This is a genomic window from Rufibacter sp. JT3400010 (assembly GCF_054956755.1).
On sequence record NZ_JBUDXA010000019.1, the window covers coordinates 1 to 115,343 of the forward strand.

The 115,343-nt window shown below is 50.6% G+C and carries 80 protein-coding genes; 42 read left to right on the top strand and 38 right to left on the bottom strand.

The genetic code is table 11. The features are described from left to right. Positions 1-449 precede the first annotated feature (449 nt). Positions 450-1,385, bottom strand: a complete 936-nt coding sequence (locus ACY0JR_RS15775; RefSeq protein WP_462635082.1) for an isoaspartyl peptidase/L-asparaginase family protein — start codon at positions 1,383-1,385, stop codon at positions 450-452. Between the two features lie 420 nt (positions 1,386-1,805). Between ACY0JR_RS15775 and ACY0JR_RS15780 the strand changes: the two genes are divergently transcribed. After that, entirely contained in the window at positions 1,806-2,150 is a 345-nt protein-coding gene (locus ACY0JR_RS15780; RefSeq protein ID WP_462635083.1) for a hypothetical protein, read from the top strand. A 122-nt stretch (positions 2,151-2,272) separates the two neighbouring features. After that, the gene (locus ACY0JR_RS15785) at positions 2,273-2,611 is read left to right on the top strand and encodes a hypothetical protein (RefSeq protein WP_462635084.1); all 339 of its coding nucleotides are present in this window, start codon (positions 2,273-2,275) and stop codon (positions 2,609-2,611) included. A gap of 7 nt (positions 2,612-2,618) precedes the next feature. Here the strand turns inward: ACY0JR_RS15785 and ACY0JR_RS15790 are convergent, their stop codons facing one another. Continuing rightward, positions 2,619-3,110, bottom strand: a complete 492-nt coding sequence (locus ACY0JR_RS15790; RefSeq protein ID WP_462635085.1) for a phospholipase D-like domain-containing protein — start codon at positions 3,108-3,110, stop codon at positions 2,619-2,621. A 270-nt stretch (positions 3,111-3,380) separates the two neighbouring features. On the opposite strand from ACY0JR_RS15790, the gene ACY0JR_RS15795 reads away from it, so the two are divergent. Next, a complete protein-coding gene (locus ACY0JR_RS15795; protein ID WP_462635086.1) occupies positions 3,381-5,213 on the top strand; it encodes an AMP-dependent synthetase/ligase in 1,833 nt (610 codons plus the stop codon). 485 nt (positions 5,214-5,698) lie between these two features. Here ACY0JR_RS15795 and ACY0JR_RS15800 read toward each other — a convergent pair whose 3' ends face one another. Further along, the gene (locus ACY0JR_RS15800) at positions 5,699-6,475 is read right to left on the bottom strand and encodes an XRE family transcriptional regulator (protein ID WP_462635087.1); all 777 of its coding nucleotides are present in this window, start codon (positions 6,473-6,475) and stop codon (positions 5,699-5,701) included. A 268-nt stretch (positions 6,476-6,743) separates the two neighbouring features. Here ACY0JR_RS15800 and ACY0JR_RS15805 point away from each other — a divergent pair, with 268 nt between their 5' ends. The 11 genes from ACY0JR_RS15805 to ACY0JR_RS15855 all read left to right on the top strand — a co-directional run bounded on the left by ACY0JR_RS15805 (position 6,744) and on the right by ACY0JR_RS15855 (position 19,545). Then, positions 6,744-6,962, top strand: a complete 219-nt coding sequence (locus tag ACY0JR_RS15805) for a hypothetical protein (RefSeq protein WP_462635088.1) — start codon at positions 6,744-6,746, stop codon at positions 6,960-6,962. 44 nt (positions 6,963-7,006) lie between these two features. Further along, positions 7,007-7,405, top strand: coding sequence for a YbjN domain-containing protein (locus ACY0JR_RS15810; protein WP_462635089.1), 399 nt, complete (start codon positions 7,007-7,009; stop codon positions 7,403-7,405). A gap of 12 nt (positions 7,406-7,417) precedes the next feature. Further along, entirely contained in the window at positions 7,418-7,852 is a 435-nt protein-coding gene (locus ACY0JR_RS15815) for a hypothetical protein (RefSeq protein ID WP_462635090.1), read from the top strand. Between the two features lie 177 nt (positions 7,853-8,029). Further along, positions 8,030-8,221: a hypothetical protein gene (locus tag ACY0JR_RS15820; protein WP_462635091.1), complete on the top strand. Its 192-nt coding sequence runs from the start codon at positions 8,030-8,032 to the stop codon at positions 8,219-8,221. Positions 8,222-8,322: 101 nt separating this feature from the next. Beyond that, on the top strand, positions 8,323-8,955 hold the full coding sequence (locus tag ACY0JR_RS15825) for a hypothetical protein (RefSeq protein WP_462635092.1): 633 nt from the start codon (positions 8,323-8,325) through the stop codon (positions 8,953-8,955). 17 nt (positions 8,956-8,972) lie between these two features. Next, positions 8,973-11,144 carry a flotillin family protein gene (locus tag ACY0JR_RS15830; RefSeq protein WP_462635093.1) on the top strand — a complete coding sequence of 724 codons (2,172 nt, stop codon included), beginning with the start codon at positions 8,973-8,975 and terminating at the stop codon, positions 11,142-11,144. Between the two features lie 568 nt (positions 11,145-11,712). Further along, entirely contained in the window at positions 11,713-12,381 is a 669-nt protein-coding gene (locus tag ACY0JR_RS15835; protein WP_462635094.1) for a hypothetical protein, read from the top strand. 117 nt (positions 12,382-12,498) lie between these two features. Beyond that, positions 12,499-12,876, top strand: a complete 378-nt coding sequence (locus ACY0JR_RS15840) for a hypothetical protein (protein ID WP_462635095.1) — start codon at positions 12,499-12,501, stop codon at positions 12,874-12,876. 256 nt (positions 12,877-13,132) lie between these two features. Further along, a complete protein-coding gene (locus ACY0JR_RS15845; RefSeq protein WP_462635096.1) occupies positions 13,133-18,115 on the top strand; it encodes a DNA repair ATPase in 4,983 nt (1,660 codons plus the stop codon). Positions 18,116-18,131: 16 nt separating this feature from the next. Beyond that, positions 18,132-18,686 carry a hypothetical protein gene (locus tag ACY0JR_RS15850; protein ID WP_462635097.1) on the top strand — a complete coding sequence of 185 codons (555 nt, stop codon included), beginning with the start codon at positions 18,132-18,134 and terminating at the stop codon, positions 18,684-18,686. Positions 18,687-18,795: 109 nt separating this feature from the next. Next, positions 18,796-19,545 (top strand): hypothetical protein, encoded by a 750-nt coding sequence (locus tag ACY0JR_RS15855; protein ID WP_462635098.1) that lies wholly within the window; start codon positions 18,796-18,798, stop codon positions 19,543-19,545. A gap of 304 nt (positions 19,546-19,849) precedes the next feature. Here ACY0JR_RS15855 and ACY0JR_RS15860 read toward each other — a convergent pair whose 3' ends face one another. After that, positions 19,850-20,278 carry a transposase gene (locus ACY0JR_RS15860; protein WP_462635099.1) on the bottom strand — a complete coding sequence of 143 codons (429 nt, stop codon included), beginning with the start codon at positions 20,276-20,278 and terminating at the stop codon, positions 19,850-19,852. Between the two features lie 355 nt (positions 20,279-20,633). On the opposite strand from ACY0JR_RS15860, the gene ACY0JR_RS15865 reads away from it, so the two are divergent. The 8 genes from ACY0JR_RS15865 (at position 20,634) to ACY0JR_RS15900 (ending at position 32,968) form a co-directional block, all read left to right on the top strand. After that, positions 20,634-22,127 (top strand): peptide MFS transporter, encoded by a 1,494-nt coding sequence (locus ACY0JR_RS15865; protein WP_462635100.1) that lies wholly within the window; start codon positions 20,634-20,636, stop codon positions 22,125-22,127. Positions 22,128-22,227: 100 nt separating this feature from the next. Continuing rightward, a complete protein-coding gene (locus ACY0JR_RS15870) occupies positions 22,228-22,734 on the top strand; it encodes a DinB family protein (protein WP_462635101.1) in 507 nt (168 codons plus the stop codon). Positions 22,735-22,840: 106 nt separating this feature from the next. After that, complete coding sequence (locus ACY0JR_RS15875; protein ID WP_462635102.1) at positions 22,841-23,779, top strand: alpha/beta hydrolase; 939 nt, start codon at positions 22,841-22,843, stop codon at positions 23,777-23,779. A gap of 218 nt (positions 23,780-23,997) precedes the next feature. Next, positions 23,998-25,083 carry a fatty acid desaturase family protein gene (locus ACY0JR_RS15880; RefSeq protein ID WP_462635103.1) on the top strand — a complete coding sequence of 362 codons (1,086 nt, stop codon included), beginning with the start codon at positions 23,998-24,000 and terminating at the stop codon, positions 25,081-25,083. 375 nt (positions 25,084-25,458) lie between these two features. Further along, positions 25,459-26,655, top strand: coding sequence for an anhydro-N-acetylmuramic acid kinase (locus ACY0JR_RS15885; protein WP_462635104.1), 1,197 nt, complete (start codon positions 25,459-25,461; stop codon positions 26,653-26,655). Positions 26,656-26,888: 233 nt separating this feature from the next. Then, the gene (locus tag ACY0JR_RS15890; RefSeq protein ID WP_462635105.1) at positions 26,889-29,903 is read left to right on the top strand and encodes a SusC/RagA family TonB-linked outer membrane protein; all 3,015 of its coding nucleotides are present in this window, start codon (positions 26,889-26,891) and stop codon (positions 29,901-29,903) included. A 27-nt stretch (positions 29,904-29,930) separates the two neighbouring features. Then, entirely contained in the window at positions 29,931-31,247 is a 1,317-nt protein-coding gene (locus tag ACY0JR_RS15895) for a RagB/SusD family nutrient uptake outer membrane protein (RefSeq protein ID WP_462635106.1), read from the top strand. Between the two features lie 728 nt (positions 31,248-31,975). Further along, entirely contained in the window at positions 31,976-32,968 is a 993-nt protein-coding gene (locus ACY0JR_RS15900) for a peptidoglycan-binding domain-containing protein (RefSeq protein WP_462635107.1), read from the top strand. A gap of 390 nt (positions 32,969-33,358) precedes the next feature. On the opposite strand, the gene ACY0JR_RS15905 is transcribed toward ACY0JR_RS15900, so the two are convergent. Next, positions 33,359-35,533, bottom strand: a complete 2,175-nt coding sequence (locus tag ACY0JR_RS15905) for a S9 family peptidase (RefSeq protein ID WP_462635108.1) — start codon at positions 35,531-35,533, stop codon at positions 33,359-33,361. A 410-nt stretch (positions 35,534-35,943) separates the two neighbouring features. Between ACY0JR_RS15905 and ACY0JR_RS15910 the strand changes: the two genes are divergently transcribed. Then, entirely contained in the window at positions 35,944-37,392 is a 1,449-nt protein-coding gene (locus tag ACY0JR_RS15910) for a DUF4153 domain-containing protein (RefSeq protein WP_462635110.1), read from the top strand. 109 nt (positions 37,393-37,501) lie between these two features. Here the strand turns inward: ACY0JR_RS15910 and ACY0JR_RS15915 are convergent, their stop codons facing one another. Together ACY0JR_RS15915 and ACY0JR_RS15920 are read right to left on the bottom strand one after the other, a co-directional pair. Beyond that, a complete protein-coding gene (locus tag ACY0JR_RS15915; protein WP_462635111.1) occupies positions 37,502-37,744 on the bottom strand; it encodes a hypothetical protein in 243 nt (80 codons plus the stop codon). 162 nt (positions 37,745-37,906) lie between these two features. Continuing rightward, positions 37,907-39,124 (bottom strand): PQQ-dependent sugar dehydrogenase, encoded by a 1,218-nt coding sequence (locus tag ACY0JR_RS15920; RefSeq protein WP_462635112.1) that lies wholly within the window; start codon positions 39,122-39,124, stop codon positions 37,907-37,909. An 805-nt stretch (positions 39,125-39,929) separates the two neighbouring features. On the opposite strand from ACY0JR_RS15920, the gene ACY0JR_RS15925 reads away from it, so the two are divergent. Beyond that, positions 39,930-43,844, top strand: a complete 3,915-nt coding sequence (locus ACY0JR_RS15925) for a type IIG restriction enzyme/methyltransferase (protein ID WP_462635113.1) — start codon at positions 39,930-39,932, stop codon at positions 43,842-43,844. Between the two features lie 85 nt (positions 43,845-43,929). On the opposite strand, the gene ACY0JR_RS15930 is transcribed toward ACY0JR_RS15925, so the two are convergent. The 4 genes from ACY0JR_RS15930 to ACY0JR_RS15945 form a co-directional block, all read right to left on the bottom strand. Continuing rightward, positions 43,930-44,706 (bottom strand): hypothetical protein, encoded by a 777-nt coding sequence (locus ACY0JR_RS15930; RefSeq protein WP_462635114.1) that lies wholly within the window; start codon positions 44,704-44,706, stop codon positions 43,930-43,932. Between the two features lie 567 nt (positions 44,707-45,273). Then, positions 45,274-46,314 carry a threonine aldolase family protein gene (locus tag ACY0JR_RS15935; RefSeq protein WP_462635115.1) on the bottom strand — a complete coding sequence of 347 codons (1,041 nt, stop codon included), beginning with the start codon at positions 46,312-46,314 and terminating at the stop codon, positions 45,274-45,276. 206 nt (positions 46,315-46,520) lie between these two features. Then, on the bottom strand, positions 46,521-47,051 hold the full coding sequence (locus ACY0JR_RS15940) for an REP-associated tyrosine transposase (protein ID WP_462635116.1): 531 nt from the start codon (positions 47,049-47,051) through the stop codon (positions 46,521-46,523). Positions 47,052-47,332: 281 nt separating this feature from the next. After that, complete coding sequence (locus ACY0JR_RS15945; RefSeq protein WP_462635117.1) at positions 47,333-47,767, bottom strand: hypothetical protein; 435 nt, start codon at positions 47,765-47,767, stop codon at positions 47,333-47,335. Between the two features lie 457 nt (positions 47,768-48,224). On the opposite strand from ACY0JR_RS15945, the gene arsC reads away from it, so the two are divergent. Next, the gene (arsC, locus tag ACY0JR_RS15950) at positions 48,225-48,566 is read left to right on the top strand and encodes an arsenate reductase (glutaredoxin) (protein ID WP_462635168.1); all 342 of its coding nucleotides are present in this window, start codon (positions 48,225-48,227) and stop codon (positions 48,564-48,566) included. On the opposite strand, the gene ACY0JR_RS15955 is transcribed toward arsC, so the two are convergent. Then, the gene (locus ACY0JR_RS15955) at positions 48,552-49,838 is read right to left on the bottom strand and encodes a TCR/Tet family MFS transporter (protein WP_462635118.1); all 1,287 of its coding nucleotides are present in this window, start codon (positions 49,836-49,838) and stop codon (positions 48,552-48,554) included. The genes arsC and ACY0JR_RS15955 overlap by 15 nt on opposite strands. Before the next feature lie 238 nt (positions 49,839-50,076). Between ACY0JR_RS15955 and ACY0JR_RS15960 the strand changes: the two genes are divergently transcribed. Beyond that, complete coding sequence (locus ACY0JR_RS15960) at positions 50,077-50,391, top strand: hypothetical protein (protein ID WP_462635119.1); 315 nt, start codon at positions 50,077-50,079, stop codon at positions 50,389-50,391. A 563-nt stretch (positions 50,392-50,954) separates the two neighbouring features. On the opposite strand, the gene ACY0JR_RS15965 is transcribed toward ACY0JR_RS15960, so the two are convergent. The 3 genes from ACY0JR_RS15965 to ACY0JR_RS15975 form a co-directional block, all read right to left on the bottom strand. Continuing rightward, positions 50,955-51,155, bottom strand: a complete 201-nt coding sequence (locus ACY0JR_RS15965) for a CsbD family protein (protein ID WP_462635120.1) — start codon at positions 51,153-51,155, stop codon at positions 50,955-50,957. A gap of 166 nt (positions 51,156-51,321) precedes the next feature. After that, positions 51,322-52,392, bottom strand: coding sequence for a J domain-containing protein (locus ACY0JR_RS15970; protein WP_462635121.1), 1,071 nt, complete (start codon positions 52,390-52,392; stop codon positions 51,322-51,324). A gap of 312 nt (positions 52,393-52,704) precedes the next feature. Further along, positions 52,705-54,168: an aminoacyl-histidine dipeptidase gene (locus tag ACY0JR_RS15975; RefSeq protein WP_462635122.1), complete on the bottom strand. Its 1,464-nt coding sequence runs from the start codon at positions 54,166-54,168 to the stop codon at positions 52,705-52,707. A 319-nt stretch (positions 54,169-54,487) separates the two neighbouring features. On the opposite strand from ACY0JR_RS15975, the gene ACY0JR_RS15980 reads away from it, so the two are divergent. Beyond that, a complete protein-coding gene (locus ACY0JR_RS15980; RefSeq protein WP_462635123.1) occupies positions 54,488-55,438 on the top strand; it encodes an NADP-dependent oxidoreductase in 951 nt (316 codons plus the stop codon). 80 nt (positions 55,439-55,518) lie between these two features. Here the strand turns inward: ACY0JR_RS15980 and ACY0JR_RS15985 are convergent, their stop codons facing one another. After that, positions 55,519-56,502, bottom strand: coding sequence for an aldo/keto reductase (locus ACY0JR_RS15985; RefSeq protein WP_462635124.1), 984 nt, complete (start codon positions 56,500-56,502; stop codon positions 55,519-55,521). A 226-nt stretch (positions 56,503-56,728) separates the two neighbouring features. Continuing rightward, positions 56,729-58,099, bottom strand: coding sequence for an APC family permease (locus ACY0JR_RS15990; RefSeq protein ID WP_462635125.1), 1,371 nt, complete (start codon positions 58,097-58,099; stop codon positions 56,729-56,731). Positions 58,100-58,598: 499 nt separating this feature from the next. Between ACY0JR_RS15990 and ACY0JR_RS15995 the strand changes: the two genes are divergently transcribed. The 3 genes from ACY0JR_RS15995 to ACY0JR_RS16005 all read left to right on the top strand — a co-directional run bounded on the left by ACY0JR_RS15995 (position 58,599) and on the right by ACY0JR_RS16005 (position 62,408). After that, positions 58,599-60,893 (top strand): GH92 family glycosyl hydrolase, encoded by a 2,295-nt coding sequence (locus ACY0JR_RS15995; RefSeq protein WP_462635126.1) that lies wholly within the window; start codon positions 58,599-58,601, stop codon positions 60,891-60,893. 245 nt (positions 60,894-61,138) lie between these two features. Next, positions 61,139-61,993, top strand: coding sequence for a dienelactone hydrolase family protein (locus ACY0JR_RS16000; RefSeq protein ID WP_462635128.1), 855 nt, complete (start codon positions 61,139-61,141; stop codon positions 61,991-61,993). A 103-nt stretch (positions 61,994-62,096) separates the two neighbouring features. Then, positions 62,097-62,408 (top strand): antibiotic biosynthesis monooxygenase family protein, encoded by a 312-nt coding sequence (locus tag ACY0JR_RS16005; protein WP_462635129.1) that lies wholly within the window; start codon positions 62,097-62,099, stop codon positions 62,406-62,408. A gap of 202 nt (positions 62,409-62,610) precedes the next feature. Here the strand turns inward: ACY0JR_RS16005 and ACY0JR_RS16010 are convergent, their stop codons facing one another. Next, the gene (locus tag ACY0JR_RS16010; protein ID WP_462635130.1) at positions 62,611-64,545 is read right to left on the bottom strand and encodes a PAS domain-containing sensor histidine kinase; all 1,935 of its coding nucleotides are present in this window, start codon (positions 64,543-64,545) and stop codon (positions 62,611-62,613) included. Between the two features lie 245 nt (positions 64,546-64,790). Here ACY0JR_RS16010 and mgrA point away from each other — a divergent pair, with 245 nt between their 5' ends. Both mgrA and ACY0JR_RS16020 read left to right on the top strand, forming a co-directional pair. Then, on the top strand, positions 64,791-65,780 hold the full coding sequence (mgrA, locus tag ACY0JR_RS16015) for an L-glyceraldehyde 3-phosphate reductase (RefSeq protein ID WP_462635131.1): 990 nt from the start codon (positions 64,791-64,793) through the stop codon (positions 65,778-65,780). 166 nt (positions 65,781-65,946) lie between these two features. Then, positions 65,947-66,741, top strand: a complete 795-nt coding sequence (locus tag ACY0JR_RS16020; protein WP_462635132.1) for an NIPSNAP family protein — start codon at positions 65,947-65,949, stop codon at positions 66,739-66,741. Positions 66,742-67,114: 373 nt separating this feature from the next. Here the strand turns inward: ACY0JR_RS16020 and ACY0JR_RS16025 are convergent, their stop codons facing one another. The 9 genes from ACY0JR_RS16025 to ACY0JR_RS16065 all read right to left on the bottom strand — a co-directional run bounded on the left by ACY0JR_RS16025 (position 67,115) and on the right by ACY0JR_RS16065 (position 80,386). Further along, entirely contained in the window at positions 67,115-69,742 is a 2,628-nt protein-coding gene (locus ACY0JR_RS16025) for a DUF5686 and carboxypeptidase-like regulatory domain-containing protein (protein WP_462635133.1), read from the bottom strand. 164 nt (positions 69,743-69,906) lie between these two features. Further along, the gene (locus ACY0JR_RS16030; RefSeq protein WP_462635134.1) at positions 69,907-70,329 is read right to left on the bottom strand and encodes a MarR family winged helix-turn-helix transcriptional regulator; all 423 of its coding nucleotides are present in this window, start codon (positions 70,327-70,329) and stop codon (positions 69,907-69,909) included. A 297-nt stretch (positions 70,330-70,626) separates the two neighbouring features. Further along, the gene (locus tag ACY0JR_RS16035; protein WP_462635135.1) at positions 70,627-70,881 is read right to left on the bottom strand and encodes an acyl carrier protein; all 255 of its coding nucleotides are present in this window, start codon (positions 70,879-70,881) and stop codon (positions 70,627-70,629) included. Positions 70,882-71,118: 237 nt separating this feature from the next. Then, complete coding sequence (locus ACY0JR_RS16040) at positions 71,119-74,325, bottom strand: efflux RND transporter permease subunit (RefSeq protein ID WP_462635136.1); 3,207 nt, start codon at positions 74,323-74,325, stop codon at positions 71,119-71,121. Between the two features lie 28 nt (positions 74,326-74,353). Next, positions 74,354-75,409 (bottom strand): efflux RND transporter periplasmic adaptor subunit, encoded by a 1,056-nt coding sequence (locus tag ACY0JR_RS16045; protein WP_462635137.1) that lies wholly within the window; start codon positions 75,407-75,409, stop codon positions 74,354-74,356. 25 nt (positions 75,410-75,434) lie between these two features. Then, positions 75,435-76,790 (bottom strand): TolC family protein, encoded by a 1,356-nt coding sequence (locus tag ACY0JR_RS16050; RefSeq protein WP_462635139.1) that lies wholly within the window; start codon positions 76,788-76,790, stop codon positions 75,435-75,437. Between the two features lie 71 nt (positions 76,791-76,861). After that, entirely contained in the window at positions 76,862-77,341 is a 480-nt protein-coding gene (locus ACY0JR_RS16055; RefSeq protein WP_462635140.1) for a GbsR/MarR family transcriptional regulator, read from the bottom strand. 597 nt (positions 77,342-77,938) lie between these two features. Further along, positions 77,939-79,579: a M28 family peptidase gene (locus ACY0JR_RS16060; protein WP_462635141.1), complete on the bottom strand. Its 1,641-nt coding sequence runs from the start codon at positions 79,577-79,579 to the stop codon at positions 77,939-77,941. 39 nt (positions 79,580-79,618) lie between these two features. Further along, complete coding sequence (locus tag ACY0JR_RS16065) at positions 79,619-80,386, bottom strand: SGNH/GDSL hydrolase family protein (protein WP_462635142.1); 768 nt, start codon at positions 80,384-80,386, stop codon at positions 79,619-79,621. A 1,470-nt stretch (positions 80,387-81,856) separates the two neighbouring features. Here ACY0JR_RS16065 and galA point away from each other — a divergent pair. From galA to ACY0JR_RS16085, 4 genes are all read left to right on the top strand, one after another. Beyond that, complete coding sequence (galA, locus tag ACY0JR_RS16070) at positions 81,857-84,640, top strand: beta-galactosidase GalA (RefSeq protein WP_462635143.1); 2,784 nt, start codon at positions 81,857-81,859, stop codon at positions 84,638-84,640. Positions 84,641-84,948: 308 nt separating this feature from the next. After that, the gene (locus ACY0JR_RS16075; RefSeq protein WP_462635144.1) at positions 84,949-85,893 is read left to right on the top strand and encodes a sensor histidine kinase; all 945 of its coding nucleotides are present in this window, start codon (positions 84,949-84,951) and stop codon (positions 85,891-85,893) included. After that, positions 85,874-86,632 carry a LytR/AlgR family response regulator transcription factor gene (locus ACY0JR_RS16080; RefSeq protein ID WP_462635146.1) on the top strand — a complete coding sequence of 253 codons (759 nt, stop codon included), beginning with the start codon at positions 85,874-85,876 and terminating at the stop codon, positions 86,630-86,632. The genes ACY0JR_RS16075 and ACY0JR_RS16080 overlap by 20 nt, the downstream gene beginning before the upstream one ends. 245 nt (positions 86,633-86,877) lie before the next feature. Continuing rightward, entirely contained in the window at positions 86,878-87,399 is a 522-nt protein-coding gene (locus tag ACY0JR_RS16085; RefSeq protein WP_462635147.1) for a DUF4890 domain-containing protein, read from the top strand. A 171-nt stretch (positions 87,400-87,570) separates the two neighbouring features. Here the strand turns inward: ACY0JR_RS16085 and ACY0JR_RS16090 are convergent, their stop codons facing one another. Then, complete coding sequence (locus ACY0JR_RS16090; RefSeq protein ID WP_462635148.1) at positions 87,571-88,791, bottom strand: sensor histidine kinase; 1,221 nt, start codon at positions 88,789-88,791, stop codon at positions 87,571-87,573. A 492-nt stretch (positions 88,792-89,283) separates the two neighbouring features. Here ACY0JR_RS16090 and ACY0JR_RS16095 point away from each other — a divergent pair, with 492 nt between their 5' ends. Next, a complete protein-coding gene (locus tag ACY0JR_RS16095) occupies positions 89,284-90,651 on the top strand; it encodes a DUF6600 domain-containing protein (protein WP_462635150.1) in 1,368 nt (455 codons plus the stop codon). Positions 90,652-90,737: 86 nt separating this feature from the next. On the opposite strand, the gene ACY0JR_RS16100 is transcribed toward ACY0JR_RS16095, so the two are convergent. The 9 genes from ACY0JR_RS16100 to ACY0JR_RS16140 form a co-directional block, all read right to left on the bottom strand. Beyond that, the gene (locus tag ACY0JR_RS16100) at positions 90,738-91,589 is read right to left on the bottom strand and encodes an alpha/beta fold hydrolase (RefSeq protein WP_462635151.1); all 852 of its coding nucleotides are present in this window, start codon (positions 91,587-91,589) and stop codon (positions 90,738-90,740) included. Between the two features lie 627 nt (positions 91,590-92,216). Next, entirely contained in the window at positions 92,217-93,671 is a 1,455-nt protein-coding gene (locus tag ACY0JR_RS16105) for a glutamate synthase subunit beta (RefSeq protein WP_462635152.1), read from the bottom strand. Continuing rightward, positions 93,671-98,176: a glutamate synthase large subunit gene (gene gltB, locus ACY0JR_RS16110; protein ID WP_462635153.1), complete on the bottom strand. Its 4,506-nt coding sequence runs from the start codon at positions 98,174-98,176 to the stop codon at positions 93,671-93,673. The genes ACY0JR_RS16105 and gltB overlap by 1 nt, the downstream gene beginning before the upstream one ends. 936 nt (positions 98,177-99,112) lie before the next feature. After that, positions 99,113-99,601, bottom strand: a complete 489-nt coding sequence (locus tag ACY0JR_RS16115; RefSeq protein ID WP_462635154.1) for a hypothetical protein — start codon at positions 99,599-99,601, stop codon at positions 99,113-99,115. Between the two features lie 79 nt (positions 99,602-99,680). Then, positions 99,681-102,848: an efflux RND transporter permease subunit gene (locus tag ACY0JR_RS16120; RefSeq protein ID WP_462635156.1), complete on the bottom strand. Its 3,168-nt coding sequence runs from the start codon at positions 102,846-102,848 to the stop codon at positions 99,681-99,683. 32 nt (positions 102,849-102,880) lie between these two features. Beyond that, positions 102,881-104,029: an efflux RND transporter periplasmic adaptor subunit gene (locus ACY0JR_RS16125; protein ID WP_462635157.1), complete on the bottom strand. Its 1,149-nt coding sequence runs from the start codon at positions 104,027-104,029 to the stop codon at positions 102,881-102,883. 23 nt (positions 104,030-104,052) lie between these two features. Continuing rightward, positions 104,053-105,384, bottom strand: a complete 1,332-nt coding sequence (locus tag ACY0JR_RS16130; protein WP_462635158.1) for a TolC family protein — start codon at positions 105,382-105,384, stop codon at positions 104,053-104,055. Between the two features lie 45 nt (positions 105,385-105,429). Beyond that, the gene (locus ACY0JR_RS16135; protein ID WP_462635159.1) at positions 105,430-106,002 is read right to left on the bottom strand and encodes a TetR/AcrR family transcriptional regulator; all 573 of its coding nucleotides are present in this window, start codon (positions 106,000-106,002) and stop codon (positions 105,430-105,432) included. A 438-nt stretch (positions 106,003-106,440) separates the two neighbouring features. Then, complete coding sequence (locus tag ACY0JR_RS16140) at positions 106,441-107,424, bottom strand: YpdA family putative bacillithiol disulfide reductase (RefSeq protein WP_462635160.1); 984 nt, start codon at positions 107,422-107,424, stop codon at positions 106,441-106,443. A 680-nt stretch (positions 107,425-108,104) separates the two neighbouring features. On the opposite strand from ACY0JR_RS16140, the gene ACY0JR_RS16145 reads away from it, so the two are divergent. From ACY0JR_RS16145 to ACY0JR_RS16165, 5 genes are all read left to right on the top strand, one after another. Continuing rightward, the gene (locus ACY0JR_RS16145; protein WP_462635161.1) at positions 108,105-110,264 is read left to right on the top strand and encodes an FUSC family membrane protein; all 2,160 of its coding nucleotides are present in this window, start codon (positions 108,105-108,107) and stop codon (positions 110,262-110,264) included. A gap of 180 nt (positions 110,265-110,444) precedes the next feature. Then, positions 110,445-110,981 carry a YceI family protein gene (locus ACY0JR_RS16150; RefSeq protein ID WP_462635162.1) on the top strand — a complete coding sequence of 179 codons (537 nt, stop codon included), beginning with the start codon at positions 110,445-110,447 and terminating at the stop codon, positions 110,979-110,981. Positions 110,982-111,468: 487 nt separating this feature from the next. Beyond that, complete coding sequence (locus tag ACY0JR_RS16155) at positions 111,469-112,011, top strand: GAF domain-containing protein (protein ID WP_462635163.1); 543 nt, start codon at positions 111,469-111,471, stop codon at positions 112,009-112,011. An 881-nt stretch (positions 112,012-112,892) separates the two neighbouring features. Then, on the top strand, positions 112,893-113,390 hold the full coding sequence (locus tag ACY0JR_RS16160) for a Panacea domain-containing protein (RefSeq protein WP_462635165.1): 498 nt from the start codon (positions 112,893-112,895) through the stop codon (positions 113,388-113,390). 7 nt (positions 113,391-113,397) lie between these two features. Beyond that, positions 113,398-113,766 carry a hypothetical protein gene (locus tag ACY0JR_RS16165; RefSeq protein ID WP_462635166.1) on the top strand — a complete coding sequence of 123 codons (369 nt, stop codon included), beginning with the start codon at positions 113,398-113,400 and terminating at the stop codon, positions 113,764-113,766. 101 nt (positions 113,767-113,867) lie between these two features. Here the strand turns inward: ACY0JR_RS16165 and ACY0JR_RS16170 are convergent, their stop codons facing one another. After that, entirely contained in the window at positions 113,868-115,277 is a 1,410-nt protein-coding gene (locus ACY0JR_RS16170; RefSeq protein WP_462635167.1) for a glycoside hydrolase family 28 protein, read from the bottom strand. Positions 115,278-115,343 lie beyond the last annotated feature (66 nt).

Below are 115,343 nucleotides of genomic sequence, written 5' to 3' on the forward strand. Positions count from 1 at the left end.
CTGCTTTTGGGGGTTTTTTTCGGAAAACCCCCCCCAAACCCCAGGGCCGTGGCTTGTTCTGTTTGTTTCCTCGTCCACTTCCCAGACACGTGTGTGCTACCTTCGGCCTTTGGCCGATAGGAGCATCATTCTTCTGTAAGAATGATGCTCCTATCGGGTGGTTTTCGGCGAGTCTGGAGACTCGCTTCATCCACAGTCACGAGACTGGAGTCTCGCGCCAGTTGTGTAAGTTGAAACCTGTGAGGTTTTTAAGATCTAATAGCTTTTTGCGTTTTCAGCCTATTTTCCGCAATGTCGCCTGCTCCCAAGACCTCGTAGCGTCCGGAGGACCTGCGAGCGTCTGCGCCACCGCCATTTTCAGCCCATTTTCTGCAAAACTGCCCAAAAGTAAACGGCCTGAGTAAAGTGGCTTACCTATTATTGCTCTCTGCGGAAAGGTGTTGCTGGGCTTACTCTTCCTTTTCCCATTGAGGCTCGTCATCCTTCCAAATGGCAAGGTAGGTGGGGTCATTGTTGCGTTTACAGGCCCTGAACATGAGGCTGGTTTCAAAGCTGAATTCCACGTTGCCTTTGGGGTCCAGGGCTATAAAGTTGCGGTCCCCTTCAATGCGGTCGCGGTAGATGGACATGGCTTCTTTGGCGGCCTCTGGGAGCGGGAGTTCTTTGTATTTCATGAGGGCGTACACTTCATGGGCCACGTTGGAGAGCATGATGCCTTCCCCGTCGCCGGTGCAGGAAACGGCCACCACCTCATTGTTCGCGTACACGCCGCTGCCAATAATGGGGGAGTCGCCCACCCGGCCGGGAAGTTGGTTGACCAGTCCGCCGGTAGAAGTGGCGGCGGCCAGGTTGCCGTGTATGTCCAGGGCAACGGCCCCCACGGTGTCATGGTCTGTAGTGGCTTCTTCTTTCTTCGCTTCTTTGAGGGATTTCTCTTTTTCCTGGGTCAGGAAATACTCGTCGGGTTTCAGTTCCAGGTTGTGTTCGCGGGCAAATTCTTCGGCCCCTGGGCCCACCAGCATCACGTGTTTAGATTGGGTCATGACCGCTTTGGCCAGTGAAATAGGGTTCTTGACGTGTTTTACACCCGCCACGGCACCCGCCTGCATGGTTTTCCCGTCCATGATGGCGGCGTCAAACTCAGTGGTATGGTCGCTGGTGAGGCTGCCCCCTTTGCCGGCGTTGAAAAGCGGGTTGTTTTCCATGCTGTTCACAGCCGCCTCTACGGCGTCTAACGCGCTGCCGCCGTTCTTTAAGATATGCCAGCCGGCCATGAGGGCATTTTCCAGGCCCTGTTCATACGCTGCTTGCTTGGAATCACTTAACTCATCACGGCTCTTGTTTTCGGCTCCACCATGAATGGCAATCACCCACTTCTTCTCCATAGTATGTGGTGTCTTTAGGTTCGGTTTCAGGGTACGGGCCCTCTGCCCGGGTGCTTGAATGTACGGGAAGGCTCAGGTGCGGTTGACCTGATAAATACGGAATCAGAATAGGGATTTTACGGAGGCGATATTGCCCAACGCCTTTTCCTGGTTTAAGGCTGAAATTGGTATTCTAACTTAAAAATTCCCTTTGTTTTAAGTGTGCTGTTCTGATTTTCTGGTAAGGAGTAGAAAAATACCGTGTTTTAACAGGAGAATTGCCGTGTTTCTTCGGGCACTTTCCAGGGGCCGTAAAACGTATGCTATACACCTGAGTATCTCCGGAAATATAAATTTTTATGAGTGGGCTACAGTAGTTCTCTAGGACTGTTCATCAGATATGGAGCATGTCCCATACCAAACGATAGAAAGGAAGATAGTATGCAGAAGATCATTACAGAAAAGAGAGGCGATAACATGATTATTCTATTGCAGGACGATGTAGACGCCTCAGATCACCGTTTAACCAGGCGTTTGCAAAGCCCCCGGTTGTCTGCGCAGCAATGTAGTATCTGGGTAGATTGTTCTAGTCTTAAATGTATAAGAACCAAGGGTTTGTGTCACTTTATAAGCCAATTACTCGTACTTAAATCATATAAAGTGACTATTACGCTCTTACACCTAAGTGCCCAGCAGCGGAAGGTATTGGAGTTGTTTAAACTGGATACAATGTTCACATTGGTGCCAGATTTTGAAGAGGCGTACCAGTTGGTGCAGGCATCATAGGGTTCGGCAGTTCTTCTTTGGGTAAGGCAAGGAAGAAACTGGTTTACGCGAACATCTGAAGTTCAATAGAATCTATAGCGTACTTCTTCTCATCTTTTAAGAAGTAAAAGCAGCATAGCGAAATGGGGTTGGATAAATTCAAAGATTTGGAAGAGGCGCTTTCTTACTTAGGACAGCAGGGGTATTCTCATACGTTTACCTGCTGCCCAGAAGGGTGGCAATGCCAGCAAACAAAGGAAATCTTCTCACCAGAGGAGTTGCAGGTAGAAAAGAGCCATAGATTTGAAAAGCACAAAGGCGCCCATAAAGTGGCGGTACTTTACGCGGTCTCGGCACCCAGCGGTATCAAAGGTATTATCTTAGATAACTTTACCACCTACAGCAACGCCCTGTTTGGGGAGTTTCTGGTGCGTATGAAACTGCACCAGATAAGAGCAAACGGGCGTAAAACCGTTTCCTGATTAGTTATTACCAGGGTTTTAGATAGAACTCCATTTCTTCCCACAGTCGGTTAAATTCCTGGGAATACGCCGCCACGGCGTGGGCATCTGATGTGACCAGCACGTTTTCATGGTTGTACAAGGCGGCGCTGCGGGTCCAGTTGTAAGAGCCCGTGAGTACGTGCGCGTGGTCTATGATGGCAAACTTGTGGTGCATGTGGTTGGGCGTGTTGTCTACCTTGACCTTTACACCCGCCTGCGTCAGTTGTTTGATGTCTGACCCTTTGTCAAAGAGCTTCTCATTGTCTGTGAGCAGTTGTATTTTGATGCCTTTGCGGTGGGCCGCCAGAATAGCGTTGGTAATGCGGTCATCTGAAATGGTGAACACGCAGATTTTTAACGAAGCGGTAGCCGCACCAATGCACGCCAGAATGGCGTTCAGGCATTCTTCGCCGGGGCTGAAGTACACCGCATCCTGTATGGCAGGGGTGTTCCTGAAGAGGGAAAAGACATTTTTCAAGCGAAAGAAAATAAGTGGTTCCGCCGGAAAGATACAAACTTCCCCTTGATTGGGTCGCCGCAAATTCCTTAACCCCAAACCAAAGGTAACTAAACGACCAAGAGCAGCCGCCCTTCTACAAGCGCTTTTCCTTTTTATGGATTTCAAACCAGCAGCCAGTGCCCATTCCTACGGGTAAAAGTGGCTTTCTCCTGGCGGCGCAGGATATCTCATTTTTCTTTAAGTCGTACTAGTAGGGTACTTTTGCGCACAGAATACTGCCCTTTTGACATGACAAAGCACCCTCAACATGTGTTGACGCCAGAGACCGGCCCGCTTGCCGAACCCACCAGACTGTTTGACTGTCTGGCCTATCAACTACACCATATGCCCCTGGAGGATATGTTCGGCGCCAAAGAGGAGGGCAAGTGGCGAAAGTATTCTACCCAAGAGGTGATTGACACCGTGAACCTACTGAGCATGGGGCTGTTGGCAACCGGTCTTTCGGCGGGTGATGGTTCTGAGGAGGGCCGTGATAAAGTTGCGATCATCAGCGCTAACCGCCCCGAGTGGATGTTCGTGGACCTGGCTATTCAGCAGATAGGGGCCATTTCTGTGCCCATCTATCCAACTATTAATGCCAAAGAACTGACGTTTATCTTGCAAGATGCGGCTGTGAAAACGGTATTTGTGGGAGACAAGGCTTTGTACCAAAAGGTGATTGGCCTTCGGGAAAACATACCGCATTTGCAGGCCGTGTACACGTTCCATCAGGTTCCCCAAGCCCGGCATTGGAAAGAACTGCTCTTTGAGGTTTCGCCTGAGTTGGAACGGCAATTAACCCTGAGCAAGGAAAGCATTCAGCCCGAAGATCTGGCTTCTATTCTCTATACCTCCGGCACCACCGGCACGCCCAAGGGCGTTATGCTCTCGCACCGCAATATCCTGAGCAACATGTTCAGCAGTACCCTGGTCATTGAAGAAATAGGCGTGCGGGGCAAAAGGGCGCTCAGTTTCCTACCTTTGAACCATGCCTTTGAGCGAATGGCCACCTATTGCTATCTCTATGCCAGTGTCTCTGTTTATTTCGCTGAGGGCATGGACACCATTGCCCAAAATCTGGGGGAGGTGAAGCCCACCATGTTTACGACGGTGCCCCGCCTGCTGGAGAAAGTGTACGAAGGCATCTTGAGGAAAGGAAAAGAACTCACGGGCATCAAAAAAAGCCTGTTCGACTGGTCTTTGAAACTGGCGGAGCGCTATGAGATCAACACCCCACTTCCTTTTGGGTACAGACTGCAAGTAGCCCTGGCAGATAAACTGGTCTTCAGTAAATGGCGCGAAGCGCTGGGTGGCGAGGTGAAGTCCATTATTACCGGAGCAGCGGCCTGCCAGGTAAGGTTGCTCAAAGTCTTTACCGCCGCCGGTATTGTGATCCAAGAAGGATATGGTTTAACCGAGGCTTCACCCATTATCAGCGGTAACCGGTATCCTGAAGAAAACCGCATGTTTGGCACCGTGGGTCCGCCGTTAAAAGGGGTAGAGGTAAAGATTGCCGAGGACGGCGAAATTCTCTGCAAAGGCCCCAACGTCATGATGGGCTATTACAAACGCCCTGATCTTACCGCAGAAGTGATTAAAGACGGTTGGCTGCACACCGGCGATATTGGTCGGCTGGTGAACGGCAAGTTCCTCCAGATTACCGACCGCAAAAAAGAACTCTTCAAAACCAGCGGCGGCAAATACGTGGCGCCTCAGCCCATTGAAAACAAAATGGTGGAAAGTCCATGGATTGAGCAGATCATGGTGGTAGGGGAGTCCCAGAAATTTGTAGGCGCCCTGATTGTGCCCGCCTTCCAGGCCTTGCAGGAGTGGTACTCCGCACAAGGTTTGCCCTACCCGGGGAACCTGGCTGCCGTGGCAGATAAAAGGGTGCGGGCGCTTATCTCTGAGGCAGTGAAACAATACAACCACTTTTTCAATCCGGTAGAGCAGCTCAAGAAATTTACCCTCTTACCCCAGGAGTGGACAGTGGCCAACGGAGAACTCACGCCTACCCTTAAACTGAAACGCAAAGTGCTGTTTGAAAAATACCAGAACGCCATCCAGGAAATCTTCGCCTAGCTTACAACGCTTTACCCAAACGGCCCTTGTAATTTGTGTCCGTACCACCGCTGGTGCGAGCGTCCCGCTCGTGTCCGCACGCATTTCCTGCACTTCCCCTCTTTTGTCATCCTGAAAGGATCTTGTGAGCAAACGGTAAAAGCGCTTAAGACAAGGTTTTCTAGTTCGTCCACAAGATCTTTCCAAGATGACAAAGTAGGTTGGAACGCAAAGGAATAACCCAGCACATCGAGTGTTTGTAAGAAAGCAAAAGAGGATCGGGAATGCGTGCGGACACGAGCGGGACGCTCGCGCCAGCGGTTGCTATTGGTTTCGCTCTTTAGGGCTGTTTTTAGAAAAATACCCCAAAAGCAGGTTGAAGGAGCGTGTCTTATAGTAAGAATGCTAGCTGCAAAGTGAAGAAAGCCAACCCCAAGCCACTGCCCTCCCAGTTTCATCCATCCATTCATTCTCTCAATCATCCATTCTCTCAATCACTCAATCCTTCACTCGCCTCCCGTCAGCTTCCGTACCAGGCTCTCTAGCCTGGTCAGCCTATCTTCCAGGGAGGACGGTGATTTCAGGTACGTGCTGTAAACGCCGTCTACGTGCCAGATCTCCAAAACCTCTTCGGGTGAAATGGCCAGGTGTTCATAGTCCGGGTTATCGGCTTTCAGGAGGAAGGCGCCTTCGGCGGTGAGGCCCTGGTAACGGCGGGTAATCAGTTTGTGGGCGGTGACAAGTAAATAGACTTCGTTTGTCTTCAGTTGGGAAGCATCTGTGCCTACTGAGGAGCAGTACAGGATATCGCCGTGGCGAAGGCCGTGTTGCTGGTACTGCATCTCTGAACCGGTATGCTCAAAAGCCCGGTGCAACTGCTGGGGTTCGCCGGGCAGAAGCAGAGTGGGCAGGCCGTTTACGAACTGTTTTTCCTGCCTGTGTTGGAAGTAGGCGGCTTGCTCGGTGGCCATGACCAGCACTGTGCCGTGAGTTGGCTTTTTAGGGGCTGCTACATTTATGAGCAGGTTGTCCTGGTGTAAGTCCCGCTTAAAAATATCAAATCCGGCTAAATCGTTAACAGTGAGTTCTTTGGTAATTAAGAGGTCTAAACTGATCTCGAACTGCCGGGCAATCTGAATAAGCGTGTCAATTTTGGGTTCAGACCTGCCTTCTTCATACGCGCCCACGCTAGGTCGCGCTAAATCAAACAGTTGCGCAAAGGCTGCTTGGCTCAAATTTTTGACCGTCCTAATCTTCTTGATGTTCTTCCCGATGCACGACATAAAAATTTATTTAAAAATAAACCTGCTACAATTTTGAGCGTATCTATTTTTTGTAGTATAATTGCTCTCGAAATCAGCACAAGATAAGGAGTAAAATTGAATGTTGCTACAAGTGTGAGCAAAAAGGAACGTTTTAAGGTAGTTTTTCTGTAAACGGGCAAAAAGGAAAAACAAGCTTGCTACGTCAGGATTATGAGCAGGATAGCAGCCTAGAGGTGAATGAGTGTTTAGTAGGGGTAGCGTTTAGAAACCAGAAATGTAAAATCAGATGAAAAAGAGAAATCAGTTCGCGTCTTGGCTTCCCATTTTGATCACCTATGTGCTTGTGAAGGTGGCGCAGAACCTGGCCGGGTTTGAATATGACATTTTCACAGAAGGGGTGTTCACCCTCAGGTTTGTGCTTGATGTTGCTTCTTGGGTTGTAGTGTATGTACTGGTCTTTTTCCTGTTGCGAAAGGTATTTTCAGCGAGGGAAGCCGAGGTTTAATGAATGAACGGGCGTAGCTTAGAAACAGAAATATTGAGAAAAAGATGAAACACAACTACTTTCTGCAAGTGAAAAACTATCTGGTGGAACTGGACTACCAGATTACCCATGAAAACGCGCACGACTGCGTGTTTGTGGTGGAGAAGGAAAGCCTGGGCATCAAGAACTTGGTCATAGGCTGCACAGACCCGCTTTTGATCATGGAACAGTACATTCTGGAACTGCCCCAGGTAACGGTGGAAATCTGCCAGAGCCTGCTCCAGAAAAACCGCGACATCATTCACGGAGCGTTTGTGCTGGACGAATCGGGCCGAAGGCTCATCTTCCGTGATACCCTGCAAATGAGCAAACTGGACTTACACGAATTGGAGGCTTCCATGAATTCGCTGGCCCTTTTACTGAGCGAATACGCCGATCAACTTCATCAATTTTCTAAAAGCTAACCCTTGCCTGTCATGAATATTCTGCAACGCATTCTAAAATCAAACCAGAAAAAAGCGCACCCCAGCGTAGAGGAACTGAAAACTGCCATTCAGCAGATGGAAGAAGATCTCCGGCAACTGCTGGCCCAGCTGGAGAAGAACAAGGAAGACCTGGCGGTGTCTGGGCAGGAGGGGCAACCCGCCCCAGATGGCAGAGAGCGGGTTGCGCAGACCCTGAAAGATACCATTAGTGAGTTGGAAGTCCAGTTACGGGTGCTTCGGTCACGGGTAATGGTCAGTTCTGCCACTAACACCATCAACCATCAGATGGCGCAGCTCAGCACGTTGGGCTCTGTGACCTTGCTCCAAAACCAGAACGAACACGCCGCCGAAGGGCACGCAACCCCACCGGCCGGTGACAAGGCCAACACCTCCCCAGAGGCAAACCAAGCTCCCGGGCAGCCCTAGAAAGAAAAGCCTTTTCGGCTCCTTTTTCTCAAAACAGGCCAAAAAATGAATTCCAGCCTTGCCGCTGGCAAGCGAAAAGAGCCCCGCCGTTTTCTGCCCCTTTTCTCTACACAAGGCTGAAAATGAAACGAAACAGGATTCATAACGCAAGACTCAGCACTCAGCACTCTTTTTACAATGGGACAAGTAGGATTTATCTTTTTCGCGGCGGTGGGCTTCTGGTTAGGGAAAGAGGCGCAGGACGTTAATCAAGTGGCCGAGGCGCTGGTGCCCGTTCTGGCCGAGGTGGGCCCGCAACTGCTGGAGATGCGGGTGCAGCTCTGGCAAGCCGTCTGCCTGGAGGTGCTGTCGCCGGGTTTGTTCTCCTGAGTATTGGAAAACTCCTAAAGGAAAATAATCTGCTCGCCAGATAGAATTATTTAGGGAGATTGCGCCAGATTTTGTACTTTTAGAGAACCCCAGCTTCGCCTATGCCAGAACTTTTACACGCCTCCTTCTCCATTGCCAACGTTTTTGCCAGCGGCCTGCTCGTTTTTGTACTGCTCTACTGGCTCACCGTTATTGTAGGTATTCTGGATATTAGCTCGTTAGACGTTGATTTTGAATTGGATACAGATGTGGACGCTGACGGACTTTCTTCATTGGAAGGAGTTGACGCGGTATTGGCGTTCTTTAACCTGGGCCGGGTGCCGCTCATGATTTTCTTGTCTTTTTTCGCGCTGCCGTATTGGGCGGTGTCGGTGGGCGTCAATCACGTACTGGGCACGCAGTCCAATTGGGTGGGGCTTCTGCTCATGGTGCCGCTTCTGGTTTTCTGTCTGTTCGTGGCCAAGTTCCTGACGCTGCCTTTTGTGAAGCTGTTTGCCGCCATGCAGAAAGAAGAAGCGCCTAACACCGCGTTCATTGGGCAGATGTGTACCGTTTTGCTTCCGGCTAATAACGCCCAGATTGGGCAGGCGGCCGTGAAAACCAGCGGCTCGCCGGTGCTTTTGAACGTGAAAACGGCTCAGAATAACCTCGTCCAGAAAGGCCAGACGGCCGTGGTCATTGAGTATCTGCCTGAAAAAAATCTTTATTTAATAGAACCTTATTCCTCTCTTTAACCCTTTGTCAAAATTCTATGTTTCAAACCCTTACTCTCACATCTGTCCTTCTGATGGCGGTCATTGTCTTCGGGGTGTTTGTGGTCATTATCAAGATGTACCGCAAAGCCATTCAGGGCGAAGCCATGGTGCGTACCGGCATGGGCGACACCAAAGTCTCTTTCTCCGGCATCTTCGTGGTGCCCATCATCCACAAACTGGAAGTGATGGACATCACCCTTAAAACCATCGTGATTTCCCGCACCGGGGCCGAAGGTTTGATTTGTAAAGACAACCTGCGCGCCGATATCAAGGTGAACTTCTTTCTGCGCGTAAACAAAACCCAGGAAGACGTGGTGCAGGTGGCGCAGTCCATCGGCTGTAAAAGAGCCTCAGACCCGGGCGCACTGGAAAGCCTGTTTGATGCTAAATTCTCCGAGGCATTGAAAACCGTGGGCAAGCACTTCGACTTTGTGGAGCTCTACCAAAGCCGCGAAGACTTCAAACGCCAGATTCTGCAAACCATTGGTACAGATTTGAACGGCTACGTGCTGGACGACTGCGCCATTGACTACCTGGAGCAAACGCCACTATCAAGCCTGAACGAGAACAATATTCTGGATGCCGAAGGTATCAAAAAAATCATTGACCTAACCGCCCGCCAGAAAGTACAGGCCAACCTGATTGAGCGCGAGCGCGAGAAAACCATCAAAAAGCAGAACGTAGAGGCGCAGGAGACCATTCTTGAGTTGGAGAAGCAATTGGCAGAGAACCAGGAAAAACAACGCCGCGAGATTGCCAGCATCAAAGCCAGAGAATCGGCGGAGATTGAGAAAGTAACCCAGGAACAACGCATGATTTCCGAACGGGCCCGCATTGCCACCGATGAGGAAGTCATGATTGCCGAGCAGAACCGTGAGCGCCAGGTTTTGGTGGCCGAACGCAGCAAACAGCGCACAGATGCCGTGGAAACCGTGCGCGTGGAGCAGGCCCGCCTGTTAGAAAACAACGAGAAAGAACGCATTGTGGCGCTGGCCCAAATTGAAAAAGAGAAAGCCGTGGAAGAAGAGCGCAAAAACATTCAGGGCATCATCCGCGAGCGGATTACGGTGGAGAAAGCGGTGGTAGAAGAAGAAGAGAAAATCAAAGACACCAAAGCCTTCGCCGAAGCAGAGCGTCTGAAATCTGTCGCCATCACTACCGCCACCATGGTCGCCGAAGAAGCGTTGGTGAAGGAAATCAAAGGCGCCGAAGCCGCCCGCCAAGCCGCTGAATTTAGAGCGCAGCAGCTCTTGATTGACGCCGAGGCCGAGAAAACCTCGTCGGTGAACCGCGCCCAGGCCATGAAAGTAATGGCCGAAGCCGAAGCCACCCAGGCCGCCGCCGTGGGATTATCAGAAGCGCAAGTGATGGAAGCCAAAGCCGCCGCCCGTCAGAAAGAAGGCGAAGCCGAAGCCAATGTGACCGAACGTCAGGCCGTAGCCACCGCCAAAGCCACCCGTGTACAAGCCGAGGCCCAGGCCGAAGCCGAAGAGAAACTGGGATTGGTAGCCGCCAAAGTGACCCAGGAGAAAGGAATCGCAGATGCTTCTATCATCGCCAACCTGGCTGCCGCCGAAGAGAAACGCGGCTTAGCCGAAGCCCGTGTGAGCGGCGAGAAGTTCACCGTGGAAGCCAAAGGCATAGAAGAGAAAGCCGGGGCCATGAAGAAACTGGACGGTGTAGGCAAAGAGCACGAAGAATTCAAACTGCGTCTGGAGAAAGACAAAGCCATTGAACTGGCCCAAATCACTATCCAGAAAGACATTGCCGCCTCCCAAGCCACTGTGCTCTCTGAAGCCCTCAAAGCCGCCAAGATTGACATTGTAGGCGGTGAAACCATGTTCTTCGACCAGATTGTAGGCTCCATCACCAAAGGCAAACAGGTAGACCGCCTGGTGACCAACAGCGAAGTGTTGGGCACCGTGAAAGACGCTTTCTTCCAAAAAGACAGCAACGGCCACATCGACTTTAAAGCCAACCTGCAACGCTTCATCACCCAGTTCGGCATGAACTCAGACGACGTGCGCAACCTCAGCGTTTCGGCCTTGCTTCTGAAAATGATGCAGCAAAAGACCCTGGACGAAGCCACTACCAACACCTTGAAAGAGCTGACTTCTACGGCTTCTGCTTTGGGACTTGGTGACAGACCGGTCTACACGTTGAATTAAGATACTTCTCAATCCCCGCTCTTCTCAAGCAGGAGAGCGGGGATTAAGAGTGCTGAACCTGAGCGAAAAGCGTTTCAGGCCGGTTTTGTAGAAAGTAGGTTGAAAGCGTTGATGGCGCAGACACTCGCAGGACCTTCGGACACTGCGAGGTCTTTTGAGCAAAGGCTCATGCGATTTGGGAAAATTTCTTTTAAAACTTTATGGCTCTTACATTATGGTTCAAGTTTTCAACTTGGACCTAAAATGACCTGAAGTTTGAAACTTCAGTGAGCGTAAGCCTCAAACTGGCATTTGCAGACAGCAGGCTCATGAAGGTAAGTATCTACACTTTGAACGAAGGAATTGGCTCGTTCTCACCTTTTAATATAGGTATTCCCAATCACAAATGTCTTTTTCAGGCCATTTTTAGAGAAGTGGGTAGAAGACGGAATAGGAAGAAGTTAGAATGGGATTGTGGGTAAAAACTGTCATTCTGTGGGAAAACTTAATGGTCAATGTTTTTCTAGCTTGGTTTTAAATCAGTAATTTTAGTTTTAGCCTTAGAATTATTGACGCAAAGTATCCCTTTATGAAAGCTATTTCTTTTTCTCTTCTCCTGAGTGTTTTAGTAATGACCGCGGGCCAGGCCCAAACACCTGCTCCGGCTAAAAGTGGGGGCAACTACAGCCTGCAACAGCAGTTCACTGCGTTAAAGTACCGTTCCTCCACTGAGATAAAATACAACCAACCGCATAAGGTGGTCAATCAAGCCAGGTTGGATGCCTTCTTTGCAAGCGTACAAGACACACTGCGGGCCCGGCAGCAAAGCATTAAGAACGCCGGAAAAGAAACTGCCGTCAAACTAGCCCAGACCCAGAAAGAACTAGCCGACCAAAAAGCGCAGGTACAGGCGCTGCAAGAGGTAAACGCCCAGAAAGAGAGACAAATCCAGCAAGGGGCCCATGATGTCGCCAGCCTGTCGGTGTTGGGTATTGACATGGACAAGCAGGTGTACGTGATTCTGAGCTTAGTCATTATTCTGGCGTTAGGAGCAGTGGCCGCCGTCTTTGCCTTCATGTACAAAAACAGCAACCGCGTGACCCAGGAGAAAATCAACGCCTACGACGAACTCACCGAAGAATTCAAAGCCCACAAGCAACTGGCCCGCGAAAAAGAAGTGAAATTGAAACGTGAGCAGCAATCTGAAGCCAACAAAGTAGAAGAATTAAAGCAGCAATTAGCCCAGTTGCGGAATTAACGGAGGAGTACAAACAGTAAAAACAATTTACTCTTGCTACTTTATCTGATACTCCCCCTTTGAAGGGGGTAGGGGGATGTTGACACAGGAGGTCACGCATTGTTAAATAGGGAAAGTATGATGCAGGAGAGACTTAGAATCCTTGTCAGCTATGGAGCAATAGGCTTCATAGTTACGGTGCTGCTGCTCTTTGTCGCGCCTTTGTGCATGGTCTTCCTACCTACTGTTTTCAATCTGCTGCTTTGGGAAAAGTTGAAAACAGTAAGAAATAGATATCAATATTTAGCACTTGGATTAGTAATCAGCTTTTTTACTACCCTCATGTTTTTTCTTCAGGTATTGTATGTAGAAGCGGATTGGTGGAGTTGCACTGAACGTATCTCTGACCGACAGGCTGCTATTGGGTATGCCTCTACCATGATTCTGTTCTCACTGTTGTGCTGGGGCTATGGAACTGCTTTTCTTGACAAAAGAAACGTAATAAAAATGCCGTAATCTGCAGGTGTAAACATCCCCCTACCCCCTTCAAAGGGGGAGTATCAGATAAAATGGCAAACAAGATTGAATTGTAATAATTAGGTGCCTGACCTCGCAGCGTCTTCAGACCTGCGAGTGTCTCTACCAACTACGCTTCCCCGCCCTTTCTCCAAAACTGCCAAAACGCAAATTATACCACACCATCACTTCGCCCCACAAAAACGAAAACCCTTCTTCATAGGAGCGGGATTGAAGGTGAGCAGCAATTAAAACCATGAACCCAACAACCCCAACCTCTACCGCTTCGGATTCTCTTAACACCGTTCAACTGGAAGGCGGTACCTATGAAATCCTGCGAAACCGCCTGAGTAAAAGCGGAGGCGAGTTGCGGGCGCTTTCGGACCAACTGAACCAGGAGCGGAAAGAAGTCTTCGGGGCGATTGAGACAAAGCTGCTGACTACGGAGCGGGTCACTACAGAGCACAACTGCGTGCCTTGGGATATGGTACCGGTGGGGGAGTTGATGCTTTTTGGCTACAATGTGCATCTGGGATTGAAGACGGAGGTGGAGTTGAGCGATGTGTTCAGCGTTTATGCCTACCAAAACCACTCTTTTCAACAGCAGGGGTTGGAGTCAATCAACCATGGGGAGTTTCAGGACGAGTTCCAGAAGCTGTACAAATACTACAAGAATACGCAGTTTGTGAAGTTCGCCGTACAGGGCGTGCACCTGTTTATGGTGTTCCGCATCGGGAAGGGCGTGAATGACATCAAGACGTTCAAGTGGGCTATTCAAGGCGGGAAACTGACGTACCTGGACAACCGCTCTGACCACGAATATACCTTCCCCAACCAGCATGATTTCGCCTGGAAACGGGTAACCCGTGAGGCGCACCGCAAAGGCAAGCACCCGCACATCTCCATTGAAGACAAGGTGTTTGTGGAGACCATCGGCGGGGATTTGACCATCAAAGTAGAAGACAACACCGAAACGGGTCAGGGTATCTACTCCGAGCCGGTAGAAGACAAAGACCAGACGCTGGATGATTCTGAGGTGTACTATGCCCTCATCGGGAACCTGATTCTGATTAAGGTTAGGCCATACCGCGAAAACAACTACCGCTATATCGTCTACAATGCCAAACTGAAGGAGGCGCGCCGCATTGACGCCATTCAGGATTGCTGCGTATTCCTGCCCGAAGACCAAGGCATCATCTACGCGTACGGCTACTACCTGCAGACCGGCGAGTTTAAGTCTTTTGACAATGGCCTGCAGGACATGCTGTTTGAGAAGCGCATCGCCTCGCCCAACGGCGAAGATTTCCTGTACGTCTTCTACAACAAGCAGAGCGGCGTGTACCTGCTCTTGAGCTACAACCTCATTACCCAGAAAATTGAGAGCCCCATCATCTGCCACGGCTACGCCATCTACGAGAACGGTGAGCTGTGCTATTTTAGAGCGGATGAGGAACCCAAAAAACACCATGCCCTCCAGATTTGGCAAACCCCGTATATCGGCAGCAACTTCACCATTCCGGTCACCAAAGAAAGTTACCTGTACAAGATTGGCAACAAAGAGATAGTGCAGGCCATGGCCGAGTGTACCGAGATTCTGACTTTACTAAACAAGGAAGACTCCTACGACAACCTGTACCTCGACCTCATCAAGCTCACCACCGATTTACTGGACTCGTACCACTGGCTCTCCAATAAAGAGACCTATGAACTGGCGGCTCCCGTCACGGCCATCCGGCAGACGGCCACCGCAGCGGTGGAGGAGTACGAGAAGGTCATCAGCATCAGAAAGAGTACCCAGGCGCAGGTAGACCAGGTGCTGGGCACCGCCGATGCTTTGCTTTCCAAGCTCAAGATGCAGAGCAACGGCCACATCAACGACTTCGTGAAGGCGCTGGCCGATTTGCGCTCCGTGCGTGGCGAGGTGATTTCCTTAAAAGAATTGCGTTACGCGGATATTACTAAGATTGAAACGTACGAGGCGCAACTGCAGAGCTTCAGCCAGGACATAGCCAGCCAAACTGTAGAATTCCTGTTAAAGCCTGATGCGTTGGTGCCGTATGAAAAGCGGGTAACGGAGATAACGACGGGCATTGACAAGATTGTCAAAGTGGTGGAGGCTGATGCTACCGAGAAAGAAATCTCGGGCGTGAGCACGGAGTTGGAGATGCTGATTGAGATTGTGAGCAACCTCAAGATTGAAGACGCCACCCAAACCACCCGCATCGTAGATGCCATTTCCACCATTTACGCCTCTTTCAACAAAACCAAAGCCACTCTCAAACGCAAGCGTCAGGAGCTTTTAAGCTCCGAAGGTCAAGCTGAGTTCAACGCCCAAATCAAACTCATCAGCCAGAGTGTTATCAACTTTCTGGACGTGTGCGACACGCCCCAGAAGTGCGAGGAATACCTCACCAAGCTCATGGTGCAGTTGGAGGAACTGGAAGGCCGCTTCTCTGAGTTTGATGCCTTTTTAGAAATCATAGCCGATAAACGCGAGGAGATTTACTCTGCCTTTGAGAGCAAGAAAGTAGCCCTGCAGGAAGCGCGCAACAAACGCGCCACCACCCTGCATCAGGCCGCCGACCGCATCTTGAAAGCCGTGCAAAGCCGCATCAGCAAGCTGGACACCGTGGCCGACATCAACGGCTACTTCGCTTCTGATTTGATGCTGGAAAAGGTGCGCACCACGGTTGACGAACTCCTGGCCATGGGCGACACCGTGAAAGCCGATGCCATCCAGAGTCGCCTCAAAACGCTGCGCGAAGATGCCGTGCGCCAGCTCAAAGACAAAAGCGAGCTGTTCGTGGACGGGCAAAACGTGCTCAAGTTCGGCACGCACCACTTTACTGTGAACACTCAGCCATTGGAACTGAGTATTGTGCACCGCGACGATGCTATGTATTACCATCTCACCGGCACCAGCTTCTTCGAGAAAATTACCGATGAACGTTTTCTGAGCTTCAGGCCCATTTGGGAACAGTCGCTTATCTCAGAGAACAATCAAGTGTACCGTGCGGAATACCTGGCTTTTCAAATCCTGCAGGCCGCTCAAAGCGCCAAGAACCATCACGCCCCGGCTGATGGGCAGGAGGGAAGTTGGCGGCCTTTAACGCTAGATGAGTTGCACAAACTTAGCCAAGAGGAACTGCTGGAGTATGTGCAGAAATTCATGGCTTCCCGCTTCAACGAAGGTTACCTCAAAGGAGTGCACGACCATGATGCCGCTGTGATAGTAAATGCTTTGGTGCGCCTGTTCAAGACCGCTGATTTACTCCGCTACACTGCCGTAGACCGCGCCGCTGCCCGTTGTTTCTGGGCCGTTTTCGCGAAAGAAGGCCAAAAGCAGCTGTTCCATTATCAACTGAAAGGCGTGAGTGCCATCCTGCAAGTCTTCCCCGAAACCCACCAATTCGACAACATCAAAGCTGATTTACAACGCGAGCTGCAGTTGTTTCAGCAAGAAACAGGTTTGTTGCCAGAAGCAAATGCAGTTGCCGCTGGTGAATATCTCTTCTTTGAATTGACCCGTGGTGACCAGTTCATTTCCAGTTCCCAGGCAGCCGCGCTGGTGCAGAGCTTCCATACGTACCTCACAGAGAAGAAAGCGTGGGAAATGTTTGAGGCCTCGGCCAAAGCGTTGGAGGAAAACAAAGTAGAGCAGTTTGAATTGATGCAGCACTGGCTCAAGGCATATCTGTCACAAGCTAATCTGGTGGAGGAAACGGAGTACGTGCCAGAGGCGGCAGTGCTGTTATTCTTACAAGAATTGAAGCCGAAGCAGATAGTACAAGCCAACTTGCGGGAAACTTTGGTAGGAATGCAAGGCAGTCACCCGCTGTTGAAAGAGCAGCAGTATCCGTTGCATTTCCATCAATTCCAGCAGAAACTGCAGAGTTACGAAACACAGGTGGTGCAGCAGTTCAGGCAATTCCACGAGTTGAAGCACCAAATGACGCAGTCCTTTGAAGAGGAATTGCGCTTGCAGGAATTCAAACCGAAGGTGATGGCCTCGTTCGTGCGGAACAAGTTGATTGATCAGGTGTACCTACCGCTTATCGGGGCGAACTTGGCCAAGCAGATGGGCACGGCGGGCGAGACCAAGCGAACTGATTTAATGGGCATGTTGCTGCTGCTGTCTCCACCTGGTTACGGTAAAACCACGCTTATGGAGTACATCGCCAACCGCTTGGGCATCATCTTCATGAAAATCAACGGTCCCGCCATTGGGCACCAGGTCACGGCGCTGGACCCCACCGAGGCTCCTAACGCCGCCGCCCGCGAGGAACTGGAGAAGTTGAACCTGTCCTTCGAGATGGGCGACAATGTGATGATTTACCTGGACGATATCCAACATTGCAACCCTGAGTTCCTGCAGAAGTTTATCTCGCTTTGCGATGCTCAGCGCAAGATTGAGGGCGTGTACAAGGGCCGCAGCCGCACCTATGATTTCAGAGGCAAGAAAGTATGCGTGGTCATGGCCGGAAACCCCTACACCGAGACCGGTGAGAAATTCCGCATACCCGACATGCTGGCCAACCGCGCTGACATCTACAACCTGGGTGACATCATTGGTGACACCGAAGACGTGTTCAAGCTGAGTTACCTGGAGAACTCCCTTACCTCCAACGCCGTGCTGGCGAAGCTGGCGGCTAAAAGCCAGAAAGATGTGTACGCGCTGGTGAAGCTAGCCGAGACCGGCAGCAACGAAGGATTGGAACTTGAAGCCAACCACACCGCCGCCGAAATAAGCGAGAACGTGGCGGTGCTCAAAAAGCTCCTGCACGTGCGCGACGTCATCCTGAAGGTGAACCTGGAGTACATCCGCTCCGCCGCCCAAGCCGACGAATTCCGTACCGAACCGCCGTTCAAAATGCAGGGCTCGTACCGCAACATGAACAAGCTGGCCGAAAAGGTGATGCCGATTATGAATGACCAGGAACTGCACACGCTCATCCTGTCGCACTACCAGTCAGAGTCCCAAACCCTGACCACGGGTGCCGAGGCCAACATGCTCAAGTTCAAACAGCTCATCGGCATAGCCACTCCAGAGGAAATGCAGCGTTGGGAAAACATCAAAACAGCCTTTGTGCGCAACAATAAACTCAAAGGTTTTGGAGACGGCAACCAAGTAGGGCAGGTGCTGGCGCAGATGGAGAACATTGCTGAGGGTTTGGTGGGAATTAAGAAGGTATTGGGGGAAATGAAGCCTGAGACAAAGTTGATAATAGGGGAGAATTAATTCTCATCCGGAGCCTATGCGATTAAACATCTTCCAGGAAGATCAGAATTACTGTTTCTATAAGAATGATGAGGAGGAACCCTATCTAAATGCGAGAGTTGGTTGGGTACCCTCCAATAAGGCAATAGCCAGTATTTATAAAATTTGGGACAGACCTATAGCAATCATAAAGCAGGGGAAGGGGCAAAAGCTGTGGGAAAAGGGAAAGGTAACCTATTTGCTTCAACTAATGGAAGGAACGGTTGAGGTAATTATAGAAAGCGCCTGGAAAGGCCATTGGTCTTTTGAGTATAAGGGCTTTCAATACGACTTCTACATGCACAATGGCTACAAGAAATCCTTATTTAAGGATGGGGAACAAGTCGCGAAGTTTGATGCGCGAGAACATTATCCATTGCCTCCTAAAAAGGCCTTCATAGTAGCCAACAATGATGAAGATGATATTTTGCTGCTTTGTTTATTCCTACTCTATGACAAAGAATCAGCTTTAGACTCTGAGCTGCCAAGGAACAGCGCATTTTTAGGAAGAGGTGTGCGAGAAAGTGATCAATACTGGTTTCCTAAAAGATAGAATATACAATTGAACCAAGTGTTATTTTGTTGTGCGTTGAGTTAGCGCCAATCTCTATGCACAACAACAGAGTTAATTTGGTCCACTACACACAACCGCAAAAAGATTCATGAGAGTTACGTATATCTTATTTGCCACTGTTGCTTTCCTGGCCGCCTGTACCACAAAGCAGGAGCCCCAAGCTGAAAACAGCAATGTCTCGCCAGTAGAAGATAGCGCAACCGTTGCTTCGGTTGTTACTCCTGATAGTACCAAACAACAGGTATTACAAGGAGATACAGATAAAGCCCAAGCCTTTCTTGCTTTGTTCAAGCCCATCAACCCGCGAGAGTTCCATGCCTATTCACCGGAGTTTAGTGGTGATTTGAAAGTGTTGAATAAGCAGTTTGAGGGAGTACCTATTGATGCGAAGAAATACCAAAGCCTGCTTAAAGGAGATGCTGTTCCTTATTTAAAGAGCATTGTAGAAGGCTATGGCGGAATCTTCGCCATTGGCAAGTTTGATATCACTTCTCAGTATACCGGGCTGGTAGTTCGGCAGCGAAGTCAATATAGTGATACTCAGCTTGCTTTAATGCTGTGGGATAGGCAGAAGAAGGAGGTGGTAAATGGGCTGGAACTGGCAGATATGTTTGGAGACGAAGGCTGGTTTTTCGATACCGAGAGCTGGATGACAGAATTTGTGCCGAACCAAAAGCTGGTAATTGTTTCCAGAACAAAGAACTTTGAACCCAATGAGGACTTTACTTCTGGTACGGTCACAGATTCTATGAAGATAAGCCAATTTAGCAAAGGAAAATTTAGCACAAAAGTGACCACTTCCCTTGATACGGCTAACTTCAAACTAAAGCGTTGGTAGCAATAAACGTAGACCGGGTGTTCTTGAATCAGCAGAGAGTTAACTAGTGTACGATGCGTTTTAGGGCTGTTTTCAGAAAATCAGTACTGAAACAGAATTTGCTGGTTGTCCTTTGTTGTGCGTAGAGTTAACGCAGCGCTCTACGCACAACAAAGGACAACCAATCTCCCGATTGGCATTAGTTAGCAATCCACAACTATTCAATCAGTACTACCGGTACCAGCTCCTGCGTGCCTGCATAATCCCGGGCACTACTGTAAAGGTAGGATTCAGGTTCTTCCACCCAACCGTCTTTCACCGGATTCTAAGGTATGTACTGAAACTTCTGGTCCATAAAGGTATTGCTGGCCAATTCCTCGGCATGATTGCTTTGCTGCCAGAACTGGTAGCTGGTGTTCCGGCTGTTGCTTTTGGTGGCAATGGCGAACTTATCATGAAGCCATTCTCTCCGGCTTTCCGCTTTATCTTCTATTTCCCTAAAGATTTGCTGCGCAGTATATTTCTTTAGGTCTCTGATGATATCTGATAACTGTGTTTTTTCCGGTTCTTTGGCAGAAATGATAAGGTGCGCGTGGCTCGTCATGAGGCACCAGGCATGTATTTGTAATCCTTTGTTAGTGATGCAAAACCTTAAGCTTTCCACGAAAATTTCTTTGTACTTGGCTCTGATGAACACGTATATCCAAAATACCACAGAGAAAGTTACGAAGTACATACCTTCCGGATTTTGCATGTGGTAGGGGCGGGGAGATAGGATCCTGGTGACCGGATTTTAGGTAGAGTTGTTTACGTGTAACGCCAATCGGGAGATTGGCTGTGCCATGGTGCCTAAAGCGCTGGCGCTAACTCTACGCACAACAACAACAACAACAACAACAACAACAACAACAACAACAACAACAACAAGCGTTTCTCCAAAGACCTCGTAGCGTCCAGAGGACCTGCGAGCGTATGTGCCAAAATCGTTTCAAGCCCTTTTACTCAAAATCAGACCTAAGACAGAAATATCCGGCGCTACTCCAAATCCCACCACAAACTAGTAACTTGTGAGGTCAATAACTGAAACTGTTTTCCGTTTATCACCTGATATGGATTTAACTGAACCACGAATCCCGGAGGCACCTGCTTCAACGGGGCATCCTAAGCAGCTCTACATGCTCTTCTTCACCGAGATGTGGGAGCGCTTTTCCTTTTATGGCATGAAGGCCCTTTTGCTGGCCTACATGATCTCTGAGCTCAAGTTTGATGAACCGAAAGGCTACGCCATCCTGGGCTCGTACGCGGCGTTGGTGTATACCATGCCTATGTTTGGCGGCATGATGTCTGACCGGTTTCTGGGCGGGCGCAGAGCCGTGATGTACGGCGGTGTGCTCATGGCTATCGGGCATTTGGTGTTGGCGTTGCCGCAGGACTGGAGTTTCTTCTATGGCATGGCATTCATCATCTGCGGGAACGGGTTCTTCAAACCCAACATCTCCAGCCTGGTAGGTACGCTCTATTCAGACAACGATCCGCGCAAAGACAGTGCTTTCTCCATCTTCTACATGGGCATCAACATTGGGGCGGCGCTGGGCGGATTGTTGTGCGGGTACGTGGGGCAGCAAATCAACTGGCACTACGGCTTCGGGTTGGCAGGCTTGTTCATGGTGCTGGGACTGGTGGTGTTCGCTATCGGGAAGAAATCGTTGGGTGATCGCGGGCTGCCGCCGAATCCCACCTTCCTGAAAGCTGGGGTGTTCGCGGGCATCAGCCGGGAGGTGATCATTTACGTGGGAACCTTGCTGGTGATTCCCTTGATTGTGGCGCTCTTCCACAATTACGAGGTCATGGATTACATCATGTTTGGGCTGGGAGGGTTATCAGTGGTGTACATCCTGACCTTCGCCTTGAGAATGGAGGCCGAGGTCCGCAACAAGTTGTTTGCCGCGTTGATCATGACGGTTTCTTCCGCTTTGTTCTGGGCCTTCTATGAACAGAATGCGGGTTCGCTCAACTTATTTGCCATGCGGAACGTGGACATGAACGTGGCCGGAGTGTCGTTGCCGGCGCTGGCGGTGAACAATTTCCTGCCTCCGGCCTGGGTCATTGCCCTGAGCTTCCTGTTTTCAAGATTATGGCCGTTCCTGAACCGCAAAGGCATTGAGCCAAACACGCCCAGCAAGTTCGGGTTTGCCTTTGTGTTGATGGGCATTGGGTTCTACGTTTTCTATCTGAGCTGCGCCGCCAATACAGATACCGGGTACATTCCCTTGCTGGCCTTCATGGCCGGGTACTTCTTTATCATCTGTGGCGAGCTTTGCCTGTCGCCCATTGGTTTGTCCATGATCACCAAGCTTTCCCCTGCCAAAATCGTGGCTCTCATGATGGGGATCTGGTTTTTCGCCAGTGCGGTGGGTGAGTTTTTGGCCGGGAAAATAGGGGCCTTGATGAGTGTGCCTACGGATGTGGTAGATAATCCGGTTCTTTCCCTGCCTTACTATGCCACCATCTTGAACCAAATTGGGCTATGGTCTTTGGGCATAGGAGTGGCGTTGCTGTGCCTTGGTTTCTTTATTAGGAGGCTGATGGGCGATGTGCGCTAATATTCTCAACAGGACCTGAAAACGGGAGCTGGAATTTTTTTCGGCTCCCGTTCTTTTTTCTAACTTACCAATTCCAACCACACCAAAACCCGAACGAACGATGGAGTTAAACCAAAAGCTACTACGGCAGTTTGAACAGGAAGCCGCCAACACCAGAAAAATGCTGAAACAGGTACCCGAAGAACATTTCGACTGGAAACCGCATGCCAAAAGTATGTCCCTGAAAGCCTTGGCTGGTCACATAGCCGAATTGCCGGGTTTGTTCATTGCCAATGTGTTGCAGTCAGAGGGTTTTGATTTCAGTTCCCAAAAGTACACTCCCTTTGCTGGCACCACCCACCAAGAGTTGATGACATTTTTTGAGGAAAACTACCAAAAAGCCGTAAAAGCACTGGATAATACCAACGTAGTGGAGATTGCGAAACCCTGGACACTGCGCAGCGGTGAACACGTCATTTTTACCCTGCCCCGGCAAGCCGTCATCAGGACAGTGGCTATGAACCATTTCATCCACCACCGCGGGCAGTTGAGTGTGTACTTGCGCCTGTTAGATGTACCAGTGCCGGGCATGTACGGCCCATCCGCTGACGAAGGCTTCGGCGGTTAATCGTTACTTTTTACCAGACATTTTTTCACAGAAATAATAGAAGCTGTTTTGGGGCTGTTTTACCGAAAGTTGGCCTCAAACAGCTTCTTCCTTCTTTGTATTGCCCATGAAAAAGCCCATTCTCTTACTGCTGTCGCTGGTTTGCGTGGCAATCACTGGTTTTAGTCAAAACAAGCCCATGGAATTGCCGCTGTATGAGGGTAAAATCCCGAACGAGGTGCCCGGGGCCAACCTGGAAAATATAGAGGTGCGGCCAAACAAATCCCTCAGCATTACCAAGGTGCGGAAACCCACGCTAACGGTGTTTCTGCCCGCCAAAGAAAAAGCCAACGGAACGGCCGTGATCATTTGCCCGGGCGGTGGGTATGCCAAACTAGCCTTCAGCCATGAAGGAACAGACGTGGCGCAGAAACTAGCCGAACAGGGCGTGGCCGCGTTCGTGGTGAAGTACCGGTTGCCAGATGCCGCGGTTACGTCTAATCCAGAAATCACGCCGCTGCAAGATGCCCAGCAGGCGCTGTATCTGGTGCGCAAACGCGCGAAGGAATACAACGTCAATCCCCAGCGGGTGGGCATCATGGGCTTTTCGGCGGGCGGACACCTGGCTTCCACCGCGGGCACGCACTTCACCCAAACCCACATCCAGAATCCTGAGAACCTTTCCATTCGGCCTGATTTCATGTTGTTGATCTACCCGGTCATCAGCAGTGACCCGGCGGTGTGGCACAGAGGTTCTTTTGACTTGTTGCTGGGCAAAGAGGCCTCTGCTGACAAACGCCAGGCTTATTCCAATGACAAGCAAGTGACGCCCCAAACGCCACCTACCTTTTTAGTGCATGCCTCTGATGATAAAACGGTTCCGGCCCAAAACAGCATTCTGTTTTACCAGGCCCTGCTCCAGCATAAAATTCCGGCGGAGCTGCACATCTATCAGCGGGGAGGCCACGGTTTCGGGCTGAACAATAACACTACCAAAGATCTGTGGTTTGAGCGGTGCCTGAATTGGTTGAATAGCAACGGATTACTAACTTCTTTAAAACAATAAGAAGCCTCACGGGTTATACATTGGAAAGGGGTTTTACTTTCCTGGCAAGTGACTCATCTGTCATGGGGTAAGTGATATTCCTAACATTTGTTAGTTTATTTTAGGGGTAATGGCATTAATACGTACGTAGAAAGCGTTACCTTTCCAAGATGTTATGGATTTGATTGACGATTTACGTTGAGATAGCTCTATAGCCTTTTTCAACTTAAATCGTCTGTATGGCCACACCCAAATTCATAGCACCCTCTACTTCCTTTTACTTTGAGCTGAAGAAGCGCACCAACGCCTATTTTGAAGAGAAAGGAAGCCACCCCTCGGGAAATTACAAACTCTACATCAAAGCTGTGGTACTGGTCTCCAGTCTGGTACTTTTATACACGCATCTGGTTTTTTTCACCCCACCTGTTTGGCTCGCCCTTATTGAGTGTATTGTGATGGGCGGCGTTACGGCGGCCATCGGGTTCAATGTGATGCATGACGGCGGGCACGGCAGTTTCAGTAAAAAGAAATGGCTGAATGAACTGGCCGGCTTGTCTTTGAACATGTTGGGCGCCAACATCCACATGTGGACCACCAAGCACAACGTCATTCACCATACCTACACCAACATTGACGGCGTAGACGATGACCTGGACGCCAAACCGTTCCTGCGCCTCTGCGAAAACCAGGAGCACCTGAAAATTCACCGTTACCAGCATTTCTATTTCTGGGGCGCGTATGCCATGCTGTACCTGTACTGGGTTTTCTTCACCGACTACCTGAAGTACTTCACCCAGAAAGTGGGCGATATTCCTATCAAGAAAATGACCCGCAAAGACCATCTCTCTTTCTGGATGTTCAAAGGGATGCACTTCATTTTGTTTGTGTTGGTGCCTATTTACACCGTGGGCTTTTTGCCTTGGTTGGTAGGCTTTCTGGTGTACTGCATGTTCACTGGTTTGGTCATGAGCATTGTGTTTCAATTGGCCCATACCGTAGAGCACGCGCATTTCCCAATTCCTACCCAAACCACCAACCGCATTGAAGACGAGTGGGCGCTGCACCAACTGAAAACCACGGCCAATTTTGCCACCAACAACAAGGTAGTGTCCTGGTTAACCGGCGGCCTGAATTTCCAGATAGAGCACCACCTGTTCCCCAAAATATCGCACGTGCATTACCCGGCCATCAGCAAAATCATCAAAGAAGCCTGCGACGAGTTCGGGGTCACCTACCATGAGTTCCCGAAGACCAGAAACGCCATCATGTCGCACATTTCGCATCTGCGGCAATTAGCCCTTCAGCCCGCCTTGGTGCAACAGTAGAGAAGTTGCCCTAATGAAACAAGAACCCTGCATTTGTTAAAAGTGCAGGGTTTTTATTTTAAGGCTGTTTTCTGGAAAGAGGAGCTAAAACGATGATGTTCCTCGGCATGCGTCAGAGACCGGTGCTTGGTCTCAACGTAATGTGTGGCTGTTGCTGCTGTTCGGGATTTGTAATCCGGAAGTGTGAATGGCTATTAGGTATAAATCTGATATAGCTGCTACTATGGCGCGGAAGTTACTTCCGTGACTTGAGATTATCCTAAGAGCAAGTCACGGAAGTAACTTCCGCGCCATAGTTAATATCTTCAGCAAAAAAGACCTCCATAGTTTTGCCGCTCAACTTTCTGTTTTACCTTTCCTTTTTCCAAAACAGCTATGAATTCAAACCTCCGTCGTCTACTGAAAATTGCCGAAAAAGAAAGAAGAACCATCATTGGGCTTATGTCAGGTACTTCGTTAGATGGGTTGGATGTAGCGCTTTGCGAGTTTACCGGGCACGGCACCCAGACGCAACTGGTGCTTCGGGAGTTTGAGACCATGCCGTATGATGCGGAGTTCAAGCAGCAGGTGAAGGCCATCTTTTCCAAGCGCGAAGTGGACTTGGAGCGGGTTTGTCTTCTAAATGCCCACATCGGGAGTTTTCATGCCGAGTTGATTAATGCCTGTTTGCAGAAATGGGGCTTGAAACCGGAGGAGGTAGACGTAATTGCCAGCCACGGCCAGACCATTTACCATGCTCCCGCGGCACAGCACCAGATAGATGGTATGCCCAATGCCACCTTACAGATTGGAGACGGCGACCACATTGCGGTGAAAACCGGCATCATCACGCTCAGCGACTTCCGGCAGAAGCACATTGCGGCTGGGGGCGAAGGTGCCCCGCTGGCGGTGTACGGCGATTACCTGCTGTTTTCCCAAAAAGGGCAAAATAGGATCATGCTCAACATTGGCGGCATTGCCAACTTCACCTTCCTGCCCGGCGACCTGGACACTACCCGCATCTTCTCTACTGATGTGGGACCCGGCAATACCCTCATGGATGCCTATGTGCAACAGACGTTCCCGGGCAAATTTTATGACGCTGATTCAGAAATTGCTCTGCAAGGAAAGTATGATCCCGCTTTGCTGGCGGCCTTGCTGGACCACCCGTTCTTTGCGTTAGGTTTCCCGAAAACCACCGGGCCAGAGCTGTTCAATCTTGCTTATCTGGAACAAGCCCAGAAAACATCTAACACCACCCACCTGTCTGCGCAGGATGTATTGGCTACGCTCAACCGGTTTTCGGCTACGGCCATTTGCGAGGCTATTACCCGTTCCACGCAGGAAGAGAACTTTGAGATTTTTCTGAGCGGTGGCGGCATGCACAATCCTTTGCTGCTCCAGAACATCACAGAACTGCTCTCGGGCGCCGTCATCAGAAATACCGCTGAATTGGGCGTGTCGCCAGACGCGAAGGAAGCGGTCTTGTTTGCCACGCTGGCCAATGAGTGCCTGGTGGGGGAGAAGATTGATTTCGGGACGGGGAAGCAGAGTATTCCCTCGGTGCAGATGGGGAAAATCAGCCTGCCTTAATCCTTTAAATATTGCTAGTATATAGAAGGAATAGTATATGATGCTGTTCCCTAATTTAGTACCTTGGGTAAGCCCTCGTTCTGGTTGGTCTTCTTACCCGCAGGCATGCACATGCCTTTCTTTTACCGGGGTAAAAAGCGCGCAACTTGCTTCTCTGCTGTGAATGAAGCTGGTGTTCTAGCCAGGCTTCTCCTCTTCTTGTGTTCTTTTTAGTTCTTCCTAACTCCTTTCTTATGAGAAAAATGTACTCCATGAAACGGGCTAAGATGAAGGCTGCTTTCTGGTGTGTGCTCCTGCTGAGCATGCTCCGTCAAGTGCCCGCATTTGCCCAAACCAATTACACCGTCACGGGAGTGGTAACCGATGCCCGAACCAGAACGCCTTTACCCGGCGTGGTAGTGAAGTTCCAGAACGGCAATAACGCCAATGCGACCGCTACAGATGGCAGTGGTCGGTACAGTTTGGCAGCCACCCTTCCGGCCGGTTCTCATCCGCTAACGTTTACGTACATCGGCTATTCTCCCTTAACCAGATCAGTGACGTTAGGGGCTGCGTCTGCCGTTTCTCTGGATGTACAGCTGAGCGAAGATATTGTGGGTTTGGATGAGGTAGTGGTAACGGGTACTTCGGTGGCTACTAGTAAAAAACAGCTCGGAAACGCTATTTCCACGGTTTCGGCCGCGGCGCTGGAGAACAGCGTAGCTACCTCAGTAGACCAGGCCTTGGCCGGAAAAGTAGCGGGGGCACAGATTACCCAGAACTCCGGGAACCCCGCCGGGGGCATTAGTGTGCGCCTGCGCGGTACCAGTACGGTGGTGGGGTCCAGCGACCCGCTGTACATAGTGGACGGCGTGATCATCAACAACAGTTCCCCTGAACTGCTTGACCTGGGCGGCTATGCTCAGAACCGTCTGGTGGACATTAACCCTGCTGACATTGAGCGCATGGAGATCATTAAAGGCGCGGCGGCGGCGGCCATTTACGGTTCACGGGCCAGCAACGGGGTGGTGCAGATCTTTACCAAACGCGGAAAAGAAGGAAAACCGAAAGTGGCGGCTTCTACGCAGTTCAGGGTAAACGAGGTCCGGAAGAAACTGGAATACAACGACTACCCGTACCGGTTTGTGAACACCACCGCCACTGACTTAACCCAGGAACCCGTGCAGCGCTATGACCTGCAAGACCTGATTTTCCGGACGGCGTATGGCACGGAGAACAACGTGTCAGTGTCTGGGGGAACTGCCAACACACAATATTTCCTGAGCGGCAATTACCTCAAAAACCAAGGCATTGTAGACAATTCTGAGTTTAACCGCGGCGGTGGTCGCTTGCGGATTGATCAGACGTTGAATGATTGGTTGTCGGTTTCCTTGGGTGCCAATTACGTGATCAGTACCAGTCAGGAAATCCCGAACGGGGGTTTGTTGGAGACCTATGGTGCATTAACCGGCTTTATTTTCAGTAACAACTACATCAACCCAGATCCGGTAAACGGGGTGTATCCGTCTACCGCCCCAACTTCTATCTTAAGAAGAACCAATCCGCTGGAAGCCATTAACCGCTTTGATTTCCGGCAGAGAACCAACCGCTTTATTGGGGACTTCCAGGTAATGATGACGCCTATTACCGGCCTGAATATCAACTACACGCTGGGCTACGATAACTCCACCCAAATTGCGACCGGGTTCATTCCGGTGGGGAATACCACGCCTTCTTACAACACCGGGTTTTCGCGCCGGGCAGACAGAACCTCGTACCTGGTGAACAATGACCTGAACGTTTCCTACAGAACCAGACTGGCAGATTGGTTGGAGTCTACCACGGGTGCCGGGGCTACGGCACAGGTGGAGAAGAATTACTCAACCGGCATTACAGCTACCCAGTTAGGGCCCATTGCACAGACCATCAACAACGGGGCTACCATTGTTTCCAGCGAGTTAAGAAGCGACATCAACATCTTGGGTTTCTTTGCGCAGCAAACCTTCGGGATTGGTGACCGCCTGTTCCTGACCGGGGCCGGACGCTATGACGTTTCCTCCATCTTCGGGAGCGAGAACCGGTGGCAGTTTTACCCCAAAGTGAGCGGTAGTTACCTCATCTCCAATGAAAAGTTCTGGCAACCCATCAGCAAGTACATCCCTACCTTGAAACTGAGAGCCTCTTACGGACAGGCGGGTAACTTAACGGCCATTGGTGCCTATGACCGCTATACCAACTACACGCCGGTTTCCTTGCCCGGTCTGCCCGGCGTCATTTCTTCCACCCAACTCGGCAACGCCGACATTAAACCCGAAAGACAAACCGAAACCGAATACGGTGTAGATATGAGTTTGCTGAACGGGCGCTTGGGGTTTGAGTTCTCTTATTACCAAAAGGATGTAAAAGACCTCTTGCTGTTTGTGGGCTTGGCCCCTTCCTCGGGGTTTGTGAACCAGTACGCCAACATCGGCACGTTGAGCAACAAGGGCTTTGAATTGCTGGTAACGGGGGCTCCCATTCAGAACGAGAACTTCAAATGGACTTCCACCATCACATACTCCAGAAACAAGAATGAACTGAACAACATCCCCGGTGGTCTGCTCACGTTTGCGGGTGGTTTCGGGCAGGTGGCGGCGGTGAACGGTTCACCCATTGGGTCGTTTTACAGCACCTATTTTGCTAGAAACGAAGATGGTTCTTTGCTCTTAACTCCGGCCGGGTTGCCACAACCGGAAAGGGTGGGGCGTACCGCGGCAGGACAGCCTACCGGTGCTACCAGAAGCAAAGTGATTGGTGATCCTAACCCAGACTGGACCGGTTCTTTCATCAATGAACTGAATGTGGGCAAAGGCCTTTCGTTTAGGGCGCAGCTAGATGCTTCGTATGGCTTTGATGTGTTCAACTTCACCCGACGGGTAGGCGAGCGCGATCTGTACGGCGGCCTGGCCGGATATGAGCCCGAACTGAGAGGCGAAGTGCCCAAAGGAACCTCGGCGGCTTTGTTCGGGATTTTCGAAAACTACATTGAAGACGGCTCTTTCATTAAGCTGAGAGAACTTTCCATGTCCTATGACTTTGCGCCCGCGTTCCTGGGCAACCGGAACGTGCGCCTGACTCTGGCTGGTCGCAACCTGTTTTCTATTGATGACTACAGCGGCTATGATCCAGAGATCAATGCCGCCGGACAAACCACTGCGGTACGCGGCTTTGACTTTGTGGAAGTGCCCATCCCCAGAACCTATGCGCTGAGTATCAATGTGTCGTTTTAGTCTTCCTCATCTCCAAAATGAATTCACATGAAAAATAGAACATCATATTTTAAGATAGGGATACTGGCGGTCGGTCTGCTGTTTACCAGCAGTTGTGAGCTGGATATTCCCAACCCCAATGCCGCCAGTGACCTGGAGGTGCTCTCTTCCCGTGACGGCATTATTGCTTACAGCGTGGGTTTGCGGCAGTTCTATTCCACCTCGGGCGTAGAAGCTGCTTACCTGTACCCGGGCGTGACCGGCCGGGAGCTGAAAGGCGTAGCCACTTTTACCAACATTCTGGAGTTGGAAGCCGGAGGCTCGGCGCTGCCCACGTTTAACGGCAATATTCTGGGAATCTGGTCCAGAATGCAGCGCACCATGAGCATGAGTGAGCAGATTCTGGAGAACGCCCCCAACATTCCGGACCTGACCGGCGGAACCTTAAGCGGTATTCTGGCCCAGGCGCATTTGTTCAAAGCCATGGCCTTGGGTACGCTCTACATTGCCTTTGAACAAGCCAACACCGAGACCAGCCGAACAGGTGCTGTCACGTTCAGACCCCGCACCGAAGTATTGGCTGCCGCCATTTCACACCTGGACCAGGGAATCGCCTTGCTGAACGCCACGCCGGTTTCGCAGGAATTTACCACCCTGGTAACCGGAACCGCCTTTGACCTGAAGAACACGCTTTACGCCTACAATGCCCGATTCAATTTGTTTGCCGGTAATTATGCGGCGGCACTCACCAACGCCAACCTGGTAGACCTAACCAAGCGATCTGAGTACGTGTACAGCACGTTAAGCCCGAATCCCATTTACAACAACCTTTTCATTCTGAATTACTTCCGGCCCCGGGATAGATTTGGGTTGCCGGCCGGGTTGTTTGAAGCCGGAGATGCTCGCTATAACTTCTATCTGACCACCCCAGATGCCGTGGTGAACGGCGACCCGGTGAAAACCTTGCGGGGCTTTTTTGCCACTCAAACTTCCAGCATTCCGGTGTACCTCACAGATGAAATCAAGCTGATCAAGGCCGAGGCAATTCTCAGAAGCAACGGCAACCTTAATGAAGCACTTGCTTTGATCAACGAAGTAAGAACCCAAACATCAGGAGATCCTTTCGGGGTGAATGCTGCTCTGCCCGCCTACAGCGGAGCGATTACAAGAGAAGCCTTGTTGCTGGAAGTGTACAAACAGCGCTCCGCGGAGTTATACCTCACAGGCTTGAAATGGGAAGACAGCCGCCGGTTCAACCGTCCTGCCCCACCTACCACCACCGAAGAGCGCAACCGCAATTTCTACCCGTACCCAGATCAGGAACGGTTAAACAATCCTAACACACCACCTGACCCAGCTATCTAAAAAATAAAAGAGCGGCCCACCGGCCGCTCTTTTATTTTGGGTATGTTTTGGCGGAAACTGCCTTGATACTGGTATAGCGTATGAGGTACCAACTGCGCTTATTCAAAGGTGATTCTCCCCTTGAGGGGAGATAAAGAGGAGAGGGTACACCTTGCTAAGTGTTGTGAGTGGAGAGTTACCCCAAAAACATGATTCTAAAATGTGTGATCGGCCGATGTAAACACCCCTCTTCGCTCCCCTCAAGGGGAGAATCCTCTCCTTGTTCTATCCCCTGACAGACCAAGGAGGAGAAATTTATGGGATTTAATGAATGGGAGGAATAACGGCTCAATGGAAAAGCTTTTGGCATTGGTGTAGAAGGCATGACCGCATTTTATACCTAATTATAAATTAAGTACTTGTGAATGAAGATATTACTTAAGAATGGGTATTGATTTAAACTTCTCCCCAAAGTAATATTACCTAGTGCTCGCTGGCGCTCCCTAATGCCTCCCTAAGAGAAAGTAGTATTGAAATAGCTCCCCATTGCCGAGAAAGCCTACCAGAAAGTAAAACGGAGGTCCAGCATTGTAGCGGTCACAAACTGAGGCAAAACAGATCGCGACCAGTTTAGAAAGGTAGTCCGGCAAATCATGTTTGAGAACGGAAGGGATTTTGTTCAGAAATGGATAGAAGGCACCTTCCAGGTATGAGCGATTTTTTCTAAAATACCCTTAAAACATACGTTCATGTTTGAGTTTAGAGAAGAGCATCTGATACAGCTCTTTGAGCAGAACAGTTTTGAAGTGCCCGTAAAAGGAATGGTATTCTTTGGCTTGCGGGGCTGCCTTCCCATTGATTTGGATGATTATACCTTTAGTCACAAACACTTGTTGCAGGTGGCTAACATCAACTACCTGAATCCCAGGTGTACCCTGGGCCAGTGGGTGCCTGGTAAAGGAATAGCGGTTTTTCCGGGAAGTACCGTGCCTGCCCAATCGCTGGTCTCCAAGGCTAAAGTACGGAACGGGGTAGGGGCCAACCAACTGCTGACCGGCTTTTACCATGATTACCGCAAAGGCGTGCATCACGCAGGAAGCAAGTCGGGGCACGAGGCGTTCCGGCAGGTGAACAAACTCCCCATCCGCCGTACCACCGATGATCTGGATTTTGACGTCCATGACCGGGTGGAGTATATGTCTCCCTTTGATAATCTGCATAGCGCCTGGAGTATGGGCGTGAGCGACAGCTATTCCAGTGCCGGTTGCCAGGTAGTAGTAGGTTATCCCAAATGCAAGAGCCGGAAAAACCTGCCTAACACAGGTGCCTGGAAGGTTTTCCATGCCAATGCCTATGCCCTAGCCCAGGACAGCTTTTCTTATATGTTGCTGGATGGCCGCGATGCCCAGAAAGTAGCTCTTAACGAAGCCAAAACGTTAACCAGGCGTCTCCGCTATGGGTCACAGGGAGAATTGGTGCGCAAACTTCAAGAGAAACTGCGCGAGAAGAAATTTTATGAAGGTAAACTAGACACGGATTTCGGGCCGAGGACCCTCATGGCGGTGCTAAATTTCCAAGCGGCACATTTTGGCCTTGAAGGCAGCGATGGCGTGGTTGGCCCCAACACCGCAGATGCCCTCAACTTTACCCTTCCTCCCCTTCATCTCCTTAAACCTGATTTGGAGCTGATCAGTGAACCCAGCAGCAACATCTTTTCTGAATTGCATAATCCAGTGCAGTAGGAGGTGGAACGAACAGCCTGTTTTTATAGCGATTTACCAAAAACGCATCATAATAGATGTGTAATCCGCCGCGGCTTGAAGTGAGAATTTTACTACTAAGTCATGTAGATAAGCTCTCATTCAGTTAGCATCCTAAACCACCGCCTCCTTTGTCTGTCCCCTGACAAACCAACTTATAAAGAATCGCACACATAGGCAACGTTGTACATTTTGTCTGTCAGGGGACAGACAAAGAAGAAAGTGGTGCGTAGTTAAAGCGATTTGGTAGAAGATAATTCGCATAGCAGCGTAGTCTGTGTCTTGCCATAAAACCAGAACCCCCACGCTGATTTCAGTGTGGGGGTTCTGGTCTTTGCCTGTTTCCTTGAAAAAAGGCCTGAAATGACCGGATTACAATTGCTTCTGCTGCAGGTAGCGCTCAAAGAACTCGTAGGTGCGCAGCATCTGGTCTATGCGTTGGCGGTTGTTGCCGGCGCGGGTGATTTCGTGGGTGGCACCAGGGTGGCGCACGTATTCTACGGGGCGGTTCAGGACTTTGAGGCTTTTGTAGAGCATTTCGCTTTGGATCACGCCGGTGCGCAGGTCATTCTCGCCGTGGAAGATGATGAGCGGGGTAGTGATGTTCTGCACGTAGGTCAGGGGTGATTCGCTCTGGATGATGGCTTTGTGGGCTTCTTCCCACGGGTAGCCGCCAAAGTAATTGGGCACCAAACGCCAGGCGTTTCCTTCCCCGAAGAACGTGCTCAGGTCATAGACGCCGCGCTGCGAACAAGCCGCTTTGAACCGTTTGTCATGGCCCAGAATCCAGGACACCAGATAGCCGCCGTAAGAACCGCCCGTAATAGCCAGACGAGACGTATCGGCCCAACCTTCAGCTACGGTTTTATCCAGGGCGGTGAGCACGTCGCTGGCCGGACCCGCGCCCCAGTCTTTGATGTTGGCGCGCATGAACTCCTCGCCGTAGCCGCCCGAACCGCGCGGGTTGGCATAGACCACACCGTAGCCTCTGCTGGTGAAGTACTGGTATTCATGCCACATGCTGTTTTCGCCGGGACCCCACATGGCCGTAGGTCCGCCGTGAATCTCTAGCAGGAGCGGGTATTTCTGGCCTTCCACAAAGTTAGTGGGTTTCATGACCCAGTACTCAATGGTCTGGCCTTTGGCGTTGGTGAAGGTGTGTTTTTCGGGTTGGCTCAGTTTCTTTTGGCTTACCCATTCCTGGTTGAAAGAGGTGAGCCGACGGACCTTTTTACCATCGGCGGAAGCCGCGTACAACTCATTGGGGTTCGCGATTTCGGTAATCACGTAGGCCAACTGATCTTTCCGGAGGTCAAAGGCCCCTACACCTTTGGTGAAATCGGTGAGGCGCTCCACGTTTTTCTTCTTGACATCGGCGCGGTTCAGAAGTACGCCGCCGTTGGAAGGTGAGGTGAAATACACGTATTTTTCGTTTTCGCTCCAGACCAGGTTGCTCTTGTTGCGGTCGTAGGGGATGGTGATCAGGTCTGTGGGGTTGCCGTTTACGGGCAGTACACCCAGTTTAGGAATGTTGACCTCGTTAGCCGTGCTGTACTGGAACGCCAGCCACTTGCCCGAGGGCGAAACGGTGCTGCCGGAGTACGACATGCCCTTTTTGCCGAGGAGTTGTCTCAGGCCGCTGCCGTCTGTATTGACCAGGTAAATGGCGGTTTCCTGCGAGCGAGTAGGGTTTTCGGTTTCATCTGAAGCAGCGTCAAAAATGATTTGTTTACCGTTGGGCAGAAAATCGGCGTTGGAACCAGAGACAAAACCAGCCGTCAGGGCTTTGGGCGTAGCGCCGGGCTTGGCGTCAATGATGAAAATATGCGAGAGGTTGAGGGCCGATGACGTGGTAGACTCTTCCTGGAACCGCAGTTGGTTAATGACTTTGGCTTTCTGGTCTTTCTCGTTCTGGTCCAGGTAGCCTCTGATCTCAGCCAGAGTACCATCTGGGTTAGGTTTAGCAGTGTTGGTGCGCAGGTTCTCGTTCTGGAAAAATCCCGGCTTCTCGTAGGACCATTTCGGCACGTCGCGGGTGGGGTTCAAGGTAGAATCTGTCAGTAACTCGTTCAACGCAATGCCCGAGGTGAAGAGCAACTGTTGTCCGTTGGGGCTCCAGCGCGGCTGACTGGCGCCGTACTTGTACTTGGTGAGTTGCACCGGTTCGCCCCCGGCGAAGGAAAGCAGGAAAATCTGGGGCTTGCCTTCCGTCACGCGCACAAAGGCCAGTTGTTTGCCATCGGGGCTCCAGGTGGGCTGGGTGGCGTTGCTGTTGCCGTAGGTGAGCTGACGCGGGGTCTGGCTTCCGTTGGAGGGCTGCAGGTGCAGTTGCGTGTTGTAGCGGAAATCGTTTTTCTTGTCGGGGTCTGGTTCAATGGTGGTCACGGTGAAAGCCACCTGTTTGCCATCTGGCGAGAGCGCCACCGCGCCTACCTGTTTGATCTTGAGCAGATCAGTGACCTGCACCAGGTTGTTGGTTTGCTGGGCCTGCACCCAGGAAAGACTGGCCCACCACAAAAGCAGAAAAGCCGCGAGTTGTTTTTTCATAGAGGAAGTAAAATTGGTCTTAGCATGGCCTTGGTCTGGAGCAGCCATTGCAGATTAAAGCTAAGAATTTAAGGTTAATTCTATGCAACTGCTGTGAAAATGGAAGAAGTAACTTACTGCCTATACCACAGCGCAGGAGCGACGTGCCGGTGGTTTTGGCCTTGTTTCTGGAAAATAGCTCTCAAACGGGGCAGCAATACTTTTAGAAGTAGAGGTTTAACCCTTCAAAAAGTTTTGACGCTACTAGAATTTAGTTTTACTTTGTAACGCAAAGTTCTTTATGAGGGTATAACCATCATTTGAGGAGAGAAGCCACCGGTTTCTCTTTCATTTTGCTTCGTGACTTTGTAATTCAAAGTACTATGAAATAGTAATAATAAACTTCATCTCTATCCTTCAACAGCACACCTATGAAAAAAAATGATTGGCTTCTCCTACTGGCTACTCTCGCTTTCAGTTTTCTATTCTATAATCAATCGGCAGGTATCAACTACTTTCTATTTACGGTGCTGCTGCTGGTACTTTTGGTCCTGCAAACGAGCAAAGAAGTATTTAAGCAAACAAGCTGGCGGCTGGTGGCCGGGGCGAGTATCCTGACGGCCCTGAACGTGGTGCTGGTAAATACCGGCCTGGCGGTGCTGCTGAATTGGTTTTCTTTGATACTGTTGGCGGGGTTCAGCCGGGTGCCGCAGGGCTCTATTTTCATAGTGGCGCTGCATTCAATGTATTCTTTGGCGGCTGGCTTCATAAAAACCTTGGTAGACAAGGTGGCGCCAGATGGGGAAGAGCAAGGCACGCATGCCTACTCTTTCTCCGTGTTGGGCAGGCAGCACGTGTACATGGTGGGGCTGCCCCTCTTGGTGTTCTTTGTTTTCCTGATGATGTACCGTAACGCTAGCGCGGGCTTTGAACAAGTGCTCAGCTACCTCAACGTTGACTTTATTTCGTGGGGCTGGGTGGGGTTTACCTGGCTGGGCGGAATGCTGCTGGTAGGATTTTTCAGGCCGCTGGTACTGCAGAACCTGGCGAGGTTAGATGAGGCCGCACCCAACCAGTTACGGCGGGTAAGGCAAACCGGCAGAAAACTGCAACAACTGCTAGGACTTAAATATGAGTACAAGACGGCTTTTCTGCTGCTGGTGCTGCTCAACGGATTGTTGTTGGTGTTTATCTTGTCAGATGCGTATTATGTGTTCATTGGAGAGTTACCCAGCGGGCAACGCTATTCCGATTTCCTGCACCAGGGAGTGTACACGCTTATCTTTACCATTCTAATGGCTATTGGCATATTGCTGTACCTGTTCCGGGGAAATCTCAATTTCTACAGCAAAAGCAAACACATCAAGTACTTGGCGTATGTCTGGCTGGGGCTCAACCTGCTGCTGGTTTGCCTTACCCTTACCAAGAACAGTATCTACATCACCGGCACAGGCCTTACCTACAAAAGAATAGGCGTGTATACTTATCTGCTGCTGACCGGCATTGGACTGGTGATCAGCTATATCAAGATAAGCCAGGTTAAAACCAACTGGTATTTGTTCCGGGTGAACGGATGGGCGGTGTACCTGGTGCTGGTGCTTCTGTCTACCCCGAATTGGGATCGCCTGATTACCCGCTACAACCTTATGTACGCCCAATCGCCGGACCTGGAATATCTGTTCACGTTATCCAACGCCAATCTGCCGTTGCTGTACGCCCAAACCAAGGCGACCACCCGCCCCTTCCACCCCGACCAACTGGACCGGATTGTCTCTTGGCGGGAGACCTACCTCAAGGAGCGCCAACAGGTAGAATGGCAGTCCTGGAACTACAATGATTGGCGGGTCACCAAAGAACTGCAGGAACCTGAAAACCTGTAATGTTGAGTAAAGCAACAAAAAAGGGGGAGATAAGGGGAGTTGCGCCCTTATCTCCCCCTTTTGCAAAATTTATTTTTAACAGACAGAGTCGTTCTCTAGTATGTGCCTGTTAACGTGCCTGGCTTATCTGTTGCAACAACTCTTCATCTGAGGTTTCTTCCAACCAGTTGCTGGGTAGTTCTAGACGTACGGTCTGAGCCTGACCGCTGGGCGTGCAGACCACGGTAACGGTGCCCTCTTCGGTTTCAGAGAGTTCGGCGGCTTTCTCTCCGGCTTTGCCCTGCAGACCCGCATACGCCTGTACGCAGGTCCAGGTGAGGTTCTCTTGGTCAGTTACTTCCCGTTGGGTCATGTTTTATGGAGTGATTGAGTGAATGAGAGATTGAATGAATTGGTGTAACGGAATTATGGAGGAAAAGATGAAGGCGGTGAAGAAAGAAGTCCCGTTTAGGAACTGATTTCTGAAAACCGGCTCCTAAACGGGACTTAGGTATTTTGCGCGGGAACCTTGGTCTTACGGGTGGGCCACGCGGTAGATAACGCCGTTGGTGTCATCAGAGACCAGCAGGGAACCGTCGCGGTTCACGGCCAGGCCTACCAGGCGGGCGAAGTGCGAATTATTGCTGTTGATGAGGAAACCAGTCAGGAAGTCTTCATAGCGGGTGGGTTGCCCATTCTCAAACCTAACCCGCACCACATTGTACCCTACAGGTTTGCTTCGGTTCCAGGAGCCGCGCATGGCTACGAAGGCATCGTTCTGGTACTCGGCGGGAAACTGGGTGCCGGTGTAGAAAAGCATCGCCATGGGCGCGGCGTGGGCCTGGTAGGTGAGCGTGGGCAGGGTGGTTTTTTGCAGGTACTCGGCGTAGGTGGTATCGCCCTCGGGGCGGTCTGCGGGGTTGTACTTGCCTTCGCCGTAAATGTAGGGCCAGCCGTAGTGTTTGCCTTGTTCCAGCTTGTTCAGTTCCTCTTTCTGCTCGTCATCGCCTAGCCAGTCTATGCCGTGGTCCATGCCCCACATCACGCCGGTCTGGGGGTGCCAGCCAAACCCGATGGTGTTGCGCAGGCCTTTGGCGTACACTTGCCGTGACAGGTTGTTGAGGTTCACTTTGAGCATGGTGGCGTTCTCTGGGTTGGGTTCCGGACAGGCGTTGCAGGTACTGCCCACCGAGAGGTACAGCATGCCGTCTGGCCCGAAGGCGATGGTGCGGTTGGGGTGCTGCCCGCCGTCTGGCAGGTCACTGAGGAGCATCTGCGGCGAGCCCAGCGTGCCGTCGGCCATGTTAATGTCGGCTACGTACAGCTCGTTCACGGCCGCAATGTAGAGTTTACCGCCCCTGATAGCCAGCCCGTGCGCCTGCCGTATGTTGGCCACGGTTTGCTTACGGTCAGATTTGCCGTCATTGTTGGTGTCTTGCAGCAGCGTAACGGTGCCCGCCTGCCGGTCTGAGTAATACACGTACCCTTCGGGGCTCACGGCCAGAATACGGGGCATGCCCAGGTTTTCGGCGAATTTGGCCACCGTAAACCCGGCGGGTACTTTAAGCTGACTCACGTTCTGGTCGGTGGCGGGGGCCAGGCCGGGGCGGTACACGTAGCCTACAATCTTGGTAGTGGTAGGGTCTTTGCCGGTTTCCGGAATGCTGGTTTCAAAGTCATCGTCGTCGCTACAGCCAGCCAGCAGACTTGAACATACGGTAAGCGCTAGGGTAAATTTTATCCATGCGTTCATAAAAATGGGGGTTAGTGAAGGGGGGCGTAGAACGCCTTAATCCCTTTTTCTAAACGAGTTATGTGGGTATTGGTTGATCTTTTGCTTTCGCTGTTGTTGATGCGGTGTCCTTTTGCTTTGTTGTACGCCGTTGTTGGTGTTATCACCAACAACCTGAAGGACGGCCCTTTTAGAAGGAAGCTCTGGTGCATGCCTTTTGCTTGTTGCTGGCGCGGCGGCTGGTGGATGCGGTGCCCTTATGCTTTATTGTTTCATGGCTGCTCTCCGTGCGCTCACGGCCGCGAGGCCCCGTCTTCCCCTCACGCACTGCCCTTTCGGCCTGCACAGCCTTTTGCGCTTAGTTCTGCCAATCCAGGGCCAAAAGCGAGGCGCGCTCGGGAAAGACTGGAAAAGGGGAAAGTAGCAGAAAACATTATCAGGTATCGTAGAAACCAGGCACTGCCTGATCTCTACGATACCTGAAGATAAAGTAGGGGCAATCTCTGGTGGTTGCCCTTTTCTATTCCCCAGAGAAGGTACGGACAGGTCGCGACCTGTCCTACGATAGCAGAAAACGTTATCAGCTAACGCAAAGGGCAACCACCAGGGATTGACCCTACAATTTTCTGGCAAATTCCCCTCTTTGGAGGGGTGAGTTCTGTCTCCAACCGCAATGCCGCCCACTCAAAAGGATACGCAGCGTCCGGAGGACCTGCGAGCGTCTGCTCCAACACCGTCTCCAATCCAGCCAATCCTGCTTTTCACTGCTGGGTCAATTCCAGAATTTCTGTACATTTAAAAACACAATCTTCGCGCCCCGTACTGCATGAACCTGACTGCCCTTTCCATTAAACAAAGCCTGAACAAAGCGTATCGTCTGCTCAAACCCAAACGTGATCATATTGAAGCCTTTAAGCACAACCTCATTACGCTGCTGGGCCAGATAGACGAAAAAGAAACCGAGGAGAACGTGAAAATCCACCTCATGGATTTCCTCAAGAACACCTGGTACAACCCTGAATTTCTGGTAGCCACCAAAGGCAAAACGGACTTTGTCATGCACACGGGCAAAGAAGCCAAAAGCCCCAGCGGGGTGCTGTTTGAGGTAAAACGGCCCACGAACAAGAGTGACATGGTCACGCGGCAGGATCTCAACCGGAAGGCGTTGCATGAACTGGTGCTGTATTACCTGCGCGAGCGCCATGATGAGCATAACACAGATTTGCGGCATCTGGTCATCACCAATATTTACGAGTGGTTTGTGTTTGATGCCGCTGAGTTTGAACGGGTGTTCGGCAAAAGCACTTCGCTCAAGAAAAGCTATGAATCTTGGAAAGCGGGGCAGAAAGTAAGCACCAACACAGACCTGTTCTACAAAGAAATTGCCAGGCCGTTCATAGACCAACTCACAGATACCCTCACGTTCACGTATTTTGACATCAGGGAGTTTGAAAAGCCGCTGCGCAACCAGAACCTGCAGGACGACAACAAACTCATTGGCCTGTTCAAGGTGCTGAGTCCGGTACACATGCTTAAGCTGCCGTTCACCAATGACAGCAACAGCCTGGACCGGGGCTTTTACGCCGAACTGCTGCACCTCATTGGGTTGGAAGAGGTAAAGGAAGGCAACAAGAAATTGATCCGGCGCAAACCGGCGGGCAAGCGGCAGTCGGGGTCATTGCTGGAGAACGCGATTCTGAACATTGAGTCAGAGGACCGGATGCGCAAGTTGCTGAACCCTGGCGCGTACGGGGCCACGGAGGAAGAACGCCTGTACAACGTGGCGCTGGAACTGTGCATTACGTGGGTGAACCGGGTGCTGTTTCTCAAGTTGCTGGAGGCGCAGTTAATTAAATACCACCGGCAGGACCAGCACCTCAAGTTCCTGAATTATGCCACCATTCCGCAGTATGATGAACTGAACAAGCTGTTCTTTCAGGTGCTGGCCAAACGGCCCCAGGACCGTACCGCCGCTGTGCAGCAGAAATACGGCAAAGTACCGTACCTCAACAGCTCCCTGTTTGAACCCACTGAGATGGAAGATGACATCATCCGGATCAACAGCCTGGATGATCTGGAGACGCTGGATTTGTACCCCGGCACGGTTTTGCGCGATGCCAAAAACAAACCGCTCACCGGCCAACTGAATGGACTGGAATATTTGCTTCGGTTTCTGGAAGCGTATGATTTTGCCTCTGAGGGTCGCGAGGAAATACAGGAGGAAAGCAAAACGCTCATCAACGCCGCCGTGCTTGGCCTCATCTTCGAGAAGATAAACGGCTACAAAGACGGCTCCATTTACACGCCCGGCTTTATTACCATGTACATGTGCCGGCAGGCCATCAGGCTGGCGGTGGTGCAGAAGTTCAAGGACGCGTACGGATGGCCTGCAGACAGTTTTGACGACCTCAAGAATTACCTGGCAGACCACAAAGGCACCGCCAAAGTGCTGGAGTTCAACCAACTGCTCAACGGCCTGCACCTCTGCGACCCCGCCGTGGGTTCGGGGCACTTTCTGGTGAGTGCCTTAAATGAGTTTATCTCCTGCAAAGCCGAACTGGGTTTGCTAGCCGATGACAAAGGCGTGCGCCTCAGCGATTACCAGGTGACGGTAGAGAATGATGAACTGCTCATCACCAACCGCGACACCGACGACCTCTTTGAGTACACGGTGCAGCCATCAGCGCACGGCGCGGGCTTCAAGATAGACCCCGAGGTGCAGCGGGTGCAGAAAACGCTCTTCCATGAAAAGCAGACGCTCATTGAGAATTGTTTGTTTGGGGTAGACATTAACCCCAACTCGGTGAAGATTTGCCGGTTGCGGCTCTGGATTGAGTTGCTCAAAAATGCCTATTACGCCCCGGTGGTAGTGGAAGAAAAGACCAACGCCAGCCCGGTGTGTTATGCCCAGGAACCGGGTATGCGCGAAGGATTTTCTTCTTCCTCATCGGCGTACACGCCGGAAATGCACTTGCAGACGCTGCCCAACATTGACATCAACATAAAGCAGGGCAATTCGCTCATCAGTAGGTTTGCGCTGGACGCTGATTTGAGCAAGGCCCTGAAGAGCGTGAAATACAACGTGGAGCAGTATCGCAATTACGTGCAGGCTTACAAAAACACGCACAACAAAGAGCACAAGCGCGAACTGGAGCAGATCATTGGCCGCATTAAAACCGATTTCAGGGTCGAAATCACCAAAACAGACCCAAAACAGCTTAAGCTGAACCGCTTAAACGGCGAACTGGTGAAGCTGACCACGCAGGTAGGCATCTTTGAACCCAGCGCAAAAGAGAAGAAAGCCACCAAGCTGCAGCAGCAGAAACTGGAGCAGGACATTGCCAAACTGAGCCAGGAAATTGAAGACATCAAGAGCAACGCCATCTACCGAAATGCCTTTGAATGGCGCTTCGAGTTTCCGGAAGTGCTGGATAACGAGGGCAACTTTGAAGGCTTCGATGTGGTGATTGGCAACCCGCCGTACATCAGGCAGGAAGAATTCTCTGACCTAAAACCGTACCTGAAACAGCAGTACCAGGTGTTCTCCGGCTCCGCCGATTTGCTGGTGTATTTTATAGAAAGAGGCATTTCTGTGCTCAAACCCAACGGCATCTTCGACTTTATCATCGCCAACAAGTTTATGCGCGCTGGTTTCGGCAAACCACTGAGAACGTGGCTGCAGCAGTACCAATTAAAGCAAGTCATTGACTTCGGAGATTTGCCTGTCTTTGACGAAGCCACCACCTACCCGTGCATTTTATCTGTGCAGAAACAAAAGCCCGAAGTTGAGTTTTTAGCCCTGAACGTTGAAAGTCTTTCCTTTAAAAGCTTAGTAAAGTATGTGCAGGAAAACAGCATGCTTTTAACCCAAAATAGCTTAAGCGATGAAAGTTGGAATCTGGCACAACAACAGGGGCATGATTTGTTGGAAAAACTTAGAAGCTCTAGTACTCTGCTAGGTCAATATGTAGAAGGAAAAATTTATCGAGGAGTATTAACCGGTTATAATGAGGCTTTTGTAATTGATGAGGAAACCAAGAAAAAACTTATTGAAAGAGATTCAAATAGTGCCGAAATCATCAAACCATTTTTAGCAGGTAAAGATGTAAAACGATTTCAAAGTGCATCAAAAACTAAATATTTAATTCTTTTCAAAAACGGCTTTACCAAAGGTAGATTCGGGAAATTACCGGAAGCTGATGCATGGAGTGAAATAAATAATTCCTATCCAGCCATAGCTGATTATTTGTCCAATTTCGAAGTCAAAGCAAAGACCAGATTTGATAAAGGGGAATATTGGTGGGAGTTGAGAGCCTGTGCCTATTATGATGAGTTTGATAAACCTAAAATTGTTCTTGCTGAGATAGCAAAGCAAAATCAATTTATAATTGAGGAATCAGGTATTTACTATGATACAACAGCTTATATAATTGTAAATACCGAAGAGTATCTTTTAGGGCTTTTAAACTCAAACTTGTTATTGTTCTTCTTTAAGAAAATCAGCTCTGAAATAAGGGGTGGTTTCTTGAGATGGAAAAGGCAGTATCTGATTCAACTTCCCATTGCCAACGCATCAGAAGAAGAGAAAGAAACCATCACCCTCCTCGTCAACCAAATCCTCACCGCGAAAAAAGAAAACCCACAGGCAGACACCTCGGCGTGGGAGCGGGAGATAGACCAGCGGGTGTACCAACTCTATGACCTCAGCCCCGAGGAAATTGCCCTGGTAGAGCAAGGCTAAGCAACCTCGCCGGGTCCTTTCTTAAGCTAAATAAAAGGAGCCTTCCGCCCGTCTCACCCCAAGACCGGCCGAAGGCTCCTTTGTATTACTCGGCGTACGGTTGGGCCGCGCACGTGCCATCCCCAAAATTGACGGTGCTTTTCTGGCCGGTGGTTCTCTCTATCAGAATTTTGCCCTGCACAGGCTTGATGTTGGCTGGGGCGGCGCAGGTTTTCTTCAGTACTACCGGCGCCACCAGTTCCGCTTCAAACGCGCCGTTCTGCTTCAGGCAACTGTACTCGGCGTCAAAAACTTCCACCACATCATCAGACGTGTCATAGGGGGTGGCGGTGCCCGCCGTCTGGTGCGTAAGCCGGTTCGCCGAGTACCGGAAAGAACCCCCGTTGGCCGGAAGCACTTGCGCGTTGCTGCTCACCAGCCGCATTACCTGCGTTTTGCCCGCTACCTGCTGCATCTGGAACGCAAACGCCCCTTCCAGCGTGGTGCCGTTCACCTGGTAATTGTCCAGGTAAATGACACCTTCCAGGTTCAGCTTATTGCTGGTAAACATGGAAATCTTACCGGTTCGGGTTTTCCCGTCCAGGCACGTCCCGCCGGTGAACGTGAACGTGGTTTCCAGACCGTCGGGGTCCAGGGCATTCTGCACCTGTGAACAGGCCAGGAAATTGCTGCCGTTGGGGTAGGTGCCCCTTACCAGCAGTTCCATCTCGGTGGCAATCTGTTCTATCTGCACCAGAGACTGGTCCCACTCCGTGAGGGTCTTGCTGGGTGGCAGCGTTTGGTCCGCATCATCTTCTGAACAGGCAAACGATAAAAACGCCAGAGCCAAGACATACGCCAGGGATTTCACTAAAGCTTTCATACACGTAAAAGGATATAAGTTGATGTTACAGGTTCAAGACCCGTGCCTTCTGAGCGGCAGTAGTCTGGTTTAATTTCCTCTAACAGACAGCAACTACCTGCGCAGCCCCTATGCCCTTACTCTATTTCGGGTTGTAGCCCTGTTTTTCCAGAACCAACCCGGAAATAGCCTGCCTGAAACCGAAGCGGCATTCGGTAGGGTAGGAGTTGGTTACTGGTTGTTTCTGTTGGTAGTTCCAGGTAAAACTGCAAAAGCCCTCGCTCGCCTCTGGCGAGTGTGAGCTACCTGCGGCCTCTGGCCGCTTTTCTGCATTTTATGGTAGTACATGATGTAGCGGCGGGACGCCGCAGGTAGCTCACACTCGCCAGAGGCGAGCGAGTGAATGATTTTAGATAGTCCACTCATCTGAGTGACGAGCTTCTGAAAAACAAAGTGTAGAAGACTAGCAGCAGTTGTCTTCTACACTTTGTTATTTCAGAAGCTAGGGCTTTCAATAAAAATCCCGTTTAGAGGCTGTTTTCGTAAAAACAACCCCTAAACGGGATGCATGCAACGCCAGCACTGGGTTTATCTTACTTTTTCTGCGAAGTGCGCTAAATCCTGAATGAACTGGTCTACATAGGTTTCGGGCGTAGCCCAGGACGTGATAATCCTGATGGCGGAATAGCCTTCCTGCATTTTTTTCCAGACAAAGAACCCGTACGTGTTAGAGAGTTCCTGAATGAGCGCATCTGGCAGAACAGGGAAAATCTGGTTTGTCTCAGATTGCGTCAAGAACGTGAATCCCAGGGCCTGTACCTGCCGGGCAATGCGTTGCGCCAGTTCGTTGGCGCGGCCGCCTAAGTCAAACATGAGGTTGTCTCGCAGCAGCTCGGCAAACTGAATCCCGAACAGCCTTCCTTTGGCCATGAGCGCGCCCCGTTGCTTGATGTGGTATTTGAAGTCTTTCTGGAGGGTTTCGTTCGTAATGACAATGGCTTCGCCAATTAAACCGCCGCACTTGGTGGCGCCCAAGTAAAAGATATCGGTTAAGGAAGAGATATCTGCCAAGGTAAGGTCGTTGCTTTTGGCAGACAAAGCCATGGCCAGCCGGGCGCCGTCTAGGTAGAGCAGCAGGTTGTGCTGGCGGCAAAACGCCGATAGTTCCTCCAATTCCTGCTTCAGGTAAATGGTGCCAATCTCAGTTGAGTTAGAGATGTAGACAATTCTGGGTTTCACGGTGTGGTACTCGGGAAACTTGTTGATGAGCGGCCTTATGTCGTCGGGACGCAATTTACCATCGGGCGTAGCCACCGTTTCAATCTTGTGCCCCGTGGCTTCAATGGCCCCCGCCTCATGGTTGTTGATGTGCCCCGTCTGGGCGCAAATCACAGATTCATACGATTTCAGGAAAGCACTCAGCACAATCAGGTTCGCCAGTGTGCCCCCGGCCACCAGATGCACCTCCAACTCCGGCTTCCCGCACAACGCCCTGATAGCTGCCACTGCTTCCAGAGAGAATTCATCGTTGCCATAGCCCGGCTGCTGCGTCAGGTTTGAATCGGTTAACCGCTGAAGAATGTTGGGGTGGCAGCCTTCGCTGTAGTCGTTGGTGAAACTGTAAAGCATACGCGTGTTTGTTAAGATACTACTGAACCACGCCAAAGATACACCTGAATTCCAACATGCCGCACTTTCAAGTTTCCCTCGCTCGCGTCCCGCGAGTGTGAGTTACCTGCGGTCTCTGGCCGCTTTATGAACGTTTATCAAAAAGAAGCAGAGAAGCGGCCAGAGGCCGCAGGTAGCTCACACTCGCCAGAGGCGAGCGAGGGATTTTACATCTCCATCATTTTGAGAGGGCTGTCTGGACAGGCGCTGCTGTAGAGATAGCTTTCCGGTTCTGTGACAAGTCCGGCTCTGACTGGGTTCTGGTGAATGTACTCTGTCTTTTGCTGCCAAAGCGCGGGAGAGTTGAGTAAAACAGGATGGTTGGTGTACTGCCAGAACTGATACTTGCTGTATTGCTCCTTGCGCAAAGCATAATGCTGGAACAGGTTGAGCAGCCACTCTTTTCTACTTTCCTGTGGGTTTTCCTCAATAGCCGCTATCAATTTCTTGGCGGTATAGCTCTTGAACCTGCCTAACAATTCTGTCAAATCTTTTTCAGCCCTACGTGCTACCAAATGCAGATGATTGCTCATGACCACATAAGCAAAAAGCTCTAAATGTTCCTTCTGCTGACAATACCGTAAGTTCTCTACCAGAATTTCTTTGTATTCTGCTCTGGTAAATACATCTGCCCAGCCCACTACGGTTAACGTAACAAAATAGGCTTCCTCTGGAGACGTACGGCGGAATTCACTCATAGCATACGGGTTTAAACACCAGTATTTTACGGGAATAAACTCTAATGGTAAATCCCCTCGCTCGCCTCTGGCGAGTGTAAGCTACCTGCGGCCTCTGGCCGAGTGATGATACTTTGCTGCATTTTTTTGAATTGCTTTCTACGCGGCGGGACGCCGCAGGTAGCTCACACTCGCGGGACGCGAGCGAGGGACGATTTTGGGTAAGCCCCAAAAACGAGCTTTCCCATGCGCCAACTGGGGGAAGGCGGCATGGGAAAGACGTGGGGGAAAAGAACGGTTTGTTACGCGACGGCTTTGCCTCCTAACTGGGTAGAAGATTGGCAGAGCCAGTCAAAAGCATCTTTGGGGGAGTAAAAAAACTGGAGGTCATAGCAGACGTCAGACGTCATCAGGCAACATTCCAGGCTGCGGGCGTGATGCGGGTTGCGGGGAACCACAATGGCCAACTGTTGCACATGTTCTTCGCAAAGCACGGGAATTACCTTGTGCGTGAGCCAGAACAAATCCTGGGGTGTGGGATTACCCCGGTTAGTATTGTCTGAGATTATCTTTTTGGCTTGGTGCTGTCGTACCAACTGTAGAGTGGCTTCCGTTCCTTCTTTGTATTCCGCTTGAGAGGGAGGTTTTTTCCAGGTTAATTCTAGGATTTGGTTTTGAGGAAAATAGGAAATAACAAACAGCGGTGTTTGCTGGAGAAGTTCGACCTTGTGTTTCATAATGTCTTTATTAAAATTGCATCATATATAGATAAAGTTTAAATGTATGGTGTTTTTAATGGATGAGAATGACCTAAGTACCCCTTGAATAATATTGTTGATGAGGTAGAAGCGTATTTAAGTACTTATACTTAGTTTCTGGAAAAAAGATAGAGAAATAGCTATAATTAGGTTATTAAATCTAATAATTTGTAAAGAATACCACGAGAATGGAGGGTTATGTTAAATAAAGACTAGGCTGCGTTGCTTTAAAAGACACAAGAAAGTGGAGGATAAGCGGTGCAGATGTGAAATGTAGGATTATTTGAAAAGCATGTATTCTTATGCCCAGAGCTTTAGATTCTTTCTAACCGGCCTTTTACCGCTAAGCTTTGGTTAAAGCAATTAGAGGAGGAACTACGAGTTGGAAATAAAAGGACCTCTTCTTTTATTTGTGTTCACGTTACTTCCGTTTTCTATGCTGACCATTTACCACAACAATCGCTGCAGCAAAAGCCGCCAAACCCTGGAACTGTTGCAGAATGCCGGGCAAGAAATGCAGGTGATTCCCTACCTTACCAGCCCTCCCTCAGCGCAGGAATTGAAAGACGTGCTGGCCAAGTTGCAGCTAGGTCCCGAGGATATTATCAGAAAAGGGGAGAGGCTCTACAAAGAACAGTACGCAGGCAAACACCTCACCCAGGAGGAGTGGCTACAGGTGCTGGTAGAGGACCCCGTGCTGATAGAACGCCCCATTGTGGTACACGGCGACAAAGCCGTCATTGGCCGTCCACCCGAAAACGTGTTAACTATTCTGTAAGGCCGGAGCTTCATCTGGCGGCGGGACTAGGCCGGTATTCTGGTTTACGGTGGTAATCTGAAGGTCATGCCGGGACAAAGACCGAACTGCTAATATGACGCTAATCACGGTTAAAACCGCTCCCATCAGAAACGGGGCTCCCGGAAAATACACCGGGGCTTGCTTGCTGGTGAAATAAGCGAAAAGGTACGTCATCAAGGGTGGCCCCACAATGGAAGTGGCGCTCACCAGACCGGTCAATCCGCCCTGGAGTTCGCCCTGCTCGTTGGCCGGCACCTGGGTAGAAATGATGCCCTGTAACGCCGGGCCCGCAATACCACCCAGGCAATACGGTACCAGAATGACAAACATCATCCATTGCTGCGTCGCGAACGCGAAGAGCAGAAACCCTACCGCGTACAGCATCAACCCGAAGTACACCGACCGTTTTGGCCCCAGTTTGGGGTTAATGAACCGGATAAGCCCGCCTTGCACAATGGCCACCATCAATCCTATGGCACCCAGCGAGTAGCCCACCCAGGCCTCATCCCATTTAAATTTTTCCATGGTGTAATAAGACCAGGTGCTTTGCGTGGAGTGCGCGGCTATGTACACAAAAATAAGGGAGCCCACCAAACCCGCAATGACGGGGTAGCGCTTCAGTTGCAGAAGGGAGCCCACCGGGTTAGCGCGTTTCAATTCAAACGGACGGCGGTGCTCAGGATCCAGAGACTCGGGGAGAATGAAGTAGCCGTACAGCCAGTTAAGCAGTGTGATGGCGGCGGCGGCATAGAACGGCACCCGTGACCCAAACTGGCCCAACACTCCGCCAATCACCGGCCCAATAATAAACCCAACCCCGAAGGCCGCGCCTACCATCCCAAAGTTCTGCGCCCGCTTCTCGGGGGTGCTTATGTCCGCGATGTAGGCCGTGGCGGTGGTCATGCTGGCACCCGTAATGCCCGCAATGATGCGGCCTACAAACAGCCAGCCTATGTTGGGTGCCAGCGCCAGCAGAATGTAGTCCATGCCAAACCCGAACAAGGAAAACAAGAGTACCGGCCGCCGGCCGAACCGGTCCGATAAATTGCCCAGCACCGGCGAGAACAGGAACTGGGTCACCGAGTAAGCAAACATGAGCCAGCCCCCATACAAAGACGCCTCACTCAGACTCCCGTGAATCAATTCACTGATGAGCCGGGGCAGCACCGGAATAATAATCCCAAACCCGATGACATCTATCAGCAGTGTCACAAAAATGAATCCTAAAGCAGCTTGGCGTTGACCTTTCATCGTTTTTCCTCGGTTTCCAGAATTGGCAATAAAAACAGAAATCCGGCAAAAATGAGAAATAAATCCCAGCCTAAAAAAGCCGCACTCCGCCATAATTCACCGAGGCTTGAAATCAATTCATCGAGGAAATAAAAAGATTCAGCGGGTTAAAGCTGGCTTTAATCTAATATATGGTATAAAAGATGTTTAAAAGTTCATATTTAAAGCAACGTTGAAAAACAACAAGGGAACTTAGAATATGAAAAAATACATTTTAGCGATTGCACTTTCCTTCACTTTTATTGGCTTGACCGTAGCGGAGACAACTCCTACAGCTACCGCCACTGCCCGTGAAATGGCCAATGCCCTGCAACTGAACGAAGCGCAATACCTGAGTATCAAGAAACTAATCACGGCTAGATTGGAAGAACTGAAAAACGGCAAAGCCGAAGCGACTTCCATTGACGAGAAATTCACGACAGCTTTGGCTCAGCTCCTCAACGCCAAGCAACAAGAAGCCTACCAAGCCTTCGCCAAGACGCACCCACTGCCGCAATTAGCGCAGGCCAAATAATAGCTTAATTTCCTTTATTGCCAGACCTGCTCTCCCAAAGGGCAGGTCTTTTTTTTACGTGCAAAGCTCTTTCCGCTCGTTACATGTAAAGCCCTTTGCGCTCTGATTTCACTAAAACAATGTAGAATTCCCTCGCTCGCCTCTGGCGAGTGTGAGCTACCTGCGGCCTCTGGTCGCGTGAAAGTACTTGTAACAATTCTGCATTTTTCTCTTACGCGGCGGGACGCCGCAGGTAGCTCACACTCGCCAGAGGCGAGCGAGTGTTTTTCACTGTTGGTATTATCATATTAGCCTGACGGCTGTGGTGATAGAACCAACAACTTCAAACCTGTTCAGTTTATTGGCATTTTGTGAGAAGGAGCCGATAAAGGATTGTTGGTGAGAACACCAACAATGGCGCGGGAAAACCCAACTTTGGGGAATGGTACTACTTGAGACAGCTCTCCCTTTGATAGAGCGCATGAAATATCAAACCGCAGAAGTGCGGCCCATTGCCCTAAAAAAGAAATCCCCACTCTACCGAACAGGCCGAGTTGGGGATTCAACTTATAAAGGGAAAAATCTTACAGGGAACGTAACCAGGCGGTGATTTCGTGTTCGGTTTTCCCCAGTTTCTGCTGGAGTTTTCCCAACCACTTATCTTGCTGGCCTTCGTCATACGTTAGGTCATCATCGGTGAGGTCGCCGTAGGCCATTTTCATTTTACCTTTCATCTCGTTCCAGGTACCTCTTGATCTATATTCTGCTTCTTCGTGCGTGCTCATATATGTATATGGTTAAATATAGGAATGTGGTTATTTACGCAACAGCACAGCTCAGGTTCTCTCTGTAAAGCAAATTTCGGGCTTAAAATCAGGCGTTTTGCACCGTAAAGCCTTAAAATGCTTGTGGGGTAAGTAGTTACATAGTAAGCATTATTTTCCAGAAATGCTAACTTTTTAAGCCTTTAATGAAATCCCGAAGGGCGGACGAATCCTGGAAATCTGTGAGGGCGTAGTCCAGGTGTTGGATTTCTTCCCGAAGGCCTTTTTTGGCGCTCCTGAACTTGGTTTCCATCTGCTTGGGCGTGCCGCCGAACTCGTGGTACAACTGCGCATCTGGGCCCAGGTAGTAGTTGCTGTGCTCGTCTTCCATCTCCCTGATCTGTTCCTGCAACAGGTGTACGTAGTAGGTGAGTTGGTCTTCGGGCACCTGCGTGAGCAGTTGCTCCTGTTCGTGCATGAATTCCATCTGGAGGCGCAGCAACTCAAAGAAATCATCTTGGTGGTAGGCGATGGTCACCTTCTTCATGGCCTCTTCCTTCCAGATGCGCGCGGTAGCGTTCCTTTCCTTGTCGGGGTGCAGCAGTTTGGCCAGCGTAGTATACAACCGCCGGCTGGCCTTGCTGATGTTCTGGAGCTGGGCTTTCAGTTTGGCTTCTTTGGCCTGCTGCGCCTTTGACTTCTGCCGGTGCGTACGCTGCGCTTCCCGTCTTTCCTGTTCTTCCAGCATCTGCTGTTCCAGCTTGGCCTGAAACGCTTCCAGGTTAGACAGGTCTTCCAGGTTCACGTCCAGCCCCAGCACGTTTTTCAGGAGGTGCTGGGTTTCGGCCTTGGTAGCATGTGGGTTGTTTCCTAGGGTGGGCACCGGATCTGTGTAGCGTTGCATGAGTTCCGTGAGTTCTTCCTGGTCATACTGGTGCACCAAACTGGTAGCCTGGTTCTTGATAAAGTCCGCCAGTTTTTCCTGCTCCAATTTCGAAAAGTTTTCCTGCTGATAGGCGCCATCCAGTAAACGCACCAGTGCCACCCGTCGCGTCACCATCTCACGCACCAAAGGCTGAATCTCTTTCTGCACCCGCGCCCGCGCCAGGTCAATGATACGCGCCCGCTCCGCCATCTGCCCTTTGAGGTGGTCAATGGTTTGGATGCTGGCATTGAACTGCTGCTGCAACGCAGACAACGAGACTTTTTCCTGCGGCGTAAACTGGGGAAGCTGGTTGGGTTCAGGGGTGTCAGGCATGGATGTTGAAACTGGAGATGATTGTGTGTTTAAAGGGCAATCTATGGCGCGGATTTACTTCGATGGCTTATGAACACAAGTCACGGAAGTAACTTCCGCGCCATATTTCTCACTTTATCAATAGCAGATACTTCCCCTTTGAAGAGGGCGTAGGGGGATGTTTACACCACCAGTAACACGCATAGCAACGATACTGGCGCAGACACTCGTAGGTCTTTCAGACATTACGAGGACTTTGAAGCAAGCAACATTGCGTTGACAAGCAAAAACATTCCTCTTAGTGTAAGAGGGGTTCCCGAAGGGCGGTGCGGTTTACGCCTTTACCGGAATCTGCTTCAGCGTCTCCAACAGGAAACCCCAGAACTTTTGCACGGAGCTGATCTGCACTTTCTCATCTGGCGAGTGCGCGCCGGTGATGTTCGGGCCGAAGGAAATCATTTCCATCTGGGGGTAATTCGCGCCCAGAATACCGCACTCCAGACCGGCGTGGCAGGCGTTCACGTGCGGTGCTTCCTGGAACATCTCCTGGTAGAGGTTGGTCATGGTTTGCACAATGGTGGCCTCCGGATTTGGTGTCCAGCCGGGGTAAGAACCTTTCTGGGTAACGCTAGCGCCTACCAGTTCAAACGTGCTTTGGATGGCCTGGGCTAAATCTGCTTTTTCGGTGTCTACCGAGGAACGGGTAAGGCATTGGATGGAGTAAGAGCCATCTTTCACTTCTACCCGGGCCAGGTTGTTGGAGGTCTGCACCAGCCCCTCAATGGCCGGACTCATGCGGTGAATGCCGTTGGGGCATGCGTACAAAGAGCGGAGCAGTTGGTTCTGGAAATCATAGGAAATAGCGGCTTCCGGTAAATCCGTAGGTTCGGCGAGCAGTTGTAAATTGGGGTCGGTGAAGGCGTATTCGGCTTGCAGGATTTCGGCCTGTTTTTGCAGAAACTGCTCAAAAATCTCGGCTTTGGCTTCCGGAACGGCCACCTCGGCAAATGACTCGCGCGGAATGGCGTTGCGCAGGCTGCCCCCGTCAATGCTGTGCACGCGGGCGTTGAATTTATCGGCGGCCTGGTACAAAATGCGGTTCATCAGCTTGTTGGCGTTGGCCCGACCTTTATGGATGTCCATGCCCGAGTGACCGCCGGTAAGGCCCGTAATGCCCACGCGGTAAGCGGCAAAGTCAAACGGAATGGTTTCCTCGTTGTAAGAACCGGTTGCGGTCACGTCCACCCCTCCGGCACAGCCGATGGTGAGTTCGCGGTCATCTTCGGTGTCCAGGTTGAGCAGGATGGTGCCGGTGAGCAGTCCGCCTTTCAGGCCCATGGCTCCCGTCATGCCGGTTTCCTCGTCAATGGTGAACAGCAATTCCAGCGGCGGGTGCGCAATGTTCCGGGAGGTAAGCAGGGCCATCATGGTGGCCACGCCAATGCCGTTGTCAGCACCCAGGGTGGTGCCTTTGGCTCTGACAAAATCGCCGTCTACGTACATTTCAATGCCTTGGCTGTTGAAATCGAAGTCGGTATCGGCGTTTTTCTGGTGCACCATATCCAGGTGGCTTTGCAGCACCACGGTCTGGCGGTTTTCCATGCCCGGCGAGGCGGCTTTCCGGATGATGATGTTGCCCACGGCATCGGTGATGGTCTCAAAGCCCTGGCTGTTCCCGAAGTCCTGGATGAACTTGATGATACGTTCTTCTTTCTTAGACGGACGGGGTACGGAGTTCAAGGCCGCAAAGTGTTGCCACAGGGCTTTCGGTTCTAGAGATTCTATCTGGGTGCTCATAAATAAGTCTTTGATTGTTAACCTAGTAAGAAGCGGGTAAACTTCTTATAGGCGTTGTTGGAGGTACGTGTTGCCCGGGTAAAGGTACTAAACAGAACGAATTACCGCCGGGCAAATGCGGTTATTTCAGTTACCGTTTACGGGCTGCTTACTTAAAAGTAAGGTAAAAATGCATCTTCCAGCGGGTCTTCAGCTTTGCCGATGTGCGGGTCTTTTGAACCCCTTTTATAAAAAGAGGGTAAAAAGAGATTCTACTTCGCGTATCTGGTTTCAAGGGAGCGGGTACGTGATTCTACAACACACAACTACTAAAAAGACTATGGCAAATAAGATGAGAGCCGCTTTCTATGACGCCTTCGGAAGCCCCGAAAAAATCAAGATCGGTGAATTGGAAATCCCTGAATTAAAAGAAGGCGAGGTGCTGGTACGCGTGAAAGCCGCTGGGGTAAACCCCGTAGACAATGCCGTACTGGCCGGTTGGTTAAGCAGCTTCTTGCCCGTGCAGTTTCCAGCTATCCCGGGCTGGGACATGGCCGGCGTGGTGGAAGACCGCGGCTTCAGTGCCCGCCGCTTCAGCGTAGGCGATGAAGTGTACGCCTACGCCCGCCGCCCCGAAGTGCAGTGGGGCACCTTCGCGGAGTACATCGTGCTGCCGGAAAGTTACCTCGCGCATAAACCCAAAAACCTGAGTTTTGAAGAGGCCGCGGGCATTCCGCTGGTGGGACTCACCGCGTATCAATCCATGTTTGATGCCGGACGACTGCAAGCCGGCCAGACCGTGCTGATTTTAGGCGCCTCCGGCGGAATCGGGAACCTGGGCATCCAACTGGCCAAGTGGAAAGGCGCTACCGTTATTGGGGTAGCCAGCCAGAAAAACCATGCGTTCATGCAGGAACTCGGCGCAGACCACACCATAGATTACAATGGCACCCACGTGGGCGAAGCCGTGAAGGCAATCTTCCCAGACGGCGTAGACCTCATCTTTGACGCTGCCAGCGGCGAAACCCTGCAACAAAGCCTTATCGCTTTGAAACCCAGCGGCAAGTTGGTTTCTATTCTGAACACCGGAGGGGACTTAGATAAGAGCATTGATTTCACTTACGTCTTCGTGGAGCCCAACTCCACTGAACTGGAGCACCTGCGGGAATTGGCGGAGGCAGGTACCTTGAAAGTACACGTAAGCGAAACCTATTCCCTGGACCAAGCCAGAGAAGCATTAGAGCAGATTGCCAGCCATCATACCAAAGGTAAGATTGTGGTGGTGCCGTAAATAAAAAGGTAGGGGCAATCCCTTGTGGTTGCCCCTACATTATCTGATTTTATTCCCCTCCTCGGAGGGGTAGGGGTGAGTTAATTATTCACCAATTTGTACTGGTCTGGGTTGTAGCGTTCACCTATGTTCGGGTATTTGGCTAGCAAGCCTTCCAGCCCATTTATGTCATCTATGGAGAGGTGCACGTCTACGGCCGCGGCGTTTTCCTCCAGGTATTTTCTGCGTTTAGTGCCGGGAATGGGGATAATGTTTTCGCTTTGCGCTAATACCCAAGCCAGCGCCAGCTGGGCCGGAGTGCAGTTCTTGTTTTCTGCAAACTCCGCGAAGGCCTGGGCCAGTTTCTGGTTGTTGTCCCAGTTGTCCTGGTTCTGGAAGCGGGGCAGTGATTTGCGCATGTCGCCCTCAGGCAGGTTTTCCAGGTTCACTGTATTGGTCACCAGTCCACGTACTAAAGGGCTGAAGGGTACAAACGCAATGTCCAGTTCCTGGCACAGCGGAATGACTTCTTTCTCGGCATCGCGGGTGAGGAGGGAATATTCAGACTGTACGGCGGCAATGGGATGCACGGCGTGGGCCTTCCGGATGGAGGCTGCCGAGGCTTCTGATAATCCTAGGTACCGCACTTTCCCTTCCTGCACCAGTTGGGCCATGGCCCCTACCATTTCCTCTACGGGCACGTTGGGGTCAATGCGGTGGGCGTAATACAAGTCAATCACGTCCACTTTCAGGCGTTTGAGGCTGCCTTCCACGGCGGTGCGCATGTAGGCAGGGGAGCCGTCAAACCCCATTTTCCCGTCGGGGGTATGGGTGAACCCGAATTTGGTGGCGATGAAGATTTTGTCTCGGTTGGGCACCAGCACCTGCGAGATGAGTTCCTCGTTGTGGTGCGGGCCGTAGACATCGGCGGTGTCCCAGAAGTTGATGCCCAGTTCCAGGGCGCGGTGCAGGGTGGCAATAGATTCAGCATCGTCGCGGGAGCCGTAGGCTTGGCTCATGCCCATGCAACCCAGTCCCAACGCCGACAGCTTTTCGCCGGTATTTCCTAATTCTCTGTATTTCATAAGCGGTTCAGTTTTGCTTCTCTGTTTAGAACCCTTTTCTACGAAAAGGACTGCGAACTGGCTCAGGATTCGAGTATTTAATAGCATGAACCTGCAACCCTCGCTCGCCTCCGGCGAGTGTGAGCTACTTGCGGTGTCCCGCCGCTTCAAAAGTCCAACAAGATTCACCACTCGGCCAGAGGCCGAAAGTAGCTCACACTCGCCGGAGGCGAGCGAGTGGAAATCTTTAAGAATTCTCTTGGGGCCTAGCTAAAGATTCATCTGATCTAAACGGCCATTCATGGTTTACTTTCGCCTTAATAAAATAGACGATTGCCCCCAAGGTAATCACCACCAAACCAGAAACCACCATGGTTAAACCAGTAGAGAGCAGGATACCTATCCACATGAGCAAGGCAATAATCACCGGTATTGGGAACAGTGGCATCTTGTAAGGAAAGTCCTCTTTGGGGCGGTTTTTCCGGAGGAGGAGCAAGCCTACCCCTTGTCCTATGAATTGAATCAGAATGCGCATGGCCAGAATGGCGCTAATCACATCGCTCAACCGGAACAACATGCTGAACACAAACGCCACTCCGCCCAGAAACAGCAGGGAATAATGTGGGAAATGCTTGGTAGGGTGCAGTTTGGCGAAGACCTTGAAAAAAGCCCCATCGGCGGCGGCGGCGTACGGAATGCGGGTATAGCCCAGCGTAGCCGAAAACACGGAGGCAAACGCCACCCACAGAATCAGCACGGTCACAATAGTAGCGGCGGTGTTTCCGGCCAGGCGTTGGATAAACAAGCTCACCACAAACTCGCTGTCTTTGGCTTCCTGCCACGGCACCACGCTCACCACACTAATGTTCATGAGCAGGTACAGTGCCGCGATGCCCGCAATGGAGTAGAACATGCTGCGTGGAATGTTTTTGGTGGGGTTCTTGATTTCAGCGCCTAAATGGCAGATGTTGTAGTAGCCCAGGTAACTGTACACCGTTTTCACGCTCGCAAACCCAATGACGGCCACAAAGCCGTAGTTGACGGTGAGGCCGTCGTTCATTTCGCGGAGCGGTTGCAGGAAATTGCCGTTTACTAGTCCGCCGCCAATGATCCAGGCCATGGTGAGCAGCACGCCCACCCACAGCAGCACGCTGATTTTGCCAATAGACTCAATCTTTCGGTACAGCAACACCACAATCAGAATCACCACGCCGCCGCTCACTAGTTTAGAAGAAACCGTGGTCAACGGCACCAGGTACGAGAAATAAGACGCAAACCCGATGGCCGCCGATGCAATGACCAACGGGGCCTGAATCATGGTCTGCCACACAAACAGAAAACTCATGAATCGGCCCGCGCCGCGTTCGCCGTAGGCTTCCTTCAGGAAATTGTAGCTGCCGCCCGCCCTCGGGAACGCTGCCCCCAACTCGCTCCAGATCATGGCATCCACAATGGAGAGCACCGCGCCGGCAATCCAGGCATACAGGAAATACGGTCCGTTCATCATGCCAATGACCATGGGCAGCGTGATAAACGGCCCGATGCCCACCATGTCAATCATGTTAATGGCCGTGGCTTGCGCCAGCCCCAAGCGGCGTTCTAAGTGAGGTGCAGACATGTAAAAGTAGAATCAGATGAGATGAGTTTGGTTCGCTAAAGATGCATCTTTTACGGGCTAACTGCATGGATAGTCTGGTTTCTAGCAGGAAAGCTGCTTTTGTTTAGGGGCCAGTTTGCAGGAAATAGCCCATACACCACATGCCGCAAGTTTGAGCGCACATGCCGCAAGTTTGAGCGCAGCGGTAACTTGTGGCTTTTCTGGATAGCCAGTTTGTAACTGGCGTAGTTTAAACCAGTTGCACATATGTTTAAAAGCCAGTCGCAAACTGGCACAATGGTACCCACAAGTTACCGCTACGCTCAAACTTGCGGGATAGGAGGGTAAGGGGCACCCACAAGTGGATGGGATGCTCAAACTTGCGGGATAAGTTGGGGATAAGAATTCTTTTTTGCCCTGATTCTCAGAAAAAGGTCGAAAAGCGGCCATTCTCTTTGCGCTTCTGGAATCTCCCTTATCTTTGAAAACCAAACCTTTCTAACGCATCTTTCTCCTCAACATGAGAAAACTTTTCCTTCTCGCTTTCCTGCTTTGCCAGTTCTCGGCCTTCTCCCAAAAACCGAAGTATGATTTAGTCCGCTGGGTAAACCCGATGATTGGGACCCACAAGATGGGCCACACCTACCCCGGGGCTACGGCGCCCTTCGGGATGGTGCAGCTCTCCCCAGATACCGATACTATTCCTTACGAGGTGAACGGAAGTTACAACAAAGACGTGTACAAATATTGCGCGGGGTATCAGTACGATGACCCTACCATTGTGGGCTTCAGCCACACGCACTTCAGCGGTACCGGGCACTCAGATTTAGGCGATTTCCTGCTCATGCCCACCACCGGCAAACTACAACTGAACCCTGGCACAGAGGTTAAGCCGGAAAGCGGCTACCGGTCCAAATTCTCGCACAACAATGAACGGGCGGAACCTGCCTACTACAGCGTAAAATTGGACGACCACAACATCCAGGCGGAGCTCACCGCCACTAACCGCGTGGGCATGCACCAGTACACTTTTCCTAAATCAGAAGAAGCGCACATCATCCTGGACTTGATGCATGGTATCTACAACTACGAAGACAAAAACACCTGGACGTTCCTGCGCATCGAGAACGATACCTTGATTACCGGTTACCGCCAGACCAACGGTTGGGCCCGTACCCGCACCGTGTATTTCGCGATGTCGTTTTCGAAGCCATTTACCTCCTACGGAAACAAAGACTACAGCAAGGCCCAAGTCTACAAAGGCTTCTGGCGGAAGTTTGACCAAAGCAAGAACTTCCCCGAGATGGCCGGCAAACAGCTCCGCGCTTACTTTAATTTCAAGACCACCGAAGGGGAGAAGATTAAAGTGAAATTCGCGCTGTCGCCGGTGAGTACAGAGGGCGCCTTGGCCAACATGCGCGCCGAGATTCCGCATTGGGACTTTGACCGGGTAAAAGACGAGAGCCAGGCCCAATGGAACCAGGAACTAAGCAAAGTACGCGCCACTCTGCCCACCAAAGACGACTACATCAACTTCTACACCGCTCTGTACCACACCTTCCTGGGGCCCACCACCTACATGGACGTGAACGGCCAATACCGCGGCCTGGACCAGAACAACCATCAGGCGAAGGACTTCACCAACTACACCACCTTCTCGCTCTGGGATACCTACCGCGCCCTGCACCCTTGGTTCAATGTGGTGCAGCCCAAACGCAACGCCGACATGGTGGAGTCCATGCTGGCGCACTATGACCAGAGCGTGCACAACATGCTTCCCGTCTGGTCGCACCACGCCAATGAGAACTGGTGCATGATCGGGTACCACAGCGTGTCGGTGATCTCAGATGCCATCATGAAAGGTACCTACACCGGCGATGCGAACCGCGCGCTGGATGCCTGCGTAGCCACCGCCCGGCAAGGCTACTACGATGGTATCAATTTCTACATGCAACTGGGCTACGTGCCCGAAGACAAGAACAGCTCCTCCGTCTCCAAAACGCTGGAGTACGCCTATGACGATTGGTGCATCGCGCAGATCGCGCAGAAGTTAGGTCGCCAGGATATTTATCAGGAATTCAGCAAGCGCGCCCAGAACTGGAAAAATGTGTATGATAAATCTATCGGGTACATGCGGCCGAAGTTGAGCAACGGCACGTTCAAGAAAGAGTTTGATGTGCTGAGCACCCACAACCAAGGCTTTATTGAGGGCAACGCCTGGAACTACAGCCTCTACGTGCCGCAAGCCCCACAAGAGATGATTCAGACCATGGGCGGAAACGCCAAGTTTGTGCCCCATCTGGACTCGCTCTTCACCATGCACTTACCGGATGAGTTCTTCAAAGACACCGAAGATATTACCCGCGAAGGCATCATCGGGAACTACGTGCACGGTAACGAACCCGCGCATCACGTGGCGTACCTCTACAACTGGACAAACCAGCCCTGGAAGACGCAGGAACGCGTACGCATGATCCTGAAGAAGCAGTACCAAGCTGCCCCAGACGGTCTGGGCGGTAATGACGACTGCGGCCAGATGAGCGCCTGGTACCTGTTCAGCTCCCTCGGGTTCTATCCGGTGGCACCAGGCTCTGAGCAGTATTCCTTAGGAAGTCCGGCGGTGAAAGAAGCCACTATTCAACTAGAGAATGGCAAGACCTTCCAGATCGAGGCCAAAAACCAGAGCGAGAAGAACGTGTACGTGCAGAAAGTGGAATTAAATGGGAAAGTCTTAGGACAACCGATTTTGAACCACTCAGACCTGGTGAAAGGCGGAAAGCTTACCTTCTACATGAGCAGTAAACCAAAGAAGTGAGAAGCCTTTTAAAGACAAATCCACGAAGCGTTTTCGGTCAGTTTTCTCAGAAACTGACCGAAAACGCTTTTTCATTTCAAGGTAACCTAAAACCTCTGGCGCGAGACTCCAGTCTCGCGCCAGTACCCATGAATATGTTCTGGTGCTATTTTTCAAAAACATGCCCAAAACAAAATATTCTTTCTATCTTCTCTTCCCGCTAACAACTGAAAACCGACAACTAACAACTATAACCCGCCACCGCCATGGACCAGCGCATCATCAACCTGTTTGACGAGTACACCCACGTACCCCTCACCCGCAAGGAGTTCATCACTAGACTAGCCAAACTGACGGGCAGCCTCACGTTGGCCATGTCGCTTCTGCCCATGTTGGAGAACAATTATGCCCAGGCCGCTACAGTTGAGGACAAAGACATCCAGACGGAAGACATCACGTACCCTGGGGCGGAGGGGGTGACTATGAAAGCATTTCAGGCGAAGCCTAAGAAAGGCAAGAAGTTAGGCACCGTGATGGTGATTCATGAGAACCGCGGACTGAACCCACATATCAAAGATGTAACCCTACGGGTGGCGCAGGCCGGGTATCTGGCCATTGCACCAGATGCGTTATCGCCCATGGGCGGAACACCAACCAATGAAGATGAAGCCCGGGGATTGTTCGCGAAGCTAGATGCCCAGCAAAACCTGAACAACTTCCTGAAAGGGCTGGAGTATCTACAGAAGAACCCGAATGGCAACGGCAAAACCGGTGCGGTGGGGTTCTGTTGGGGAGGCGCCTTAGTGGGGCAATTAGCGGTGCATTCACCAGAACTGGATGCCGCGGTGGCGTATTACGGCCGTCAGCCCGAGGCAGCAGATGTTTCCAAAATCAAGGCCGAGATGCTGCTGCATTATGGTGGCTTGGACGAACGGGTGAATGCGGGGATTCCTGCCTTTGAACAAGCCCTCAAAGCGGCCAAGGTGAAGTACCAACTCTACGTGTACGAAGGTGCCAACCATGCCTTCAACAACAACACTTCTCCAGCCCGTTACAACGAGGCCGCCGCAACTCTTGCCTGGCAGCGTACCTTAGATTTATTCGGCCGTAAACTTAAATAGAAAGAGTACAGAGAAGCGAAGTGCGTTTTTCGCATGTTCATTGGATGGGGCAGAGAAGTCTTTTCTTCTATCTTTACCCGTGATGCATTAAAATTGAAGAAACATGAGTACCTATATCGTGAATGCCAGCTTTGAGGCAGACAAAGAACATGAAGCGTATCTGGCAAAGAAGTGCCAGCATGATTACGAGGAAAGCCACGGTGCCCCAGGGCTGATTTCCTTTGACATCTGGCGGCGTGAACACCCCGGCACCGTTGAATATATCTTGGTTTCTAAGTGGAGCGGCAAAGATGACTTCAAAGCCTGGATCTCTAGGCCAGACCACGTACAGGGGCACAAAGAACAGCGCCAAACGCAAGAGCAGGAGAGACCAAAACTCACCAAGAAGCTGACCTATTTTGAGAGTGTTTTGTAGAAAACGGCCTTGAAACAGCTGGCAGATACTTACCTTGCACCACCAAACAGAAGCTCCCCTTCCTGAACTCCATTTAGGAGCCCGGGAAGGGGAGCTTTGTTTGGTTTGTTCTCTATTTTCTGGAAAATAGAGAACAAACGAACTCTGACTAAATCCACTCAGGACTCAAGACTCAGAACTCAGGACTCAAGACTACAAGTGCTTACTGGTTCAGATAGATGGTGAAGGTAGAACCTTTGCCTTCTTCGCTTTGCACTTCTATTCTATCGCCGGAGTTGTCCAGTATCTTTTTGACCAGGTACAAGCCTACCCCAGAGCCCTCTACGTGATCATGCACGCGCCGGAACATCCCAAAAATCTTGCTGAACTGGTCTTTTGGAATACCCAGGCCGTTGTCGGCTACGGACAGCACAAAAGTACCTGATGAGGTGAGAGTGGTGCTGATGCTTACCTCGGGGGTGCGTTTTGGGTCTGCGTATTTAATAGCGTTGGAGATGAGGTTATGCAGGATGCTCCGCAGGTTTTTGCGCGAATACAGTAGGTGGTCAATGGTTACTCCCTCGGTTATGATATGGGCGTGGGAAGCATTGATGAAGGTGCTCAGATTGACTGTTACCTCTTCCAGCAGATCTGAGAGGCAGACCGGTTCAAAGACGTGCCTTTCCGGCTGAAGTTTGGTGATATCAGCTAAATCTGAGATGACCTTTTTGAGAATTCCAATAGACCCCTGCATGAGGGTTAGTAACTGCTGGTGTTCTTCTCTGTGCTCTCCCAGGTCTTCCTGCAAGGCGGTGAGCAGGCCTTCCAGATTGGTGATGGGGGATTTGAGGTCATGCGAGGCGGTGTACACAAAATTGTCCAGGTCATTGTTGATTCTGACCAGGTCTCTGTTCTTTTGGGTGAGTTCTTCGTTGCGGCGGCGTTCGGTGAGGTCGCGGGTTACTTTGGCGAAGCCCAGTAAACGCTGGTCTGAGTTATACACTGGCGAGATGACCACGTTGGCCCAAAAAGCGGTTCCGTCTTTCCTGATGCGCCAGCCCTCATCTTCAAACCGACCTACTTCCAGGGCCTTGGTCAACTCAAACTGCGGAAAACCGTTCTCAATGGCTTCGCGGGCGTAGAAAATAGAGAAATGTTTGCCAATGATTTCTTTGGCGGTATACCCTTTGATGCGCTCGGCCCCGGTGTTCCAACTGGTAATGTACCCGTCTGGGTTGAGCATGAGAATGGCGTAATCCTGCACGCTGTTGATGAGCAGGCGGCTTTTTTCATGGCTTTCCTTCAGTTCTTCGTGCGTCTGGAAAAGCTGTTGCTCCAGTTTCCTTTTCTCTGTGAGGTCTCTGGTGATTTTAGAGAAGCCCAGCAGCTCCTTCTGTTTGTTGTAGATTGCCGTAATGACCACGTTGGCCCAAAAAGCCGATCCGTCTTTGCGGTACCGCCAGCCTTCGTCTTCAAAGCGGCCTACTTCGCGGGCCAACTTCAGTTCATATTCGGGGAACCCGGTCTGAATGGCCTCTTTGCTGTAGAATTTAGAGAAGTATTTGCCTATGATTTCACTGGGTTCATAGCCTTTGATTTTTTTGGCGCCTTCGTTCCAGGTAGCCACGTTACCGGCCGGGTCCAGCATGAAAATAGCGTAATCGGTGACGCCTTCTACCAGCAGCCTGAACCGCTCTTCGCTTTCTTTCAGTTCCTCGTAGGCTTTGAACAGGTCGTCTTCGGCCTTTTTGCGTTCAGACAGGTCACGGGTAATTTTAGAGAAGCCTATCAGTTCTTTCTGGGGCGTGAAGATGGCCGTGATAATCACGTTGGCCCAGAAAACAGAACCGTCTTTGCGTACGCGCCAGCCTTCGTCTTCAAACCGGCCCAACCGTTTGGCTTCCCTCAGTTCAAAATCTGGGTAGCCGGTTTCCTTGGCCTGGGCGGTGTAGAAATGCGAGAAGTGTTTGCCTATGATGTCTGCTTCTTCGTACTGCTTAATTCTTCTGGCCCCGGCGTTCCAGGTGGCTACATGGCCGGTGGCATCCAGTAAAAAGATGGCATAGTCCGTTACGTTCTCAATGAGTAGTCTATAACGGTCTTCTGTTTGCGAGATGGGTAATGGTTTAGAGTGGACTTCTGTATCTTCTGTATTCATGTTTTTTTCTGAAAGCCAAAAAGATGCTATGTGCCTCGCCTTTTAACGCCGGTATAAGGTATCCAAATATCTGTTATTCTGAGCAGAAAGATGGCAGATGTGGTTTTATTACTATGTTTTTCCTTTTATAAGTACACAAGGTCCTCCGCTTACGGCCAAATCTAACTATAGTTGCACCTAAAAAAGAGGTTTGGCAGATGCCCTCAGAAGCTGTATTTTACACCGAAAACCAATGATTCCAACCTATGACGTATATCCCTTCTGACCAGCGCTACGCTTCTATGGAGTACCGGCGCTGCGGCAATAGCGGCCTGAAACTGCCCGCCCTTTCTTTGGGTTTGTGGCATAACTTTGGGCACGTAGATGTGCTCCAGAACTCCCGCCAGATCTTGCATGATGCCTTTGATGCCGGGGTCACCCACTTTGACCTGGCCAACAACTACGGCCCGCCGCCCGGCTCCGCCGAAGAGAACTTCGGGAAGATTCTGCACGAAGATTTCAGAGGCTACCGCGATGAACTCATCATCTCCAGCAAAGCTGGTTACAAGATGTGGGAGGGACCGTACGGCGAATGGGGTTCCCGGAAATACCTCATCTCCAGCCTGGACCAAAGCCTGAAGCGCATGAAACTGGATTACGTGGATATTTTTTACAGCCACCGGCCAGACCCCCACACGCCGCTGGAAGAAACCATGGGCGCACTGGATTCTATTGTGCGGCAAGGCAAAGCGCTGTACGTGGGCCTCTCCAACTATGAAACCCCAGAGGCTACCCGCGCCATTCAGATATTGAACGAACTAGGCACGCCGTGTCTTATCCATCAGCCCAAATATTCTATGTTTGTGCGCTGGGTAGAAGAAAGTCTGCTGGATTTGCTGGCGCAGGAGGGAGTAGGCTGTATTCCGTTTTCGCCGCTGGCCCAGGGCTTGCTCACCAACAAGTACCTCAAAGGCATTCCTGAAAACTCCCGCGCAGCCAAACCGCACGGTTTCCTGAAGGAGGGCGACATCACCGAAGACCGCCTGCGCCAAATTCGTCAACTCAACGACCTGGCCGAAGGACGTGGACAATCCCTGGCCCAGATGGCCTTGGCCTGGTTGCTGAAAGACCCGCGCGTGACCTCGGTGCTCATTGGAGCCAGCACCCCCGCCCATCTCGCTGATTCACTCAAATGCATGCAGAACACGCAATTCAGCGCAGACGAACTAACCCAGATTGAAGCGATTCTGAAGTAAAAACGCTATTCCGTTTCAGGCTTGTTTAGCCCAAAACAGGTCTTAAACGAAAAACCGGTGAGGTTTTCAAAAACATCACCGGTTTTTATGCTTGCTGCGGAAAATACTTTATACCTATTGATAAGCCTTTTTGCATGCACCAGCTTTCTAAATCATAAACTCATCTATGACCTTAACAAAACGCATTACTTTTCTCCTAGCTGCTTTCCTAGGGTTGGCCATTTCTTTCAAGGCAGTATCAGCCCCTAAACGGGAGTTTTACCAGCTTAAGATTTACCACCTGAAAGACCAAGCCCAGGAAACCCGATTAGACAAGTTCCTGAAAGACGCTTATCTGCCCGCTTTGCACCGCGCCGGAGTAGCCAAAGTAGGAGTTTTCAAACCGGCCGAAGAACCTTCTGCCAATGCCCCGGCTGAAAAATTGGTGTACGTGTTCATCCCGTTCAAATCTGCCGAGCAGGTTTTCAAAGTGGAGGAAGATCTGGCCAAAGACAAGTCATTCGCCACCGCCGGTCAGGACTATTTTGGGGCTGCCCACAACAACCCGGTGTACCAGCGACTGGAAGTAGTTTTAATGGAAGCCTTTGCAGGCAAACCAATGTTCACGGCCCCAAACCTGAAAGCTGCTCCTTCTGAAAGAATCTATGAACTGCGCAGCTACGAGGCGGCCACCGAAAAACTCCACGAAAACAAGATTGCCATGTTCAACCAGGGCGAGATGGAGATCTTCAGCCGGTTAGGGTTCAACCCAGTGTTCTATGCCAAGGTAAAAGCAGGCAGCAAAATGCCGAACCTCCTATACATGACCTCCTTTGACAGCAAAGCCATCCGTGACGAAAAATGGAAAGCCTTCGGGGAAGACCCCGCCTGGAAAAAGATGAGCGCCGACCCCCAATATGCCAACAACTTCCTCCGCGCCGATATCTACCTGCTAAAGCCAACCGCTTATTCAGAGATTTAAAGCTACCGTTCTCGTTTGTTCCTGTGTTTTGAGCATGTTTTCTGAAAAACGGTTGTAAAACAGAAATGTAGCGTCGTTACCCTGTAACGACGAGGTTCAATGAAACGATAACGGCACCACAACATAGATCAATTCTCCAAGGCAAATCATTATTGAGAAAGGTCTTTTATTTGTAATGGCGTTACTGCTGCGTAGAACCTTGTCGTTACAGTGTAACGACGCTACATTTCAGATATATTAACTTCGGCTGTGCCGAAAATGAGGAAGGAAATGCGCTTTTCTCGGTAGATAAGCAATAGAGTTAAAAGTAAAAATCCGCTACTGGTGCATGACCAGTAGCGGATTTAGGAGGCTGTATAAGAAAGGAGGCTTGTTAGAAATCGAACTTAAACAAGGTTCTGATACCTAGCTCAGAAACGCTTGGGTTATCAAGGTACGTCAATCTTTTGACCACATCTACCCGGAATACCTTGAAGATATTACCCACGCCCAGGCTAGCTTCTACGTAGGGTTTTTTATCCAGGGTATAGGTAATAGGCAGGCCGGAAGCATAGGTAGGGAAACGAAGAAGGTCCTGGTTCTTGGTAGGGTTATTCTCTTCCCGTACTTTGCCATAGAGCACTTTGAGCGTTGCCAGTTCCCGCAACTTGGTTTTCTTGATCAACGGTAGTTTGTTGAAGATAAAACCATTGAAACTGTGGTCAATGTTGATGCTGGCGTATTGGTCGCTCACAAACTCCAGGAAGTTCATGAGGTTGTACGATTGTACCTGGTAAAAATACGACTGATTGGCTCTGTGAATGGTGAGGAGTGGGAACGGCACCTTTCCGAAAATATAGCCGCCTTCAGCCACTACATCCGAAAACCCGAACTGCGACCAGTAGAAGCGTTTAGACACATTCATAGCCACGGTTTGGAAGTCATAATCACCGCCAAACAAGCCTTTTACTCCGGCCGAGGCCCGCAACGTAAAAACCGGGTAATGGCTTGCCATAGGATAGCGGTAAAGTTTACCCTGCACAAATTCTTCGTGAGGTGCCCACCGCAGTTCCAGTTGCAGCTGTGAAGTGGTAATACTCTCCAGGCCTGCAGGTTTAGAGTCACTAGTACCTTCGGTAGGCGGCGCGGTGTAGCTGGCAGGTAAGTACTCTAAGGTACCAGCCGGGCTCTGCTTCCAGTTCTTAAACCCAACGCGGTAAGAGAAATGATTGCTGAACTCGTGCAGGTAGTCCACATAATACGTTTCATTGTAGAGCCATTTGTCATTGTTCCCGCGGTTAAGCGACAACAGGATGTTTCCTTCCTGAATGAACTGCAAGTCCTGCCCCGGAATCTTGGTGTCTTTCTGGTAATTCGCCCGGATGGCACGCACCGGGAAATCAAAGATGGAACGGTCTGTGAAAGAGTAGGTGCCCAGCAGGTTGTACTTCCACTTCTCGTCTTTGAACCCATACGCTGCATAGGTTTCAAACATCACTTTCTTACTGAAAGTAGTGGTGGTTCTGCCTCCTGCCCGTAACCTGAAACCTTCTACCGGATTATAGCTGTAGAACGTGTTCACCGGGCCTATCTCAAAATACCGACCGGCTTTCTTATACCCAGCAATAAACAAGGTAGCGTAGTCTACGGTGCGTTTAAAGGAGCGCGTGTTCTGAAGACTGTCAATGCTGGTGTAAGTATTAGCTTCTGTGACGGAAAGGCTGTCATGGCGGTTTGCCAGCCAATATTCATCAGTACGGGTCTCGGCTACCGGGGCTTTCACCACAGCTTCGCCTTCGTATAGGTTGTCGGGCTGGGGCTGGTTTACCTGGTAATTCTTGAAAGAAAGCGTCCGCTCGCCGTACACGCCGCCCTTGCTGTTTCCGGTTACTGCGAAGTCTGTTTTCAGTACGCTCTGACTTAGGTTATAACGGCCGTTCGGGAGTCGCTCAAAATCCAGGGTGACCTTCAGGTCCCGCACCCAGTTAATGTTCACACTCTTGCCAACTTCCATGTCTACTTTCTGCACCGCGTAATTTCCGTCTGTGGTCACGTACAGTTTTCCGGTGAAGAGAAAGTCTGTTTCATTTTTAGGGCTGAAGGTAAGTTCCGTCAGTTTCTGGCCGTCTACCACCACGGTATCTGTAATGTAGAACCGATAAAAGGTAGGAGCCAGATCGGCAATAGGGCTCAGGAACTGGTTGGTGAGAATGGTGATGTTGTTTTTGTAGATGTCAATGTCCTGGTACATGTGCTTCACATAGTTCTTGACGTTGACGAATTCCCCGAAATTCACCTGCTTATCGGCCTCTACAATGGTCTTTTTCTTTTCAGGGTCTTTCCGGTAATAGTGCTGCGAAAGCGATTCCTGCAGGTACAAAGGCAGAACCCCCATGCCCGGCAAAATAGTAGTATCTATGTTTTTGGTGACGAAGTCATACCTTCTGAGTAGGATGTTGTTGCGCAGGTTCTCAGGCGTGTTGGTCAGCGAGAGTTGCAGCTTGTCATACTGGTGGTACTGCACGTAGTCATAACTCTGCAGGCGGTTTTTGTTTTTGTTGTCCACCACCAAACGGATAAGGTCTACGGCCGGATTGTTTTTATTGCTGTAGTTGCGGCTGCGGCCTTTGATTACTACTTCCTTCAGTTGGCGGGCATCGCTCTCCATTAGAACGTTCAGCACCTGGGCCTGCCCCAGCACAAGGTCCCGCGTAACCGCTTTGTAGCCCAGGTACGTGAACTGGACTTTGGTCTGGGTCTGCGTGGTCTTCAAGGAATAGTTTCCCTCTAAGTCTGTACTGGCGCCCACATTGGTACCCGGCACAAAAATAGAGACCCCAATCAAGGGCTCTTTGGTAAGAGCATCCTTGACAGTGCCTTTCACAGTGGTCACGTTCTGGGCCTGCGCAGAAGTAAAGGGCACTCCCGCAGCTACCAAAAGCAAGCAGAAGAATAAATGCAGAAAACTGACCCGCCCTGTTTTACCGGGCATCGTCAAGGTATAGGGTATAGGAGGTAACATAGTAGTATAGGGCAAAAAGTAGTAGGGCCTTACAAGGCGAATTCTTCAGTAGAAGGTGTGTGGTGAATCTGTGAGGAAAGAAGGGTTCGTTATTCCGTTGATCTAGTCAACTAACCGGAGGGTAGAAGTAGTTGATCTCGTCAACTATTAGGTCAAAAAAATGGTTAAATTCTGTTTTTGAGATGCAAGGCTACTTTTACAAAAGTGGTAATCTCTTCCTGGGTTAAGCCTTCCTGTAAATGCGTGATCACGTTTTGCTCTATCTTCTGGGCTTCTTTCAGTAGTTTTTTCCCAAAGGGGGTGAGAAACAGCGTTTTCTTTCTTCGGTCACAGGTATCTCCAATGCGTTCTACCAGGTTTTTCCCTTCCAGCACCGCTATGATTCTGAGTACCGCCGATTTGTCTTTCTTTACAATGTCTGCCAGTTCCTGCTGAATCAAGGTGTTGTTTTTAGATAAGAGATTCAGGAAAATAAAATGCTGGAAGGTGAGGTCTAAACCGGCTTGGATAAATGCCTTCTCTACGGCCTTTCCTAACGCTAAACCTGTTCTCCCAATCAATAAACCCAAATGTGTCGCCTCATTCATCTTCTGTTAAATTAACTGTGGCAAAGTTCAGGATATTAGTTGACGTTGTCAACTAATTCTGGTATCATTCAGGATACTGACGCGCAACAAATTAAGGTGAAACAAGAAGGTGTATGACTGCTGAGAATGGTAGATGACCGTGCTTAGGTAGGCTAGAAGCAGAGAGGGATAGAAAGCTTCTTTTAAGAATGAAAAGCCAGACGGAAAAGACTTACCGTTTTTGAGCCTGTTTCTTAAAAAGCAGGCCTGAAACAGGAAAGTCATACGTTCCTGTTTCAGGCCTGCTGCTAAAAGAATCTATGAAGATTTGCTTGTCCGGTTAGAGACAAATTCTACAAAGTCACCTACGGTGTTGAAAGGTACTTCATCTGGAATATTGATTTTGAAGCTTTTCTCCAGCTCCCAGATAATGCTTACCACGTCTACGGTGTCAAGACCGAACTCTTTGCTGAGGTCAGAGGAGATGCGGAGACGGGAAGGGCGGATGCTTTTTACTTTACTGATGATTCTTACTACCTTCTGCTTAATGGAAGGCTTTGCTGCGGATATCATAGGGATGGGGTAAACGTGTTCTATTGGTATTACTTTAAACTATGCGATAATCAATTTGGCTGGGTTTCGGACTTCTTTTCAGAAAACGGCCTCTTTTCAGGGGCCTTGGAAGAACAGCGATGCAAAAGTACGATGCCTTTCACTTTATCTAGCACCTAAGCCAGTATCCTGCATGAAAGCGAAAAAAACGGGCACAAAATGCGCCCGCCTTTCCATCATTCATTTTTGGTGTTTCGCTTAAACCAGGACCGGTTGTCCGTGGTGTTGGTCTTTCTTCGCTTCCAGCTCGGCGGTTTCCCGCTCAAGCTCTTCGGCTGTTTTGTCAATCAAGATGATCTCGGTCTTCTTATCCATTCCGAATTTTGCCAGGATGCGGTCAAAACCGTAGTAGATGATAGGCACCACAATCAGGGTCAGGAACATGGAAGAACTCAAACCACCAATCAAGGCCCAGGCCAGACCGTTTTTAGTAGCGGCCACAGAACCTCCAGCCAACGCAATCGGTAACATACCAATCACCATGGCAAGTGTGGTCATCAAGATAGGGCGGAAACGGATTCTCACAGCTTCCAGCAAGGCATCTTTCACATGGTGGCCTTCCTTCTTCATCTGGTTAGTAAAGTCTACCACCATAATCGCGTTCTTGGCTACCAGACCAATCATCATGATAATACCCAGGATGGAGAAGATACTCAAACTCTGCGCGGCCAAAGCCAGGGCCAGCAAGGCCCCAATGATCGCCAACGGAATAGAGAACAATACCACCAGCGGGTACACATATGAGTCATACAAGGCCACCATGATCAGGTACACGAAGATGATGGAAGCCAGCAAGGCAATACCCAGTGTACCGAAACCTTCGCTCTGGTTTTTCAAGTCACCGGCGTAGTCAACCGTTACCCCGTTCGGGATTCTGATTTTGCCGGGATTGTCACTGGTACCCAAGATAGCCTGGATATCGGCACCCACTGAACCGGCCGGACGACCAATTACCTGGGAGTTCACGTTCAGAGAGGTTACCCGGTTGGTACGTTCTAACTGAGAAGGACCCGTAGATTGTTTAATGTCTGCGAACTGCGCCAGCCTGATCAGTTTACCGTCTTTGTTCACGAAAGACAGGTTCCCGATGTCGGTTACGTTGCGGCGGTCAAACTCATCTAGTCTGATGTTGATGTCGTAGTCCTCGGTACCTGAACGGAACGTGGCGTCTGAGTTACCACTGAAGGCCATCTGCATACCGGCACCCACGCTCTCCAGCGACAAGCCTACGCTCGCCATCTTGTCACGGTCTACCACTACCTCAATTTCTGGGTTACCGCCTTCTACCGAGGTCTCCACGTCAACCGTACCTTCTACGCCTTCAACTACCTTCATCACTTGCTTTGAGAAGCTGATAAGGCTGTCTAAGTTTGGTCCGGACAATACGATCTGAATAGGAGCCTGCGCATTACCCACCAGACCTACCGGTACCGGCGTTACTTCTACGTTAGGCAGTTTGCCTTCAATATCAGCTTTGGCCTGGCGGCTGAACTGCTGCGTACTGAACGTCCGTTCCTTCACATCTACCAGGGTTACAGATAATTCAGACTGATACGCTGAGTTCTGGCCCGCCTGGGAAGAAGCAGTAGTACCTACCGTGGTAAATACTCTGGATACTTCAGGAATGGAGCGCAAGTACTCTTCAACCTGCTTGGTGGCAAAGTTGGTTTGCTCTACCGTCGCATTCTTCGGTAACTCAAGTTGTAAGCTTACCTCACCACGGTCACCCGCCGGAATAAACTCACTACCTATGAAGCCGAAAGGCACCAGCATAAACGAGCCGATCAAGAGCAGGAACGTCACGGCCAGCGTAATGAACTTATGGTTGAAAGCCCATTTCAAGGTGTTGGTGAAACCTTCAATGATTCTGTCCAGCAAGCGCTCAAACGCTAGAATGAAACGGCCGAACATGTTCTTGTCAGACACGTGCTCCAGTTTAGAGAAGCGGCTGGCCAGCAATGGAATCAAAGTAAAGGCCACAAACAAGGAGATCATGGTGGCGATGGCTACTACCACCGCAAATTGCCGAAGAATATCAGACACCAGACCCGTTGACAAGGCGATAGGAACGAATACTACCACAATTACCAAGGTAATGGAGGTAACCGTTGCCATAATCTCTTTGATACCGTCATACGCTGCCTGCGCCGGATTTTTGCCCATCTCCATGTGCCGGTAAATGTTCTCAATGACCACAATGGCATCATCCACCAGAATACCTACCACCAAGGAAAGCGCCAGTAAAGACATCAGGTTCAAAGAATAGCCCAACAGGAACATGGCAATGAACGTGGCCACCAAAGAAGCCGGAATAGAGATCATTACAATAATCGCGTTCCGGATAGAGTGCAGGAACAGCAACATCACCACGGCCACTAGAACAATGGCAATCATTAAGTCGTGCAACACAGAGTCAGCAGCTTCCAGCGTAAAGTCAGAACTGTCTGAGGCAATGTTGAACTTAAGGCCTTGGGCAGCATAGGTTTTCTCTAGCTTGGCCAAAGCAGCTTTGGTTTGCGCACTTACCTCTACCGCGTTAGCATCTGACTGCTTCTGGATAGTGATACCCACTGATGCTTTAGAGTTGATGCGGTTCAGTACTTCCACATCTTTCTGCGTGTCCTGTACCTCGGCAATATCACTCAGGCGTACCGAACCGTTTTGGTCTTCCTTGATGATAAGGTTACGTAATTGGTTTAAATCCTGGAATTTACCAGCCAAACGCAACTGGGTCTGGCCGCTTTCATTCTTGATTCTACCGGTAGGGAAGTCTAGGTTAGAGTTTCTGATCTTTTGCTGCACCTGTAAGATGGAGATGCCGTAAGCTTCCAGCTTATCTGCCTGAATGTTTACTTTGATCTCACGCTCAGAACCACCCAGAACTTTGATGGCGGCCATACCGGGTACCCTAGAAAGCTCCGGCTTGATTTTGTTGTCAATCAGGTCGAAGAACTCAGTGGCAGGCATGTTGGCCGTTGCCCCCATTCTAATGATTGGCAAATCGTCAAAGTCAAACTTGTTCAGGGTAGGAGCATCTGCGTCTTCGGGTAAATTGGCCAGAATGGTGTTGATTTTCCGCTGGGCGTCCTGCAAGCTCAAATCTACGTTGGTGCCTTGGTTTAACTGAATGGTCACAATTGAGAAACTCTCCAGAGAGGTTCCTTTCATTTCCTTCACGTTCTCCAGGGCAGAAAGCGCATCCTCAATCTCTTTGGTCACCGAGTTCTCCACCTCATTAGGCGAAGCACCCGGGTACAGCGTGGTAATCGTCAACACGGGCGGGCTGAACTTAGGCAGCAACTCGTAGTTGAGGGCTTTGTAAGAGACAACACCTAGCAGGGTAAGGACGGTAAAGACCACCACCACCAAGGTTGACCGCTGAATTGATAATTTGGTTATGTTCATTTTTTAAACTTCTTCTTTGTTAAGCTAATTACTTAAGCGTAGTCACCTGAATGCCTTCGCGCAGGTTGATCTGACCCGTGCGCACTACTTGCTCGCCAGGCTGTACACCATCCAGAATCTCTACCTGATCTTGGGTTACCGTGCCTACTTTCACTTTGCGTAGGTACGCTTTGTTGTCTTTCACCACGTACACGCTTGGGTCCTGGATGCTACCTACAATGGCTTCACGGGCAAGCAACAGCGCATCACGCTGGTCTGCCACCTGGAAGAACGCCGTACCGTACATACCCGCACGCAGGTTGTTGTTGGCCCCGTTCTTTACTTCAATCTCCACGTCATACTTCAGGGTAGGGTCTGCCTGGGCGCCAATGGCTGTGACAGTACCGGTATACTCCTGGGCACCACCCGCACTTGCGGTCACGGTTACTTTCTGGCCGCGGTTGATCAACAATACTTCGGCTTCAGACACTTTCACGTTCAGCTTTAAGCGGTCTACATTCACAATGTCATAGAGCGGGGTGCCTGGGTTCAGGAAAGAGCCTACCTCAATGTACATGGCGTTGATTTCACCGCCAATGGGGGCCGTTACCCGAGTGTTAGACTGGCTCTGGCGGGCAGCTACCAATTGCGCGCGGGTGGCGTTCACGTTGATCTGGGCTTCTTCTACCTGGCGTTTGGTAACTGCGTCCCCGGCTACCAGGTTTTTCATGCGCTCCAGGTCTTTCTGGGCTTTCTGGTAGTTGGCGGTGGCCGTGGCTAAGTTGGCGCTGTTGGTATTGTCTTCAATCTGAATCAACAACTCACCGGCTCGCACTTTATCGCCTTTGCGCTTTAACACGCGTTGGATCTGGCCCTGGGCTTCAGAAAGAAGTTTCAGGCTTTGTACCGGCTGGAAATTACCTTGCGCTGTAAAGGATTTGTCTAGTTTGGCAGACTGCGCCTCTACCAAGGTTACCGGAATGGCCTCACTCTTAATCTCAGCTACGGCCGCTTTTTCCGTCATTTCCTTCTTGTTCTTGTTGAGGGTATAAGCTACCGCGCCCACCAGGACAACAACAACGAGGATATAAATTAGTTTTTTCATTTTTTTAAGGTGTGCAGAAAAGTTGTTATTGGATTAGGTTCTTTAATTCGCCGCGCGCTTTCACGTAGTTCAGCTGCGCGATTTTGTATTTCAGTCTTTCGTTGTTCAGATTGGTTTGAGCATCGCGTAAGCTTACCTCGGCCTCCAGCAAATCTGTCAAAGGAGATAGTCCTTCTTTGTACAGGCTGTTGGTGGTATTGTAAACCTCCCGCGCCAGCTCTACGTTCCGTTCCTGGTTCTCTATGGCCAACTGGCTAGTGGAGATTTGTTTCACCGCGTTGTCTAAGCCCATCTGGGTGTTCAACGCCAAGTTCTGCATGGTGAGATCCGTTTTCTGAACTTCAATCTGCGCCTGTTTTACCTGGTTTCTGCGCTGGAATCCATCAAAAATGGGAACCCTTAACTGTACGCCCAACACAAAGGTTTTAAACCAAGGTTGATTGGTGTCAAAGAAGTTGAACGAGCCGCGTTGGGCGTTGTAAGTGTATTGACCAAACCCGGCCAAAGAAGGATAAGCCTGGCCTTTGATGTTTTCCACGTTCAACCCATACAGTTTCTTCTGTGTCTGCAAAGCCTGGTAATCAGAGCGAAGGGCCAGAACCTCGTCCACATTGGTATTCACCGGAAGAACTACATCGGCCAACGTGGTAGAGTCGGCTATCTCGAACTGCTGGTCCATGGGCATGCCCATGAAGAACTTCAACGCGTTTTTCTGCTGCTCATACGCCGAGGCCAAGGTCTCGCGCTGATTTTCCAAGTTGGTTTTGTTTACCGTAATGCGGTTTACGTCTACCTTCTTCGCAAAATCATTCTTGTATTGCAACGTCAGGATTTTCTCCAGTTGCACCAAACGGTTGTAGTTGGCTTCAATGGTGCTGAACTGCTCCTTGGTTTGCAGCGCCTGCAGGTACGCCGAGCTTACGTTGTAAATCACGTCTTCCTGGCTCATTTGCGTGCGCAGACGGTACAGGTCACGGGTGGTAGCCGCGGCTTCCAAACCTACAAAGTAAGATTTGCTGAAAATCAGCTGGCTTAACTCCAATCCGCCGCTGGCGTTATACTTCTGTCCGAATTTCACCGGAATGTAGGTGCCGGGTTGGTCAAAGAATTCGCCGGGCAACAACTGCGTAGCGATGGAAGGAGATACCGTTAGCTGACCGGTTCCATTGAGCTGTGGCAAGCCAGAGCCTTTGGTTTCGCGTATTCTGGACTCTGCGCTTTGTTCGTCTAATTGCGCCTGTCTAATGGCTATGTTGTTGCCGGTAGCAAACTTGAGCGCTTCCTGCAACGACAGCACCTGGCCTGCGGCCGGGGCTTGTGCATAACTGAACCTCACCAAGAGTGTAAGGAGAAGGCCCAGTAGTAAATGCTTTTTATTCACGGTTTTACTTAGTTATTGGTTTTTATCTATGTAGTTGGTTCTTGCTTAAAAGAACCGAATGGGCAAAAAAATTAGTTTCTCCCTTTCAGCCACTTTTGCATAAGCGCCGGAACTTCTCTGGAAAGAAATTCCATAAACTCTATTCGCTCCAGCACCTTCTCGTTCATCTCGGGGTTCACATCTCCCCTTAGTTCGTTAGCTTGTCTCAGTAACTTGCTGAAGGCCAGAATGGATTCCATCTTGTTCACCACCTCTTCATGCCAGCATTCCAGCAAAGCCCCGAAGTACCGTTTCCGGTCACCGGGGTAGGTGGTGTATTCAATCAGGCGCATTTGCTGCAGAAGCTGGAGGGCGTTGCTGGTAGCACTTTTGCTGATGTTCAAGGTCTCCACAATCTCCTCAAAACTAAGGTGCGGCCGGTCTGAGACGTAGAGCAATCCCATGATTCTGCCAGTCACCGGCGGAAAGCCCTGCTGCTCATGGTAAATGCCCATTTTCTCGATCAATTTCTTTTGTTCTTGCGTTAACTCTGCCACTGTTGTTCCTCTCATTTGTTTAAGAACAGCACAAAGGTATTAGTTAGTTTCTTTAGTTCATAATTTTAAGAACCAAAAAAATTGTAATATTTTTTAAGATAGATTTTTGGTGGGTTAATATCGTGTATTACAGATAATTAAAGTAAATATGTGGCGCGATGACTATCCCAGTAGAGAGAATAATTGGGCTTCTCAATGGAAAGCGGCTCGTTCTTGGTCTGTTTTCAGAAATTCAGCCTCAAAACCATAGTGGCTCGGCACGGCCGTACTTGCCTTGGAGGTGGAAAGCTACCGCTTGATCTTTAAGGCGAGAGCAGATGAATGGTATAGTCCTTTCTGCCTACGGCCGAAAACCAGAAATCCCGTTTAGGGGCTGTTTCCGTTAAACTGCCTCTAAACGGGATTCATGTAAATCCCTGAAGTACGCACGACTGCCGGTGGTTCCCGGCGAGTCTGGAGACTCGCTTCATCCTTTGACACGAGACTGGAGCCTCGCGCCAGTTGGTTGAGATATTTCAAACCTGTGAGGTCTTGGAGACCTCACAGGTTTTCGTGTTTCCTGCCCCATTTTTGCAAAACAGCTCTGAAGCGGCGCGTTCTTAAGAGAAGCGGTTAGTTTTTGTACCGGCGGCCGAAGAAGTCGTTGGGGTTCCAGGTGGGGCGTTGGGTGGCTTGGGCTACTTGGTAACTGATTAGGAAGTTGAGTTGGACGTAGCGTTTTCCGGCCTCAAAGTCAAAGGAGTCGTTGAGTTCATCCTGAGGTTTGTGGTAGAAAGCGGCGCGCCATACTTCCACCTGCTTGTTCAGGTTGTTCTGGCCGTCTTTGGTTTTATTGCCGTATTTGATGTGTAGCGCTGGAATGCCTTGGCTCACGAAACTGAACTGGTCACTTCTGATAAACCGGTTCTGGTCGGGTTCCGGGTCGGCCTCAACCGTAATCCCAAGGTAACCGGCTGCGTTGGCGACCTGGCTTTTGAGGGAAGAATGCTCGGCCCCTAACGCCACCGCCGATAGGAGCGGGGCAATGATGGTAGGCATGTCGGTATTGATGTCAGCCACAATCTTCTGCTTGGGCACGGTAGGGTATTTGGCGAAGTACTGCGACCCTAGTAAACCCATTTCTTCGCCGGTTACCAGCACAAACAGCAGCGAGCGCTTCGGTTTCTGTTTCTGTTTCAGTTGGGAATAGACTTTGGCAATCTCCAATACACTGGCCACGCCCGAGGCATTGTCATGCGCACCATTATAGATAGAGTCGCCTTTCACGGGCGTACTGATGCCCATGTGGTCCAGGTGGGCGCTGTGCACCACGTATTCATCGCGCAGCGTAGCGTCTGCACCCGTGATTTTTCCGGCCACGTTGTATGAATCGAAGTCCTGGTAGGTAGAGGTGTATTTGCCCTGTAGTTTAGCCTGAAGCGCAGCCGAAGCCGGTGTTCCTTTCTGCAACTTGGCTACTACCTGGGTAGTGTCTAACCCAGCGCCCTGCAGCAACGCGTGGAAAGTAGCAGCGTTCACGGAGGCAAGCAGTTTGGATTGTTCAGAAACATAGCTGCCAGAGGCGGCCACTTTTCCGTCGGCGGCCATCACGCTGTTTACCCCGAGGCTCAGGTTAGTGACACGCGCTCTAGGATTGTTATTGCCAATGATGACCCCCACCGCGCCGTGGTTCACCGCATTCTGCAAAATGGTGGAGAAGTGCATGCTGGCGGCGGCAATGGTAGAATGGAAGTTTTGGGGCGCTCCTCTTAGTATGACCACCACTTTTCCTTTCACATCCAGGTTGGCGTAGTCGTCATAACCTACTTCGGGGGCAGTGATGCCGTAACCAGCGAAGACCAGCGGTGCGTCTATAGTCACCGAGGGGTTCTGCGGATTGGGGTAGATGGAGAAATCAGTCCCTGGCGCCAGGGTTTTTGTGCCTTGTGCGGTAGAGAGCGCGAGTGTGGCATCTTTGCCCGTGAACGCTCTCCTGATTCTTACTTTCTGCAGATACGTGCCGTTTTCGCCGCCGGGCTGTACGCCCAGTTTCTTGAACTGGCCTACCACGTAATCTACGGCCATTTGGTAGCCGGGCGTACCGGGCAGGCGACCCAGTAATTTATCATCTGCCAGGTACTGAATATGCGCTTTGATAGCCTCGGGTTTTACGGTGTTCAGTTGCTGCGTCACGTCTTTTTCCAACGTGAGCGTCTGCGCGAACGAAGTGCCGGAAACCAGCAGGGCACTTACCAGAAGTGATTTAAACTTCATCTTATCTTAAAATGGTATTTCTGTTGATTGACTGTTTGGTTAGCTTTTCACGGCCTTTATCCACGCCTGAGCCATTAATTCGGCGCCCGCCAAGCTAGGATGCACGCCGTCATAGGTCCAGTACACGCCGGGAGCATGTTTCTGCGCTTTCTCATACACGCTCTGGTACGGGATAAAACTGGCGTTGAACTGCTGGGCAATTTCGCGGGCCGCTTGTCTATATTCATCAAAGGCCGGAAACCACTTCTCGTCTACCGCCTTGATGCCTTTCACCGCAAAGGGTTCGCCCACTATCAACTGTACTTCGGGTAACCGTTGTTTGGTGCGATCTAGCAGCGTTTTGAAATCCTGCCGGTACACTTGCAGCGTGCCTTTGTAGCCCGAGGTGAGGGTATGCCAGAAATCGTTTACGCCAATCAGGATACTGAGCACGTCTGGTTTCAGCGCCAGCGTATCGGTCTCCCAGCGCTCGGCCACCTGGTACACCTTGAACCCGCTAATGCCTTTGTTGTAGATCTTCAGGTTTTTGTCGGGGTGGGTGTGCAGCAACTCGGCGGAGGCCAGCATGGCGTAGCCGCTGCCCAACGCTTTGGCGCTGTTGAACTCGGTGGTGTCGCGGTTACGTCCGGCATCGGTAATGGAATCGCCTTGGAAAAGCAGGATGCTGTCTTTTTTGAAGGTGATCGCTTTGGGTTTCTCCGCCGCAAAAGCTTCGGTGAGAATACTGGGAATGGAAAGGGCCGCTACCCCTCCCAAAGCGGTTTTGGTGAGAAAGCTACGACGGGTATTTTCTGAGGATGAAGACATAGTGTGGTTTGTTTCAAGGGGAAAAATACTAAAATAAGTAAGAATTCAACTACTAGATGAGGAGTGGTTTGCCGGAATGACTTCTCTGTTGGTTTTTTGGGCTGTTTTGATGAAATGAATGCACAACTGATTTTGGCTTGTCTTTGGTTCTTGTGGAGTGGCTGTTGCAAGCAGTTTGTCTGTTTTCGCCGTTGTTGGTGTTATCACCAACAACCTGAAGGACTGCCCTTCTAGAAGGAAGCTTTTGTACACGCATTTTGCCTGTTGCTGGCGTGGCGGGTGGTTGATGCGGCGCCCTTATGCTTTGTTGTTTCATCTTTTCCCTCCGTGCGCTCACGGCCGCGAGGCCCCGTCTTCCCCTCGCGCACTGCCCTTTCGGCCTGAAGTGTCTTTTGTTCTTAGTAGGAGTCTGTCTAGGGCCAAAAGCGAGGCGCGCTCGGGAAAGACTGGGAAAGGGAAAGTAGCGGAAGTAGCAGAGATTCCCCCTTTGAAGGGGGCGAAGGGGGATGTTTACACCTGCAGATCACACGCATTGCTTTCTCCTATGAACATGGGTCAAGTCTGTGACTTGGACCTACCATGTCCGGAAGTTTGCAAATCCGTGAGGTGAAAGCCTCAAAAGAATGTTTTCTCAATCAGCCTGGCTCTATAGGGCGGTGAGTTCTGCTTTCCCAACAGCTTCCAAGGCGTACTAATCTAACGGTGAAAGAGTGTCTACCCGGCTACCAATAAAAATCCCTGCTACTAAAGGCAGCAGGGCTTCAGGAAATTTCATGTTTATGTAAATGGGGGAGAGCCTCTGGCTGGCGTGAGCAGCCAGAGGAAAGTTATTGTTAGCGATTGTTTTGCTGTCTCACCGGAACCGGGATGGGTTGCAGGGTAGGGCCAGCTAATCTGGAAATTAAGTTTTTCAATAACGCAGCAATAGAGGGAAGCGTGCTATTTTTCATGGGTTTAGATGTCAAGTGTACTTGTTTGTAAGTGTATGCAGGAACGGCCCTTTGTAGAAGTTACTTGAAGTTCTTAGAGCTTATTCTCTCCGTTCTCCTTTTACCAACGCCAAAAAGCACAATTGATTTTACGATGATAAAATAATTAAGCCTAAGTTCAAAGGTAAATTCCTGCAATGATTCTTGTATCTACAACAATAGTGCCAGCCACAGTGTTCCTTTTCTGTGGAAAATGTAGGTTGAGAGGAGTTAGTTTCTTGAGGTACTTTATAAAAATCCAATTATGAATTGTACCTTTTGTGGTTAGGGTGGTCTTTTGAACATAACTGCATCGTCTGAATGATGTTCTTTCTCTGCTTTTTAAATATCTAGGTTGAGGTAAAAAACCTTAATATTGGTTTCACAACTTTGAACTATATTTATGCCTAGGCTTAAGAAGTACCTCTTTCTCTGTCTCCTCTTTCTGATAAGTTTTGCAAATGCCCAGCAAAAGACTGATAACGGCCGGCAGCGACTTTTAATGGATTTTGGCTGGCGCTTCGCCTTCGGACATCCGTCAGATACTAAAAAGGACTTCGGGACTGGGACCAGTTACTTTTCTTATCTAGCCAAAGCGGGGTACGGCGACGGCGCCGCTGACCCCAAGTTTGATGACCGCGCCTGGCGAAAGCTGGATCTGCCGCACGACTGGGCCGTGGAGCAGGATTTTAGCCCCCAGGCCAGTTTCAGCCACGGGTTCAAAGCCATTGGGCGCAACTTCCCAGATAGAAGCATAGGTTGGTACCGCAAGACGTTTACTATTCCCGAGGCAGACTTGGGCCGCCGCATTTCGGTTGAGTTTGACGGCGTGTTCCGCAGTTCCATGGTGTGGGTGAACGGCCATTACCTGGGCACCGAGGCCAGTGGCTACAACAGTTTCCGGTATGACATTACCGACCTGCTGAATTACGGCGGCAGCAATGTGATTGCCGTGCGGGTAGATGCCACCATGGAAGAGGGCTGGTTTTATGAAGGAGCGGGTATTTACCGGCACGTATGGCTTTCCAAAACCAACCCGCTGCACGTGGCACCCCACGGCACCTTCGTGACCTCCCAAGTAAACGGCACTAACGCCAACGTCACGGCAAAAGCCGATATTATCAATGAAGACCAAACTGCCAAAACCTTTTCCGTGGTTCAGACCATTGTAGATGCCCAGGGGAAAGCGGTGGCTACCAAAAGGCAGGATAATCTCAGGCTGGCTCCCTTCCAGACCCAGCAGGTGCAAATGGAGCTTCCAGTAACCAATGCCAAGCTTTGGGATTTGGAGTCGCCTTACCTCTACAAACTGGTGACTACCGTGCTCCCCGATGGAAACCAGGAAGCAGACCGTTACGAAACCAACTTCGGGATTAGAACCATTCGGTTTGATGCCAAAGAAGGCTTCTTCCTGAACGGTAAGCATGTGAAACTGAAGGGCACCAACAACCACCAGGACCACGCCGGGGTAGGGGCTGCCATGCCGGATGAGCTTCAGTACTGGCGCATCAAAACGCTGAAGGCAATGGGATCCAACGCCTACCGCGCCTCCCACAATCCACCTACGCCTGAACTCCTGGATGCCTGCGACCGCCTGGGGATGCTGGTGATAGACGAAAACCGCCTGATGGGTACCAACTTCCAGATGGAAAAAGACCTGAAAGGAATGATTCTCCGGGACCGGAACCATCCCAGCATCATCAGCTGGTCCATTGGGAATGAGGAGTGGGGCATTGAAAACAGTACCATTGGTGCAAGAATAGCCACCACCATGCAGACTTACGCCAAGAGCCTGGATTCTACCCGAGCCATTTCGGCGGGTATCAGCGGCGGGTTCGGGAGCGGCATTTCTGACGTGATTGAGGTAATGGGCTACAACTACATGGGCAACGGCAACATTGAAGCCCACCACAACCGGTTCCCCAACCAACCCGCCATGGGCACCGAGGAAGGCTCTACTTTTGCCACCAGAGGCATTTACGTGACCGACCCTCAAAAGCAGTACATGGCCGCCTATGACAAGAAGCCGCGTCCCACGTTTTACTCCATAGAAGAAGGCTGGACGTTTTACGCCAACCGCCCTTGGCTAGCCGGTATGTTCATCTGGACCGGGTTCGATTATAGGGGCGAAGCCACACCCCACGGCTGGCCCTCAGTGACCTCTTACTTTGGTATGATGGACTTGTGCGGCTTCCCGAAAGATAATGTGTATTACCTGCGCTCGTGGTGGTCAGACCAGCCTACCTTGCACCTGCTGCCGCATTGGAACTGGCCAGGGCAGGAGGGGAAAGAGATAGATGTGTGGGCGTACAGCAATTGTGATGAGGTGGAGTTGCTCCTGAACAAGAAGAGCTTGGGAAGACAGTCTATGAAGCCCAACTCTCACCTGGAATGGAAAGTGAAATACGTCCCCGGCACGCTGGAAGCAATAGGCTACAAAAATGGCCAAAAGGTTTTGACCGATGTGGTGAAAACAACCGGCGAAGCGGCTGCCCTTCAACTCACTCCGCATAAAACTTCCCTGAGTGCAGACGGCGAAGATATTTCTGTCATAACCGTTTCTGTGGCGGATAAGAAGAAACTGGGAGTACCTACCGCAAATGATGAAATTACCTTTCAACTGAGTGGTCCGGGTAAAATAATAGGCATTGGAAGCGGAGACCCTACTTCCCTAGAGAAAGAGAAGTTTGTGGAGGAGATTACCGCAGTCAGCATTGTGGACCTGAGGGAAAAGCCTCTGCAAGGGATGGACCAAGGCCAAAATGCCTTAAAAGAAACCGATGCGAGTTCCTGGATTGAAGCATTCAGAAACCGGGACTACAAGAACCTGGCACCGGCTTACCTCTATCGGGGCGCTTTTGAACTGCCCCAAAACTACCCGGGCTCCCAGATTAATTTCTTCTATAAGAGCATTGGCAGGGAGCAATCCATTTACATCAATGGCAAGGAGATTGGCAAAAACCTGAAAGAAAATGCGGAAGGATACGCCTTTAAATTAGACGCTGCCATGCTAAAACCCGGCAAGAACCAGATCGATATTATTGCCACTCCCATTCCTAAAAAGAATGATTGGGACTATGTGAATACGAATCCTGGTACCGTGCAGATCTTTACTCCGGCACCGCTATGGAAAAGGAAGCTGTTCAATGGTTTGGCCCAAATCATCGTTCAGACTACAAAAGAGGCCGGGGAAATTACCTTGACCGCAACGGGGAACGGACTGAAACCAGCGGTTCTAAAAGTAAAGTCATCCAAAGGGGAAACGGCAAGACTCGCTGTTGATTGATTTAGATGTACTGGCATTTGATGATGCCTGTTTACTTTGCGCATTTTCTGTTTTGGAGTTCGTTTCAGAAAACAAATGTCAAAACAGGAAATGAAAGGTTTTTAGCAGAAGTAGAGAAAAGCTAGTGATTCCGTTCATTATCCGTTGAAGTAGATTTAGAGATGTTGCAGTCAAATTCCTATCAAAAAGGCTTATGGAAAATAGCGCTGATTACCTCCGCTGGGTGGGGTGTGATTAGCCTTTTTCCGGTGGTGAACGCCAGGCGACCTTTCTTTCTGGGCAGCCGCGGAGATAGGCCACCTAGGAGAATGAACCGTGTTTCTTTTGGGCCAGCTCAGGACGATATTATCCTGTCGGCGGTGTGGGTTTTTCTGCTGATGCTGTGCCTCTGGGTGATGAACATTTACCTGTACGGCTGGTTCAGCCGATTGAGCTGGAACGAAAGAGCAAAGAATTTTACCCGATATGCTCTCAGCTACTTGCTGACCGTGTTGCTGTATTATGGACTTTTGACCCTGGCTTTTGTAGTAATAGACGGTCCGCCGCCCCGGGTTTTTCCCTTGATTGTGGCGCTTGCCAACAATACCATTGTGCTGGTTCTTATGGACTTGGTGATTTTGCAGCGCAAAAGCGCCCAGATTGCCGTAGAGAACAGCCAGCTCAAGATGAACCACGCCATCGCGCAGCACCAACGGCTGAAGCACCAATTGCAACCGCATTTCCTGTTCAATTCACTTAATACCCTGAAAACGCTCATCAAAAAACATCGGCCCGAGGCCGAGGAATACCTAGTGCGGTTGTCCGATTTGCTCAGGGCCTCTATCACTTCTGAAAACAAAACCACTATTCCGCTGGCGGAAGAATTAAAGCTGTGCGTGGATTACCTGGAGATGCAGAAGGTTCGGTTCAAAGACTCGTTTTCCTATAGAATTGAGATTCCGGCCCATATTCTCACCTCGGGGTGTCTGCCTATTTTCTCGCTGCAACTGCTGGTGGAGAATGCCATCAAGCACAACGCGTTCACCGTAGAAGAACCCCTGATCATCCAGATTTCCTATACCCACGAAGAGTGCATTGTGGTCTGGAACAACAAAAGGCCCAAGCAGACGCTGGAGCCTTCCTCCGGCATTGGGCTGAAGAATTTGTCTGAGCGGTACCAGGTCATCTGCGGCAAGGGCATCAAGGTGGTAGAGGCAGACCATTTCTTTTCTGTTGAACTTAAGCTGCTGACGAATGAATATTGTTATCATTGAAGATGAGCCCCTTACGGCCGAAGATCTGGAAGATACGCTGGTAGAGGTAGAAGCAAGCGTGCGCGTAGTGGCAGTGCTAGCTTCTGTGAAAGCGGCCATCTCGTATTTCCAGCGGAACCCAGCTCCAGACATAATCTTCTCTGATATTCAGTTAGGCGATGGGTTGAGCTTTGAGATTTTCCAGGCGGTGCCCATTTCTAAACCAGTAGTCTTTTGTACGGCTTATAACGAGTATGCTTTGGATGCTTTCAAAGCCAATGGCATTGACTACGTTTTGAAGCCCTTCAGCAAGGCTACTATTGAGAAAACACTGCAGAAATACAAACAACTACAGCAGAGCCTCGCCCCGCCAACCCCAGACTACCAGGCCTTGGTGCAACTGCTGGATAACCGGCAGGGGCAGAAACCCAGCTCGGTGCTGGTGTTCCAGCGCGACAAGATTATTCCGCTGCCCCTGGACCAAATTGCGGTGTGTTACTCGCAGAACCTGGTCACGCACGTCATCACCTTTGACCAGAGGAAATTCACCCTCCAGCAGACCATGGAAGAGATGGAAGTCCTCTGCGGAAACCAGTTCTTCCGGGCCAACCGGCAGTTCCTGCTCCACCGCAAGGCTATCAAAGAAGCGGTACAGCATTTGGGGCGCAAACTCGCGGTCACGCTTACCATTCCGTTCCAGGAAGAAATCATAGTGAGTAAGGCGAAGGGTCCGCTGTTTCTAAACTGGTTGGCGCAATGAAGTAAAAAGCCGCTTTTACCTTAAAGTAAGAGCGGTTTTTGTTTTAGGAGGCTTCTTAGAAAAACAGCTTAAAAAGTAAATGTTTGTTTGGATGGCCGGTTCTGTCCGTTTCACTGCCGGCTTTGTCCGGTTGGCTGTTTTCAGGGGTTTTGGGCTTATTTCTGGCACCTGCTTTGCAAAGGGAAGATCAAGCAGGTTAAAGCAGCCTGAAAAGCTAGAAACGTAAACCCTTAATCTTACTTGAAATGAAAAAGTACTTTGTAATGATCGCCTTAGGTTTAGCCGTAGCCGGAACTTCTTACGCGCAAACTGGTCCGCAGCAACGGGGCAGAAATTCTGAAAACAGAACAGAGCAACACAGAAAAGACAAAGGTGATGCTCGCCATGGCGGGGAGAAGCGTGCCCAAATCTCACCTGAGGAAAGAGCCACCAAGCGTACTGAGATGCTGAGCCAGAAACTGGACCTGAGCAACTCACAGAAAAAGAAACTACAGGCCCTTAACCTGAAACAAGCCCAGCAAATGGAAAGCTTCAAAGGACAGTACGCGCAAAAAGGCCAACGCAATGGAGCCGAACGGAACGGCCAGCAGCGGGAGCAGATGAAACAGCTTCATGCTTCCTGGGAGAAGGAATTCAAAAGCATGCTGAGCAAAAAGCAATACGCTAAATACGAAGAAGAGCGCAAGCAAATGCAAGCCAACCGCGCTAACCGCAAAGGCAGAGAAGAAGGAAAAGAAACCCGCTTCAGAAGACATCAGAACGGATAAGTAATCTTGCGTTCACATGTAAAAAGAGCAAGCCTAGGCTTGCTCTTTTTACATGTGAAATTCTAAAAGGAACTAATCGGTCGTAAGTCGTTTTTTACTCTCTTTTGTGAAAACAGGCTTAAAAGATATCCTTTTAAGCCGAAGGTCTGACGTCTACAGGAACGGCCGAGATTAGGAAGCGACCGGCAATCTGATGTGGAAGGTGGTGCCTTTTTGCTCCTCGCTTTCCACGTTGATAGAGCCGCCGTGTTGCTCTACCAATTGTTGGCAGATGCTTAATCCGAGGCCCGTAGATTTTTCGCCCTTCAAGCCTTTTCTTCTGGCTTTGGAGAAGCGGTCAAAAAGGACGGGTCTTATTTGCTCTGGGATGCCAATGCCTTCGTCGGTGATTTCAACGTGCAGGTTCTTTTTTTCTTCCTGTACCTTAATGCTGATAGTGCTATGGGTGGGCGTGAACTTCACAGCGTTGGAAAGCAGGTTGGTCATGACCCGGTGGAAGCGTTCTTTGTTCAGGTTGGCATATACCGGAACCGGTGGGCGCTGCAGGTGCAGGTTTCGGGAGCCTTGCAACTGAGACTGCCACTCCTGGTGCACTTGCTGCAAGACCTCGCCCAGATCCAATTTCTCCATCGGGATTTCTTCCACCAGCTCTTCGCGGGCCACTACCAACAAATCATTGATAATGGCCTTGGAAGATTGGCAACTGGTTAGAATCAGGTTGAGGTATTGCTGCTGCTTCTCTGGGGTCGCGTTGTTTTTCTGGAGCAGCGAGGTGATCATCTCAATGTTGTTGAAGGGACTTCGGAGGTCATGCGCCACCACGCCCAATATTTCTGATTTTGTCTGGCTTATTTTCTGAATCTCGCGGTTTTTCGCCTCAATCTCTTTTAGTTGTATAAAATGGGTTGCCCGGTAGCTGTACATAGTGCGGGAAAGCACAAAGAAGCAAGTCAGGATAAGGAAAGACACACACTGGTTTAAGATTCTCTGCTCGGGGCTGAGAGGTAAAAAGTGCAGCATGATGGTAAAAGCCAGCGCGGTGAGCGTTACCAAGACCAGCGTCTCTACATACTCAAAGTCCCAAAGGAAGGCCACCGTCACTAGTCCTAACAGATACATGGTTAGGGTGTTTTTGGGATTAGATTGGGCAATGAACGTAATACTCAGGCAACAGGCAATGAACGCAAACCCGAATGCCAGACACAACAATTGGGCTACCCAGAGCCTGGTTTGAGACTTCTTCCTGTGAAAGAAAGAGTGTTCCAGGTTCAGAAGAACGGCCGACGCACTAATCAGTAGAATGTTTACGGCTCGGAAGAAAGTAGCATGGAGTGTTTGGTTGAGAACGGGAAACAACAGCGGCAATAGTAGAATGCCACAAGAAACAGACATAGCCAAATAAGCGACTAGCCGAAGCTTCTTAAGGTTTTGCAAAACATACTCCTGCCTAAACGCCTGTAGTGATAGACGCGCCGGAGCATTGAAAAAGTAAAATTTCAACGTGATCTCTGGAACTGGAAACAACCTAGCGATTACCAGGGGGATAAGGGCAAAGGCAATGCACAAAGGTACTAAAAACTCCTTTCATCATTGGTAAATGTAGGTGTGGTTTTTCTAAATTGAATTCATGTAAAGAAGAATAATACAATGTCTTTTTTCTTTGTATTTGCTGTGCTGCAAAGTCTGTTAAAGAACGAACCTCATACCTTGTAATTGAATGCTTTACGTGTGAAATGAGCGTTAAAAAAGTATAGGAGAATTTAGATTTTTGGCAAGGTCTTTGGATTAAGATAGATAAACAAAGTTTCTTTTAGTTATAAACTGATTGAGTAGGAAACGTGATTCTGTTTTTCGCGCAGCTGCCCAATTTTAAAATTCGTTTCCATGAAAACCTTTTTACAAAGAATGTGGGCGCTGGGGGTAGTTGCCCTCATGGCCTTCAGCCTACTCAGTGCCTCTGAGGCGCAGGCTGGTCCGGGAGACCGCGTGTCTTTCCAGACGTTTTATGATGAACTGGACCCGTACGGCCGCTGGATCAATGATGCCGAATACGGGTACGTGTGGTCGCCCAACGTGGAGCGCGGATTTCAGCCGTATGGTACGCGCGGGCACTGGGTCATGACCGAGTACGGCAACACCTGGGTGTCTGATTATGACTGGGGCTGGGCTCCATTCCACTACGGACGCTGGGTGTATGATGATTATGAGGGCTGGCTCTGGATTCCGGGCTCTGACTGGGGACCGGCCTGGGTAGACTGGCGCAACGGCGGTGGCTATTATGGTTGGGCACCTATGGGGCCAAGGGTAACGTACATTGTGCCGGCCACGCGCTGGGTATTTGTACCGGTTATGTACATCAACAGCCCGCGCATTTACTCTTACTGCGTGCCCAGAACCCGGGTGGTCAACATCTACCACAACACCACCATCATCAATAACTACTACGAGCGCGATAACCGCCGGTACGTGTATGGGCCCAGAAACCAGGACATTGAGCGAGCTACCAACCGCCGGGTGAATGTGTACCGCGTAGACCGTGACAGCCGTCCCGGCCGAACTTCGGTGGCTGAGAACTCCGTTCGGATTTACCGTCCAGACGTGAACTCCCGCCGCGAAGAAGCTCCCAGCCGGGTCATCGCCCGAAACACAGCCACTAACCGTTCTAACCTAACCGGTACCTATGGCACCGCAGGCCGAAGCGACAGAAGCAGCAATACCAACCGCACCAGAGTTGAAAACAACACCCGTGAGCGCGCCACCGGAGAGTTGAATTCTACTTCCCGGACTAACCTGGAACCATCTTCTGAGCAGCGCAGCGTCACCGAAGGAAGCAGCAGGACCAGAATCGGCGTTCGGGAAACCAGAACTTCCTCTGAGGACAACACCACGCGAACCCGCCCGGAAAGAACGGATTATCCACAGCGCACCAGTGAGTCTAGCGCTATTGAAACCAGAACCCGCACCCGTGCAGAGGAGGGTTCCCGCCAACGGACAGAAGGAAGCTATTCTCCCCGCAGAATGGAGTCATCTTCTTCAGCGGAAGGGCAGTACCAACCACGCACCCGGTCAGAAGCAGGCGGACAAAGTCAATATCAAACTCACAGTCGGCAGGAATCTGGCGGACAAGGGCAGTACCAGCAACGAAGCCGTCCGGTAACTGCTCCGTCGCAAGCCCCGGCACAGCAGCGCCAAGTTGCTCCCCGTCAGGAATCTTCCTCTGGAAGACAATCCAGCCGAGGCGGTAGAAACTAACCTGTTTTGATTTTATGAATGATAGAAAAGCCGCACTTCTTTGAGGTGCGGCTTTTTGTTTTGGGGGCGATTTGCGCAAAAACGTCTCAATTCCGTAGAAAATTTTCTACCCAGGCATTCACTTTCTCCGGTTGTTCATGGTGCAGCCAGTGCGTGGCGTTATCCAGAAAGAACAGTTGACCATTGGTACATTGCTCTATGCTGGGCAGGGCTAATTCGGTACCCAGAAATTTATCTTGCTTTCCCCAGAGCATGAAGGTAGGCACTTCAACTGGGTGGTTCGCTTTAATAGGGTTGTATTTGTACGCCCGGTACCAATTTATCATGGCTCCCAGGGCACCTGGTTGCGCCCAGGCTTTTTTATAGGCTTCCAGGTCTTGCGGAGTGAAAGTGTTGGGCAGGGCAGAGCCGGTCAAGGTTTTCTCCAGCACCTTGAAGTCAAGCATGCTGTTGACCGCCTCCGGCACCCACGGAATCTGGAAAAAGCCCGTGTACCAACTCCTGAGCATCTGCCTGGGATTATGCGTCAGGTGCTCATGGATAACCGCCGGATGAGGCATGTTCAGGATGACCAGCTTCTCCAACAACTGTGGAAAATGCAGTGCCAGGTTCCAGGCCACGCCGCCGCCCCAGTCATGCCCCACCAACACCACTTTCTCCGTCGTTAATTGGGGAATCAACTCCGCAATGTCCTGGGTGAGTTGGTCTATGGTATACGATTCTACGCCCTCTGGTTTGCTGCTGAGGTTGTATCCCCGCTGGTCTGGTGCCACCACTCGCCAACCCTTTTCTGAAAAGTAACTCAGTTGCTTTCGCCACCCATACCAGAACTCCGGGAAACCATGCAAGAAGAGAATGACCTTGCCCTCCGTTGGGCGGGCTTCCACGGTGTGTAGTTGAATGCCGTTGGTTTGGTAATACTTGTCTCTGTTTTCCATGCTCGCCTTCTTGTCTTCTCGCTTTTACGTGGAAATACGTGGCTGTTCCGTTTCAGGGCTGTTTTATAGAAATATTGAAAAGTCATTGGCGTAGACGTTCGCAGGTCTAAAGACGCTACGAGGTCTTTGGAGTAGGCGGTATTGCGGAAGCAGGCTGAAAACGCGAAAACCTGTGAGGTCTCCAAGACCTCACAGGTTTAGAAAGTACTAGCGCGAGACTCCAGTCCCGTGACTAGGGATGAAGCGAGTCTCCAGACTTGCCGGGAATTACTGGCTGAATGGAGAGGTCAGGTATATGTTCTATGTCAACTATGGCGCGGAAGTTACTTCCGTGACTATTGAGTTGATTGAAAGTCACGGAAGTAACTTCCGCGCCATAGAGTTCCTGTTTTTGGCACGCTATCCGAAAATTAGCCTTAAAACCTAACCAATTCCGCACCCTCAAAAGACCTCGTAGTGTGCGCAGCTCCTACGAGTGTCTATACCACTGCCGTTTCAAGCCCACTTTCCCCAAATCACCACACAAACTCAACCCCAACCAAAAAAGCCCCGCCTCACCAAACAGGCAAGAACAGGGCTCCTCAAAAAGTAGGTCGTGCTACTTGATACGTGCTACCTGCTATGGACTTAAAACAATTGGTACTTAGATAGTTCTTTGGAGGGTAGCTCAGAATCACCCATCAGGTACATGTCTATAGCACGGGCGGCTTCACGACCGTCTGAGATGGCCCAGACAACCAGTGACTGACCTCGACAGGCATCTCCGGCGGAAAATACACCAGGTACGTTCGTTTGCCAATCGTTGAGTTTGAAGTTGCCCCGGCGGTCCAGTTCAAACTTAAAGCTGGAAGTGAAGGCATCATGTTCCGGACGCTCGTAGCCAATGGCAATCAGCGCCAGGTCACAGGGCAGGATGCGTTCGCTGTTGGGCTTTTCGGTGTACTCGCTTTGGTTTTTCCATTCCAGTTCCACTACGCGCAGACCTTTCACGTGTCCGTTTTCATCAGCAATGAATTCCTTGTTGAGCCAGCCCCAGCTACGTTCGCAGCCTTCTTCATGCGACGAAGAGGAGGAGAGCGTCACCGGTTCCTCGGGCCAGGGGTTGTGCGGGTGGCGTTCTGAGCTGGGCATGTACCGGTACTGCAGTTGCGTCACAGATTTGGCGAACTGACGGTTGGCGGTTCCTACACAGTCTGAGCCCGTATCACCGCCGCCAATCACCAGCACGTGCTTCCCGAAAGCGTTGATGTCCTGCTCCGGCGCTATTTGAGCACCATCCACCCGGCGGTTCTGCAGCCCCAGGTAATCCATCGCGAAATGAATGCCTTTCAGGTGGTTGCCGGGAATGGAAATGGCCCGCGGCTTGGACGACCCGATGGCCAACAGCACGGCATCAAATTTCCGGTACAGCTTTTTGAGGGTGGTGTCTTGCCCAATCTTGCGGTTGTACTTGAACTTAATGCCCTCTGCTTCCAGAATGGCCAGGCGGCGGTCAATGGTCCATTTCTCTAGTTTGAAATCTGGGATGCCGTAACGAAGCAAACCACCGGCTTTCTCATCTTTTTCATAGACGGTCACTTTGTGACCTGCCTGGTTCAGCTGCGCGGCGGCAGCCAGTCCGGCGGGGCCGGAGCCCACCACGGCCACTTTTTTACCGGTGCGTTGCAACGGCGGATTCGGTTTTACCAGACCCAGTTCAAAGGATTTTTCGGCAATGGACTTCTCAATGTGCTCAATGGCTACGGCCGGTTTGTTGATGGACAGCACGCAGCTGTTCTCGCACGGGGCGGGGCAGATGCGGCCCGTGAACTCCGGGAAGTTGTTGGTGCTGTACAGCACGCGCACCGCCCGCTCCCAATCGCCTTCTGAGACCGCATCATTGAAATCCGGAATCAGGTTGCCCAGCGGACAGCCGTTGTGACAGAAAGGAATGCCGCAGTCCATGCAGCGGGTTGCCTGTATTTTGGTCTTTTCCTCAGGGAAAGGCAGGTAAATCTCGTTCGAGTCGTTCACCCGCACTTTCGGATCGCGGGTGCCCGGCACCTCGCGGTTATACTTTAGGAATCCGTCTGCTCTTCCCATTACACCAAGGCTTTTTCGGTTTCTAATTCAATTGATTGCAAGGCTTTTCTTAAGTCATGCGGCATTACTTTCACAAACTGCTGGCTGGTTTGCTCCCAATTGGCCAGAAGCTCCTGCGCCCGCAAACTGCCGGTATAAGCCACGTGTTCCGTTAATTTCTTTTCAATCCAGCGGAAGTCTTCTGCCTCCGGTGTTTCCATACCTACCATGTCCAGGTTGCACTGGTCAAGGTAGCTGGGGTCTGGCGCGTAGAGGTACGCGATACCGCCGCTCATACCCGCCGCGAAGTTCTTCCCAATCTCGCCCAATACCAGCACCTTGCCGCCGGTCATGTACTCACAGCCGTGGTCGCCAATGCCTTCCACCACCGCCTCGGCACCCGAGTTACGCACGCAGAAGCGTTCTCCGGCCATGCCGTTGATGTACACTTTGCCGCTGGTTGCGCCGTAAAGCGCCACATTGCCCGTGATGATGTTGTCATGGGCCAGGTACTGGCTTTCCCGGAAAGGCTGTAAGATTATTTTTCCACCGGAAAGGCCTTTGCCTAAATAATCATTGGCCTCGCCCAGTAACCGGAACGTGATACCCGGAGCAAGGAATGCCCCAAAAGACTGACCCGCTGAGCCGTAGAACGTAGTTTTAAAGGAATCTTCCGGCAAACCATGCTTCCCGAAGGTGCTGGAGATTTCATAAGACAGCATGGTGCCCACGGCGCGGTCCACGTTGTTGATGCGGTACTCCACATCGGTATTGCCTTTCTTCAGGTCCCTAATGAGCTTTTTATCCAGCACTTTGCCAATCTCATGGTCCTGCTCAATCTGTTTGTAGGTACCCACGTTACGCGGCACATACTCCTGGTGCAGGATAGGGGAGAGGTCCAGGTTCTTGAGTTTCCAGTGGTTCAGGTCGGTTCTGATTTTCAGAATCTGCGACTGGCCCACCATCTCATTGATGGTTCTGAAGCCCAGCGAGGCCATGATCTGGCGCAGCTCCATGGCCAGGAAGGTGAACAGGTTCACCACGTGATCCGGGTTACCGGTGAAAAGCTGGCGCAGCTCCGGGTTCTGCGTGGCTATGCCAACCGGGCAGGTATTCAAATGGCATTTGCGCATCATGATACAGCCTTCGGCGATGAGGGCAGCGGTCGCTACGCCGTATTCTTCCGCGCCTAGCAACGTGGCCACGGCCAGGTCATAGCCCGTCAGGATTTTACCATCGGTCTGCAAGACCACGCGGCTGCGCAGGTTGTTTTTGAGGAGCGTCTGGTGGGCTTCGGCCAAGCCTATTTCCCAAGGCAAGCCGGTGTGCCGGATGGAGCTCAGCGGACTGGCCCCGGTTCCGCCGTCGGCGCCAGAAATCATGATGGCATCTGCTTTGGCTTTGGCTACGCCCGAGGCGATGGTACCCACCCCGGCCTCGGCCACCAACTTCACGTTGATGCGGGCTTTGGGGTTCGCGTTCTTCAGGTCGAAGATTAATTGCTTCAGGTCTTCAATGGAGTAGATGTCATGGTGCGGCGGCGGTGAAATGAGTCCTACGCCGGGCGTAGAGCAGCGCACGCGGGCAATCCAATGATCTACTTTGTGGCCGGGTAACTGTCCACCCTCACCTGGTTTTGCGCCCTGCGCGATTTTAATCTGAATTTCATCGGCGTTCGCCAAATAATGGCTGGTTACCCCAAATCGGCCGGAGGCCACCTGCTTTACTCTAGAGCGTTCAGAATCTCCGTTGGCGTGTTTGATGTAACGGGCTTCGTCTTCACCGCCCTCGCCGCTGTTGCTTTTGCCGCCAATGCGGTTCATGGCAATGGCCAGCGTGCTGTGCGCTTCATGGGAAATTGACCCGAAGGACATGGCTCCCGAACCGAAACGGGTTAGAATAGAAGAAACCGGTTCCACCTCCTCCAACGGCACCGATTGGCGCTTCCGGAATTCAAACAAGTTGCGGAGCGTAATGGCCGTTTCCTGCTGGTGCTCCCTGATGGATTTGGAATACTCTTTATATAAGAGGAAGTCATTCAGGCGGGTGGATTTTTGCAGCAGGTGAATAACCTTGGGCGTGAGCAAGTGCTCCTCGCCATCGCGCCGCCATTGGTAGAAACCACCGGACTCCAGCAGGTTCTCCAAATCTGGGTACGCGCTTTGGTGTTTGGTCAAGGCTTCGCGCTCCAGGTCTTCAAAGTTGAGGCCTTCCAGACGGTTGGTGGTACCTTTGAAGCATTTCTCAATCACTTCCTGACCCAGCCCTAGTATCTCGAAAATCTGGGAGCTTTGGTAACTCTGTAGCGTGCTGATGCCCATTTTAGACAGGATTTTCAGCAAACCATTGTCAACCGCATAGATGAAGTTCTGGAAGTAATGTGTGTACGGGTGCGCGTTGTCCAGTTTCTGCTGGTCATGCAGGCCTTTGATGGTATCATACACCAGGAACGGGTACACCGCGCTAGCTCCATACCCAATGATAGTAGCGAAGTGGTGGGTTTCCCAGGCATCTCCGGCTTCTACCACCAGCCCGGCTTTGGTACGCAAGCGTTTCTCGATGAGGTGGTGGTGAACGGCACCCACTGCCAGCAAAGACGGAATAGCCGCCCGTTGCGCTTCTACCTTACGGTTAGAGATAATCAATATTTTCTTGCCCGAGCGAACGGCGGCCTCAGCTTCGGCGCAGATACGGTCAATGTCGCGTTGCAGGTTGCCGGTCTCGCGGGTAGAGAAGGTGGCGTCTATGTTTTCGTGTTCAAAGCCTTCTTCTTTCAGGAACACCAGTTTCTGGAACTCCACGGGGTCCATGACCGGCTGGGAGATATGAATCTGACGCGTGTGCAGTTCGCTTTCATCCAAGATGTTCAGGGACTCGCCCACACGCGTGAAAAGCGACATCACCAAGCGCTCTCTAATGGAGTCAATAGGCGGATTACTCACCTGCGCGAAGAACTGCTTGAAGTAGTTAGCCACGTGCTGGCTGTGCTGAGACAGAACCGCCAGCGGCGTATCTGAGCCCATGCTGCCCACTGGCTCATAGCCCGTAGACGCCATGGGTTCTACCACCATTTTCAGGTCTTCGCGGGTGTAGCCGTACGCTTTCTGGCGCTGCCGAAGTTCCTCAGGAGAGCAAGGCTGTAGCAACACACTCGGCTCAGGTCGAAGTCTCAGTTTGATGCGGTTTTTCTGAATCCAGTCAAAATACGGCTTGTCATTGCAGACCAGTTGCTTGATTTCCTCGTCCTCAAAAATGCGGTTCTGGGAAATGTCCGCGAGCAGCATTTTGCCAGGTTGCAGGCGGCCGCGTTTGATCACGTCTTTGGGGTCCACGCACAGCGCCCCAGCTTCGGAGGCCATGATGAGGCGGCCTTGTTTAGTCAGGCAGTAACGCACGGGGCGCAGGCCGTTTCTATCTAAGGTCGCGCCAATCTGGGTACCGTCGGTGAAAAACAGGGCGGCAGGGCCGTCCCAGGGCTCCATCAAAGACGCATGGAATTTATAGAACGCCTTTTTGTAAGTGTCCATGTGCGGGTTGTTCTGCCAGGCCTCGGGCACCAGCATCATCATCACGTGCGGCAGCGGCCGTCCGGATAAGGTCAGTAGTTCCACCAAAGCATCCAGGTTGGCCGAATCAGAATCCTCGGGGTTGGTGATGGGGATGAGCCATTGCATTTCTTCCTCTGTGAAAAGCGGCGAGGACATGAGCGCTTCCTTGGACTTCATCTTGTTCACGTTCCCGCGTATGGTGTTGATTTCACCATTATGCGCAATAAACCGGAACGGCTGGGCCAGACGCCAGTTAGGAAAGGTGTTGGTAGAGAAACGGGAGTGCACCACAGCCAGCGCCGATTTAAACTCGGGATGGCGGAGGTCATGGTAGTAGCGCTCCAGTTGGTCGGTTTTGAGCTGACCTTTGTAAATGATGGTGCGCGAGGAGAAGCTGGCGATGTAGAAAGTGCCATTCTCGCCGCGTACGTTCTTGCGGGTCTCGTTGCTGATGAGGTTGCGCAGCACAAACAGTTTGCGCTCCAGGTCTTCGCCTTTGATGGTGGGGTCCACCGGCTGCACAAACACCTGCTCAATATAAGGTTCCACCGCTTTGGCTCCGTGGCCCGGTACTTGTCCGTTCACCGGCACCAGGCGGTAGCCAATCAGACTTAAACCTAATTTGCGGAGGCAGTTGTTCAGGATTTTGCGGGATTTCTCGCGCACTTCATAGACCGCCGGAAAAAACACCATGCCTACGCCATAGCTGCCCTGCGGAGGCAGCGTAATCGCGAACTCGGCCAGTTCTTTTCTGAAAAACTCATGGGGTAATTGCACTAAGATACCAGCCCCGTCGCCGGTTTCGGGGTCGCTGCCGGTGGCACCGCGGTGCTCCATGTTCTTGAGCATGGTCAACGCATCTTTCACCGTGGCATGGGATTTCTGACCATCTAAATTGACCACGCATCCAACGCCACAGGCATCATGCTCTAACTCGGGGGTGTACAACCCTTTGGGGTGTTTATCAGCCTGATTCATTCCTTTGTTTGTTCGTTCAGGGTAGGGTGAATCAGGAAGTTAATAGATTGTTGTTAAATAAACAAGCTATATTTTGAAGTATTTATACAAAACAAGCGTTAGGTTTATTGATTTTATATGTAATTGAGTGGTAATCTTAAAATGTATTAAAACTTGCCTTCTATGGAACGAGGAAAAATAGCAAATTTGTAATACAGCAAAGTAAATAAAATGCAACTGCTTAACTGTCAAGTGAAGAGGTGGAGGTGTTTAGGAGGGGTTTTTAAGAAAGTTCATACAATGGAGATCATGGTTCAAGTTTCTAACTTGGACCTACCATGTCCGGAAGTTTGCAACTTTTGTGAGTCGATAGCCTCAAATCCGCTTTTGCTGATTTAATTATATCAACCATTTATTTCAGAATGAATGACTCTATCCTGGGAGTTGAATGACTGCTCTTCTAGAAGGAAGCTCTGGTGCATGCCTTATGCCAGTTGCTGGCGTGACGGCTGGTTTATGCGAGGCCCTTATGCTTTTGTTGTTTCATCTTTTCCCTCCGTGCGCTCACGGCCGCGAGGCCCCGTCTTCCCCTCGCGCACTGCCCTTTCGGCCTGAAGTGTCCTTTGCGCTTAGTTTTGCCTTTCCAGGGCCAAAAGCGAGGTGCACTCAGGGAAGACTGGAAAGGGGAAAGTTGCCGTACTTGTGAATGATAGCAGGGAACATGGTTCAAGTCTGTGACTTGGACCCAAAATGACCGGAAGTTTGCAAATCCGTGAGCCATAAAGACAAAGACGTATTTCCCGTTCGGAGGAATAGGAGCAGTACGTTTTAGGCCTCCTTTCCAAAAACAAACCTATAACCAAATCCTTGCCTTGAATATTGCTCCCGCATAGAAACAAAAAAGCCAGAAAGTACCTGAAGAAGGTGCTTTCTGGCTTTGACCTTATAATAGAAGTGTTAGGCTTTTGCTTCGTCTCTGGATCTTTCCAGGAGGTAGATAAGCACGAGGGCTAACAGGTTGATGGTGACAAAGGAGGCTCCTGCGTGGGCTCCGTAACTGAAGTTAAAGGAAGATAAAGAAAGTCGGAACTTGAAAAACCAGCTTTCCAGAAAGTCAACGCCTATGCCTAGTTTGATGCCTGCTAAATAGTTATACGCCAGTCCTGAAATCCCGAAACTGAGGACTTGTAGTACCTGGTTCACCAGCGACAAGTTGAAGGCTTTTCTGGTTTGCTGGAAAAGCAGGAATCCGCACAGGATGGAAAAGATATAGAGTAATGCCGCTAGAAAGATGCCAACCCAAGTGGAGGTGGAGGGCTGCTGCAAGGCGGGAATCATTTTAAGGCACAGCCCCAGTCCCAGCAGACCACCGGCCAGTTGGTAGATGGCAATGAATCTGGCTAAGGTGAAATTCCTGTTTGGTGAAAAGTTGGGTTGCGTTTTCATGTTGTTTTTGGAAAATCGCTAGTAAAAAGCCCCGGCTTCAGAAACCGGGGCTTTTTGGAAAATTAGCGATTAAACTTTATTAATGTTCAAAGTCATAGCCTGTATTACGCTCGCGTAACTCGGCGAGGCCTTTCTTGCCGTAGGCTAGGCGGGTAATTACTACGTAGAGTACCGGCACAATAAAGATAGCCAGGAACGTAGCGGCCAACATACCACCAATTACCACCCAACCAATGGTCTGGCGGGAAACCGCACCGGCACCAGAAGCGGTCACCAGCGGAACTACCCCTAAGATAAAGGCCAGGGAGGTCATGATAATAGGTCGCAGACGCAGTTTTACGGCTTCAATGGTTGCTTCAATTAATTCCATACCGCGGTCTACCCGTTCTTTGGCGAACTCCACAATCAGGATGGCGTTTTTCGCGGCCAGACCAATCAGGGTAATCATACCAATCTGGGCGTACACGTTGTTCTCCAGTTTAGGTAGGAAAGTCAGCGCCAGAATAGCCCCAAACATCCCCAGCGGAATGGCAAACAAGATGGAGAACGGCACACTCCAACTTTCATACAGGGCAGCCAGTAAAAGTAACACCAGCACAATGGATAGGGCAAAGATGTAAATGGTGCTGTTTCCCGCTGACAGTTCTTCGCGGCTGAGGCCCGAGAAGTCAAAGCCGTAACCGGCCGGTAAGGTTTGAGCAGCAACTTCTTGCAGCGCCTGTAAGGCCTGACCGCTACTGTAACCCGGTTTGGCCCCACCAGAAATCTCTACGGAACGGAACAAGTTGTAGTGCGAAATTACGGCCGGGTTTTCCACCACTTTAGCCGTAATCAACGCACTTAACGGTACAGATTCTCCCTGGCGGTTCAGCACGTAGTACTGGCTCATGTCAGAGATGTCCATGCGGTACGTGGTATCGGCTTGGGCCACTACCCGGTAATTACGGCCGTAACGGGTGAAGTCATTGATGTAGCGGCTACCCATGTAAGAAGACATGGTGGCGTACACATCGGTGAGGCTGATGCCTAGTTTCTTCACTTTCTCACGGTCCACGTCTACGTGGTAGCCCGGCGTTCTGGTATTGAAGAAGCTGTAGGCCATGGCAATTTCCGGACGCTGGTTGGCCGCCGCTAAAAACTGACCCATCACGCGTTCCAGTTCTTTGATGTCACCGGCGGTACGTTGCTCCAGCATAAAGCTGAAACCTCCTGATTGCCCCAGACCCGGAATAGCAGGTGGCGCTACCACAATGATGTTGGCTTCTTTGATGGCGGCAAAACGTTGGTTCAGTTCTGCCATCACTCCCTGCAAGCGCATAGACTCTTCCTGTCTTTCATCCCAAGGTCTCATCTGGATGAAGAAGGTACCACTGTTAGACTTGAAGGAGAAGTTGATCGCGTTCAAACCAGAGATGGAAGTTGCGTTTTTAATCGCCTTCACTTCGCCCAAAATACCCGCCATTCTTTCCAGAATAGCCTGGGTTCTGTTGGCCGAGGAGCCTTCCGGTAATTCCACGGAGATAAACAGACGTCCTTCATCTTCAGTAGGAATGAAGCCAGTTGGTTTTTTCGCGAACAATCCTACGGTTCCCACATACAAACATACCAGCAGAATCAAAGCCAATGGAGCGGCTTTGATGGTCCGGCGTACGCCCCCTGAGTAAGACTCCGTAGTTCTGGCAAACCAGTTGTTGAACTTGTAGAAGAACTTATTCAGACCCCTGGATTCGCGGTTCACGTTCATAGGGCGCAGCATCATGGAGCAAAGCGCCGGCGTCAACGTCAAGGCCACAAACGCTGAAATCAAAACTGAGATAGCGATGGTGATGGCGAACTGCTGATACAAACGACCCACAATACCCGGAATGAAACCTACCGGAATAAACACGGCAGCCAGAATCAAAGCAATGGCAATTACCGGCGCGGTGATGTCTTTCATGGCCTTGCGCGTGGCTTCTCTTGGCGAGAGCCGCTCATGGTCAATGTAATGCTGCACCGCCTCTACCACCACAATGGCATCATCTACCACAATACCAATGGCCAACACAAACCCGAAGAGGGTAAGAGTGTTGATGGTGAAACCCAGCGGAATAAAGAAGATGAACGTACCAATAATGGAAACCGGAATAGCCAGAATGGGAACCAACGTAGCGCGCCAGCTTTGCAGGAACAGGAATACCACCACAATTACCAGAATCAAGGCTTCAATGAGGGTGTGCACCACTTCATTGATGGAAACCTCCACCACCGTCACCGACTCAAACGAGACAATGTAATCCACGTCGGCGGGGAAAGAGGCTTTCATGTTGTCCAAGGCCGCGTAGATACCTTCAGCGGTGGCTACCGCGTTAGAACCCGGCGCCTGGTAAATCAACATCATGGCAGACGGGTTTCCGTTGATGGTAGATTGGCGGCCATAGTCAAACTGCCCGAATTCCACGCGCGCCACGTCTTTCAAATACACCAAAGAACCGTCTTCTGGATTGGTGCGGATGATTACGTTCTCAAACTCTTCTTTGCTAGCCAACCGGCCACTTACCGTGATAGGATATTGAAATGCCTGCGTGCTGTACTGCGGGCGGGCACCCACTGTACCGGCAGCCACCTGCATGTTTTGCTCCTGAATGGCAGCTACTACTTGGTTGGCGCTGAGATTGTACTGCGCCATCTGATCTGGTTGCAGCCACAAACGCATACTGAAATCCTGCCCAATGGCCGTAACGTCACCTACCCCTTGCACCCGTAGCAACGCGTCTTTCACGTAGATGTTGGTGTAGTTATCCAGGTACTGGATGTCATGGGTTTTCTTGGGCGAGTAAATACCCACTACCATCAAGATACTTGGGTTCCGTTTCCGAACCGTTACCCCCAAACGTCTTACCTCTTCCGGCAAGCTTGGCTCGGCCACGCTGGCGCGGTTCTGCACATCCAGGGTAGCAATGTTAATGTCCGTACCTACCTCAAAGGTCACGGTCATGTTCATCTGGCCGGTACTGGTGTTGGTAGAGGTCAGATAGGCCATGCCTGGAGTACCGTTGATCTGGGTTTCAATAGGCGTGGCTACCGTCTGCTCAATGGTCTGGGCATCTGCTCCGGTGTAGTTCGCCGACACCGAAACGGTGGGTGGCGAAATATCGGGGTATTGGGTGATGGGCAAGTTCATCATGGCCAGCGTTCCTACCAACACGATCACAATAGAGATCACGATGGCAGTGATGGGCCGTCTTATAAATACTTCAGAGATCATACTTTTTCTGAAAAGGCTATTTTAACATGTTATTATCTGGCACCGGCAGGGGCACCACCGGCTGCTGCTTGCGGTGCACCTACTTGAATTTTAGCGCCCTGGCGAAGTTTCTGAATACCTTCTACCACAATTACGTCTCCGGCTTTGAGGCCTTCACGGGCTACAATCTTGTCCTGGAAACGGGTCCCTAACTGGATGTTTTGCTGCTGCACAGAATCTCCCTGTACTTTGTACACGAAGTATTCGCCCAATTGCTCGGTCACGGCTTTAAACGGAAGCGTGATTTGTTGTCCTATGTCTTGGTTCAGCACGTTCACGCTCACCGTCATACCGGCCACCAACTGGCGGTCAGGGTTAGGGAAACTCACGCGAACCGTAATGGTACCGGTCTGCAAACCAACCGCGCGGTCAATGGCCGTTAGCTTACCGGTGTGCGGATATCTGGTGCCATCTGCTAACGTGAGGGTGAACGTGGAGTCTGGCTGCTTGCCTTGTTGCAGGAGGTTGAAACGGGGCAACTCCTGCTCATTGATCACGAAATCTACGCCGGTTGGTCCGTCAGAAGAGATGGTGTTCAGGAGCGTTTGCCCCGGGCTTATCTGTGAACCCACGCGTACTTGCGAAATCCCGATTCTACCGGTGAACGGGGCTTTGATGATGGAATAACCAAGTTCTGTAGCCGCGCTGGATACCTGGGCGCGGGCTACCGCTACATTGGCACGGGCCGTTTCCACATCGGCGCGGGCATAATCTACCCGCTGGCGCGCGATAGCGTCTTGCTTGGCCAGGTTCTCATAACGCTCCAGGTCTTTCTGCACCCGGTTCAAATTCGCCTGGGCACTGCGAACATTCGCCTGTGCCTGGTTGTAAGCTGCCTGGTATCTGGTGCGATCAATTTCATAAAGCGGCTGCCCTTTGGTAACCCGTTGGCCATCTTTTACAAAAATCTGCGTGATGTAACCACTCACCTGCGGGCGCAACTCTACTTCACTAAGCGGCACCACGGTGCCTGGGTACGTATCTGTGCCTACCACGCGCTCTTCAGAAACGGTATAGACGTTCACCGGAACCGGACCGCCCATCATAGGGCCGCCTTGCGGGGCGGCTTCCTTTTTGCCGCAGGAAACCAACAAGGCGCCGGACAACGTAAGCGCCGCTATAAAGGATAACTGTATCTTCATGATGCTAGGATTTTTCTCTCTGATTAGTAGTTAACTGCTATGGTACCCAAGGCGCGTTGTACATCCAGCTTGCTGGAAAGCACATTGTACAGGGCATTGTAATAATTGAGTTGGGCGGTTCTGAGGTCGGTTTCGGCTACAATCAGATCCAGGTAGGTTTTGATGCCCTCGTTGTATTGGAGCTTGATCACGTTGTATACGTCTTCGGCTAACTGCACATTGCTTTGCAGGGTAAGCCAGTCATTGTAATCACTCTTGTAGTTGGCCAAGGCCGTTTGGTACTCCGTATTGATGCGGCGCTGGAGACCTTGCAGTTCCACGTTCAGGCTTTCTTCCTGCAATTCAGAAATACGCACGTTCTGCAATCTTCGGCCTCCCTGGAAAATAGGAATGCCCACCTGCAAGCCCAACGCTGAGGTAGGGTAGGACTGGCTGTACACATCTCCCAGACTGGAGCTGAAGAAGGTAGGATTGTAGTTCACGAACGCCGAAGCCGTTGGTAAAAAGCCCCACCGGTAATAGCGGGTATTCAAGCCCTGGATTTGGCGTTGCGTCTGAATCTGCTGAAACTCCACCCGGTTGGTGAAGGCCAGGGTCTGGGTGGTGTCTATCAGAATATTCTGCTGCATCTGGTTGTAGTCATAGGCCAGCGTCAGCGGTGAGCCAACGGGTAAACCCATGAGCTCCTGCAACAGCGCGGTGCTGGATTTCAAAGCCTCCTGCGTTCTCTTGCGGTCTGCCCGTATGCTGTTTAAGGTAATGCTGGCACGTTGGTAGTCGGTTTTGTCTACCAACCCTTGCTCGTACTGGGCTCTGGCATCACGGTACTGCTTTTCCTGCCGGATGATGTTCTCATCCAGAATGCGCAGCTGTTCCTGGCTCAGGAGAATGTTGTAAAACGCCTTACTTACGTCTACCACCGTGTTGATTTTGGTAGATTGGGTGTTCAGATCCAATGCGGTTCTGGTAAAACGGGCAGCTCTGGAAGCCAACAGCAAGTCATTGCTGTACAGCGTCTGGTTTGCCTGAAAATTGATGTTGGAGGTGTATTTCTGCCCAATGGTGATCACCTGGTCCCCGAACACGCTTTGCTGGCGCTTGATGTTGTGGATGAACGCGTAGTTGGCCGCCACCTGCGGCAACCAACCAGACAGTTGTGCCCTGATCTGGCGTTCGCCGATTTCCTCTTCTATTTGCGCCTGCTGCACTTGGGCCTGGTTTTTTAGGGCGTAGGCCACGCACTGGTCCAGCGAAAGCCGCCCGGTAGTGCTATCTGGGGCCACCTGTGCCCGAAGCGCGAAAGGAGCCCAGAGGCAACTCAGCAGCACAGACATCAGAATCCTTGTTTTCTTCATAAGAATGGTAACTATTAAATCTATAAGTGGGTGGTAGGATGGAGTTTATAGCTTACGGATGCTATCCCAAACCATTTGGGCTAATTGCTGAAATTCTTTGTCTCCCAAAAGAACTTTATTGTCTAAATGTACCTTAGCGGCGGTCATAATGCTGCTGTGAATCATGATGGCCATCAGTTTTTGGTCCAGGTTACGCAGAATACCGTTTTTATGCCCTAATTCTATAAACTGCCTTATTTCATTCTGGATGCAATCATTCTGTTCCTGCGGGCAACGCGAATAGTAGGGCGAATTCACGAACTGTTCAATAAAGAAGAGTACGTTGGGGTGCTGGATGTAAAACTGGCAGCGACTGATCCAGCGCAGGAAAAAGTTTTCCTTTAAATCCATGTCCTCCCGCAGTTTCTTCTGCATGGCTTCGTGTACCTGGTGCTGGGTGTAGGTAAACAACTCCATGATAAGCGTGTCTTTGCTGTCAAAGTAATGGTAAATGGTACCTGCGGCAACCCCCGCTTTTTTGGCAACCAGACTCATGGGGGTACCATGGAATCCGTTCTCCTTGATCAACTTGAGCGTACTTTCCAGAATCGCTTTTTTCTTCTCTGCTAATATCTCCAACTCTTTGCTTGGCTGTTTATTGAACGTTCATTCGGTTCGCAAAGTAAAGAACAAAAGTAGGGAGCATCCAACGGATTTAACATTTAATTCCTGTTGCAGAAATTCAGACTGTTTTCTGTTTTGAGATAAGTAGTTGTAAATAAGTTTGTTGAAAGGGTTTGATGGAAGAGGTATCTTTCGGGAAACCTAACAGAAGTAAACAAGTTAGGGAAACCTGTTTTAAGGATAGTTTTTGGAAAACAGGCAATTAACAGGGGTGTTTTGAGAGGAAGGGGTAAGCGGAGGGTGGTGTTTGTAGAGGCAATTCCGGGCAATGTTATCTGATACCGTAGGACAGGTCGCGACCTGTCCGTACATGCTGTGCATGCTGCATTTTTTGGAAAGAAGGATGAAAATGGAAAGGGCAACCCTTGGTGGTTGCCGCTGTTATCAATTTCTTTAAGAAAGGCGGTCTTGTTCCTGAATGTGTTGGATGATTTTCTGGGCGTGGTCGCGGGAGTTTTCAATAAACCAGAGGTGGGTGTCCATGCCGCCACAGACCACACCTGCCAGGTACAGGCCAGGCTCATTGGTTTCCATGGTCTCTGGGTTGTGCTGCGGGTACAATTTCTCGTCGGGTGAAAGTTGTACCCCAAATTTGCGGAGCAGGTCAAAGTTAGGTTTGTAGCCGGTGAGCGCCAGCACAAAGTCGTTCTCAAGGGTGACAGGGCCTTCGGGTGTCATGATATCAACTTCGCCGGGCCGAATGGCGGTGAGGTAGGAATTGAAATGCGCTTTGATGCTGCCTTCGGCAATTCGGTTCTCAATGTCTGGCTTCACCCAGTATTTCACCCGTCGGCCAATGGCAGGACCGCGCACTACCATGGTTACCTGGGCTCCTTTGCGGTAGGTTTCCAACGCGGCATCTACGGAGGAATTGCTGGCCCCCACCACCACCACTTTCTGGAGGGCGTAATAGTGCGGGTCTTTGTAGTAATGCGTCACGTGCGGCAGCTCTTCGCCGGGAATGGCCATGAGGGCAGGCAGGTCATAGAAGCCGGTGGAGATAATGACTTTGCGGGCGTGGTACGTGCCTTTGCTTGTTTGCACTTCAAACCTGTTTTCCTGTTTCTGCACCAAAAGCACCTCCTCAAATAACCGCACGTGCAGGTTAAACTTGCCCGTAACCCGACGGTAATATTCTAAGGCCTCGTTGCGGCGCGGTTTGGGGTTGTCAGAGATAAAGGGCACCCCGCCAATCTCCAGCTTCTCAGAAGTGGAGAAAAAAGACATGGTCACCGGGTAGTTGTACAACGAATTCACCAACGCGCCTTTGTCCAGAATCACGTAAGAGAGTCCGGCTTTCTGGGCTTCAATGCCGCAGGTTAACCCAATAGGCCCCGCCCCAATAATGACAATATCCAGTTCATCAGATGTACGCATGCGGCAAAGGTAAGAAGTGATTCTTGAATGATGGATGGAGTGAATGTGAGAGTGTACGGCTAAACGTGTCAAAAGCTGCTTTGCAGAGGCAGTGTGTTCAAAAGTGAAGTGATTATCCACTCGCTCGCCTCTCGGACGCCTGTGAGCTATTTTCGGCCTCTGGCCGAGTGGAGGGAATGTTAACCCATCTTTGAAGAAGTGGCGGGACGCCGCAGGTAGCTCACAGGCGTCCGAGAGGCGAGCGAGATATTGGTTTATTTTACTCCCATTCTTCTGTAAGAATGCTACCCTTAAACCACACGCAATCTTGCTGGTGGTTCCCGGCGAGTCTGGAGACTCGCATCATCCCAAGTCACAAGACTTGAGTCTCGCGCCAGGTTGGGTGGTTTAAAAAGTACTGGCCTGTTTTCCGCAATATCGCCTGCTCTCAAGACCTCGTAGTGTGCGCAATACGAGTGTCTAAGCCACCCCCACGTTTAAGGGTGGGTTTTTGAAAATCGGCGCAAAAGGGAGAGCTTGCGTATAAACCACGGCTTGAAATATCAGGAATTCGGGCTTCTGCGTACATGCAAGTGAAAGGGCTTTTTGCTTGCCAAGCGTGAAGTCTTTTAAATATTATTCAATTTTACCCATTCACTCAATCATTCAACCACTCAATCAGTCATTCAGTGCCAGCACGCATGAACAGGAAAGTAAGGGAGCTACAGTACTTTTTCTACAGCCAGAACTTCTATGATGGCATTCGGGTCACCATAGCGGCGCTGCTGCCTGCCTTGCTGATGTCGCAACTGGGGCATTTTGAGTTGGGGATTGCCATTTCATTAGGCGCCATTAGCGTGAGTCTGGCAGATTCGCCGGGCCCCATGCGCCATAAACGGAACGGGATGGTAGTGGGCATTGGCGTCTGCGCGTTAGTGGCGTTGGTGACTGGCTTTGCGCGCATGCACACGGTTACGTTAGGGTTGGAGATTCTGGTGTTCAGCTTTGTGTTTTCCATGCTGCTGGTGTACGGTATGCGGGCTTCGTTCATAGGGTTGGGAGGCTTGCTGGTGCTGGTGATGACCATGGACCGGCCGCTCACGGCAGAGCAGGTACTCATCAACAGTGCCCTGGTTATGGCGGGTGGCGTGTGGTACCTGTTGCTCAGTTTGGTCACCAACCAGTTTATGCCGTACCGCCCGGCGCAGCAGGCGTTGGGCGAGTGTATCAGGGAAGTGGCGAAATACCTTCGGATGAAAGCCGCCTTCTACCAACCCCACACCGATTTTGACGCAACGTACCGTGGGTTAATCTCGCAGCAGGTGCTGGTAAACGAAAAGCAGGATGCCGTGCGCGAACTGCTGTTCAAAAGTCGGCAGATTGTAAAGGAATCTACAGAGTCTGGCCGCACGCTGGTGATGACGTTTGTAGACATGGTTGACCTGTATGAGCAGGTAACGGCCATCCATTATGACTATGCCTCCATTAGGGAGCGGTTTGGGCACACCGGTATTTTGCAGGAAATGGGCAAGTTTATTGAGTATCTAGCCGATGAACTGGACAACATTGGTTTTGCCATTCAGGCGAACCTACGGCACAAGAACTTGCTTAACATTGCCCAGAAACTGGACGAACTCAAAGCCAAAATTGACGCAGTAGGGGAGCAGCAGGGCCTGAGCGGAAACATGGTTCTGAAGAAAATCTTCGTCAATATCAGAACCATCGCACAGCGCCTTTCAGACATCCTTACGTACTTTAACGCCCATTCTGAGCAGGTGCAGCAGCGCGCCCGGGAACTGGAGTTTTCCCAATTTATCACGCATCAAAACTTTGACCCTAAATTGTTCTGGAACAACCTCACGTTTGAATCCTCGGTGTTCCGGTTCTCGTTCAGGGTGGCGCTGGTGGCCTTGTTCGCCTATACATTGACCAAGATTTTCCCGTACGGGCAGCACAGTTACTGGGTCCTGCTCACGGTGGTTTTCCTCCTGAAACCCGCTTTCAGCCTCACCAAGCAACGGAACATCCAGCGGGTGGTGGGCACCGTGGTGGGTGGGGCCATTGGCTTACTGGTTTTGTTTCTGGTACAGGATGAACGGCTGCAATTTGTGTTCCTGCTCATCTTCATGACCGGTTTTTACAGTGTGCAGCGCATCAATTACGTGCTGAGCGTGATTCTTATGACCCCGTTTATGCTTATACTGTTCAACTTTCTGGGCGGCGGAAGTCTGGCCATTGTGCAGGAACGCGTGGTAGATACTGTGGTGGGCTGCGCCATTGCCTTTGCCGCCACGTATTTTGTGTTCCCCAACTGGGAATCTAAACAGGTGGGCGGGTTTATGCAGGCCGTGCTCAAAGCCAATCTGCGCTACCTGCAGGTATTAGCAGATGTATTGGCGGGCAAAGAAGTGCAGGAAGTGGAGTATAAACTGGCAAGAAAAGAAGTGTACGTGACCTCAGCCAACCTATCGGCGGCGTTCCAGCGCATGACCAATGAGCCTAAAAGCAAACAATTGAACGGCCGCGAGATCTACCAGTTTGTGGTGCTCAACCACATCCTTTCTTCGTACATCGCTACTATTGTCTCGGCCAGGCTTCGGCAGGAAACAGGTGCTTATTCCAAAGCTTTCCTGCGGTCCTTAAAGCGTGCCACTTCCTCCCTGGTAGACGCGCTTCATCCCTTTGACCCCGACTTCAAGGCACCCGAGAGTACCTGTCTTCCGCCTGAGCCCGAACTGCCCGAGAAAACTCCGCTCTCGTCAGATGAACTCCTGCTCAAAGAACAACTGGAGTTTATCAGAAAAGTCACCACAGACATTGCTAAAACCTCCTCCAACGTAGGGAAAAAGATGGTGGCTTGAGCAAGCTGTTTTAAACCTCTTTTTAGAAATTCGGCTGAAAAGCCAGAATGGGTTTGGAAGAGATCCATTTGTTTTCTATATATGTACATACATTTAATGTAAGCAAACAAGTTCAACGGTCAGAAACGGCCTACGTATACCCTACAGGCAACTAGTAACAAGTCAACTAATTATAAAACTATGGCAACTACCAAATGGTCATTAGACCCTACGCACAGTGAAGTGCAGTTCAAGGTGAAGCACTTGATGATTACTACCGTTACCGGTTATTTCCAGACGTTCAACGTGGAGGTTGAGACCGAAGACGAAGATTTCTCCAAGGCCACCAGCATTCTGTTCACCGCCGATGTGAATTCCATTAACACCAACAACGAGCAGCGCGACACGCACCTGAAGTCAGCCGACTTCTTTGATGCCGAGAGCCACGGTGAAATCAGGTTTGTGGGCAATCGCTATGAGCAAGCAGGAAGTGACGCCGCCAGACTGCACGGCGATTTAACGGTGAGAGGCATTACTAAACCCGTTACTGTTGACGTAGAATTTGGCGGTATTGTGGTAGACCCTTATGGCCAGACCAAAGCCGGTTTCACGGTGACTGGTAAAATAAGCCGCAAAGAATTCGGCCTGACCTGGAATGCCGTTACCGAGGCCGGAAGCGTGGTGGTTAGCGATGACATCAGACTGAATGCCGAGATTCAGTTAGTAAAGCAGGGGTAATTACTTATAACCTTTATAAACCAGAAAAGGAGCTGCACCCGTGCGGCTCCTTTTCTGGTTTATAGGGGAGGAGGGAAGCGTGGCCATTGACTTGCGCTGTACTTCTACTAAATCGCTTAAAGAGCCTTCTATCTTTAGCAAAGCAGATTCTGGCGCAAGAGTCCGCATATGTCGGCGTTTTGCAGATCAGCTATATGTGCGGACACAAGCGGACACTTGCGCCAGAAAGCTTTTGGAAGAATGTAAATACGAAATGGTATTACTTAGAATACAGCTACTTCTCAATAGAAGGCAGATTCCTCTCCTTCTCTGCTTTGTAGATACTTCTTAGATAAATATAAGCTTTTTCTATTATTAAGCATATCCTTGTAAAATAATCACTTATAACTATTCCGTTACAATATTTTAAAATTCAGTTAACCTTGTTTAAAAGCCTTCGTACTGTGGTATGTTACTTACCAAAAGTAGCGTTGAAAGCGCAGTGTGCATGGGAATAAGAAATACATTTGGTATTGACCTAATACCTGAGAATGAGGCAGACCGGATACAAAAGCTGCACGATTATCAAATTCTAGACATTGAAACCGAAGGCCCTTTTAAGCACATAGCCGCCTTAACTGCCCACATCTTCAAGGTGCCCATTGCGTTGGTTTCTTTTGTTGATTCTGACCGTGTTTTCTTTAAAGGAAACACAGGCATGGAAGAAACAACTGAGATAGACCGGGACATCAGTTTGTGCTCACTGTCCATTTTGCGGCCAGAAGTCACTGTTTTTGAAGATGCCCTCCAAGAACCGTGCCTGTTGGCAAATCCGTTGGTGGCCGGTGAGTTCGGACTTCGGTTTTACGCGGCGGTTCCCATCACTACGTATGACGGGTACAACCTGGGTTCTGTCTGCATTGTAGACAAAGCACCCCGTCACTTTACCGATGATGACCGTACCACGCTGGAGTACATGGCGAAATTGGTGATGGATGAGCTTGACCTCTGGAAATGTCAGTTGTATGTGCAAAACCATAGAATGAATTGAGCTGCTGAAAAGAGCCTTTTATGATATTTATAACGAAAGCCTGAGTTTGTAAGGAACTTGGGCTTTTGCTGTTTTATACCGGTGTTGGTTTGCTTTTTTGCTTATTGCGTGAACGTAAGGGTATGCAGTATGTTGTTCCCTTGGCTTGGCTGCTTATTGCGTGGGTGCAAGTGCTGCGTTGTTTCATCTTTTCTGATAAGCGCTCACGGCCGCGAGGCCCCGTCTTCCCCTCTCGCACTGCCCTTTCGGCCTGCCTTGTCCTTTGCGTTTAGCTAGAGCCTTTCCAGGGCCAAAAGCGAGGCGCGCTCGGGGAAGACTGGAATTGGGGAAAGTATCAGCAGCGGTGATAGGACCTGTAGAGACCAGGCACTGCCTTGTCTCTAGTACGCATTGTTATCTTTTCAAGAAAATCTGCCCTCTAAAGCGGAGACTCCCCCTTTGAAGGGGGCGAAGGGGGATGTTTACACCTGCTGATCACACGCATTCCTTTCTCCCTTGATATGGTTCAAGTCTGTGACTTGGACCTACCATGACCGGAAGTTTGAAACTTCCATGAGGCGAGAGCCTCAAAAACGTTCGCTGATTCAATAATGCAAATACCCCTGAAATGAATTGGTGAGCGGTGAGATGTGTTTTGCACCATTCCTTCCTTAAAAGGAGCATCAAGCCCATATAAGTTCTACTAGTTTTTGGTGCCAGTGCTCATTTGCTACATGTTTTACCTAAAACACGTAAGAAACAGAATGTCTTGCTAAACTCTGTTTGCAAGTGCAAAAGGCACCTTTGTTTTACCAGGATTATTGTTATATTTTTGTTTAGAAATTTGCCAATCTGTTTGAACGGCGAAACGTTGTGTAAAAAGTTTTAAAGTAACAGTCGTCATGGAAAATGCTCTCGCCATTGCCAATTTCTTCATTAAGAAGTCTTTTGATACCGGCGAACCCGTGACAAATATGAAGCTGGTGAAACTGGTGTACATTGCCCATGGCTGGTACCTGGGGTTGTCGGGGCAGCCGCTACTCAGTGAGCCGGTAGAGGCCTGGAAATATGGGCCGGTGGTGCCCTCTGTGTATTACAGTTTCAAGGATTTTGGGGGAGATGCCATTCGGCAGATGGCCACCGGCTCTAATGCCAATGATACTGCGCCTATTCCCTTACCCAGTACTGATTTGGTGCCTTTTCTGGAGAAGATCTGGGAAGTCTACGGGCAGTTTTCGGGCATAGATTTGTCTGCCATGACGCACCAGGACCTTACCCCCTGGAAGATGGTCTGGGACACCCAGGGAAAACACAACAACAACGTCATCATTCCCAATGACCTTATCAAAGAGTACTACCAGAAGTTAGTTAATGCCCCCCATGCAACCCACTCAGCCTAGTACCCCCTTGTTACACCTTGATCTGGAGGCCATCAAGGCCTCTCCACCTCCACAAACAGCCTTAAGAAAAGCGAAAGAAGAAGACGAATGGTTTAACAATGACCGCCGCAAAAGAGAACACCAGCGGGAGCAGGGCGCCAGAACCATCATTCACTGGGCCATTCAGGGAAACATCATTGTGGCGGGCATTATCATAGGGATCTGCCTGGCGGTAAGAGGCTTCCACCTCATTGCCGCTGAAGACTATAAATGGCTCCAGAAAGAGCAGATAGACCTGCTGGATAGTTTGGCCAAATACGCCGGTTCCGGAGCTGTAGGAAGTTTACTCACCCGGTACCTCACCAAGAACATTGAGCACGGGCAGGGGCATTCTTAAAGTAGCTTTCTAGGTGCTTTCTGGAAAACACCGTTAAAACCAAAAGGAGAGCCACAAGCTCTCCTTTTGGTTTTAACGGTGTTTGATTGTGTGAAAGAAACTTAGTTGCGGGTGGTCAGGGGCTTTTTACCACCAAACCACACCTCCTGCATTTCCACGCCTTCGGCATTAGACAGGTTAATGGGCACGTTCACAGAGTCAATGCTGATGTTCTTCAGAGACAGGTTGCGTACTTTCTTTTCGGCGAAGCCCTCTACCAGAATGCCGGTGCCGGTGGCTTTCTGGCAGGAAATGTTATTGAAGTAGATGTCATGAATGTCAGTCTGGTAGCCCTGGCCTTCGTTCTTGTACTTGGAGGTAATCATAATGCAGTCTTCCACTTCGCCGAAGGAGACATTATTCACAAAGATGTTGGCAATCTCGCCCCCACGGTCGGCGTTCGATTTCAGGTAGATGCCCCGCTTGAGCTTACCGGCAAAGGTGCAGTCGTCAATGTACACGTTGCGTACCCCCGCCGACATTTCGCTGCCCATCACTACGCCGTGCAAGCCCATGAATTTGCAATTTCTAATCACAATATTCTGGCTGCTGCGTTTGGAGGCACGACCATCATGATCCCGTCCGGCTTTGATGGCGATGTTGTCATCTCCGTTGTTGAAAGAGATGTTTTCAATCAGGACATCTTCAGAATACTCGGGGTCAATGCCGTCGTTGTTCAGATTGTGGGCGTTGAACTGTACGCCGCGTACAATCACGTTTTTGCACAACACCGGGTGGATGCACCAAAATGGCGAGTCCTCAATCCTGATGTTCTCAATCAAGACGTTCTCGCATTCAAAGAACTGAATTAACTGCGGCCGCAGGAACCGGCCTTTCCCGAACACCCGCTTCTCCACAGGAACCTGCCGGTGGTTCATATCGCGGCTCTCGTCCTGCGCGGGTTTCTGTTGGTCGCGCCACTTCGCCCATTTTTCGGCCTCCGCCGCTTTGATGGTTCCTTGGCCGGTAATGGCCACATTTTTCAACCCGATGCCGTAGATAAACGGGCTGTAGTTGTACAGGAACGTGCCTTCCCAGGTGGTTTTCACTACGGGCAGGTAATGGTCAGCCTCGGCACTGAACACCAGAATGGCTCCTTCCTGCAAATGAAGTTCTGTGTTGGATTGGAAGTGGATAGGGCCATTTATTTGGTACGTTCCCGCTGGTACCACAATGCGGCCGCCTTTGCTTTTCCTGGCCTGTTGCATGGCTTTGTCAAAGGACGATTTCCAGTTGGTGCCGTTGGCCGAGGCGCTCTTAAATTGGGTAATGCTGATTTCCTTGTTTGGGATAACCGGCGCTTTGATGCGCTGCAGAATGACCTCTTTGGGATCTGGAGCAGAGTTGAAACTTGCTAACGCTACCAAAGAAACAAACACTGCCACGGCGGGTACCCAGCGAGGAAGCTTTTTCGGTAATCTTAGTCCAAACTTCTCTTTTGCCGAAGTGGGGAAGGTGTGCTGCTGTTTCATTTATATTTTTTACCCTAATGCGAAAGACAGAAAAGTAAATATAATGTTAAAACGGGTTTTATGAGT

What these genes read in the sequence shown, in the direction of transcription:
- ACY0JR_RS15775 (WP_462635082.1), bottom strand. Translation starts at nt 1,385, where the DNA reads ATGGAGAAGAAGTGGGTGATTGCCATTCATGGTGGAGCCGAAAACAAG.
- ACY0JR_RS15780 (WP_462635083.1), top strand. Translation starts at nt 1,806, where the DNA reads ATGCAGAAGATCATTACAGAAAAGAGAGGCGATAACATGATTATTCTA.
- ACY0JR_RS15785 (WP_462635084.1), top strand. Translation starts at nt 2,273, where the DNA reads ATGGGGTTGGATAAATTCAAAGATTTGGAAGAGGCGCTTTCTTACTTA.
- ACY0JR_RS15795 (WP_462635086.1), top strand. Translation starts at nt 3,381, where the DNA reads ATGACAAAGCACCCTCAACATGTGTTGACGCCAGAGACCGGCCCGCTT.
- ACY0JR_RS15800 (WP_462635087.1), bottom strand. Translation starts at nt 6,475, where the DNA reads ATGTCGTGCATCGGGAAGAACATCAAGAAGATTAGGACGGTCAAAAAT.
- ACY0JR_RS15805 (WP_462635088.1), top strand. Translation starts at nt 6,744, where the DNA reads ATGAAAAAGAGAAATCAGTTCGCGTCTTGGCTTCCCATTTTGATCACC.
- ACY0JR_RS15810 (WP_462635089.1), top strand. Translation starts at nt 7,007, where the DNA reads ATGAAACACAACTACTTTCTGCAAGTGAAAAACTATCTGGTGGAACTG.
- ACY0JR_RS15815 (WP_462635090.1), top strand. Translation starts at nt 7,418, where the DNA reads ATGAATATTCTGCAACGCATTCTAAAATCAAACCAGAAAAAAGCGCAC.
- ACY0JR_RS15820 (WP_462635091.1), top strand. Translation starts at nt 8,030, where the DNA reads ATGGGACAAGTAGGATTTATCTTTTTCGCGGCGGTGGGCTTCTGGTTA.
- ACY0JR_RS15825 (WP_462635092.1), top strand. Translation starts at nt 8,323, where the DNA reads ATGCCAGAACTTTTACACGCCTCCTTCTCCATTGCCAACGTTTTTGCC.
- ACY0JR_RS15830 (WP_462635093.1), top strand. Translation starts at nt 8,973, where the DNA reads ATGTTTCAAACCCTTACTCTCACATCTGTCCTTCTGATGGCGGTCATT.
- ACY0JR_RS15835 (WP_462635094.1), top strand. Translation starts at nt 11,713, where the DNA reads ATGAAAGCTATTTCTTTTTCTCTTCTCCTGAGTGTTTTAGTAATGACC.
- ACY0JR_RS15840 (WP_462635095.1), top strand. Translation starts at nt 12,499, where the DNA reads ATGATGCAGGAGAGACTTAGAATCCTTGTCAGCTATGGAGCAATAGGC.
- ACY0JR_RS15845 (WP_462635096.1), top strand. Translation starts at nt 13,133, where the DNA reads ATGAACCCAACAACCCCAACCTCTACCGCTTCGGATTCTCTTAACACC.
- ACY0JR_RS15850 (WP_462635097.1), top strand. Translation starts at nt 18,132, where the DNA reads ATGCGATTAAACATCTTCCAGGAAGATCAGAATTACTGTTTCTATAAG.
- ACY0JR_RS15855 (WP_462635098.1), top strand. Translation starts at nt 18,796, where the DNA reads ATGAGAGTTACGTATATCTTATTTGCCACTGTTGCTTTCCTGGCCGCC.
- ACY0JR_RS15860 (WP_462635099.1), bottom strand. Translation starts at nt 20,278, where the DNA reads ATGCAAAATCCGGAAGGTATGTACTTCGTAACTTTCTCTGTGGTATTT.
- ACY0JR_RS15865 (WP_462635100.1), top strand. Translation starts at nt 20,634, where the DNA reads ATGGATTTAACTGAACCACGAATCCCGGAGGCACCTGCTTCAACGGGG.
- ACY0JR_RS15870 (WP_462635101.1), top strand. Translation starts at nt 22,228, where the DNA reads ATGGAGTTAAACCAAAAGCTACTACGGCAGTTTGAACAGGAAGCCGCC.
- ACY0JR_RS15875 (WP_462635102.1), top strand. Translation starts at nt 22,841, where the DNA reads ATGAAAAAGCCCATTCTCTTACTGCTGTCGCTGGTTTGCGTGGCAATC.
- ACY0JR_RS15880 (WP_462635103.1), top strand. Translation starts at nt 23,998, where the DNA reads ATGGCCACACCCAAATTCATAGCACCCTCTACTTCCTTTTACTTTGAG.
- ACY0JR_RS15885 (WP_462635104.1), top strand. Translation starts at nt 25,459, where the DNA reads ATGAATTCAAACCTCCGTCGTCTACTGAAAATTGCCGAAAAAGAAAGA.
- ACY0JR_RS15890 (WP_462635105.1), top strand. Translation starts at nt 26,889, where the DNA reads ATGAGAAAAATGTACTCCATGAAACGGGCTAAGATGAAGGCTGCTTTC.
- ACY0JR_RS15895 (WP_462635106.1), top strand. Translation starts at nt 29,931, where the DNA reads ATGAAAAATAGAACATCATATTTTAAGATAGGGATACTGGCGGTCGGT.
- ACY0JR_RS15900 (WP_462635107.1), top strand. Translation starts at nt 31,976, where the DNA reads ATGTTTGAGTTTAGAGAAGAGCATCTGATACAGCTCTTTGAGCAGAAC.
- ACY0JR_RS15905 (WP_462635108.1), bottom strand. Translation starts at nt 35,533, where the DNA reads ATGAAAAAACAACTCGCGGCTTTTCTGCTTTTGTGGTGGGCCAGTCTT.
- ACY0JR_RS15910 (WP_462635110.1), top strand. Translation starts at nt 35,944, where the DNA reads ATGAAAAAAAATGATTGGCTTCTCCTACTGGCTACTCTCGCTTTCAGT.
- ACY0JR_RS15915 (WP_462635111.1), bottom strand. Translation starts at nt 37,744, where the DNA reads ATGACCCAACGGGAAGTAACTGACCAAGAGAACCTCACCTGGACCTGC.
- ACY0JR_RS15920 (WP_462635112.1), bottom strand. Translation starts at nt 39,124, where the DNA reads ATGAACGCATGGATAAAATTTACCCTAGCGCTTACCGTATGTTCAAGT.
- ACY0JR_RS15925 (WP_462635113.1), top strand. Translation starts at nt 39,930, where the DNA reads ATGAACCTGACTGCCCTTTCCATTAAACAAAGCCTGAACAAAGCGTAT.
- ACY0JR_RS15930 (WP_462635114.1), bottom strand. Translation starts at nt 44,706, where the DNA reads ATGAAAGCTTTAGTGAAATCCCTGGCGTATGTCTTGGCTCTGGCGTTT.
- ACY0JR_RS15935 (WP_462635115.1), bottom strand. Translation starts at nt 46,314, where the DNA reads ATGCTTTACAGTTTCACCAACGACTACAGCGAAGGCTGCCACCCCAAC.
- ACY0JR_RS15940 (WP_462635116.1), bottom strand. Translation starts at nt 47,051, where the DNA reads ATGAGTGAATTCCGCCGTACGTCTCCAGAGGAAGCCTATTTTGTTACG.
- ACY0JR_RS15945 (WP_462635117.1), bottom strand. Translation starts at nt 47,767, where the DNA reads ATGAAACACAAGGTCGAACTTCTCCAGCAAACACCGCTGTTTGTTATT.
- arsC (WP_462635168.1), top strand. Translation starts at nt 48,225, where the DNA reads ATGCTGACCATTTACCACAACAATCGCTGCAGCAAAAGCCGCCAAACC.
- ACY0JR_RS15955 (WP_462635118.1), bottom strand. Translation starts at nt 49,838, where the DNA reads ATGAAAGGTCAACGCCAAGCTGCTTTAGGATTCATTTTTGTGACACTG.
- ACY0JR_RS15960 (WP_462635119.1), top strand. Translation starts at nt 50,077, where the DNA reads ATGAAAAAATACATTTTAGCGATTGCACTTTCCTTCACTTTTATTGGC.
- ACY0JR_RS15965 (WP_462635120.1), bottom strand. Translation starts at nt 51,155, where the DNA reads ATGAGCACGCACGAAGAAGCAGAATATAGATCAAGAGGTACCTGGAAC.
- ACY0JR_RS15970 (WP_462635121.1), bottom strand. Translation starts at nt 52,392, where the DNA reads ATGCCTGACACCCCTGAACCCAACCAGCTTCCCCAGTTTACGCCGCAG.
- ACY0JR_RS15975 (WP_462635122.1), bottom strand. Translation starts at nt 54,168, where the DNA reads ATGAGCACCCAGATAGAATCTCTAGAACCGAAAGCCCTGTGGCAACAC.
- ACY0JR_RS15980 (WP_462635123.1), top strand. Translation starts at nt 54,488, where the DNA reads ATGGCAAATAAGATGAGAGCCGCTTTCTATGACGCCTTCGGAAGCCCC.
- ACY0JR_RS15985 (WP_462635124.1), bottom strand. Translation starts at nt 56,502, where the DNA reads ATGAAATACAGAGAATTAGGAAATACCGGCGAAAAGCTGTCGGCGTTG.
- ACY0JR_RS15990 (WP_462635125.1), bottom strand. Translation starts at nt 58,099, where the DNA reads ATGTCTGCACCTCACTTAGAACGCCGCTTGGGGCTGGCGCAAGCCACG.
- ACY0JR_RS15995 (WP_462635126.1), top strand. Translation starts at nt 58,599, where the DNA reads ATGAGAAAACTTTTCCTTCTCGCTTTCCTGCTTTGCCAGTTCTCGGCC.
- ACY0JR_RS16000 (WP_462635128.1), top strand. Translation starts at nt 61,139, where the DNA reads ATGGACCAGCGCATCATCAACCTGTTTGACGAGTACACCCACGTACCC.
- ACY0JR_RS16005 (WP_462635129.1), top strand. Translation starts at nt 62,097, where the DNA reads ATGAGTACCTATATCGTGAATGCCAGCTTTGAGGCAGACAAAGAACAT.
- ACY0JR_RS16010 (WP_462635130.1), bottom strand. Translation starts at nt 64,545, where the DNA reads ATGAATACAGAAGATACAGAAGTCCACTCTAAACCATTACCCATCTCG.
- mgrA (WP_462635131.1), top strand. Translation starts at nt 64,791, where the DNA reads ATGACGTATATCCCTTCTGACCAGCGCTACGCTTCTATGGAGTACCGG.
- ACY0JR_RS16020 (WP_462635132.1), top strand. Translation starts at nt 65,947, where the DNA reads ATGACCTTAACAAAACGCATTACTTTTCTCCTAGCTGCTTTCCTAGGG.
- ACY0JR_RS16025 (WP_462635133.1), bottom strand. Translation starts at nt 69,742, where the DNA reads ATGTTACCTCCTATACCCTATACCTTGACGATGCCCGGTAAAACAGGG.
- ACY0JR_RS16030 (WP_462635134.1), bottom strand. Translation starts at nt 70,329, where the DNA reads ATGAATGAGGCGACACATTTGGGTTTATTGATTGGGAGAACAGGTTTA.
- ACY0JR_RS16035 (WP_462635135.1), bottom strand. Translation starts at nt 70,881, where the DNA reads ATGATATCCGCAGCAAAGCCTTCCATTAAGCAGAAGGTAGTAAGAATC.
- ACY0JR_RS16040 (WP_462635136.1), bottom strand. Translation starts at nt 74,325, where the DNA reads ATGAACATAACCAAATTATCAATTCAGCGGTCAACCTTGGTGGTGGTG.
- ACY0JR_RS16045 (WP_462635137.1), bottom strand. Translation starts at nt 75,409, where the DNA reads ATGAAAAAACTAATTTATATCCTCGTTGTTGTTGTCCTGGTGGGCGCG.
- ACY0JR_RS16055 (WP_462635140.1), bottom strand. Translation starts at nt 77,341, where the DNA reads ATGAGAGGAACAACAGTGGCAGAGTTAACGCAAGAACAAAAGAAATTG.
- ACY0JR_RS16060 (WP_462635141.1), bottom strand. Translation starts at nt 79,579, where the DNA reads ATGAAGTTTAAATCACTTCTGGTAAGTGCCCTGCTGGTTTCCGGCACT.
- ACY0JR_RS16065 (WP_462635142.1), bottom strand. Translation starts at nt 80,386, where the DNA reads ATGTCTTCATCCTCAGAAAATACCCGTCGTAGCTTTCTCACCAAAACC.
- galA (WP_462635143.1), top strand. Translation starts at nt 81,857, where the DNA reads ATGGATTTTGGCTGGCGCTTCGCCTTCGGACATCCGTCAGATACTAAA.
- ACY0JR_RS16075 (WP_462635144.1), top strand. Translation starts at nt 84,949, where the DNA reads ATGAACCGTGTTTCTTTTGGGCCAGCTCAGGACGATATTATCCTGTCG.
- ACY0JR_RS16080 (WP_462635146.1), top strand. Translation starts at nt 85,874, where the DNA reads ATGAATATTGTTATCATTGAAGATGAGCCCCTTACGGCCGAAGATCTG.
- ACY0JR_RS16085 (WP_462635147.1), top strand. Translation starts at nt 86,878, where the DNA reads ATGAAAAAGTACTTTGTAATGATCGCCTTAGGTTTAGCCGTAGCCGGA.
- ACY0JR_RS16090 (WP_462635148.1), bottom strand. Translation starts at nt 88,791, where the DNA reads ATGTCTGTTTCTTGTGGCATTCTACTATTGCCGCTGTTGTTTCCCGTT.
- ACY0JR_RS16095 (WP_462635150.1), top strand. Translation starts at nt 89,284, where the DNA reads ATGAAAACCTTTTTACAAAGAATGTGGGCGCTGGGGGTAGTTGCCCTC.
- ACY0JR_RS16100 (WP_462635151.1), bottom strand. Translation starts at nt 91,589, where the DNA reads ATGGAAAACAGAGACAAGTATTACCAAACCAACGGCATTCAACTACAC.
- ACY0JR_RS16105 (WP_462635152.1), bottom strand. Translation starts at nt 93,671, where the DNA reads ATGGGAAGAGCAGACGGATTCCTAAAGTATAACCGCGAGGTGCCGGGC.
- gltB (WP_462635153.1), bottom strand. Translation starts at nt 98,176, where the DNA reads ATGAATCAGGCTGATAAACACCCCAAAGGGTTGTACACCCCCGAGTTA.
- ACY0JR_RS16115 (WP_462635154.1), bottom strand. Translation starts at nt 99,601, where the DNA reads ATGAAAACGCAACCCAACTTTTCACCAAACAGGAATTTCACCTTAGCC.
- ACY0JR_RS16120 (WP_462635156.1), bottom strand. Translation starts at nt 102,848, where the DNA reads ATGATCTCTGAAGTATTTATAAGACGGCCCATCACTGCCATCGTGATC.
- ACY0JR_RS16125 (WP_462635157.1), bottom strand. Translation starts at nt 104,029, where the DNA reads ATGAAGATACAGTTATCCTTTATAGCGGCGCTTACGTTGTCCGGCGCC.
- ACY0JR_RS16130 (WP_462635158.1), bottom strand. Translation starts at nt 105,384, where the DNA reads ATGAAGAAAACAAGGATTCTGATGTCTGTGCTGCTGAGTTGCCTCTGG.
- ACY0JR_RS16140 (WP_462635160.1), bottom strand. Translation starts at nt 107,424, where the DNA reads ATGCGTACATCTGATGAACTGGATATTGTCATTATTGGGGCGGGGCCT.
- ACY0JR_RS16145 (WP_462635161.1), top strand. Translation starts at nt 108,105, where the DNA reads ATGAACAGGAAAGTAAGGGAGCTACAGTACTTTTTCTACAGCCAGAAC.
- ACY0JR_RS16150 (WP_462635162.1), top strand. Translation starts at nt 110,445, where the DNA reads ATGGCAACTACCAAATGGTCATTAGACCCTACGCACAGTGAAGTGCAG.
- ACY0JR_RS16155 (WP_462635163.1), top strand. Translation starts at nt 111,469, where the DNA reads ATGGGAATAAGAAATACATTTGGTATTGACCTAATACCTGAGAATGAG.
- ACY0JR_RS16160 (WP_462635165.1), top strand. Translation starts at nt 112,893, where the DNA reads ATGGAAAATGCTCTCGCCATTGCCAATTTCTTCATTAAGAAGTCTTTT.
- ACY0JR_RS16170 (WP_462635167.1), bottom strand. Translation starts at nt 115,277, where the DNA reads ATGAAACAGCAGCACACCTTCCCCACTTCGGCAAAAGAGAAGTTTGGA.